The 82,481-nt window shown below is 67.0% G+C and carries 86 protein-coding genes (1 of these 86 running past the window's edge); 45 read left to right on the forward strand and 41 right to left on the reverse strand.

Going from position 1 to position 82,481, the window contains the following annotated elements:
* The 3 genes in view from pdhA to ACWGCN_RS16285 are tightly spaced (at most 26 nt apart) and all read left to right on the forward strand, a layout consistent with a single transcriptional unit that may run on beyond the window.
* Nucleotides 1-77, forward strand: the final stretch of a protein-coding gene (gene pdhA, locus ACWGCN_RS16275; protein WP_452457356.1) for a pyruvate dehydrogenase (acetyl-transferring) E1 component subunit alpha. 1,021 nt of this gene lie to the left of the window's left edge; the window shows 77 of its 1,098 coding nt (coding positions 1,022-1,098); the start codon falls outside the window, past its left edge; the stop codon is at nucleotides 75-77.
* Between the two features lie 20 nt (nucleotides 78-97).
* Nucleotides 98-1,081 carry an alpha-ketoacid dehydrogenase subunit beta gene (locus ACWGCN_RS16280; RefSeq protein ID WP_452457355.1) on the forward strand — a complete coding sequence of 328 codons (984 nt, stop codon included), beginning with the start codon at nucleotides 98-100 and terminating at the stop codon, nucleotides 1,079-1,081.
* Between the two features lie 26 nt (nucleotides 1,082-1,107).
* On the forward strand, nucleotides 1,108-2,388 hold the full coding sequence (locus tag ACWGCN_RS16285; protein WP_452457354.1) for a dihydrolipoamide acetyltransferase family protein: 1,281 nt from the start codon (nucleotides 1,108-1,110) through the stop codon (nucleotides 2,386-2,388).
* 274 nt (nucleotides 2,389-2,662) lie between these two features.
* Here ACWGCN_RS16285 and galE read toward each other — a convergent pair whose 3' ends face one another.
* From galE to ACWGCN_RS16305, 4 genes are read right to left on the reverse strand one after another with little or no spacing between them, the layout of a single operon-like run.
* Complete coding sequence (gene galE, locus ACWGCN_RS16290) at nucleotides 2,663-3,640, reverse strand: UDP-glucose 4-epimerase GalE (RefSeq protein ID WP_452457353.1); 978 nt, start codon at nucleotides 3,638-3,640, stop codon at nucleotides 2,663-2,665.
* Nucleotides 3,637-4,701, reverse strand: coding sequence for a hypothetical protein (locus ACWGCN_RS16295; protein WP_452457352.1), 1,065 nt, complete (start codon nucleotides 4,699-4,701; stop codon nucleotides 3,637-3,639). The genes galE and ACWGCN_RS16295 overlap by 4 nt, the downstream gene beginning before the upstream one ends.
* Nucleotides 4,702-4,704: 3 nt before the next feature.
* On the reverse strand, nucleotides 4,705-6,018 hold the full coding sequence (locus tag ACWGCN_RS16300; RefSeq protein ID WP_452457351.1) for a phosphomethylpyrimidine synthase ThiC: 1,314 nt from the start codon (nucleotides 6,016-6,018) through the stop codon (nucleotides 4,705-4,707).
* A gap of 13 nt (nucleotides 6,019-6,031) precedes the next feature.
* Complete coding sequence (locus ACWGCN_RS16305) at nucleotides 6,032-6,706, reverse strand: hypothetical protein (protein WP_452457350.1); 675 nt, start codon at nucleotides 6,704-6,706, stop codon at nucleotides 6,032-6,034.
* 92 nt (nucleotides 6,707-6,798) lie between these two features.
* Here ACWGCN_RS16305 and ACWGCN_RS16310 point away from each other — a divergent pair, with 92 nt between their 5' ends.
* The 3 genes from ACWGCN_RS16310 to ACWGCN_RS16320 all read left to right on the forward strand — a co-directional run bounded on the left by ACWGCN_RS16310 (nucleotide 6,799) and on the right by ACWGCN_RS16320 (nucleotide 10,200).
* Nucleotides 6,799-8,115, forward strand: coding sequence for a helix-turn-helix domain-containing protein (locus ACWGCN_RS16310; RefSeq protein ID WP_452457349.1), 1,317 nt, complete (start codon nucleotides 6,799-6,801; stop codon nucleotides 8,113-8,115).
* The gene (locus ACWGCN_RS16315) at nucleotides 8,112-8,762 is read left to right on the forward strand and encodes a 2'-5' RNA ligase family protein (RefSeq protein WP_387446917.1); all 651 of its coding nucleotides are present in this window, start codon (nucleotides 8,112-8,114) and stop codon (nucleotides 8,760-8,762) included. The genes ACWGCN_RS16310 and ACWGCN_RS16315 overlap by 4 nt, the downstream gene beginning before the upstream one ends.
* Before the next feature lie 490 nt (nucleotides 8,763-9,252).
* Entirely contained in the window at nucleotides 9,253-10,200 is a 948-nt protein-coding gene (locus ACWGCN_RS16320) for an SDR family oxidoreductase (protein ID WP_452457348.1), read from the forward strand.
* Between the two features lie 133 nt (nucleotides 10,201-10,333).
* Here the strand turns inward: ACWGCN_RS16320 and ACWGCN_RS16325 are convergent, their stop codons facing one another.
* Nucleotides 10,334-10,732, reverse strand: coding sequence for a DUF4345 domain-containing protein (locus ACWGCN_RS16325; RefSeq protein WP_387446924.1), 399 nt, complete (start codon nucleotides 10,730-10,732; stop codon nucleotides 10,334-10,336).
* A gap of 78 nt (nucleotides 10,733-10,810) precedes the next feature.
* Between ACWGCN_RS16325 and ACWGCN_RS16330 the strand changes: the two genes are divergently transcribed.
* The 4 genes from ACWGCN_RS16330 (at nucleotide 10,811) to ACWGCN_RS16345 (ending at nucleotide 13,457) form a co-directional block, all read left to right on the forward strand.
* Complete coding sequence (locus ACWGCN_RS16330; RefSeq protein ID WP_452457347.1) at nucleotides 10,811-11,413, forward strand: TetR/AcrR family transcriptional regulator; 603 nt, start codon at nucleotides 10,811-10,813, stop codon at nucleotides 11,411-11,413.
* A 35-nt stretch (nucleotides 11,414-11,448) separates the two neighbouring features.
* A complete protein-coding gene (locus tag ACWGCN_RS16335; protein ID WP_452457346.1) occupies nucleotides 11,449-11,604 on the forward strand; it encodes a hypothetical protein in 156 nt (51 codons plus the stop codon).
* Nucleotides 11,605-12,099: 495 nt separating this feature from the next.
* Entirely contained in the window at nucleotides 12,100-12,621 is a 522-nt protein-coding gene (locus ACWGCN_RS16340; RefSeq protein ID WP_387446928.1) for a flavoprotein, read from the forward strand.
* Nucleotides 12,622-12,644: 23 nt separating this feature from the next.
* Entirely contained in the window at nucleotides 12,645-13,457 is an 813-nt protein-coding gene (locus ACWGCN_RS16345; RefSeq protein ID WP_452457345.1) for an alpha/beta fold hydrolase, read from the forward strand.
* A gap of 31 nt (nucleotides 13,458-13,488) precedes the next feature.
* Here ACWGCN_RS16345 and ACWGCN_RS16350 read toward each other — a convergent pair whose 3' ends face one another.
* Nucleotides 13,489-13,992, reverse strand: coding sequence for an SRPBCC family protein (locus tag ACWGCN_RS16350; RefSeq protein ID WP_452457344.1), 504 nt, complete (start codon nucleotides 13,990-13,992; stop codon nucleotides 13,489-13,491).
* A 166-nt stretch (nucleotides 13,993-14,158) separates the two neighbouring features.
* Here ACWGCN_RS16350 and ACWGCN_RS16355 point away from each other — a divergent pair, with 166 nt between their 5' ends.
* The 3 genes from ACWGCN_RS16355 (at nucleotide 14,159) to ACWGCN_RS16365 (ending at nucleotide 17,503) form a co-directional block, all read left to right on the forward strand.
* The gene (locus ACWGCN_RS16355) at nucleotides 14,159-14,524 is read left to right on the forward strand and encodes a BlaI/MecI/CopY family transcriptional regulator (protein WP_449960825.1); all 366 of its coding nucleotides are present in this window, start codon (nucleotides 14,159-14,161) and stop codon (nucleotides 14,522-14,524) included.
* Nucleotides 14,521-15,471 (forward strand): M56 family metallopeptidase, encoded by a 951-nt coding sequence (locus ACWGCN_RS16360; protein ID WP_452457343.1) that lies wholly within the window; start codon nucleotides 14,521-14,523, stop codon nucleotides 15,469-15,471. Before ACWGCN_RS16355 ends, ACWGCN_RS16360 begins: the two co-directional genes overlap by 4 nt.
* A gap of 166 nt (nucleotides 15,472-15,637) precedes the next feature.
* Nucleotides 15,638-17,503, forward strand: coding sequence for a peptidase (locus tag ACWGCN_RS16365; RefSeq protein ID WP_452529045.1), 1,866 nt, complete (start codon nucleotides 15,638-15,640; stop codon nucleotides 17,501-17,503).
* 12 nt (nucleotides 17,504-17,515) lie between these two features.
* Here the strand turns inward: ACWGCN_RS16365 and ACWGCN_RS16370 are convergent, their stop codons facing one another.
* Nucleotides 17,516-18,352: an SDR family oxidoreductase gene (locus ACWGCN_RS16370; protein ID WP_452457341.1), complete on the reverse strand. Its 837-nt coding sequence runs from the start codon at nucleotides 18,350-18,352 to the stop codon at nucleotides 17,516-17,518.
* A 136-nt stretch (nucleotides 18,353-18,488) separates the two neighbouring features.
* Between ACWGCN_RS16370 and ACWGCN_RS16375 the strand changes: the two genes are divergently transcribed.
* The gene (locus tag ACWGCN_RS16375) at nucleotides 18,489-18,962 is read left to right on the forward strand and encodes a MarR family winged helix-turn-helix transcriptional regulator (RefSeq protein ID WP_378630766.1); all 474 of its coding nucleotides are present in this window, start codon (nucleotides 18,489-18,491) and stop codon (nucleotides 18,960-18,962) included.
* A 79-nt stretch (nucleotides 18,963-19,041) separates the two neighbouring features.
* On the opposite strand, the gene ACWGCN_RS16380 is transcribed toward ACWGCN_RS16375, so the two are convergent.
* Nucleotides 19,042-20,745, reverse strand: coding sequence for an aldehyde dehydrogenase family protein (locus tag ACWGCN_RS16380; RefSeq protein ID WP_452457340.1), 1,704 nt, complete (start codon nucleotides 20,743-20,745; stop codon nucleotides 19,042-19,044).
* Nucleotides 20,742-22,313, reverse strand: coding sequence for a GMC family oxidoreductase (locus ACWGCN_RS16385; RefSeq protein ID WP_378989726.1), 1,572 nt, complete (start codon nucleotides 22,311-22,313; stop codon nucleotides 20,742-20,744). Before ACWGCN_RS16385 ends, ACWGCN_RS16380 begins: the two co-directional genes overlap by 4 nt.
* Before the next feature lie 165 nt (nucleotides 22,314-22,478).
* Here ACWGCN_RS16385 and ACWGCN_RS16390 point away from each other — a divergent pair, with 165 nt between their 5' ends.
* Entirely contained in the window at nucleotides 22,479-23,708 is a 1,230-nt protein-coding gene (locus ACWGCN_RS16390; RefSeq protein ID WP_378989728.1) for a PucR family transcriptional regulator, read from the forward strand.
* On the opposite strand, the gene fadD11 is transcribed toward ACWGCN_RS16390, so the two are convergent.
* From fadD11 to ACWGCN_RS16425, 7 genes are read right to left on the reverse strand one after another with little or no spacing between them, the layout of a single operon-like run.
* Nucleotides 23,695-25,494, reverse strand: a complete 1,800-nt coding sequence (gene fadD11, locus ACWGCN_RS16395; protein WP_452457338.1) for a fatty acid--CoA ligase FadD11 — start codon at nucleotides 25,492-25,494, stop codon at nucleotides 23,695-23,697. The two genes, ACWGCN_RS16390 and fadD11, sit on opposite strands and share 14 nt — an antisense overlap.
* On the reverse strand, nucleotides 25,491-26,438 hold the full coding sequence (locus tag ACWGCN_RS16400) for an alpha/beta hydrolase (protein ID WP_378989731.1): 948 nt from the start codon (nucleotides 26,436-26,438) through the stop codon (nucleotides 25,491-25,493). Before ACWGCN_RS16400 ends, fadD11 begins: the two co-directional genes overlap by 4 nt.
* Entirely contained in the window at nucleotides 26,435-27,307 is an 873-nt protein-coding gene (locus ACWGCN_RS16405; protein WP_449963366.1) for a short-chain dehydrogenase/reductase, read from the reverse strand. Before ACWGCN_RS16405 ends, ACWGCN_RS16400 begins: the two co-directional genes overlap by 4 nt.
* The gene (locus tag ACWGCN_RS16410) at nucleotides 27,307-28,764 is read right to left on the reverse strand and encodes a flavin-containing monooxygenase (RefSeq protein ID WP_452457337.1); all 1,458 of its coding nucleotides are present in this window, start codon (nucleotides 28,762-28,764) and stop codon (nucleotides 27,307-27,309) included. The genes ACWGCN_RS16405 and ACWGCN_RS16410 overlap by 1 nt, the downstream gene beginning before the upstream one ends.
* A gap of 3 nt (nucleotides 28,765-28,767) precedes the next feature.
* On the reverse strand, nucleotides 28,768-30,240 hold the full coding sequence (locus ACWGCN_RS16415; RefSeq protein WP_452457336.1) for an aldehyde dehydrogenase family protein: 1,473 nt from the start codon (nucleotides 30,238-30,240) through the stop codon (nucleotides 28,768-28,770).
* A gap of 20 nt (nucleotides 30,241-30,260) precedes the next feature.
* Nucleotides 30,261-31,292, reverse strand: a complete 1,032-nt coding sequence (locus ACWGCN_RS16420; protein ID WP_452457335.1) for a PDR/VanB family oxidoreductase — start codon at nucleotides 31,290-31,292, stop codon at nucleotides 30,261-30,263.
* Complete coding sequence (locus ACWGCN_RS16425; RefSeq protein WP_387446941.1) at nucleotides 31,289-32,170, reverse strand: metal-dependent hydrolase; 882 nt, start codon at nucleotides 32,168-32,170, stop codon at nucleotides 31,289-31,291. The genes ACWGCN_RS16420 and ACWGCN_RS16425 overlap by 4 nt, the downstream gene beginning before the upstream one ends.
* Before the next feature lie 98 nt (nucleotides 32,171-32,268).
* Between ACWGCN_RS16425 and ACWGCN_RS16430 the strand changes: the two genes are divergently transcribed.
* The 7 genes from ACWGCN_RS16430 (at nucleotide 32,269) to ACWGCN_RS16460 (ending at nucleotide 38,882) form a co-directional block, all read left to right on the forward strand.
* On the forward strand, nucleotides 32,269-32,886 hold the full coding sequence (locus ACWGCN_RS16430) for a TetR/AcrR family transcriptional regulator (protein ID WP_378989735.1): 618 nt from the start codon (nucleotides 32,269-32,271) through the stop codon (nucleotides 32,884-32,886).
* Between the two features lie 224 nt (nucleotides 32,887-33,110).
* Nucleotides 33,111-34,610, forward strand: coding sequence for a CoA-acylating methylmalonate-semialdehyde dehydrogenase (locus ACWGCN_RS16435; protein WP_452457334.1), 1,500 nt, complete (start codon nucleotides 33,111-33,113; stop codon nucleotides 34,608-34,610).
* A gap of 7 nt (nucleotides 34,611-34,617) precedes the next feature.
* Nucleotides 34,618-35,757, forward strand: a complete 1,140-nt coding sequence (locus ACWGCN_RS16440; protein WP_452457333.1) for an acyl-CoA dehydrogenase family protein — start codon at nucleotides 34,618-34,620, stop codon at nucleotides 35,755-35,757.
* Entirely contained in the window at nucleotides 35,754-36,824 is a 1,071-nt protein-coding gene (locus ACWGCN_RS16445) for an enoyl-CoA hydratase/isomerase family protein (protein ID WP_452457332.1), read from the forward strand. The genes ACWGCN_RS16440 and ACWGCN_RS16445 overlap by 4 nt, the downstream gene beginning before the upstream one ends.
* Nucleotides 36,821-37,717 (forward strand): 3-hydroxyisobutyrate dehydrogenase, encoded by an 897-nt coding sequence (gene mmsB, locus ACWGCN_RS16450; RefSeq protein ID WP_452457331.1) that lies wholly within the window; start codon nucleotides 36,821-36,823, stop codon nucleotides 37,715-37,717. Before ACWGCN_RS16445 ends, mmsB begins: the two co-directional genes overlap by 4 nt.
* 17 nt (nucleotides 37,718-37,734) lie before the next feature.
* Nucleotides 37,735-38,388, forward strand: coding sequence for a TetR/AcrR family transcriptional regulator (locus ACWGCN_RS16455; RefSeq protein ID WP_452457330.1), 654 nt, complete (start codon nucleotides 37,735-37,737; stop codon nucleotides 38,386-38,388).
* Nucleotides 38,367-38,882: an SRPBCC family protein gene (locus ACWGCN_RS16460; RefSeq protein ID WP_379314284.1), complete on the forward strand. Its 516-nt coding sequence runs from the start codon at nucleotides 38,367-38,369 to the stop codon at nucleotides 38,880-38,882. The genes ACWGCN_RS16455 and ACWGCN_RS16460 overlap by 22 nt, the downstream gene beginning before the upstream one ends.
* 18 nt (nucleotides 38,883-38,900) lie before the next feature.
* Here ACWGCN_RS16460 and ACWGCN_RS16465 read toward each other — a convergent pair whose 3' ends face one another.
* Nucleotides 38,901-39,542, reverse strand: a complete 642-nt coding sequence (locus tag ACWGCN_RS16465) for a LuxR C-terminal-related transcriptional regulator (protein ID WP_387447028.1) — start codon at nucleotides 39,540-39,542, stop codon at nucleotides 38,901-38,903.
* 23 nt (nucleotides 39,543-39,565) lie between these two features.
* Entirely contained in the window at nucleotides 39,566-40,963 is a 1,398-nt protein-coding gene (locus ACWGCN_RS16470) for a sensor histidine kinase (RefSeq protein ID WP_452457329.1), read from the reverse strand.
* A gap of 169 nt (nucleotides 40,964-41,132) precedes the next feature.
* On the opposite strand from ACWGCN_RS16470, the gene ACWGCN_RS16475 reads away from it, so the two are divergent.
* Nucleotides 41,133-42,224, forward strand: a complete 1,092-nt coding sequence (locus ACWGCN_RS16475) for an alpha/beta fold hydrolase (protein ID WP_452457328.1) — start codon at nucleotides 41,133-41,135, stop codon at nucleotides 42,222-42,224.
* Here ACWGCN_RS16475 and ACWGCN_RS16480 read toward each other — a convergent pair.
* Complete coding sequence (locus ACWGCN_RS16480; RefSeq protein ID WP_452457327.1) at nucleotides 42,221-42,994, reverse strand: phosphotransferase family protein; 774 nt, start codon at nucleotides 42,992-42,994, stop codon at nucleotides 42,221-42,223. The genes ACWGCN_RS16475 and ACWGCN_RS16480 overlap by 4 nt on opposite strands.
* A 214-nt stretch (nucleotides 42,995-43,208) precedes the next feature.
* Between ACWGCN_RS16480 and ACWGCN_RS16485 the strand changes: the two genes are divergently transcribed.
* A complete protein-coding gene (locus tag ACWGCN_RS16485) occupies nucleotides 43,209-43,565 on the forward strand; it encodes a hypothetical protein (protein WP_452448450.1) in 357 nt (118 codons plus the stop codon).
* Between the two features lie 534 nt (nucleotides 43,566-44,099).
* Entirely contained in the window at nucleotides 44,100-44,639 is a 540-nt protein-coding gene (locus ACWGCN_RS16490; RefSeq protein WP_452457326.1) for a DUF6328 family protein, read from the forward strand.
* Nucleotides 44,640-44,848: 209 nt separating this feature from the next.
* Here ACWGCN_RS16490 and ACWGCN_RS16495 read toward each other — a convergent pair whose 3' ends face one another.
* Both ACWGCN_RS16495 and ACWGCN_RS16500 read right to left on the reverse strand, forming a co-directional pair.
* Nucleotides 44,849-45,415 (reverse strand): hemerythrin domain-containing protein, encoded by a 567-nt coding sequence (locus ACWGCN_RS16495; RefSeq protein ID WP_449960886.1) that lies wholly within the window; start codon nucleotides 45,413-45,415, stop codon nucleotides 44,849-44,851.
* A 94-nt stretch (nucleotides 45,416-45,509) separates the two neighbouring features.
* The gene (locus ACWGCN_RS16500; protein WP_452457325.1) at nucleotides 45,510-46,097 is read right to left on the reverse strand and encodes a hypothetical protein; all 588 of its coding nucleotides are present in this window, start codon (nucleotides 46,095-46,097) and stop codon (nucleotides 45,510-45,512) included.
* Between the two features lie 131 nt (nucleotides 46,098-46,228).
* Between ACWGCN_RS16500 and ACWGCN_RS16505 the strand changes: the two genes are divergently transcribed.
* The 3 genes from ACWGCN_RS16505 (at nucleotide 46,229) to ACWGCN_RS16515 (ending at nucleotide 47,207) form a co-directional block, all read left to right on the forward strand.
* Nucleotides 46,229-46,504, forward strand: a complete 276-nt coding sequence (locus ACWGCN_RS16505; protein ID WP_452457324.1) for a hypothetical protein — start codon at nucleotides 46,229-46,231, stop codon at nucleotides 46,502-46,504.
* Nucleotides 46,501-46,884 (forward strand): DUF1304 domain-containing protein, encoded by a 384-nt coding sequence (locus tag ACWGCN_RS16510; RefSeq protein ID WP_379316801.1) that lies wholly within the window; start codon nucleotides 46,501-46,503, stop codon nucleotides 46,882-46,884. Before ACWGCN_RS16505 ends, ACWGCN_RS16510 begins: the two co-directional genes overlap by 4 nt.
* Nucleotides 46,885-47,006: 122 nt before the next feature.
* Nucleotides 47,007-47,207 (forward strand): hypothetical protein, encoded by a 201-nt coding sequence (locus tag ACWGCN_RS16515; protein ID WP_378989752.1) that lies wholly within the window; start codon nucleotides 47,007-47,009, stop codon nucleotides 47,205-47,207.
* Between the two features lie 37 nt (nucleotides 47,208-47,244).
* On the opposite strand, the gene ACWGCN_RS16520 is transcribed toward ACWGCN_RS16515, so the two are convergent.
* The 4 genes from ACWGCN_RS16520 to ACWGCN_RS16535 all read right to left on the reverse strand — a co-directional run bounded on the left by ACWGCN_RS16520 (nucleotide 47,245) and on the right by ACWGCN_RS16535 (nucleotide 50,482).
* Entirely contained in the window at nucleotides 47,245-48,723 is a 1,479-nt protein-coding gene (locus ACWGCN_RS16520; RefSeq protein WP_452457323.1) for an FAD-dependent oxidoreductase, read from the reverse strand.
* 105 nt (nucleotides 48,724-48,828) lie between these two features.
* Nucleotides 48,829-49,383, reverse strand: a complete 555-nt coding sequence (locus tag ACWGCN_RS16525) for a type 1 glutamine amidotransferase domain-containing protein (RefSeq protein WP_452457322.1) — start codon at nucleotides 49,381-49,383, stop codon at nucleotides 48,829-48,831.
* A gap of 46 nt (nucleotides 49,384-49,429) precedes the next feature.
* Nucleotides 49,430-49,897, reverse strand: a complete 468-nt coding sequence (locus tag ACWGCN_RS16530; protein WP_378989756.1) for an SRPBCC family protein — start codon at nucleotides 49,895-49,897, stop codon at nucleotides 49,430-49,432.
* Nucleotides 49,898-50,122: 225 nt separating this feature from the next.
* Nucleotides 50,123-50,482, reverse strand: coding sequence for an Rv2640c family ArsR-like transcriptional regulator (locus tag ACWGCN_RS16535; protein ID WP_378989757.1), 360 nt, complete (start codon nucleotides 50,480-50,482; stop codon nucleotides 50,123-50,125).
* A 99-nt stretch (nucleotides 50,483-50,581) separates the two neighbouring features.
* Between ACWGCN_RS16535 and ACWGCN_RS16540 the strand changes: the two genes are divergently transcribed.
* The 5 genes from ACWGCN_RS16540 (at nucleotide 50,582) to ACWGCN_RS16560 (ending at nucleotide 53,749) form a co-directional block, all read left to right on the forward strand.
* Complete coding sequence (locus tag ACWGCN_RS16540; RefSeq protein WP_378989758.1) at nucleotides 50,582-51,100, forward strand: ArsI/CadI family heavy metal resistance metalloenzyme; 519 nt, start codon at nucleotides 50,582-50,584, stop codon at nucleotides 51,098-51,100.
* Between the two features lie 73 nt (nucleotides 51,101-51,173).
* A complete protein-coding gene (locus ACWGCN_RS16545; protein ID WP_378989760.1) occupies nucleotides 51,174-51,545 on the forward strand; it encodes an ArsR/SmtB family transcription factor in 372 nt (123 codons plus the stop codon).
* Nucleotides 51,542-52,630, forward strand: a complete 1,089-nt coding sequence (arsB, locus tag ACWGCN_RS16550) for an ACR3 family arsenite efflux transporter (RefSeq protein WP_452457321.1) — start codon at nucleotides 51,542-51,544, stop codon at nucleotides 52,628-52,630. The genes ACWGCN_RS16545 and arsB overlap by 4 nt, the downstream gene beginning before the upstream one ends.
* Before the next feature lie 12 nt (nucleotides 52,631-52,642).
* Complete coding sequence (locus ACWGCN_RS16555; RefSeq protein WP_452457320.1) at nucleotides 52,643-53,056, forward strand: arsenate reductase ArsC; 414 nt, start codon at nucleotides 52,643-52,645, stop codon at nucleotides 53,054-53,056.
* Nucleotides 53,057-53,131: 75 nt separating this feature from the next.
* Nucleotides 53,132-53,749 carry a hypothetical protein gene (locus ACWGCN_RS16560; protein WP_378989763.1) on the forward strand — a complete coding sequence of 206 codons (618 nt, stop codon included), beginning with the start codon at nucleotides 53,132-53,134 and terminating at the stop codon, nucleotides 53,747-53,749.
* 1 nt (nucleotide 53,750) lies between these two features.
* Here ACWGCN_RS16560 and ACWGCN_RS16565 read toward each other — a convergent pair whose 3' ends face one another.
* Nucleotides 53,751-54,011 carry a hypothetical protein gene (locus ACWGCN_RS16565; RefSeq protein ID WP_378989764.1) on the reverse strand — a complete coding sequence of 87 codons (261 nt, stop codon included), beginning with the start codon at nucleotides 54,009-54,011 and terminating at the stop codon, nucleotides 53,751-53,753.
* A gap of 258 nt (nucleotides 54,012-54,269) precedes the next feature.
* Between ACWGCN_RS16565 and ACWGCN_RS16570 the strand changes: the two genes are divergently transcribed.
* Nucleotides 54,270-55,352: a fatty acid desaturase family protein gene (locus ACWGCN_RS16570; RefSeq protein WP_452457319.1), complete on the forward strand. Its 1,083-nt coding sequence runs from the start codon at nucleotides 54,270-54,272 to the stop codon at nucleotides 55,350-55,352.
* A gap of 45 nt (nucleotides 55,353-55,397) precedes the next feature.
* Here the strand turns inward: ACWGCN_RS16570 and ACWGCN_RS16575 are convergent, their stop codons facing one another.
* Nucleotides 55,398-55,859: a PaaI family thioesterase gene (locus ACWGCN_RS16575; RefSeq protein ID WP_378630826.1), complete on the reverse strand. Its 462-nt coding sequence runs from the start codon at nucleotides 55,857-55,859 to the stop codon at nucleotides 55,398-55,400.
* Nucleotides 55,860-55,948: 89 nt separating this feature from the next.
* Between ACWGCN_RS16575 and ACWGCN_RS16580 the strand changes: the two genes are divergently transcribed.
* Nucleotides 55,949-56,515 (forward strand): TetR/AcrR family transcriptional regulator, encoded by a 567-nt coding sequence (locus ACWGCN_RS16580; RefSeq protein WP_452448439.1) that lies wholly within the window; start codon nucleotides 55,949-55,951, stop codon nucleotides 56,513-56,515.
* A 32-nt stretch (nucleotides 56,516-56,547) separates the two neighbouring features.
* Here ACWGCN_RS16580 and ACWGCN_RS16585 read toward each other — a convergent pair whose 3' ends face one another.
* Both ACWGCN_RS16585 and ACWGCN_RS16590 read right to left on the reverse strand, forming a co-directional pair.
* The gene (locus ACWGCN_RS16585) at nucleotides 56,548-57,789 is read right to left on the reverse strand and encodes a PE-PPE domain-containing protein (RefSeq protein ID WP_452457318.1); all 1,242 of its coding nucleotides are present in this window, start codon (nucleotides 57,787-57,789) and stop codon (nucleotides 56,548-56,550) included.
* Between the two features lie 175 nt (nucleotides 57,790-57,964).
* Nucleotides 57,965-58,660 carry an LmeA family phospholipid-binding protein gene (locus ACWGCN_RS16590; protein ID WP_452457317.1) on the reverse strand — a complete coding sequence of 232 codons (696 nt, stop codon included), beginning with the start codon at nucleotides 58,658-58,660 and terminating at the stop codon, nucleotides 57,965-57,967.
* Between the two features lie 119 nt (nucleotides 58,661-58,779).
* Between ACWGCN_RS16590 and ACWGCN_RS16595 the strand changes: the two genes are divergently transcribed.
* Together ACWGCN_RS16595 and ACWGCN_RS16600 are read left to right on the forward strand one after the other, a co-directional pair.
* Nucleotides 58,780-59,616: an alpha/beta fold hydrolase gene (locus tag ACWGCN_RS16595; protein WP_452457316.1), complete on the forward strand. Its 837-nt coding sequence runs from the start codon at nucleotides 58,780-58,782 to the stop codon at nucleotides 59,614-59,616.
* A 75-nt stretch (nucleotides 59,617-59,691) separates the two neighbouring features.
* Nucleotides 59,692-60,819, forward strand: coding sequence for a metallophosphoesterase (locus ACWGCN_RS16600; protein ID WP_452457315.1), 1,128 nt, complete (start codon nucleotides 59,692-59,694; stop codon nucleotides 60,817-60,819).
* 30 nt (nucleotides 60,820-60,849) lie between these two features.
* On the opposite strand, the gene ACWGCN_RS16605 is transcribed toward ACWGCN_RS16600, so the two are convergent.
* Entirely contained in the window at nucleotides 60,850-61,914 is a 1,065-nt protein-coding gene (locus ACWGCN_RS16605) for a PQQ-dependent sugar dehydrogenase (protein ID WP_452457314.1), read from the reverse strand.
* Between the two features lie 69 nt (nucleotides 61,915-61,983).
* Entirely contained in the window at nucleotides 61,984-62,610 is a 627-nt protein-coding gene (locus ACWGCN_RS16610; RefSeq protein ID WP_452457313.1) for a winged helix-turn-helix transcriptional regulator, read from the reverse strand.
* Between the two features lie 58 nt (nucleotides 62,611-62,668).
* Between ACWGCN_RS16610 and ACWGCN_RS16615 the strand changes: the two genes are divergently transcribed.
* Entirely contained in the window at nucleotides 62,669-63,586 is a 918-nt protein-coding gene (locus ACWGCN_RS16615; protein WP_452457312.1) for an alpha/beta fold hydrolase, read from the forward strand.
* Here ACWGCN_RS16615 and ACWGCN_RS16620 read toward each other — a convergent pair.
* Nucleotides 63,571-63,993, reverse strand: a complete 423-nt coding sequence (locus ACWGCN_RS16620) for a PaaI family thioesterase (protein WP_379312983.1) — start codon at nucleotides 63,991-63,993, stop codon at nucleotides 63,571-63,573. The two genes, ACWGCN_RS16615 and ACWGCN_RS16620, sit on opposite strands and share 16 nt — an antisense overlap.
* A gap of 55 nt (nucleotides 63,994-64,048) precedes the next feature.
* Here ACWGCN_RS16620 and ACWGCN_RS16625 point away from each other — a divergent pair, with 55 nt between their 5' ends.
* Nucleotides 64,049-64,666 carry a TetR/AcrR family transcriptional regulator gene (locus ACWGCN_RS16625; protein ID WP_452457311.1) on the forward strand — a complete coding sequence of 206 codons (618 nt, stop codon included), beginning with the start codon at nucleotides 64,049-64,051 and terminating at the stop codon, nucleotides 64,664-64,666.
* Nucleotides 64,656-65,372, forward strand: coding sequence for an HD domain-containing protein (locus ACWGCN_RS16630; RefSeq protein WP_452457310.1), 717 nt, complete (start codon nucleotides 64,656-64,658; stop codon nucleotides 65,370-65,372). The genes ACWGCN_RS16625 and ACWGCN_RS16630 overlap by 11 nt, the downstream gene beginning before the upstream one ends.
* A 39-nt stretch (nucleotides 65,373-65,411) precedes the next feature.
* On the opposite strand, the gene ACWGCN_RS16635 is transcribed toward ACWGCN_RS16630, so the two are convergent.
* The gene (locus ACWGCN_RS16635; RefSeq protein ID WP_452457309.1) at nucleotides 65,412-66,872 is read right to left on the reverse strand and encodes a phospholipase D-like domain-containing protein; all 1,461 of its coding nucleotides are present in this window, start codon (nucleotides 66,870-66,872) and stop codon (nucleotides 65,412-65,414) included.
* A 52-nt stretch (nucleotides 66,873-66,924) separates the two neighbouring features.
* Nucleotides 66,925-68,028: an alanine dehydrogenase gene (gene ald, locus ACWGCN_RS16640; protein ID WP_452457308.1), complete on the reverse strand. Its 1,104-nt coding sequence runs from the start codon at nucleotides 68,026-68,028 to the stop codon at nucleotides 66,925-66,927.
* Between the two features lie 120 nt (nucleotides 68,029-68,148).
* Here ald and ACWGCN_RS16645 point away from each other — a divergent pair, with 120 nt between their 5' ends.
* From ACWGCN_RS16645 to ACWGCN_RS16655, 3 genes are all read left to right on the forward strand, one after another.
* The gene (locus ACWGCN_RS16645) at nucleotides 68,149-68,661 is read left to right on the forward strand and encodes an Lrp/AsnC family transcriptional regulator (RefSeq protein ID WP_452457307.1); all 513 of its coding nucleotides are present in this window, start codon (nucleotides 68,149-68,151) and stop codon (nucleotides 68,659-68,661) included.
* 60 nt (nucleotides 68,662-68,721) lie between these two features.
* Nucleotides 68,722-69,999 (forward strand): MFS transporter, encoded by a 1,278-nt coding sequence (locus ACWGCN_RS16650; RefSeq protein WP_452457306.1) that lies wholly within the window; start codon nucleotides 68,722-68,724, stop codon nucleotides 69,997-69,999.
* A gap of 98 nt (nucleotides 70,000-70,097) precedes the next feature.
* Entirely contained in the window at nucleotides 70,098-70,913 is an 816-nt protein-coding gene (locus tag ACWGCN_RS16655; protein WP_452448427.1) for a cyclase family protein, read from the forward strand.
* 6 nt (nucleotides 70,914-70,919) lie between these two features.
* Here ACWGCN_RS16655 and ACWGCN_RS16660 read toward each other — a convergent pair whose 3' ends face one another.
* Nucleotides 70,920-72,473 (reverse strand): FAD-binding oxidoreductase, encoded by a 1,554-nt coding sequence (locus tag ACWGCN_RS16660; RefSeq protein ID WP_452457305.1) that lies wholly within the window; start codon nucleotides 72,471-72,473, stop codon nucleotides 70,920-70,922.
* Between the two features lie 123 nt (nucleotides 72,474-72,596).
* Nucleotides 72,597-73,388, reverse strand: coding sequence for a GTP pyrophosphokinase (locus tag ACWGCN_RS16665; protein WP_379312973.1), 792 nt, complete (start codon nucleotides 73,386-73,388; stop codon nucleotides 72,597-72,599).
* A 254-nt stretch (nucleotides 73,389-73,642) separates the two neighbouring features.
* Between ACWGCN_RS16665 and ACWGCN_RS16670 the strand changes: the two genes are divergently transcribed.
* The gene (locus tag ACWGCN_RS16670; RefSeq protein WP_452457304.1) at nucleotides 73,643-75,703 is read left to right on the forward strand and encodes an AMP-binding protein; all 2,061 of its coding nucleotides are present in this window, start codon (nucleotides 73,643-73,645) and stop codon (nucleotides 75,701-75,703) included.
* A gap of 31 nt (nucleotides 75,704-75,734) precedes the next feature.
* On the opposite strand, the gene ACWGCN_RS16675 is transcribed toward ACWGCN_RS16670, so the two are convergent.
* The 5 genes from ACWGCN_RS16675 to ACWGCN_RS16695 all read right to left on the reverse strand — a co-directional run bounded on the left by ACWGCN_RS16675 (nucleotide 75,735) and on the right by ACWGCN_RS16695 (nucleotide 81,443).
* Entirely contained in the window at nucleotides 75,735-76,604 is an 870-nt protein-coding gene (locus tag ACWGCN_RS16675) for an alpha/beta hydrolase family esterase (RefSeq protein WP_452457303.1), read from the reverse strand.
* Between the two features lie 113 nt (nucleotides 76,605-76,717).
* Nucleotides 76,718-77,824, reverse strand: a complete 1,107-nt coding sequence (locus tag ACWGCN_RS16680) for a PDR/VanB family oxidoreductase (RefSeq protein ID WP_378989791.1) — start codon at nucleotides 77,822-77,824, stop codon at nucleotides 76,718-76,720.
* Complete coding sequence (locus ACWGCN_RS16685) at nucleotides 77,821-78,720, reverse strand: metal-dependent hydrolase (protein ID WP_452457302.1); 900 nt, start codon at nucleotides 78,718-78,720, stop codon at nucleotides 77,821-77,823. The genes ACWGCN_RS16680 and ACWGCN_RS16685 overlap by 4 nt, the downstream gene beginning before the upstream one ends.
* A complete protein-coding gene (locus ACWGCN_RS16690; RefSeq protein WP_452457391.1) occupies nucleotides 78,717-80,495 on the reverse strand; it encodes an N-acyl-D-amino-acid deacylase family protein in 1,779 nt (592 codons plus the stop codon). The genes ACWGCN_RS16685 and ACWGCN_RS16690 overlap by 4 nt, the downstream gene beginning before the upstream one ends.
* A 21-nt stretch (nucleotides 80,496-80,516) precedes the next feature.
* Entirely contained in the window at nucleotides 80,517-81,443 is a 927-nt protein-coding gene (locus ACWGCN_RS16695; RefSeq protein ID WP_452457301.1) for an alpha/beta fold hydrolase, read from the reverse strand.
* A 212-nt stretch (nucleotides 81,444-81,655) separates the two neighbouring features.
* Between ACWGCN_RS16695 and ACWGCN_RS16700 the strand changes: the two genes are divergently transcribed.
* Entirely contained in the window at nucleotides 81,656-82,363 is a 708-nt protein-coding gene (locus ACWGCN_RS16700) for a TetR/AcrR family transcriptional regulator (RefSeq protein WP_379314635.1), read from the forward strand.
* Nucleotides 82,364-82,481 lie beyond the last annotated feature (118 nt).

Here is an 82,481-nt window from a genome sequence, read left to right on the forward strand (position 1 = left end):
TGTTCGACTACACCTACGCCACCCCGGTGCCGGGCGATTCCCGCCGTCTGCCCGCCGATCCGCTCTTCACCCACTGAGGACTCCCACTGTGCCTGTCATGACCTATCGCGAAGCGCTGCGCGAGACCCTGCGTGAAGAGATGCGACGCGATGACGACGTTTTTCTGATCGGGGAGGAGATCGGCGTCTTCGAAGGCTCCTACAAGATCACCGCCGGTCTGCTCGAAGAGTTCGGCGAGAAGCGAGTACGCGACACCCCCATCGCCGAGGAAGGTTTCGTCGGTGCGGCGATCGGCGCCGCGATGCTCGGATTGCGCCCGGTCGTGGAGATCATGACGATCAACTTCTCGCTGCTGGCGCTGGACCAGATCGTCAACCACGCCGCGAAGATCTACGGCATGTTCGGCGGGCAGACCAATGTGCCCATGGTGATCCGGACTCCCGGTGGCGGCGGCCAGCAACTCGGGGCGACGCATTCGCAGAACATCGAGTTGTACTACGCCTTCGTGCCCGGTCTGAAGGTCGTGGCGCCCAGTACTCCCGCTGATGCGCGGGCGCTGCTCAAGGCCGCGATCGCCGACGACGATCCAGTGTTGTTCCTGGAGAATCTGTCGCTCTATAACACCAAAGGCGAAGTGCCCGAGGATCTTGCGCCTGTCCAGATCGGCAAGGCGGCGGTCACCCGGGAGGGTACCGACATCACGCTGATCGGCTACTCCCGGATGGCCACCGTCGCGACCGAGGTCGCGCAACGTCTTGCCGGCGAGGGAATTTCGGTGGAGGTGATCGACCTGCGCAGCTTGCGTCCGCTCGATCGCGACACCATCGTGGCCTCGGTCCGCAAGACCGGGTGCGCGGTGATCGGCGAGGACGACTGGCTCACCTACGGCATCGGCGCGGAAATCGCGGCCTCCATCTCCGACGGTGCCTTCGACTATCTCGACGCGCCGGTCCGCCGTGTCGCGATGGCCGAGGTCCCGCTGCCGTATGCCAAGCCGCTGGAGAAGCTCGCCTTGCCGTCCGCGGAATCGCTCTATACCGCCGTGACGGAAACCCTGGCCGCTGTCGGCCGGCGGCGCTGAGAACCAGGAACAGGACGGACAAGATCATGCCCGAAATCGTCATGCCCCGGCTCTCCGACACCATGGAGGACGGCGTCGTCTCCGCCTGGCTCAAGCAGGTCGGCGACCAGATCACCCGCGGCGAGATCGTCGCCGAGATCGAAACCGACAAAGCGCTGATGGAACTCGAAGCCTACGACGACGGAGTGCTCGAGAAGATCCTCGCCGAGCCGGGCGTTCGGGTCGCGATCGGTGAGCCGATCGCGATCGTCGGCGACGGCACCACCTCGACGGCGGATTCCGGTGCCGCTGCTGCGGTGACGCAGTCCGGCGCCGTGTCACCCGATACCGGCTCATCGGCCCGCGACGCTGAGCCACAGCGCGCTTCGCACACCGACACCGACACCGACACCGTCTCGGTCTCGCCGAGGGCCGGCGTGGTGAAATCCTCGCCGCTCGCTCGCAAGATCGCCCGCGAGTTGCAGGTCGATATGGACTCCGTCGTGGGCACCGGTCCCGGTGGGCGGGTCACGAAACGAGACGTGGAGGCGGCCCACAGCACTGCGGCGGCCACTGACATCGTGACGCCCTCGCGTGAGGAGAATGTGGTTGCTGTGCAGCCTGTTCCGGCGTCGGGGGAGTTCGAGGAGGTCGCGCTGACCAACATTCAGCGCGTCTCGGCGATCCGGCTCACCGAGAGCAAGCAGCAGGCACCGCACTTCTACCTGACCAGCGCGATCGACGTGACCGAGCTGTTCGCTTTCCGCGCACGGATCAACGCGACCCTGGACGCGGCGGGCGACAGCAAGGTCAGTGTGAACGACCTGCTCGTCAAAGCGGTCGCAGTCGCCCTGCGGAAGGATCCCTCGGTCAATGTCAGTTTTGCGGGCGACAAGCTGTTGCGCCACAACGGAATCCACATCGGCGTCGCGGTAGCGACCCCGGTCGGACTCCTCGTCCCGGTCATCCGTGACGCCGACCGCAAGAGCGTCTCCGAGATCGCGACCGAGAGTCGCGACAAGGCAACCCGCGCCCGCGATCGCAAGCTTCGCGCCGAGGACATGTCAGGCGGCACCTTCACCATCTCCAACCTCGGCATGTTCGGCATCGAACAATTCACCGCGGTGATCAACTCGCCCGAATCCGCGATCCTCGCCGTGGGAGCGGCGGCCGACGAACTCCGCCTCGACAACGGCGAAGTGGTCGCCCGCAAGATCCTTCGCGTCACCATGTCCGCAGACCACCGGGCCATCGACGGCGCGGTCGCAGCCCAATTCCTGGCAACCCTGAAGGAGCTCATCGAAAACCCGCTACGGATCGTGACGTAACAAGGACACTCGGCCTCTGCGGATGGTGCATCTGAGGAGGCCGACTGTCGGCGCTGGATGAGTCGCACGCGAGCCGTACTGGCACGCCATACTATGTGCCGTTAGTCGATGACGACGGGCCTGACGACCCGGATCCTGACCACTACTGGGTTGTCGATATCGTCGACGCGCCCGTTCCTGACCGGTTTACCGAGACCGGTTCCACAAGGGAACTGTAGGTGTTGGCGCCTGGGCTCAACGACCGATGCCGACCGCGGCGCGCCTCGGTGACCAATTACCTAGCGACAGTCTGGTGGAATTTCCAAGCGTCACCGACGATGTCGACGATGTCGGGGTTCGTCGGCGACCATCCGAGCTCACGTTTTGCTAGTTCAGCGGAGGCGTATAGAACCGCAGGATCACCAGGTCGGCGTGGTGCTGTCTCGACTTCGAACTGAGCGGCTGTGACGCGCCGAACGGCGTCGAGGACTTGTTGGTTGGAGAACCCGATTCCATTGCCCAGGTTGTAAATTCGGTGCTCGCCGGAGCCAATGGAATCAAGCGCCAGTAGATGCGCCTGCGCGAGGTCGGTGACGTGGATGTAGTCGCGGATGCAGGTTCCGTCAGGAGTCGGGTAGTCGTCGCCGAAGAGATCGAACTTGTCGCGAAGGCCAGCGGCGGCTTTCAGCGCCAAGGGAATGAGATGGGTTTCAGGAGTGTGGCGTTCGCCGATCATCGAACCGTCAGCGCAGGTATGCGCGCCCGCGACGTTGAAGTAGCGCAGGCTGACGGCACCGAGTTTGCTCGCGCGGGCGATCGAAGCGATAGCTCGGTCGACTGCGAGTTTGGTGTCGCCGTAGGTGTTGACCGGGTTCGTGGGGGCGTTCTCGGTGATCGGAACTGTGTCGGGCTCGCCGTAGACCGCGGCGGTGGAGGAGAACACCAGGCGCGGTATCCCGGCGTCGCGGATGACGTCGAGGAGTGCGAGCGAGGCGCGGGTGTTGTTGTCCCAGTGCCATTCTGGGTGGTTCATCGATTCGCCTGCTGCGATGAGTCCGGCGAAGTGCAGCACTGCGTCGAATCCGGCGTCGGGGGTGAGGACGGCGGCGATGTCGTGTACGCGTAGTCGGTGGAACCGCGCTTCGGCGGGGATCTGCCGGTCGTCGTTGCGGGAGAGGTCGTCGACGACATCGACTTGGTGCCCGGCGTCGAGGAGGAGCCGGGTCACGGTGGCGCCGATGTAGCCGGCGCCGCCGGTGACGAGGATCTTCATGCAGCGACCTGCACTTTCATGGCGAGGAGGTGGTCGTGGATTTCGCGTCGGTGCTTGGCGAAGTAGGAGGCGGGGCCGGGCTGTTGCTGCGTTCCTGCCCAGCCGGTGACTCGTGACCAGGTTGCGCGTTCCACGGTACCGATCCTGTCCAGACGAGGGTTCGAGACCCACGTGCCGGCGACTTCCCGGGCCAGTTCGCTGACTCGCTTCTGGTGGCGGGCGATGATCTGCCCGCTGCTGGTGGTGGCGTATTTGCTCAGTCGCACCGCGTCTGGTCGTGGGCCGCCGAAGGCGAAGTCGAAGCGGTGGAAAGCGTCGTGCACGTAGACCCAGAATCGGGACGGGTCCAGCGGAGGCTGCCGTGGATCGGTCCGCCATGCCAGCTCGGTGCGCATCTGTTCGGCGAGGTGTGGGGCCATGCGGGCGAAGTCGTGGTGGGCGTAGGCGCCGCGTTCCAGCATTGCCGTCGCGCGAAGCACTTTCATGCACAGTCGGTTCACGAGCAGGTGGAATTGGGTGGAGTCCAGGCCGGTCTGCCACCGGTAGTTGAGTCGATACCAGTAGTAGGCCTGGATGTAGTACAGCAGGATCTCGTAGGCGTCGCGGTCGTCGAGTCGCACGGGATTGTGCTCGGGCAGGCCGTGCGGGGTCAGTGGGACGCCGAGGTTCTTGAAGTCGTAGCCCAGTGACGTTGTGACGGTGCGGTAGTCGCGCAGCGGCAGCGTCATCAAATCCACGGTGGGGAAGCGCCTTTCAGCGGTCGTGCGCAATTGGGAAATGAGCGCTGTCGGTGTCTCACCAGAGGAGACATAGAGCAGGTCGAGGTCACTGATGAGTTGGCGCTGGTCGTGGTGATAGCGAATCCAGCTCGGTTCGCCGCGGGCCATCGATCCACCCAGGATGAGCCAGTCGGTGTCGGGCACGTGTTCGCCGAGGGCGAGCAGGTCGTCGGCCACGCGGGCTGCGACCGTCGTCAGCTCCGCTGTGTCGGGGAGACGCCTGGAGATCGTGGCGGCCAAGGATGCTGTGGTGCCGATGGGCTGAGGAGCTGTCGTGGTCATTGCTCAGCTCTCCACAGGAGTGATCGACAACGGAGCGGTACCGGCGGGGACGGGAATTTCCTCGTTGGCCTTCTTGGCTGTCAGGTGTGGGCACAGCGATCCGCAGATCGTGCACGGTGCACCAGTTTTCAATCCGGCGTTGATGAATGCGTTATCGGCCAGCCGTGGGTAGAGCGCGTGGGTGGCTTGCACCTCCCAGTTGTTCGCGCGCCGAGCGACGGAGATGGCACGCTGGCGCCGTACTTCGTCGGTGTTGCCGCGACCCAGTTCGAGCGCGGTGATAGCGACTTTGACGTTGCGTACGGCTTCGGCGGTATCGGAACCGGTGGGCATCAGGTAGTGCTCGACCTGGGTGATGGAGGCGAACATGTCTCCGCCGTGCTGCCCGGCGGTGGCCACGCCGATGGTGTTGACGATCGAGTCGAGGGTGACAGCGTTGTCGATGACCATCGGGCCTGCCAGCCACAATGGCGCGCCACCGAGGGCCTTCTTGTAGGCGGGGATGATTTCGTGGATGCGGTGCAGCGGGATGTGGCCGCCGGTTTCGCACAGGACTTGAACGCCGGCGTCGAGGGCTAGGCGGCGCAGCGTGGCCAGCAACTCGATCTCGCGCCATTTCAGGTCGTCACCGGCATCAGCTGTGGCGCCGGGGCGGAAAATGTCGCCGAGGTCGAGCACCACGCCGCGGCGTCGGCAGATCTCGAGGATGCCGTCGAAGTACTCGTGCAGCGGCGATTCGGTGTTGTGCATGCGCATGTAGCGCGCGATCAGTCCGCCACCGCGGGAGGTGGTGGGCATGATCCGTGTCGACTGCTCACTCATTCGCGCCAGCTCCGGGTTGATCCCGGCGTGGATCAACGCGAAGTCGACACCGGAGTCCAGGCCGAGTTCGAAACGTTCCAAGAATTCGGCACGACCGAGCTTCTTGCGGGGCTGGGCGAACAGGTCATAGGTGAGGCAGCAGCCCAACGGGATTCCCACCACTTCCTTCAGCTCGCGGCGCAGCGCGATGCCCTCGGGGTTGGTGGTCAGGTCGATCACCGCATCGGGTTTGGCGGCCAGGATCACCGACATGCTGTCGACGATCGCGTCGCGATTGGTGTCCTTGGGCCCCAACCCGATCAGCGCCGTCACTTTTCGCCGAGTACCCGCACCGACGAAGATCGGGACAAAGTCCTTGTGATGGCGAGAATCGTTGGAACGCAAGAACACCAGAGTGCCGCCCGTGATGGCGGTCGCGGCCTCGGTGACTGCGATTCCTTCGCGCGCGCAGGTTTCGAGGAACTGTGGATCAGTCGAGTAGTCGAGATCGAGCATGGTGGTACACCTTTCAATCGCTGGATATGGGGGAGGAAAGCTGCAGTGGTCGCGACACGGCTGCCTGGCCGGTACGGAGGTCGCCCCAGTCGATGACGTGGCCGGCGACGATGGTCCATGCTCGGTGCAGCTCGTCGAAGTCGACGGGCGCTCTCGCGTGGAACTTCGCTTCGAATCCGATATACGCGGCCGCCAGTTCATCTAGCGCGGCGCCGTAATCCCGGTCGGGCAACCTGGAGTGGTTCGCGACCCAGGCATCGACCAGTTCAGCGAGTTCAGCTCTGCGCGTATCGATTCGGGCAGTGTTTGCGGGGTTGATGTGGCGGCAACGGTGCAGGTGGGCGAAGGCTTGAGCCCAGCGTGCGATCAGGTGGTCACCAGGAAGGTGTCCGAATGCGCCACGGAAGGCGGAGATCAGCTGGTAGCCGGTTGGCAGTTCGTGCGCGGTGAGAAAAACGTCGACGGTTTCCGCCGCATGGGGGTTGTCGGCAACAGGGGAACTCGGGATAGCCAGGGTGAGGTTGACCCAACCGGCTTCTCTCATCACCCCGACCAGCTTGACTAGATCGGTGAGCGAGTGGCTCGACATGTGCGGCCTCCTGGCGACGCATCCGGCAGTGAAGGGCATCGATCTGGCGGCCTCGCCATGGATTCCCGGGAACAGGTACAGATGAAAAGCGTCGCCCACCAGCGGTATCGGAGGTAACCGCGTAGCGATCGCGTACCGTAGGCGTATCGTGTGCATTTCCGAGATCAGGTGCTGAAAAGTAGGAAGCGGCGATGATGCGAGGGCGGGCTTGGACAGGCTTTGAAGCGGCTGCGCTTCAAGAGGCGATGCGAAAGTCGATTCGAGAGTTCGCCGCCTTACTCGGTGTCGAGACGACCACGGTCAACAACTGGCGCTCTGGCCTGAGCTCCGTGAAACCCAGATCCACGGCGCAAGCAATCCTGGATACGACGTACCGGCAGCGTGCATCTCCAGCGGATAGAGAACGCTTCGAGCAGATCGTGGCGGACGGGGAAGCCGTTTGGCGGGACCGCCATTCAACCGTGCTGCGTCACACCCAGACTGCGATCGCATACACCAACCGCGATGATGACGGGTTGCCGGAGGACGGTGACCAGGCAATCACTACGGATCTGCTCGCGGTCCTAGGTCGCGTCCACAAGCTGAGCCGATCTGTCAATCCCGAGATCATTGACCAGCTGCGAATCAGTACGCACCATGCAATCGCGAACTATGAAACTGTAGATCCTGCCGGACTCGTTCCCGCGTTGAAGCAGCAGCGGGAGTGGCTCGATGGGCTCATCGGTGAATGCAGCCATCCGAAACAGCGCAGCGAGTTGTTCGACATCGCCAGCGAAACTTCGGGACTGCTCGGCTATATCGCCGTCGGAACTGGCCATTATTCGATGGCACGGGCTTACTGTCTGGAGTCTTTCCAGCTGGGGGACAATGCGCAGAACGCTAACCTCACAGCATGGGCGAGTGGGCTGCAAAGCTTCTGTGAGTATTACGCGGGGAGGTACGAACGAGCGTTGGACTATGCTCGAGACGGCCTCGCTCGAGCGGAAGATGGGCCGCAAAGCGTAAGACTAGCGATCAACGGAGTCGCGCGAGCAATGGGAAAGCTAGGCGATGCTGACGGCGTGCGACGCACGGTGGACCGGGCATACGAGCTGGTCACGTGCGAGAGCACCCCGGATGGAGTGCCATTCAGCATCTCTCTGGGAAGCTACAGTGCGGCGCAGGTGGCTGGAAATGCCGCGACATCGTATCTGTCGTTGGCGATGCCGGACAAAGTCGAACAGTATGCGGAGCTCGCATTGGCGGACATGAACAACACGAACTCGCCATGGGGTAGGTCGCTGGTGATGATCGACGTGGCCCGCTCGCATGTCTTGGCCGAAGATGCCGACCTGGATGCTGCAGTGGCGATAATGCACGATGCTCTAGACTCTTCGCCAGACAAGCCTATGGCCCAGGTTCAGCGCCGAGCTTCGGAATTTTTCCGTGACGTGGCCGACAGGTGGGGGGATACCTCGCAGTTGAAGGGCGTCCGGGATGCGCTGGCAAGTAAGGACGGCGAGAAGTGACTGGAAACTCGGACAGCCTGCGACGCCGTCCGCTCGAAAACGGCCCGCTCGGCTACTACTGGTTCTTGACCTTCGATCACGCTTCGGAACTTCATTCGCGGACCAAAGAATGCCAGCAGGCCATCGATCCGGCGTACTTCAAGACCACGCCGCCCGACGGCCTCCACCTGACGTTGGATCGAATTTCACGCCCGTACACGTGCACCTTCGAGCAACGTGCTTCTATTGCGGAAGCCGCGCAGCATGCCTGCCGAGACCTGGCCCCGTTCAGCTTGTCCGTCGATCGGCTGACCAACATTCGTGGTGCGCTCGGCTTTGTGATCTCACCCGCGGCGCCGGTGATGGAGCTTCGCGACACGCTACGAGCCGCAACGATCTCCGTCTTGCCGCACGCGTCGCTGAAGGAATCAACATCGGATCCCCATGTGACGATCGCGTACCCGGTTTTCGAAGGTCTGGAAGAGGTGGCTGCTACGACTGCAGCGACGGCTGGCAGTGCTATCTACGGGTTCGATGTCGTGACCACCGAGGCTGCGCTGGTTTCGCTCGAACTTCGGGACAACTCCTATATATGGGATGTCATCGAACGGATCGAACTGGGTCGGGGCAGTCGAAGCGGTTTGGCTGAAGCGGGGCTCCCGGGCTAGCGCTGTCGACCGCGACAGATGCAGAGAAGATTCATCACGGATACCTGTCACTTACAGGTCTCGGTCCGTTCGCAGGCTCGGCTCGGTGCCGCCGCCACGTGCTCAACGCGAACGCCGGCGAAGAGCAACGGCGGATACAAGCTCATCCCGATCCGGAACGTCCGCGGCGAGATGATCTTTCCGACCAACTTGCTTCCAGGCTTCACTTCCACCCCTGCCGGTCGGCCTCCACACTTCGACGACTCGACATTACCGACGCTCATGATCTTAGTCAGGATTGATACATCAATGATTGACCAAGGACAGATCGACGAGCGACCGCACGAATACGCGACAGTTGACGATTCCGTGTGCACAGACGGTCATTGACCGTATGATCTGACGCCCACAGGACAACCGCATTCAGGGCGAGGCCAAACCTGTCTCTGTCGCCGCCACGGACACCTCGGTTTTTCCTGTGGGTGGTACTTTCCGCCCGCGACCGGGGGCCGTGCACCGCAGATCGGCAGATGGAGATCGGAAACAGCTGTCGGTTGCAGCCGATTGCGCAGCTACTGCGCTGCACTGCAAGGGATTTCGGTGTGTTGTTCGGCACCGGATTTCGTGGTTCACGCTGCGTGTTCGACTCGTTACTCTTCAACTACACGACGTAGTAGAAGAGGTGGGTATGAACGGGCTGCAGAACAAGACGGCGTTGGTCACCGGATCGAGCCGAGGAATCGGACGTGCCATCGCGACCAGGCTCGCGCGCGACGGGGCGCTGGTCGCGGTGCACTACGCGACGAACGAGGACGCGGCGGCGCAGACCGTGGCATCGATCGAGAACGCCGGTGGCAGCGCCTTCCTGGTCCGTGCCGAACTTGGTGAGCCTGATGCGGTTTCGGAACTGTCCGCGGCGCTGGAGATGGAACTCGAAACCCGGACGGGGACGGCGAGATTGGACATTCTGGTGAACAATGCCGCGCACGCCGGGTTCGACGAGATGGCGCCGGAGGAGGTGACGCCGGAGATCTTCGACCGCTTCATCGCGGTCAACGCCAAAGCGCCGTTCTTCCTCGCCCAGCGTGCACTGAAATTGATGTCGTCTGGCGGGCGAATCATCAATATTTCGTCGGGCATCACCAGAACTTCTCATCCCGGTCAAACGGTCTATGCGATCAGCAAAGCCGCGATGGAGCAGATCACGGTGCAACTGGCGCGGCACATCGGCCCCCGGGAGATCACGATCAACACCGTTGCCGCCGGCGTGACGAACAACGGAAGCCTCATCTTCTCGAATCCCCAGGCTGTCGCGGAGATGGCCGCATGGTCGGCCATCGGCAGGGTCGGCGAGGTCACCGACATCGCCGACGTTGTCGGCTTCCTCGCATCCGACGACGCCCGCTGGATCACCGGTGCCTACCTCGACGTTTCCGGCGGTATCCTCGCCGGTCGATGACACGATGACACCGGCCGGCCGTGAGGCCGGTCCGTGTCGCCGGGAGTGATGATTTCTGCAAGTCGATCTGGTTGGTCGCCGACGCTGCCCGCGCTTCACGCCCGCGAGGACCTGCGTGGCCTCGGTCCGACTCCTAGGTGGGGATCGCGGTCGTGACGCGTTCGAAACGCCGTACGACAAACGCATGCGCTACTGGGATCAGTAGCTCAACGGGAATCATCAAGACGTAGAACGCATGCGGTGCTCCCGCGACGGTCCACGCCAGAATCCTGGCCAACCCGCCGAGGAAGAACAGCAACCCCAAAGCATCGATCACTCTTGCCCGGCCGACGACATCGGCCGCCGTCCAGATGAAGGCTGCACCGTAGGCGGCGAAGAGCACGCTGTAGAAACGCAGATCCGACTCCATTGTGGCGTTGACCTCGCCTCCACCGATGTAGGTGGCTTGACCGAACAGCAAGTGCGCCAACGCGATACCGACCACGGCAACACCGAACACTCGCAGCCACACCTGAAACACGCGCATCGTCATCCCCCTTATTTGACAACTGTCGAATAAGGCTACGGTAGCCGTCTCGGGCCGCTCCGGACAAGCCCTACACTGGGCTCGATGCCGCCCCGTCGTATGACCCCGGACGCTCGACGCGTGCAACTACTCGACGTCGGTGAACGGCTCTTCGGTACAGAGCCGTTCGATGACGTGTCGATGGAGCAGATCGCCGCGAGCGCCGGTGTGACCCGGGCGTTGCTGTATCACTACTTCCCGACCAAGGCCGACTTCTTCGCCGCCATCTGGCAGCGCGCCCACGACAGCCTGCGCACCGCCGCGCCCCTGCACACCGCGGCCACGGTGCGCGACGGCTTGATCGCCACACTGAGCGGATACCTCGACTTCTACGCGCGCAACCTGCCCCTGGTCCTGATCGCCAACCGCAGCTCGATCGCTGGATCGCCCATCGTGCGCGAGCCGATCGACGCCACCTTTCGCGCCCTGTGCGCAAGCATCCTCGATGCCACCGGCGCCACCGGACACCACCGCGAACTGGCGCAGGCGGCATTCGCCGGTTGGGTGGCATTCGTCCGCGAAACGACCCTGGCCACCCTCGTGGACCGAATCATCAGTCCCTCGGACAACCTCGCGCTGTGCATCGGCGCCCTCGACGCCACCGTCGGAGCGCACATCGATCTGCACACCGCTTCCCAACGTCGATGAGACCCCGCCCTTCGGGACAACGGTGTTCTGTTCGCATGGCGATGTGCTTCGCGTTCTGGATCGGCGCGCAATCCGCCGACGAAGGTGACGATGATGTTCGACACTTGTCGCTGACCACTCATTTCGGCAGCGAGCTACGAAACGACCTGGGCGACAGTAGCGAAGGGCAAGCCCTCGGGCGCCTGCTGTAGCGCTGTGGTGGTCGTCTCGCGTCGTGCGGCGGCGCCGAGGGCGGCCCGAGGTTGATCGGTGAGACGGCGCGCTGTTCGTCCTCGGTTGCGACGCGTTCAGCGCGGGTTGCCAATTCGTTGGCGTACCGGTTGGCCGCTCGGGCGGCGTCGCGGTGAGTTGATGTGTTTCGCGGTGCTGGCGATGTTCACCGGTCAGCGTCTCGATCCCCACACGTTGCCCACCGCTGGACGGACAGCGCAGTACTTTGTCGAAGTCGGTCGTGCGGCATCGATGAAGCGAAATTATCCAGCTTCGATTCACGCCCTTCTGCGAGCTGAAAATGCTGCACCACAACAGGTTCAGAACATGACCCGTGTTCGTGAGCTTGTTGGGCACATGATGCGCAAAGCGCGGCGCGACCTGATTACTGGCGACTTGGGTCGGCTGGCGCAACGAGTAGGTGTGGTTCCGACGGAGGTGTGCCGATCTGGCCGATGCCTGCGACGATGGTTGTTATGGCTGAGCGAACCCGGGTGTTGTACGCGATCGTGACAGGCGCGACCCCTGCGAGCGATATCGGCGAGTTGGTCAAACTGGCCCAGGCCGACGGATGGGACGTGTGCGTGGTTGCTTCGCCGAATGGTGCCCGTTTCATCGACGCCGCCGCACTGGCGGCCGAGACCGGGCATCCTGTGCGTTCGCAGTTCAAGGAGCCAGGCACCGTCGACCTCCTGCCGCCGGCTGATGCGTTGATCGTCGCGCCGATCACGTCGAACTCGTTGGCCAAGTGGGCTTGCGGGATCGGGGACACGCTTCCCTTGGCGATGCTGGTCGAGGCTGTGGGCGGAGGTCGTCCGGTTGTGGCGGTGCCACATGCAAAGCCAGAGCAGATGGCGTTTCCAGCAATCCGCGAGGCTGTCGACAAGTTGTCCCGGTGGGGCGTGCGCTTCGTCCATATCGACGGAGGACTCGGCACGGTTCCCTGGGGCGCTGCATTGAAGGAATTGGGTCGACCGCGAACCCCGCCCACCGGGTGACCGGCGGTGAGTAGCATCTGCCCATGAGTTCCGGTAAGTCCTCGGTCGTCTTGTTCCATGGCGTCACCATGTCGGCGGCGGCGTGGGAGGACGTCGTTCCGCGCCTGACCGATCATCACGACGTGGTCGCGCTGACAGCGCTCGGGCATCGGGGCGGGCCGGCGGTGCGCGAGCGTCCGGTCAAGGTGCGCGACATCGTCGACGCGGCGGAGCGCATGCTGGACGAGCGGGGTATCGGGAAGGCTCATCTCGCGGGGAACTCGCTCGGCGGGTGGATGGCCATCGAGCTCGCGTTGCGGGGTCGGGCGTTGAGCGTCTGCGCGCTCTCACCTGCCGGGTTCTGGGATGGTGGTGGCCATGGGCAGACCGACGCGGTCAAGAAGCTGCGCCGCTTGGGCGCCCTGGTCCAGCTGTCGCGACCGGTTCAACCGGTGGTCATGCGATCGGCGGTGGTCCGGCGGCTCGCGCTGCGCGATATCGCTTGTCGCGCTGATCGTTTGACACCGGCGCAAGCACTGACAGCGGCCGCCGACCTCATCGGGTGCACGGTCACCGAAGACGTGCTCGACACCAGGGAGCAGATCGCGTCGGTGTCGGAGTTGCCGTGTCCGATCACCCTGGCCTGGTCGGAGAAGGACGCGATCCTGCCGCCGGCGGTCAATGGCCGCATCGCCCGGGAGCGCTTCCCGCGGGCCCGCTTCGAGATCTTGCCGGGCGTCGGCCATGTGCCGATGATCGACGATCCGAAACTGGTCGCGGCGACGATTCTCGCGACGACCGGCGCCGTGCCCACCACGACGGGCGTACCGTCGGCGAGCCTTGACGGCGACCGGTAGGAAGACGGTTAGGCCCCTGCGGCGCCCGCGTTCAGTCGTTCGACTCGAAGTGCTGCTTGAGGTTGCGCAGCGTGCGGCGGATGTTCTTGCGCTGGAATTCCACGAAGGTGTCGCCGCCGGTGGCGATTCGGTCGAAGACCTGAACCGCCACGTCCGGCCATGACTTGCGATCGTCGTGCCAGGTCTCGGTGACCAGGGTGCCACCGTCGTCCGGCTCGAACCGGTAGTCCCAGGTCGCGATACCCGCGCGGATCCATGGCCGCCGGACGCCGATCGCCTCGACGCGGAACGCGAACCGCTTTCCCGGCTCGGCCGCGATCACCACGCAGCGGGTCACCCAGCGAGCACCGCCACGCTTGTTCAACCCTTCGAATTCCATTCCCACATAAGTGGACTCGCGCGGTTGGGCCACCTTGGCGCCACGGTTCTCCGGGCTCCACCGACCCATCAGAGTCGGATCGCTGACCTGCTGATAGATGGACACCGGATCGGCAGCGATGTCGATGCTGTCGAAGACGGTCGTGGTGCGGCTCATGGGCACGAACCTAGCCGACTGTGGTGCCGGCGCCGTAGCTCGGTGATCGCCGCCTCGGCGGACCGAGGACATCTCACAGCATGTCGTCCGAAAAACTATGTCCGATAGTAAATTGAGCGGGCGGCATCCGGTCCGGTGGTGTTGCCGCGGTGGACGAGGGGGAGCGATGAAGGGGCTCGGGGCGCTGGAGAGCCAGGTGATGGCTGTCCTGTGGGAGAGTTCGGCGGCGCTGTCGGTGCATGATCTGGTGGATCGGTGGGACAACGACCAGCGGGTTCCCGCGTACACCACCGTGCTGACCGTGGTGACGCATCTGTGGGAGAAGAAGTGGGTGCGGCGCGAGAAGGTCGGGCGTTCCTATCGATACCGGCCCAGCCGGACCCGGGCCGAGGCGACGACCGATCTGCTGCGCGAGATCCTCGACGCCAGCCCCGACGCTCCCGCGGTGCTGTTGCATCTGGTCCGCACGGCCAGTGCGCCCGAGGTCGAGGCGCTGCGCCGGGGACTCTCCGACGACGAGCGCGGACCATGATCCTGCTGACCGCGTTGCTGGCGGCCGGTATCGCGCTGGCTGTGCTCGCTCCAGCGTTCCTGTCCCGGGTCGATTTCACCGCCGCCCCGGTCGCCGGGTTGGTAGCGTGGCTGGGTGCGCTCGTCGCGACGATCGGCTTTGGGGTGCTGGCCGTGATCGCGTTGGCGTGGCCGGGCGATCCGCCGGGAAATGTGTTGGCGGGCACCGTGGTGCGCAGTCTGGCCGCGGTCGAACCGGCGGTCGTCACCTGGGCGGCGGGGCTGATCATGCCGATCGCCGTGGTCGCCACGATCGTACCGACCGGACAGCTGGCACGGATCGTCGTCGGCTACCGGGGGCGCGGGGCCGCGCTGCGCCGCAAGCATCGGGAGTTGGTCGAGATGGTGGGCCGGGTCGATGGGGCTGGGGCGAAACTGGTGCGGCTCGATCATCCGATTCCGCTGGCGTACAGCGTCGCCGGGCGCGGTGGGTACGTGGTGGTCACCGACGGTCTGCGGAGCTGCCTGACCGAACCGCAGTGGCGTGCGGTACTCGCGCACGAACACGCGCATCTGCGCGGGTTCCATCACCACATTCTCGGCATCTGTCAGGTTCTCGCCCAGGCCTTTTCGTGGATTCCGCTCTTCGCCGCGGCCCCGGTCGCCGTTGCCACCTTGGTCGAATTCGCCGCCGATCGGTCGGCCGCGGCCTCGACCGATTCGCGGGCGCTGTCCGGGGCGCTGCATACCGTCGCCTCCCGCATGCCGTCGATCCCGGGCACGCCGCTGCGGTTGATAGATGACTCGCTGTCGATGCGTCTCGAGTGCCTGGCGGCCGCGCCGGAGTCTCGTGCCGTCGCACGCCGAACGGCGATCACGATGCTGGTCGCCATGATGCTGCTCGCGCCTGCGGCGGCGGTGGCCGTGGTCGGTGTGAGTGCGGCACTGGTGAGCGCGCTGGTGGTCTGAGAACCCGCCACGAAAAACTATGTTCCATAGTATTTTGACCGAGAAAGGTGAAATACCTCTAGTTCAGAATTGAGAAGTCTTGCGTTCCACCATCTCCCGTCAGGGACCAGCAGGTTCGACGTACCTACCGATACTCGCCGTTACCCTGATCGCCACAGGTCTCGCGGTGCCGGGGCACGCCACCGCTGATCCGGGACAGACCCGCTATTCGCTGGTCGACGGCTGCTACCGAATCGACACGCCGACAGGGCCGTTGGTCCCGGGAGCCGGGCCGTACCGGATGCGGGCGACAGCGCTCGGCGAATACCTGCTCTACGGTCGCAACGGCGACGTCCTGGCAGCCGGACAGGGGGCGATCAGCCCCGCGAAGAACCCGACGCCGTCGGCGGTATGGAAGGTGGACGGCACCGGTGCGAGCGGATTCGTTCTCAGCAACACCGAAACCGCGACCAGCACGCCCGCCACGTTCGTCCAGGACACCGGGTGCGCGGACTTCCCCGAGGCGCAGACCGGCGCCCAGGGAACTCCGGGCCCCAGCGTCGGCGCCGACGGTGCGGTCGTGGGCGCCATCGACGCGCACGCGCACGTCACCGCCTACGAATTCATGGGCGGCAACTTTCACTGCGGCCGCCCGTGGCACCCGTACGGAGTGAGCTACGCGTTGCCCGATTGCGCGCAGTACCGCACCGGCACCAACGGTGTGATCGCCGACTTCCTCGACCACGGCGAACCGTTCCACGCCTCCGACACCCGAGGCTGGCCTACCTTCCGCGACTGGCCGAAGCCGTCGGTTCTCACCGCCGAAGGCACCTACTGGACCAGCATCGAGCGCTCGTGGAAGGCGGGCCTGCGCGTGATGACCGTCGACCTGGTGGACAACGAATCACTGTGCGCCATGATGACCGATCGCCGAAACCCCTGTGACGACATGACTTCGGTGCGCAGGCAGGCCGACAGCCTGCGGGCGTTGCAGGACTACATCGACGCCCAGGCCGGTGGGCCCGGGCAGGGCTTCTTCCGCATCGTCACCGATCCGGCCCGAGCACGCCACGTCGCCGCGTCCGGCAAGCTCGCCGTGGTCCTCGGCATGGAGTTGTCCGACCCGATGGGGTGTGGCGTGTTCCTCGGGCAACCGGAGTGCAGCCGAGCCGACGTCGACCGCTGGCTCACCGAACTTCGCGCCATCGGCGTGAGCAGCTTCTTCCCGGTACACAAGTTCGACAACGCGTTCGGTGGCACGAAAATGGATCACGATGTCACCGGCCTGCTGGTGAACGCGGGCAACTTCATGCAGACCGGCACGTTCTGGAACGTCCAGCCCTGTCCCGGACCCGAACAGGACAGCACCCAGCTCTCGGTGCCGCTCGCCGGTCATATCAACCAGTTCATCGCCGATCTCACCGGCCCGCTGCTCGGCGGCGCACCACTGCCGCTGTACGCGGCGGGATCTCACTGCAATGCGCGCGGGCTGACCGACCTCGGCGAGTACCTGATCAACGCGATGATCGACCACGGTTTTCTCATCGAGATAGATCACCTCAGCGAAGCCACCGCCGAGGAAGTCATGACGATCATCGAAAAGCGTGGCTACCCCGGTGTGCTGTCCTCACACGGCTGGGACTCGCCCACCACCACCGAACGAGTCTATGCGGCAGGCGGTTTCGCGACTCCCTATGCCGGTGGGCCCGCGAGCTTCGTCCAAGCCTGGCGGGAAGCCCGCGTGCTGCCCCGGCCCGGCGCGGAGTTCGGTTTCGGCTTCGGTTCGGATATGAACGGCATCGCCGGCCAGGGCGGCCCGCTCGGACCCGGCACCATCCGATATCCCTTCGTCTCCCACGACGGCGCGGTGACATTCGACAGGGAACGATGGGGCGAGCGCACCTTCGACATCAACACCGACGGCACCGCGACCTACGGAACCTACGCCGACTGGCTCGAAGCGGTCCGTGTTCTCGGCGGCCCGGAGATCATGGCCGACGTCTTTCGCGGTGCCGAGGTCTACCTGCGCCTCTGGGACGAGGTCAGGTCATGACGCGCCCAGGTGCTACTGACCCTGGTGCGCGGCGTCGAGGAGCGGCTGCCCGATGACACCCATCGCCTGCGACGCGCCACCGAGGACCCACCCGCCGTCAGCGGGAAGCACAACACCGGAGACGTAGTCGGCCAGCGGGGAAGCGAGGAAGCGGCAGACGTTGGCGACGTCGCGGGGGGTGCCGTAGCGGCGCAGCGGGACGCTGCCGGTGACCAGGGCCCGGTCCTGGTCGGTCGGGGCCAGCCTGGCCATGCCCTCGGTGCCATCGATCGGGCCCGGGATCACACCGTTGACGCGGATGCCGAACGGGCCCCATTCCATCGCCAGGACCTTGGTGAGCATGTCGACGCCGGCCTTGGCCGCACACACGTGCGCCTGGGTGATCGTCGGCAGCTCCGACTGCGGTGCCGAGATGTTGATGACGGAGGCGCCGGGCTTGCGCAGGAACTGGTAACTCGCGCGCAGGACGTTGTAGGTGCCGAGCAGGTCGATGTCGACGACCGACTTGAATCCGTTGGCGGACATGCCGACGGCGGCGGCGGGGAAGTTGCCTGCCGCACCGGAGATCATGACGTCGAAGTCGCCGAACTGCTCGTGCACCGATCGCAGGACGGCTTCGGTCGCGCTGTAGTCGCGGACATCGGCGCTCCCACCGAAGGCTTCGGCCCCGAGCTCGCGCAGCCGTTCGACGGCCGCGTCGACCTTGTCCGCGGAGCGGCTGAGCACCGCCACGCGAGCACCGGCCCGCGCGAAGTCCTCGGCCACACCGAGATTGATGCCGCTGGTGCCGCCCGCGACGACGACGACCTTGTCGGCAAGGTCGATCTTCTGGATGAATTCTGACGCCATGCCGGGCAGACTATCAGTAGTACGAACTATTATCTGTAGCGATTATCGGTGATGATGGCTGCCGATGACCGACGCGGGTGTGGCGACGACTACGATCGCGTCTGCTGTCCAGCTCAGAAATCGAGGTTTCCCACCAGTGACCGAACCGTTGATCCCGGACATGGTCGCCGACCACACCAGCTGCCTGCTGATCAAGCTCGGGCAGGTGATGTTCCGTGTGAGCGAGGATCGGCTCGCCACCCTGGGCCTGCGGACCAGACACTTCATGATCTTGAAGGTGCTGGCAGGCGACCAGGCCAGCTCTCAGCTCGAACTGGGAACCCGGCTGCGCATCGACTCGACCACCATGGTCGCCGCGATCGACCATCTGGAGTCGGCGGGCCTGGCCGCCAGGATTCGCGATCACCGCGACCGCCGCCGGTTTCTCGTCGAGATCACCGAGCAGGGAATGCGCGCCGTCGAGCAGGCCGACGAGCTCGTCCGCACGCTGAACGACGACCTCTTCGACGGTCTGGATCAGGATCAGCGCGCGAACCTGCACCAAGCGTTGCTGGCGATGAATTCCGGCGAAGCGTTGCCGCGGGCCTACGACGCCGTGCGCCAACGCTGACCCCCCGCGCGAGAGCGTTCCACCGGATCTCGGTGCCGGTCGATCCGGTGGAACGGGGTTTCGTCGCTGCGGCGAACAGCTAGCCGCGCAGGGCGGAGGCGAAGATCGCCGGTAGCTTGGACCACCCCGGCGCCGCCGAGAAATAGGCCAGCAGACGGCCCGTGGTGGCGGCGGTCTTGTTGGTCACGAACCAGGGCGGCTTGGGTGCCAACGTGAATTCACCGCGCGTGATCGACCTGGGCGCGGGTCGGAACGGCCCACGGACGACAGTGCGTTCGGGATCTTCGATCAGCAGCGCGTTGTGCACCACGCCGATACCGCTCTGCACATCGTCGAGGGTATGGCCGGGGAACGCACCCCAGCTCGCGCGGGCGGTCAGATAGCCGACTCCGGTCCAGGCGTTGATCGCGACGGTGCCGTATCGAAGGTCGACGATCGCCTCATCGAGCGCGGCGCCGAGCTGACGCAGCGTCTTCGGGTGGGCGATGATGTTCACGCCCAGGGTGCCGATGAACTGCTCGTTCGAGACCTCGACCGCGGCACGCAGGAACGCCGACCCGGTGCCGGGCAGTTCGGTGACACCGAAAACGGGGGAGAAGTACTCCTCGTGCAGCGCTGGTTCGTCCTTCGACGGCGAGATTCCGAGCACCAGCGTGCGGTCGTTGTTCGGGCCGACGCTCTGTGCCTGCGGATATTCCTTGCGCGCGTTGGCCACTCGACTCTCACTGCCCGGGTAGTACGCCGGTCGCCCCGGTGCCCGCTCGAACGCCGCACGCAGCTCGGCGAGGAATTTCTCCTTCTGTGGCCAGTCCGAGCTCACGATGGCGACCTGGGACGCGACACAGTTGTACCCGTTGTTGTGCAGTCGCTGCGTCGCAAGGTGTTCGGCCTGGAACTTCAGATCCGCCTCCGACCACTGCCCGGGGATCACGATGGTGGGTGAGACGCCGCCGAGTTCGCTGGTGATCGGTTTCGTCAGCAGCGGTGTGTTCGCTGCTTTGCGTTGCGCGCCTTCGGCTCCCCGGCCGAACACGATGGCGTCGTGGGTGTTGCTGCTGCCGGTCATGTGCACCGAGGTCACGTCGGGATGGTTGACCAGCGCGGTGCCGACATCGGCACCGCCGGTGAGGATTCGCAAGAACCCGCGATCGATCAGCGGGGCGAAAATGCGCTCGAACACCGGAAGCAGCGGATCGGTGACGGGGTTGAGCTTCAATGCCACGACCCGGTTGTCCGCGATCAATTGGTACAGCAGGTCCAGCGGCGGAATGGAGAAGATGTTCCCGGCGCCGAGCACGACGCCGACACCGCCTGCCGTGCGTGGTGCGCGTGCGCCCGAACCTGCTCGTGCCCGGACGGTGGCGGCGTCGACGCCGGGCTTGGTCCACACCTCGGCGGTGAAGCCGTTGAGCAGCAGCCGATCGAAGATCCCGTGCGGGAGCACGTGCACGGCCGACCTGTTGCCGGGCGCCGCGGTGACCTCGAAGCCGTCGACCGGGCTACGACCGGCGTCGAGCGCGGCGAGGCTTTCGATCAACGCGCCGGTGCCGGTGATCACCGGATAGGGGCCGCTGATCCATTCCTCGCCGACCAGGGGTGAATCCTTCGGCAGGCCCTTGATGCCGATGGCGATGTCTACCCAGTCCTGCGCGTGTTGCTCGGTCAGGTCGTGCACCTGCTGCAGCAGCAGGCGACGGTCGGCGAGCGCAGTCGCCGCCCACCGCGCCGCGCCCTCGGTCAATGCCTCGATCGCGGCGTCGATTGTCGTTGCTGTGCTGGTCATTTCGTTCCTCCGGTGGTGGCGACGGCATCTTCGCGAATGAGGTCGGCGGCCTTCTCGGCGATCATGATGGTCGGCGCGTTCGTATTGCCGCGCACGACCGTGGGCATCACCGACGCGTCGACGACGCGCAAGCCCTGCAGGCCGAGCACCCGCAGGCGGCTGTCGACGACCGACCCGATGGCACACGTCGATGTCGGGTGATAGAGCGTCTGGCCGTATCGGCGGGCGAAGGCGAGCAGGTCTTGCTCCGAATCCGACTCGGGGGCAACGAAGTCCGCGGTGATGTGCTCGGCGAGAGCGGCCCGGCCCGCGATGTCGAGGGCGATGCGCAGGCCCGCCACAATGCTGCGCCGGTCCTCGTCGGTGGCGAGGTAGTTGTGCACGATTCTCGGCGCGGTGGTCGGCGCCGCCGAACGGAGCATCACCTTGCCGACGCTCGTCGGATGGAGCACACAGGGTCCCACGGCGAATCCGTGCGCGACGGGTGCGCCGAGTCCCTCCTCGTGGAACAGCACCGGTGCCAGGTGGAACTGCACGTCCGGACCTTCCAGGCCGGACCTCGTCTCGAAGAATCCGCCCGCCTCACCGATGTTCGAGGTGAGCGGACCACGGCCCTGCTCCTGCAACAACGCGAGGTTCTCCGGCGACAGTGCGGTCATCAGCGATTCGGTGTCGGTGCGGTAGTTGATCAGCGTCATGTAGTGGTCTTGCAGGTTCTCGCCGACCGGAAGGTCGCGCACCACCTCGATCTGGAACAGCGCAAGCTCATCGGCGGGACCGACGCCCGACAGCAGCAACAGATGCGCCGATCCGTAGGTGCCGCCGGAGAGGATGACTTCGCGTTCGGCACGAACCGTCTCGACCTCGCCGCCACGGCTGATCTCGACGCCGACCGCCCGATCGCCCTCGAACAGCACCTTCTGGGCGAGCGCGTCGGTGATGACGGTCAGGTTCGGCCGCGTCATCGCCGGATGCAGATAGGCGACGGCCGTGCTGCACCGCATGCCGTCACGCTGAGTCACCTGATAGCGGCCCACGCCCAATTGTGTTGCGCCGTTGAAGTCCTCGTTGCGCGCGTACCCGGCCTGCTCGGCCGCTTCGACGAAGGCTCCGGCAATGGCGTGCTGTGAACGACTCTCCGAGACGCGCAGTGGTCCACCGGCGCCGTGATAGGCGTCCTTGCCTCGTTCGTTGTCCTCGGCTCGCTGGAAATACGGCAGGACATCGTCGTAGGACCAACCCTCGGCACCGGCCGCGGCCCAGGCGTCGTAGTCGGCACGGTTGCCCCGGATGTAGATCATCGCGTTCATCGAGCTCGATCCGCCCAGCATCCGGCCCCGGGGCAGGTACGCGCGCCGACCGCCCAGCTGCGGTTCGGGTTCGGTGTCGAGATCCCAGTCCCACTCGCTCTTGAACAAGGCGCCGAACGCGGCCGGGATATGGATCTCGTCGGCGCTGTCGGCCGACCCTGCTTCGATGACGGCGACCGATACCGCCGGATCCTCGGAGAGTCTGGCAGCCAACACGGCGCCTGCCGAACCCGCGCCGACGATGACGTAGTCGTACATTGCAATGCCTCTCGATGCGATGTAGTGAGGTGGATCACTTGTCTCGATCGTGGCCGACGGTGGGCGGGCAGCCTATGGTCCAGCGCTCCGGATTACCGTGACCTCAGTGTGCAAGTGCACAACGAAGCTGGTAGAGGCGCTTTTCGCAGCGCCTACAATAAGAGGATGACGACAGTTCCCGAGGTGTCGTCCGACGTATCGGTGGAGCTTGTCGACAGGCTGTTGCTGCGAGCGGACGAGCTGACCGACGTGCTGGTGGCGCAAATCCTGTCCGGCGACCATGCCTATGCCGAGGCGACCCGGTTGACCCACCAGGACCTGCGCCAGGCCACCTACGACAACCTGGTGACTCTGCTCGGTCAACTCGGGGGTCGCTGCCGGCCGCGGCTGGACGCCGCGCGCGCCGCCGGACGGCTCAAGGCCGAGCAACAGGTTCCGCTGGCGGCGCTGCTGCACGCGTACCGGCTGGCGGGCCGGTTGCTCTGGGACCGACTGCTCGGCGAGATGGGCGGCGAGCTCACAGAATCGTTGGCGCACAAGGGCTCCGAGCTGTGGAGCATCATCGACGACTACTCGAGCGCGGCCGCGGAAGCCTACGGTGAGGTGGCGTTCGAACGCGCCCATCGCGACGCGCAGACCCGCAGCCTCGCGTTGCGCTCACTGCTGTCGGCCGCCGTCGACGACGGCGCGCCACTGTGGGAAACCCTGCGCCTGCTGAACCTGCCGGAGACCGGGACGTTCCTGGTGGTCAGCGCCGAAATCGTCGAGCCGGTCGCGGCCCCACTGCGCGGCGTCGAGGAACGTCTGCGCTCGATCGGCGTGCACTCGATCTGGACGGTCGAATTCGACACCCACATCGGCTTGATCAGCCTGAAACCGGGCACGGCGCGGGCCGAAGCCGACGCGGTCCTCGCGGGCCTGGCCACCGGCCGGGTCGGGGTGAGCCGCCCGTTCGACGATCCGCGCCGAGCCCACGACGCGCTCCACGAGGCGAAACTGGCGTGCCGGTGCGCCCGGCCCGGCGATATCGAGGTCAACAACTTCGGTGACCAGCCGATCCCGTTGCTGATCGCGCATCTGCCGGAGGTGAGTCGTCAGCTCGCCACCGGAATTCTCGGCTCGGTCCTCGAGCTGCCCGCGATGGAGCGGGACACGCTGTTGGAGACGCTCGAGGCGTGGTTCGCCGCGGGCGGGGTGGTGGCCGATGCGGCGAAACGACTGCACTTCCACCGCAACACCGTGCACCAACGGCTGCGGCGAATCGAAGCCCTCACCGGCCGCAGCTGTACCGATCCCACCGCGGCCGCCGAGTTCTACTTCGCCTTGCAGACAACCCGACTCGTCCGACCGCGCCAGGCGGGGTCGGACGAGTCGGGTACCGCTATCCGGCGTTGACGACCTCGGCGGGCGGGTTCTCTGCGTAGAGCTCGTCGATCTGCGCGGTGTACTTCTCGGCGATGACCTTGCGCTTGAGCTTCAAGGTGAGCGTGACCTCGTCACCGCCCGCCTCCCAGAACGTGGGCAGAATGCGGAAGCGCTTGATCTGCTCCACCCGCGAGAGCTTGCTGTTGCCCTGTGCCACACCGGCTTCGATCGCGGCCCGCACCGTGGGATCGACCGCCAGCGCGGCGGCGGAGGCGTCGGGGAGCGCGTGCTCGCGCGCGTAGGGCTCGACGGATTCGGCGTCGAGCACGATCAGCGCGGTGTTGTAGGACCGGCCGTCGCCGAGCACGGCCATCGCGCCGATCAGCGGCGTGGCCGCCTTGATCGCGTTCTCGATGTTGGTGGGGGACATGTTCTTGCCCGCCGCGTTGATGATCATCTCCTTCTTGCGGTCGACGACGCGAAGGTAGCCCTGGTCGTCGATGCTGACGATGTCGCCGGTGCGCAACCAGCCGTCGGCGTCGATCGCCTCGGCGGTCTGCTCGGGCATCCCTCGGTAGCCTTTCATCACCAGCGGCCCGCGCACGTGCAGTTCACCGTCGTCGGACAGCCGTGATTCCATGCCGGGCAACAGCTTTCCGACCGCCCCGAGCTTGGCGTCGCGGGGATGGCTGACGCTACAGATGCACGACAGTTCCGACATGCCCCAGATCTCGGCGATCGGGATGCCGAGACCGGCGAAGAAGGCCAGCGTCTGCGGCGGGATCGGGGCCGCGCCGGACATGGCCCACCGCACCCGGTCCAGACCGAGGGCGGCGCGCAGCTTGCTCAGCACCAGTTCGTCGGCCCGCGCCCATTCGGCGGCGAGCTCGGCGGGTACCGGTTCATCGGCGAGCTGATGGGCGGCGCGGGCCGCGGCCACCGACATCGCCCACGCCATGCCCTGGCGGCGGGTCTCGTCGGGTTCGGCCGCGACCTTGAATTCGATGGCGGCCTTGAGCTTTTCCCACACCCGCGGCACCGCGCCCCAGATGGTCGGATGCAGGTCGGCGAGGGCGGCGGCGATCTGCTTGGGATCGCCGACACTGGTCACCTGGGTGCCGAGCACCTCCTGGACATAGAGCGCGGTCAGCCGGTCGGCGATGTGCGCGGTCGGCATGAACGAGGTGATGGTGTCACCGAATTCGATGCCGAGGATGTCGGCGATGCCGTACACCTGGAACAGCAGGGCGGCATGGGTGGTCTCGACGCCCTTGGGCGCGCCGGTGGTGCCCGAGGTGTAGATGAGCGTCGCGACGTCCTCGCCACGGACCGCGCGCCAGGCGGCGTCGAAGTCGAAATCGTCACGGCCCGCCGCGAGCAGATCCTTCACCGACAGGGTTGCCTCGGGCGCCTCGTCGACGCACACGATGTGGTCGACGTCGACCCCGGACGAGGCGATCAGCTTCGCGTACTGCGGCTCGCAGATCACCACGCGCGCTCCGGCATTGCCGAGCACGTGGGCGAGCTGTTCGGGGGAGAGCGTGTTGTACACCGAGAACGAGGTGGCGCCCAGATGCTGCGCACCGACTTCCAGGGGATAGAACTCCACCCGGTTGCTCATCATCAGTGCCACGGTGTCGCCGCGACGCACACCGAGACCGGCCAGTCCGGCGGCGACGGCGCGAACCTGGGTCGCGTACTCGGCCCAGGTGAGGGTCTTGGTGTCGCCGGGGGTGCGCAAGGCGATCGCGGTGGGGGCGATCGAGGCGGTGTGCTGGAACGCTGCGGGCAGGGTGTCGAATCGGGAAATGCTCACGAGGCAGGCGCTTTCTGGGTCATGACCGCGGGGGCGGTGTCGAGATGGGTGGCGACGAAGCGAGCCGCTGCGCGATAGGCGGTCCTCGACTCGGGGACGACGATCGGCAGGGTCTGGAAGGCGTGCATCTGATCCGGCCACACCTGCAGTTCGCACTGCGCCCCGGTGGCCTGCCAGCGCCGCGCGAGTTCGGTCGCGTCGGCGCCGAAGTACTCGGTGTCGCTGGCGTGGATCAAGGTGGGCGGCAGCCGCATTCCGTGGACAGGTCGCAGGTCGAACGGTTCGGCGGTGAACGCGGCGATCGCCTGCCTGGCGATCTGGGTGGACAGCAGACCGTCGCGGTGCTGGTTCCCGTGGCCGATGGCGGTGGCCAGACTCAGGTCGGCCATCGGGGAGAACAACACCAGCGCACCCGGTTCGGGCTGCCCGGCGCGGGCGTTCTCGATGGTCAGATGAGCGGCCAGGAAGCCGCCGGCGGAATCACCGGCGACGACGATCCGGTCCGCCGGACAGCGCCGCGACAGCCACTCGAAGGCGGCGGCCACATCGGTGGGTGCGGCCGGGAACGGGTGCTCGGGCGCGAGGCGGTAGTCGAGGGTGAACACCGCGAGCTTGGTCGCGGTGGACAGCCGGGAGGCGACGCCGCGGTACCCGAGAGCCGAACCGGCGACGAACCCGCCGCCGTGGATGTAGAGCACGACCGCGTCGGTACGGTCGGCGCGCGGCCCACGCACCCACTCGCCGCGGATCCCGTCCTCGTCCACCGGCTCGGTCGCCGTCGCGCGCAACGGCGGCGCGCCCGCCCGCAGTGCCTGTTCGATCAGCAACCGCGACGGCGGCAGCGTGTAGGCGTTCACCGGCGCGAACGCGGCCAGCTGACCCACCGTGAGCGCCGACACCTGCCGGACGGTGCGTGCCCGGAGCGACCCGCGTTCGGCGCTCATCGGCGTTGCTCGATCGCCCGGATCAGCGCGTGCACCGTGGAGTCGGCGGCGAGCCGGTGATCGAGCACGACGTTGATCGCACCGCGCAGCAACGCGTAGGGCTCCCACCCGCTCGGGGCGATGGTTCGCGGTGCGCGCCGGGCGATGCCGTCGGCGATCGTCTTGGCCGCGTACTCGGCGGTGATCCGCACATTGAGCGGCCACGGCAGCATCGCGTCGAGCTCTTTGCCCAGGTCGTCGGTGTCGAGCATGTCGTGGGTCATCGCGGTGTCGACGACGCCGAAGTACGCGACGCCGGCACTGGCCCCGCTCGCGGCGAGTTCCACGCGCAACGCCCGCCCCAGCTGTTCGACCGCGGCCTTGCTCACCATGTACGGCGAGCCGCCCATCCCCGGTGCGAACGCCGCGCACGACGACACCACCACGACGTGCCCGCGCGCGGACACGATGTGGTCCAGGGCCGGGTGCACGGTGTTGAACACGCCGGTGAGGTTGATCCCGATCACCCGGTCGAAGTCCGCCGGGTCCATCGTGCGCACGGTGGCGGGCTCGGGCGTCACGCCCGCGTTGGCGACCACCACGTCGAGGGTGCCGAATCGGCGCACCACCTCGTCGACCGCCGCTGTCATCTGCGCCCGGTCGGCGACATCGGCGCCGATACCGTGGGCGTCCAAACCCAACTCGTCGGCGGCCCGGCGGGCCGCGACCGCGTCGATATCGACCACCACGACCCGCGCACCACGATGGGACAGGATCGCGGCCAGCTCACGGCCGATGCCCTGGCCCGCGCCGGTGATCAGGACGACCTTGCCCGCCACGTCGTAGGAGCGCGTGAACCAGGAGGTCGGCGCGAGATCGGGCAGGCCCATCATGCCGACACCTCATAGGACTCGATGTCGAATCGTCTGGTGCGGCGGCGGTATTCGAAGCTCCAGTTCGGATACAGCCCGGCGTTGCCGCCCTCGGCGGTGGTGTAGTAGCTCTCGCAGCCGCCGGTGAGCCACACGGTCTCGGCGCTGCGCCTGCCCATCTCCTCGACGAAGTCGCGCTGGACCTGCGACCGCACCTCGATGCGGGTTTCGCCGCGGGCGCGCAGCGTGCTCAGCGCGTCGACGATGTAGGCGATCTGCGACTCGATCATGAACACCGCCGACTGGTTGCCCGCCGCACCGAACGGACCGAGGGTGCAGAAGAAGTTCGGGAACCCGGCCACCGCGGCACCGAGATAGGTCTGCGGACGCTGCCGGAACAGCTCGGCGATCGAGCGCCCGTCGTGGCCGACGATGCGATCGAAAACACTCGGCGTCGAGGTGAAACCGGTGCCGTAGATGATGGTGTCCACCGGGATCTCGACCCCGGCGCGGGTCACGATGGAGCGTGCGCGCACCTCGGCGATACCGTCGGTGACGACGTCGACGTTGTCCTTGTCGAGGGCGGGGAGATAGGCGTCGGAGAAGATGGCTCGCTTGCAGCCGATCATGTAGTCCGGCGTCACCTTCGCACGCAGCTTCGGGTCGCGGATCTGGCGGCGCAGCTGGATCCGGCCCAGCAGCTCGAAGGGATGCCGGAATCGGTTGTCGACGAACCCGACCAGCCCGAAACCCTCGATGAGCGAGTACCAGGTCCCCCGAACAGCCTTCTGCGCCAACGGGATCTGGCGCAGCAGGCGACGTTCGAGCCCGATCGTCGGGCGGTCCATCCGCGGCACGATCCACGGCGCCGACCGCTGGAACACCGTCAGCGCGGCGACCTTCGGCTGGATCTCCGGTACGAACTGGACCGCGGAGGCGCCCGTGCCGATCACCGCGACGCGCTTGCCGGTCAGATCGTGGTCGTGGTCCCAGTGCAGGGAATGGAAGGCCGTGCCCTCGAAGGTGTCGAGACCGGGCAGCGACGGATACTTCGCCTCCGCGAAAATTCCTGCGGCGGAGAGGAAGTAGTCCGCGGTGAGCTCGCCTCGCGAGGTCTCGATCCGCCACAGCGACCGCTCGTCGTCCCAGCGCGCGTCCAGGAGTTCGGTACCGAGCCGCACGTGCCGGATCACGTCGTTGGACTCGGCGACAGTGCGCAGGTAGTCGAGGATCTCGGGCTGCTTGCCGTAGGTGCGCGACCACTCCGGGTTGGGCGCGAAGGAGTAGCTGTAGAGCTGGGAGGGGACATCGCAGGCGCAGCCGGGGTAGGTGTTGGCCTGCCAGGTGCCGCCGAGGTCGTCGGCGCGTTCCAGCACGACGATGTCGTCGAAGCCGGCTTCGCGGAGTTTGATCGTCAGCCCGATCCCGCCGAATCCGGCGCCGAGCACGACGATGTGCGTGTGTTCTGCGGGCATGGGTCAGCCGATCCTTCCGTGCAGCACCGAGACCAGGCGATCGACGACGATGTCGATCCGGGCGCTGCGGGTGAATGTCGTGAGCGCCAGCGGCGAGGGGAACCGCTGCCGCGTAGTCGCTTTGGCGTAGGTGAACTCGCGCAGACCGTCGGGACCGTGCACCCGGCCGAAGCCGGAGGCGCCGACCCCACCCAGCGGCAGCGCCGGGATGGTGGCGTGCGCGACGAACGCGTTGATCGAGGTGGCGCCCGCGTCGATGCGGTCGGCGATGGCGTCGCCGTCGCGGCGGGCGAAGACGGTGGCGCCGAGGCCATACTCCGAGTCGTTGACCCGCTCGATCGCCTCGTCCATGGACGCGACCCGGGTGACGACCAGCGTCGGGCCGAAGGTCTCCTCGGTGACCGCCGCGGCGTCGTGCGGCACGTCGACCAGGATGGTCGGCTGCACGAACTGGCCCTCGATGGCGTCGAGGCCGCCCAGCAACGCCCGCCCGCCGCGCGCGAGGGCGTCCTCGATGTGGCGGTGGATCACGGCCAGCTGTTTGGGCATGGTGATCGGACCGATCTTCGCTGTTCCCGACCCGGCTCGCAGGCCGCGGGCCCGATCGAGCAGTTCGGTGAGGAAGGTGTCGTAGACGTCGGTGTGGACGTACACCCGCTCCACTCCGAGGCAGGTCTGCCCGGCATTGGCCATGCCACCCCACAGCGCGGCGTCGGCGGCGGCGCCGAGGTCGGCGTCGGCGTCGACGACGAGTGCGTCCTTGCCGCCGCATTCCATGAGCACCGGCGTGAGCCGCTGCGCACAGGCGGCCATCACGCGTTTGCCCGTCTCGGTGGAACCGGTGAACCCGATCTTGCCGACCCGGCTGCGGCACAGCGCCGCGCCGGTCTCACCGCCGCCGGTGATCACCTGCAGCACCGGCTGTTCGGGGACGGCGCGGGCGAACGCCTCGGCGAGCCAGACGCCGACTCCCGGGGTGTACTCGCTGGGTTTGAACACCACCGCGTTGCCCGCGGCGAGGGCGAACGAGATCGAGCCGAGCGGGGTGAACACCGGGTAGTTCCAGGGGCCGATCACCCCGACCACGCCGAAGGGGCGGTACTCGAGCCGGCAGGCCTGGTTGACGGTCAACAGGCTGGGCGCGACCGATCGCGGGCCGAGCACGTCTTTCGCGTTGTGCGCGGCCCATTTCAGGTGTTCGAGCGCCATCACGATCTCGAGCGCGGCGTCGGAGTGTGGTTTGCCCATCTCCTGGCTCATGATGCGAGCGAGTTCGTCACGGCCGCGGGTGATCTCGGCGCGCCAGCGATCGAGACGACGCGCACGTTCGTCGAAACCCGCGGTGCGCCACCAGGTCGCGGCACCGTGGGCCCGTTCGACGGCGGCCTCGACGGCGCTCTCGTCGTGGCTGGGATAGGAACCGACCAGGGCACCGGTCGCGGGGCTGTGGACGTCGAAGCTGAGGGTGGTGGTCACGGGAGGCGTGCCTTTCGCGGTCAGAGGTCCAGCGTGAGTGCGCCACCGGCGGAACGGGACACGCAGGTGAGGAGGTGGTCGGCACGCTCGCCCGGGGGGAGCAGTCGGTCGCGGTGATCGATCGAGCCCGCGAGGACCTTGGTCTTGCAGCTGCCGCAGAACCCCTGTCGGCAGGAGTAGACGACGTCGGGGCGCACCCGGCGGATCGCGTCGAGCGCGGTTTCGGTGCTCTCGACGCGCACGGTCCGCCCGCTGCGCGCGAGGGTGATGTCGAAGGCTTTGCCGTCGGTCACCGGCCGCGCCGAGAACAGTTCGGTGTGTAGCGAGGCAGTGGGATTCAGCGCGAACAGGCTGCGTTGGGCGGCGTCGAGCACCGGGGGAGGACCGCACACGTAGACCGCCGCACCGGGGGCGGCGGTGGCCAGCAGTGCGGGCAGATCGGGTGTGCCGAATTCGTCGTCGGGGCGCACCTCGGCGCCTGGCGGGAGCTCGGCCAGGAACGGCATGGTCTCGCGCGAACGGCCCAGATAGACCAGTCGCCCTCGGGAACCGGCCGCCCGAGCCATCGGCAGGATCGGCGTGATCCCGATGCCCGCGGCGATGAACAGATACGACGGCGCGGTCTCGACGAAGGTGAAGGCGTTGCGCGGACCGCGGATGCGCAACACGTCACCGGCGCGCAGGGTGTGCATCTCCCGCGATCCGCCGCCGCCGTTGTCTATGCGGCGCACCGCGATCCGGTAGCGATGCCGGTCGCGCGGGTCACCGCACAGGGAGTACTGGCGCTGGCGGCCCGAGGCGAGGAAGACATCGATGTGGCACCCCGGCCGCCACGACGGCAGGTCCCCGCCCTCGGTGCCCACCAGGGTCAGACTCACCACGTCGGCGGCCTCGGCGTGCACCGCTTCCACCCGCACGTCGAGATCGAAGCCGTTGTGCCGCACCGGATGTGGTGGCGACAGCGCGGGCTGGGTGAAAACCTTCTTGTAGATGTCGACGGCGGCACCGAGGGCTCGCAGGCTCGGTGTCGCGACACCCGCGGGAGGGTTCACGCGCGAGCCGCCGGCGAGTGCGCCAGATACCGCAGGGCGTTGTCCATCGAACCCAGCTGGGAGGGATGGAAACTCGGTCGCAGGTAGCGCGGCATCTCGGTGACGAACGTGGTGAAGCTCGGAATCACCCCGCGCACGGTGGCGCTGACGAATTGCCTGGCCCAGGAGCGGCCCTTGTCCTTGCTCGGATCCTGGCGATACAGGTACGCGGTCGAGACGACGAACAGCGGCAGCAGGGTGCCGCTGGCGAGCAGCCCGGTGCGCAGTCGGCGGGCGTAGCCGCCGTCGACGTGCATGTAGGCGTCGAACACCACGCTGCGGTGCTCGACCTCCTCGGCGCCGTGCCAGCGCACCAGGTCGAGCATGGTCGGGTCCATCCCGAGCTCGGCGAGTACGTCCGATTCCAGCAGCCATTCGCCGATGACGGCGGTGAAGTGTTCCATCCCGGCGAACAGGCCGAGGCGTTCTTTGAGCCATTGCTCCTTGGCGCGGCCGGTGAGTCCCTGGTCGCCCAGGATCCGGTCGACCAGCCAGGCGATCTTGGCGACATAGGACTCGACATCGAGTCCGATCGACTGCAGATGCCGCCGCGCGCCTTCGTGGCTGCTGGCGTGCATCGATTCCTGGCCGATGAACCCGGTGACCTCCTCCCGCAGCCGCTCGTCCTCGATATAGGGCAGGGCTTCGGCCAGGCAGGTGGCCATCGCCCGTTCGCCCTCGGGGAGGACGAGATGCATCACGTTGGTGACATGTGTCGCGAGGACTTCGCCCGGGATGTAGTGCAGGGGCACCGACGAGAAGTCGAAGTGCACATCCCGCGCGTGAATTGCGTGCGCTTGTTCCTGATAGGAGCGCGCCGTTGCACCGTTATCAGCCATATCGGAACCGTACAGTGCAACAAATAGTATCGCAATGTTGCAGACGGATCTGATCTGCGGTTGTGATCGGGACCCGCCGCGCCTGATACCGTCGAAGCGTGCTCTCCACCGCCGCGACCTCGGGAAATTCGCCCACCGCCGACTCCGTCGAAGAACGAATTCTCGATGCCGCCCTCGTGCAGTTCGAGCGGGTGGGCGTGCGCAAGACGACGATCGAGGACATCGCCAAGGCCGCCGACGTCGACCGCGCCACCGTCTACCGGCGGATCGGTTCGCGCGACGATGTGGTGAGCGCGGCCTTCGAACGGGAGGTGCGCAGGCTGCTGGCCGACCTGGGTGAGATCCCGGCGCGCCACGACACCTTCGACGACATCGTCGTCGACGTGTTCACCACCGTGATCACGCGCTGGCGGGCGCACCCATTGGTCGAGCGGCTGCTCACGCTGGAGGCCGACCGCCTGCTGCCCCAGCTCACCGTCGACGGGGCGTCGTTCTTCCTGCTCTCGGTCGCGGCGTCCACCGAGATCCTCCGAAAGGTGCTCGAGGACAGCCGATTCCCCGACATTCCCGACCTGAGCGCTCGGGTCGAAGTGGTCTGCCGCGTGGTGCACTCGCTGATCCTGCAGCCGGTGGGCACCATCGACACCGGCTCGGAGCAGGCATTGGCGGCGTTCGCCCGCACGTATGTGGTTCCGATTCTGGTAGCCGGGTTGTAAGCGCGGGCTCCGCGTCGGGGGCCGGTCCTCGGTGACCCGGTCGGCCCCCGCGTAGCTGGTCTCGAGTTCTGCACTACTTTGTTGGCCGTATGTCAATAGTGTCGGTCCCTGCATTGACAAACACCGGGCCGGACTGCGAAGGTACCAATTACTTGGACATCCAACTATTGGAAACCCTCCAACTGCGCACACCGCGCGACCGACATCAACGGAGTAGGACTGGCATGGTTCGCGAACTCACGCACTTCATCGGCGGCAAGCACGTCACCGGCACTTCCGGCGCCTTCGGCGACGTCTTCGATCCGAATCTCGGGCAGGTGCAGGCCAGGGTTCCGCTGGCGAATGCCGCCGAGGTGAGCGCGGTGATCGACAACGCGGCCGCGGCTCAGCCGGGGTGGGCGGCGTTCAACCCGCAGAAGCGGGCCAGGGTGCTGATGAAGTTCGTGAACCTGGTCAACGACGAGATGGACAGCCTGGCCGCGCTGCTCTCCTCCGAGCACGGCAAGACCATCGCCGACGCCAAGGGCGACATCCAGCGCGGCCTCGAGGTCATCGAGTTCGCCATCGGTATCCCGCACCTGCTCAAGGGTGAGTACAGCGACAGCGCGGGCACCGGTATCGACGTGTACTCGATGCGTCAGCCGCTGGGTGTCGTCGCCGGTATCACGCCGTTCAACTTCCCGGCGATGATCCCGCTGTGGAAGGCAGGCCCGGCGCTGGCCTGCGGCAACGCCTTCGTGCTCAAGCCCTCCGAACGCGATCCGTCGGTGCCGCTGCGCCTGGCCGAACTGTTCCTCGAGGCGGGTCTGCCGCCGGGGGTGTTCAACGTGGTCAACGGCAACAAGGAAGCCGTCGACACGATCTTGGGCGACAAGCGGATCAAGGCAGTCGGTTTCGTCGGCTCGACTCCGATCGCCCAGTACATCTACGAGACCGCGACCGCCAACGGCAAGCGCGCACAGTGTTTCGGCGGGGCAAAGAACCACGCGGTCGTGATGCCCGACGCCGACCTCGACGATGTCGCCGATCAGCTGATCGGTGCGGCGTACGGGTCCGCGGGGGAGCGCTGCATGGCGCTGTCGGTGGCTGTGCCGGTGGGCGCGGAGACCGCTGATCGGCTGGTCGCGAAGCTGACCGAGCGGGTGCACAAGCTCAATGTCGGGCGCTCCGACGACGCGGGCGCCGACTTCGGGCCGCTGGTCGGGCTCGACGGGGTGAACCGGGTCAACGACTACGTCCAGATCGGGGTCGACGAGGGCGCCGACCTGGTGGTCGACGGCCGCGGCCTGAGCGTCGAGGGTGCCGAGAACGGCTTCTTCGTCGGCGCGAGCCTGTTCGACAATGTCACCGCCGACATGCGGATCTACAAAGAGGAGATCTTCGGCCCGGTGCTCACCGTGGTCCGCGCGGGCGACTACGAAGAAGCGCTGAAGCTGGTCGACGAGCACGAATACGGCAACGGTGTCGCGATCTTCACCCGCGACGGTGACACCGCGCGCGATTTCTCCGCTCGGGTGCAGGTCGGCATGGTCGGGGTCAATGTGCCGATTCCGGTGCCGATCGCCTACTTCACCTTCGGTGGCTGGAAGGGCTCGGGCTTCGGCGATCTCAACCAGCACGGCCCGGATTCGATCCGGTTCTACACCAAGACCAAGACGGTGACCCAGCGTTGGCCTGCCGGGCTCAAGGAGTCCAACGCTTTCGTCATCCCGACGATGGACTGAGGCGGCGATGTTCACCCTCGATGCGGACGAGCGCGCGATCGGCGAGACCGCGCGCCAGTTCGCCGACGAGTTCCTGGCGCCCAACGCGCTGGATTGGGATGAGCGCAAACACTTCCCGGTCGACGTGCTGCACAAGGCGGGCCCGCTCGGCCTCGGCGGCATCTCGGTGCGCGCCGATGTCGGCGGCTCCGATCTGCGCAGGCTCGACGCGGTGCGGATCTTCGAACAGCTCTCGACCGGGTGCCCCTCGGTCGCGGCGTACATCTCCATCCACAACATGGCGACCTGGATGCTCGATGCCTACGGCACCGAGCAGCAGCGCCACCGGTGGGTGCCGGGAATGGCCGCGCTGGAGCTGCTCGGCAGTTACGCGCTCACCGAACCGGGCGTCGGATCCGACGCGGCGGCCTTGAGTACCAAGGCCGTTCGCGACGGCGAGGACTACATCCTGTCCGGCGCCAAGCAATTCATCTCCGGCGCCGGCGCCAACGACGTGTACGTGATGATGGTGCGAACCGGCGGGGACGGCCCGCGCGGCATCTCGGCGCTGATCGTCCCAGCCGACACACCGGGTCTGACGGTGGGACCGAACGAACGGAAGATGGGCTGGAACGCGCAGCCGACCCGGCAGGTGATCCTCGACGGTGCCAGGGTGCCGGTCGCCAACCGGCTCGGCGAGGAGGGCGACGGCTTCTCGATCGCGATGAACGGCCTCAACGGTGGCAGGCTCAATATCGCCGCCTGCTCGATCGGCGGCGCGCAGGCCGCGCTCGACAAGACGGTCCGCTACCTCACCGAACGCCACGCCTTCGGAAAACCCTTGGTGCGCAACGAGGCACTACAGTTCGAGCTGGCCGACATGGCCACCGAACTGGAGGCGGCGCGGACGCTGCTGTGGCGGGCCGCCGCCGCGCTCGACGCGGACGCGGCGGACAAGGTATCGCTGTGCGCGATGGCGAAGCGATTCGCCACCGACACCGGGTTCGACGTGGCCAACAAGGCACTGCAATTGCACGGTGGCTACGGCTACCTGCACGAATACGGCCTGGAGAAGATCGTGCGCGACCTGCGGGTGCATCAGATCCTCGAGGGCACCAACGAAATCATGCGGGTGGTTGTCGCCCGCTCGCTGATCGGAGCAGCATGACCGACGAACCCGAGGTGCTGATCGCCGTCCGTGACGGTCTCGGCCTGATCACCCTGAACCGGCCCAAGGCCATCAACGCGCTCAATCACGCGATGACACTGGCCATCACCGACGCGCTGCGCTCCTGGGCCCACGACGACGCGGTGCGCGCCGTCGTGGTCACCGGCGCGGGGGAGCGCGGGCTCTGCGCGGGCGGCGACATCGTCGCCATTCACGCCGACGCGAAAGGCGGTACAGCGGGCGCCGATTCGCCGACCGGGCGGTTCTGGCGCGACGAGTACCTGCTCAACGCGCTGATCGGCAGCTATCCCAAGCCGTACGTGGTGATCATGGACGGCATCGTGATGGGCGGCGGCGTCGGCCTGGCCGGGCACGGCAGCCACCGCATCGTCACCGAACGGTCCAAGATCGGGATGCCCGAGGTCGGTATCGGATTCGTCCCCGATGTCGGTGGCACCTACCTGCTCTCGCGGGCACCGGGTGAGCTCGGTACGCACGTGGCGCTGACCACCGCGCGGATGTCCGCGGGCGACGCGATCGCGGCCGGATTCGCCGACTACTACGTGCCCTCCGACGCACTACCCGAGCTGCTCGACGCGCTGGGCACCGTCGGTGTCGACGCGGCGATCGCGAAGTTCGCCGAGTCCGCGCCGGCCTCGGACCTGCTCGCACAGCAGCGCTGGATCGACGCTTGCTACAGCGCGGACACCGTCGAGGAGATCGCGGCGCGGCTCCAGGCCGACGAAGCGCCCGAGGCCGTCGAGGCAGCCGCTGCTCTCCTCGCGAAATCCCCTGTCGCGCTGAAGGTCACGCTGCGGGCCTTGCGTGCCGCACAGGACCTGCCGAGCCTCGAGGCGGTGCTGGACCAGGAATATCGGGTCTCGATCGCCTCACTCGGCTCGCACGACCTGGTCGAGGGCATCCGCGCCCAGGTGATCGACAAGGACCGCAATCCCCAGTGGCGGCCCGCGACCCTCGCCGAGGTGACCGACGAGCAGGTGGCGGCGTACTTCGCCGGTCTCGGTGCGGCGGAACTGGGTTCGACGACAGCGGAGGCACAGCGATGACGAAGACGATCGGTTTCCTCGGGCTCGGCCACATGGGCGGCCCGATGGCGGCGAATCTGGTGCGGGCGGGCTACGACGTGCTCGCCTACGACCCGGTGCCCGCCGCGCAGGAGCAGGCGCGCGCCGACGGCGCGACGGTGGTGGCCACCGCCGTCGAGGCCGCCGTCGACCGTGACGTGGTGATCACCATGCTGCCCAACGGCAAACTCGTCCTCGACGTCTACGCCGAGCTGCTGCCCGCCGCCACGCCGGGCACCCTGTTCCTCGACTGTTCCACCATCGACGTGGCCGACGCGAAAGCCGCTGCGGCCCAGGCTGTGACGGCCGGACATCGGCCGCTGGACGCACCGGTCTCCGGTGGGGTGGCCGGTGCCACCGCGGGCACCCTCACCTTCATGGTCGGCGGCACGGCCGCCGACTTCGCCGACGCCGGCGATGTGCTGGAGGTAATGGGCGGCAAGGTGGTGCACTGCGGTGACTCCGGCGTCGGTCAGGCCGCCAAGATCTGCAACAACATGCTGCTCGGGATCTCCATGATCGGCCTGTCGGAGGCACTGGTTCTCGGTGAGCGGCTCGGCCTGAGCCATCAGTCGTTCTTCGACGTGGTCTCCACCGCATCCGGCCAGAGCTGGGCACTGACCAGCTACTGCCCGGTGCCCGGCCCGGTCCCCACCAGCCCGGCCAACAACGACTACCAGCCCGGCTTCGCTACCGCGCTGATGTCGAAAGACCTCACCCTGGCCGCGAACGCGTTGCAGGCCAACGGGGTCGACGGCCGGCTCGGCGAACTCGCCGCCGCGATCTACGCGCGGTTCAACCAGACCGACGCCGGGCGCGACTTCTCCGCCATTGTCACCGACATCCGGGACCGGTCCGCAGAGGCCGGCCGGTGACCGAGGCAGACAGCTAGGTGCGAACCGACACGTCACCGCTCGGTCTGCGGGGGCCCGCCGCGCGGGCCCGCCGCAGACAGGCGGTGTTGGTCGCCGCGCAAGACGTGTTCGTCGCGCAGGGCTACCACGGCGCCCGGATGGAGGAGATCAGCGCGCGGTCCGGGATCAGCAAACCGGTGCTCTACGACCACTTCGCGGGCAAACTCGACCTGTATCTCGCTGTGCTGCAGCACAATCTGGACCGGATGGTCGACGGCGTCCGGGCCGCCGTCGCCCGCGACACCGACCCACGGCAGCGGGTGCGCCGGGCGGTGATGTCCTACTTCGACTTCGTCGAACACGACGTCGGCGGGTATGTGCTGGTGTTCGAATCGCCGGTGCCCAGCGAGCCGTCGGTCGAATGGCGGGTGCGCACCGCGATGCGCGACTGCGCCGCCCTGGTGAGTGTGGAACTGCGCGCGGGCGGGGTGGACGAGGCCAGGGCCGAGATCCACGCCTGGGCGCTGGTGGGTATCAGCCGCCTCACGGCCGGCCATTGGCTGGTGGCAGGGCGGCCGATCTCCAAAAGCGACGCGGTCGACACCGCGGCCGCCCTGTGCTGGAACGGATTATCGACAGTCGATCGACAACAGGAAGAACAAGGACAGTCATGGCTCAGGCTTTCGCATTGACCGAATCCGACGACGCGTTCCTCGCGAACGCGGCGAACCGCTACGTCCACGTCATCGACATTGCCGCGCCGCCCTCGGCGGTGTGGGCGGCCCTGGTCGCCGATGACGCGCTGGTGTCGTGGTCCGGGCTGGTCACCGGCATGCGGTGGACCACGCCGCGCCCGTTCGGCGTCGGCACCTGCCGCGTCGTCACCCTCGGGCGCATCGCCGCGCTGACCGAACGCTTCTACCGCTGGGACGACCAGCGGCGCATGACCTTTACCGTCGACTTCGCCTCGATCCCCGGCCTGCGCCGCTTCGCCGAGGACATCGAGCTGACGCCGACCGCCACGGGAACCCGGCTGACGTGGACCTTCGCCGTGGAGGGCAAGCCCGCGCTGCAACTGCTGCTGCGCTCGACGAGCGCGGTGACCGAGCGGATCACCGGCTCCATCGCCAAGGGCATCGCGGGCAGTGTCGCCGCGACAGCGCCGAACAGCGGCCCTGCCGTCTGACGGTGCGTCGTCTGCGGCTCATCCCTTGAGCCGCAGCACCGCCAGCACCCTGCGATGGCGGGTATCCGACGGTGGCAGATCGAGTTTGGTGAAGATATTGCCGATGTGCTTCTCGACGGCCCGCTCGGTGACGGTGAGCGAGGTGGCGATGGCGTTGTTGGTGAGGCCCTGCGCCATCAGCTCGAGCACCTCCCGCTCGCGCGGGGTGAGCCGGGCGAGCGAATCCTGTTGCCGGGACGCGCCCATCAGCTGACTCACCACCTCGGGATCGAGTGCGGTGCCGCCGGTGGCGACCCGGTGCAGCGCGTCGACGAAGTCACCGACGTCGGCGACGCGATCCTTGAGCAGGTAGCCGACGCCGCTGGCTCCGGCGGCGAGAAGCTCTGTGGCGTACCGGGTCTCGATCCACTGCGAGAACACGAGCACGCCGGTATCCGGATACTTCCTGCGCAGCTCGATGGCGGCCAGCAGGCCCTCGTCGGTGAAGCTGGGCGGCATCCGCACATCCACCACCGCGACATCGGGCCGGTGGGTGCCGACGACCTCGCTCAGCGACGTCGCGTCGCCGACCATCGCCACCACCTCGTGACCGCGTTCGGTGAGCAGCCCGGCCAGCCCGTCGCGCAGGATCGCGCTGTCCTCGGCGATCACCACCCGCAACGGTCCGTGCGCACCACCCGCGGTCACTGCGGGCCCTCATTCGGCAGGATCATGGTCACCACGGTAGGCCCACCGGCGGGACTGTCGACGGTGAGCGTGCCGTCGACAGCGAGAGCGCGGGCGGCGAGCCCGGCCAACCCGCTACCGCTGACGGTCTGCGTGCCGGGACGGGGCGCACCACCGATTCCGTTGTCCCGCACGGTGACCGCGATGGACCGCAGACTGTCGGGCAGCACCGACACCGCCACCCGGTTCGCGTGCGCGTGTTTGACCACATTGGTCAGTAGCTCGGCGACGGAGAAGTAGGCGATCGCCTCGATGGCCGGGCTCGGTCGCCGCAGGATCTGCACACGCAGGTCGACCGGCACCGCGCAGCGGGCAGTGAGCGTCTCCAGCGCCGGGCCGAGACCGAGTTCGAGCGCGGGTGGATGGATGCCGCGCACCAGTTCGCGCAGTTCGGTGAGCGCCTCCTTGGAGTTGGCGCGCGCCTCGGCGATGAGGTCACGGGCGTCGCCGCCCGCGGCCAGTCGTTCTTCGGCCCTGCCCAGCGCCATGGCGATGGTGACCAGCCGCGCCTGCGTGCCGTCGTGCAGGTCGCGCTCGACCCGGCTCAACGTGGCGGTCGCGTCGTCCACCGCGGCGCGCCTGCTGGCCCGCAATTGCGCCAGTTGCCGGTCGCGCGGTGTCGCCGCCAACAGGTGCACGATCAGCATCCGATGCACCCAGCAGATTGCCCGGATCAGCCACGGCAGCGCGAAGCACAGCAGAATGCCGATCCCGGCCATGGCGAGCGCCCGCGGCCAGGTATCGATGTAGAACGTTCCGAACTGCGCGAGACTGTGGTGCTCCACGCCGTTGTCGTCCACCTGCACCGGATCGAGCAGCGCCCACGGCACGGGGGAGATCGCCGTGAACCCGACCATCGCGATCGTCACGAGGACGACCCAGCCCACCGCGACACCGAGTACCGACTGCGCGAGCAGGAACAACACCGCCCGCCAGCTCGGCCGATCGGTGAACGCGCTCTTCAGGAAACCGAAAAAGCCGCTCGACCTGGTGAAATCCGGTGGTGATTCGACGTGGGCGCCGAGCAGCCCGCGCCCGAGGAACCGGTAGATCCGGCCCCACACCCGCCCGCCGAGCAGCACCCCCGCCAGCAACGGGATACCGATGAGCACGATCGACGCGTACAGCCCGCCGCCGAACCCGAAGAACAGATAGCACACAGCCGCACAGCCCAGAACGAACGACAGGACCAGATAGGCGAGCTCCTTCCACGTCCTGGCCTCGAACGGTGCGCGCAAGATCGCCCCCAGCGGGCCCGTCCGGCGCTGCGGTGTCTCCTGCGTGGCATCGAGCGCCACGGTGGGTTCGCCGGCGATATCGACCACGAGTGTCTGCTCGGCTGGTGTCTCGGTCATGACTCCATGGTTGTCGTCGCGGGCCGGAAATACGATCGAGCTGTCCACCGAGTCGATGGTGTAGCGAGCTACACCATCGACTCGGTCGAGGGAGAACGACCGCTGGCCGGATTGTCCGCGTCCGTGTTTGAATGCGGCGCAACCACATTCGCGGGTGGAGGAGGGCGCTATGGGTCAGGACGTCGACTTTCCGGGGCTGGCGGAGGGAGTGAGGTCTCGTTTCGTCGACGACGTCAACGGGTTGCGTGTGCACGTTCTCGAAGCCGGCCACAGCCGTTCCGGTCGTCCGCTGGTGGTGCTGCTGCACGGTTTCCCCGAACTGGCGTACTCGTGGCGCAAGGTCTTGGCGCCGCTGGCCGACGCCGGATTTCATGTGGTCGCCCCTGATCAACGCGGCTACGGCCGAACGACGGGCAGCGATGTCACCGACCTGGCGTCCTTCCGAACCGACAACCTGGCCCGCGACGCGCTGAGTCTGGTTCGCGCACTCGGCTATGACCGGGCGCATCTGGTCGGGCACGACTTCGGCTCTGTTGTCGCGGGATGGGCCACGCTCGGCGGCGAACACGTCATCAGCTCGTTGACGATGATGAGCGCGCCGTTCGCCGGTGCGGGAATCCCCAAGTCCTCGACCGAACTCGACGACGCCCTGCGCGCGCTGTCACCACCGCGCAGGCACTACCAGCATTATTTCGCGGGAACCTCGAGCGCCGCAGACATTTACCATGCCCCGCAAGGGATCGCCGACTTTCTGCGCGCGTATTTCCATATGAAGAGCGCTGACTGGCCGGGCAATGTGGACGCCGGACAACTCCCGGGACCGACCGCGGCCGATTTGGCACTCCTGCCGCGGTACTACGTCATGGACGCGGGCGTCGGCATACCGGAAACAGTAGCGCCGCACTTACCTTCACCGCAGGAGCGGGCCGACTGTGCCTGGCTGACCGACGAAGAACTGAATTTCTACGCTCGAGAATTCGGTCGCACGGAATTCCAGGGCCCACTCAACTGGTACAGAGCTCTCACCCTGCCGCTCACAGAAACGCCGACCGTCCCACGTATCGAAGTGCCCACCCAATTCATTGCCGGCCGATGCGATTGGGGTATTTGGCAATCGCCCGGCGCACTGCGCACCATGGCGGAAGACGTGTGCGCGCAGTTCACCGGTACCTATTCGGTACCCGATGCCGGGCACTGGGTCCAGCAGGAGCAGCCACTCGCCGTCATCGAACAGCTCTCGAGATTTCTCGACGAAAACTAGGCCGGACGGCGCTGACTCCCTCGTCGGTCTCGCATTGCCTGGGTTTTCAGCACATCGACCTCGCAGCCGGGCGAGTTCGGGTCGAAGTCGTGCTCGACCAGCCAGCGGACTCCCAGCAGGCTGCGCAACGACCACCACGCCCGGATCACGTCGAGGTCGACGCCGGTGCCGTACCCGGCGATCACCTCGTCGAGGTGTTCCTCGTGCCCGAGCGTCAGGGTGGCGAGGTCGTACATGGCATCGCCGCGGGCGGCCTCGGACCAGTCGATCACCCCGGTGACCTCGTCACCGGCGACGAACACGTGGGCGACTTGAAGATCGCCGTGGATGAACACCGGTGTCCACGGCCGCAATGCCGACTCGGCGATCCGGCGATTACGGGTGACCAGGTCGGGGGGAAGCACGCTGTTGGTGACGAGCCACTCGCATTCACCATCGAGTTCCGAGGTGAGTTCGTCGAGGCGGCGACCCGGTCGGGGTGGCAGCGGCGCGTCGTGCAACATCCGGACAGTGGCGCCTGCCGCGGACCACGCCGCCGCGGATGCGGTCGACGGTTCACCGAGGCGGCCGAGTGCGCGACCCGCGAGCGCGGCGAGTGCGAGGACGGGCGGCTCGCGCCACAGGATCTCCGGTGTCGGAATCGGTGCGGCTGCCATTGCTGCGACCTCGACGTCGGTGCGTGCCTGGTCGGTGTCGATCTTCAGGAACACCTCGCCCGCACGCACCGTCGCGCGCTCGTGATGGGCGACAACGACTTCGACTGCTTCCACGTCGGCCAGTATGGCCGGGATTTCGACGAACATCGCCGGGTTTTCGCGCAACGGGGTTCGTCGTATGCACGCGCGAATCCATCTCTGTTTCGGATGTTCCAGCGCGGGTAGCGCGGTAGGAGACCGCGCTCAGAGAGGGTGTCGTGATGCCGAGGACCATCGAATCCGGGTCGGCGAGGAGCTCGGAGTTGTCGACTGTCTCGCGGCACTGCTGATGGCCGACGACGTCGAAAAGCCGGGGGCCGACGACGGGCAATACCGGCGTGCCGTGCTCTACGTCGTCTGCGTGGTGGGTGTCGCGGCTCTTGTCTTCGCCGCCGTGAACGTGTGGGCGGCCAACCGGGGTGCGTGCGCGGACGCGCAGACGCACCTGTGTGACACCCTGTCCGAATCGGCCATCGTGATCGGCCCCTCGGCCGTTGTGCTGCTCGGCGGTATCGGCGCGTTCATCCAGACCTACCAGCGGTGGCGGGCGGGCAACTCGTGGCGGACATGGCAGGGCGCGGGCTGGTTTCTGTTCATTCTGATGACGGCCTACCTGGCTATCGGGGCCGGCACGATCACGGCATAGCTCTGTTCCTGATCCCGCCCATGATCTCGGTCCACCATGACTGCAACGGACTGGGTTCGGGCCAGTGGACGAATGGTGCTTCAGGTTCCGATTCGGGCACGGGATCAACGAAGTCGAGTGCGAGATGGTCGGAATAGCGCATGACAACTTCCTCGGTCTTTCTGGAACTGTGCTTTCGCCGACGCTGCGGGGACTGTGGCCGGTGATCCGGTAGGACTACTACACCCGAGCGCGATTTCCTCGGCACCGGCAGGATTCGCGGTGTCCCGGCTGTTCCTGCGTTCTCACGAGCGGTTGGTAGTACCCATTTGAGCACGCGAGTATTCGTCTGTCAGGCGTTGTGACCGTCCTGTTGTAATAGCCCATGGGGTACGGATTCGACCGAGTATCCGACGTACTTTCTGTCGTGGAGGTGAATACTGGGGTGATCACTTCGGTGGAGGACGGCGGCGCGTTCTCGAGTCACCGCCGCAAGCTGGGTTCTCGGCTCGGCGATGGACCGTATTCGGAGCGCCGAGGCAGGAGGGTCTGGTGATGGATGACTCTTCCTGGAATCAGCGCGTTCGTGGCGAGACCGAGATCCAGCGACTCGACCGGAACTGGGCATCACTGCTGCAGGAATTGCGCGTGGTGCAGACCGGCGTTCAACTGCTCACCGGGTTTCTGATGGTGCTGCCGTTCCAGCCTCGATTCGATTCGTTGAGCACGTCGATGCGGGTGCTGTACCTGGTCGTTCTCACCGCCTCGATCTGCGCTACCGCGCTGCTGGTCGCCCCCGTGGCCGCGCATCGGCTGCTGTTTCGCCGGCATCAGCTCGCGTGGCTGGTCTCGGCGTCGAATCAACTCGCGCTCACCGGAGTGATACTGCTCGGCGTGGCACTTGTCGGAGTGGCGGTGCTGCTCTTCGATGTCGTGGCGGGCCCTGTCGCGGCGGCGGTAGCGGGGGTGGTGTTCGGTGCACTGTTCATCGGGACCTGGCTGGTTCGACCCTGGCTCGCACATCGCCGATCAGCGCAGGGCGCCTTCGACGACCAGCAACTCGGTGTCGAACGGGCCGACCCACCCGAACGCTGACTCCTCCGGCGCGGAGTGGTTGGCGGTTGCCGGGGCCGTCGTGTGGGACAGCGCCCGAACGGGACGCGCTGACCCCGGCAACCGCCCGCCCGCCGGTCAGGAGGTCGGCCATCCTGTTCCCGGCGGCGGTCTGTGGTTCGATCTACAACCGCGCGATACCCGAGCGCATCGGGTCGAAACAGGGGCGCCGATTTCCCCGACGTCTCGAGTCAGTTCTGCTTCAGACTGCCCACGGCGAGCGATCCGTTCGCCAGGGGCTCCTGCTCCTCCACGGCGCGGACATAGCTGCCGGGATCCTTGTCGACCGGCCGGACACCGGCGTAGTGGCGCGCCTCGTAGGCGGCGAACGTGACAGCCAGCCGGTGGCGTTGCAATACCGGGGCCAACCGGCGGAATTCGGTGAGGCCTTCGCGTTCTTCCTCTGCCATGTGGTCGCTGTTGGCGAGGTTGGCCGCCGCGACGGCGGCATACCAGTCATCGGTGCCCACGTGATGACGCGCGACGTCGGCCACCGCGTCTCTGATCTCGTTGTGATCGTGGATGGCATCGAGCGTCTCGTCCTCCACCGCGCTCGTGCGCCTGGCCGCGATCCCCGTCTCGAGCAGCGCGGGGTAGAAGATCTCCTCTTCGGCCTGCGCGTGTAGCTCGAGGAAAGCCGCGAGTCTGTCCCAGATCGATGACAGCGCACCGGTGTCGGTGCGATCGATCTGTTCCACGATCGCGAACAGCCGCCGCTGCTCGTGGTGGTCATCAAGGATCAGCTGGGTAATGTCCACGATTCCTCCCTGATTGTCAGGTCAGCATGGATGGTCGGGGCAGCTTGCTTCTTCGCCGGTAGCCGACGATAACGCACCGACGCTGCCTTCCTGGTCAGCGCCGTTGTTGTCCCCGCGCGACGGTGCGCGGCGCGGGCCAGTCCAGCGGGATCCCCAGGATGGAGCCCACACCGCGGACCGCCGAGATCACCGCGCGCACCTCGTCGATCCCCTGTCCGAAGGCTTCGGTGCGATCGTCGATCCGGAAGGGGCAGAGAAAGGTGTGCGGTCGATCGGGGTCTTGGCGGGGTCGTCCGAGCGTGATCACCACCGGACCCCCAGTGGTGTGCACGGCCTTGGCCGCCAGCGGCGGACCGAACTCGCGGGCCTTCGCGGCGGATGCGGAGGTGCCGACTACCGGCAGGGGAGGATGCACGGGTACTCGCGAGTGGTCCGAGTCGTCAGGGCGGCCCGACGAGCTGACGAGCGTCGCGGCGTGCGAAATGTCGATCAACGCGGCATAGATGGCAGCCAACCTGTCCGGTCCGCGAGCTTCGCGAACGGGACTGCCGACAACGCGGTACGTGCACCGCCATCCCTGTGTCGCATGGTCTTGGCGAGGATCGCCGACCTGTACACGCAGTGCACGGTGCCCGGCCTTCACGGTGCTCGCGATGGCTATCTCGTCGAGTTCAGTCTTCACAGATCCTCCAATGGTTGTGCGCAATCGCGACGGACTTCGCTGCGCGCAGACCCGCGGATGGGTGTTGCCGCCTATAGGCTGGATCGGTTCATCTCCGACGTACCACTTCCACGACGAGAAGGGGATACACGTTGTCGACTCACAGAATCGCGTCCGCCCTGGCGATCGGCGTCACGATCGCTTTCGTGGCGGCCGGAACAGCGGCCGCTGCGCCCCGATCACTTCCCTCGACGCAGTTGCACCACGATGAGAGCGGCCAGATCGGCAAACGCGCAGCCGAAGCCATCGGCGACAGCGACGAAGGCGGTAAGCCGGACAGCGACGCCGGCGGTAAAGGGAAGGGCAAGGGGAAAGGCAAGGGCCAAGGCAAAGGCAAAGCCGGAAGCCCGGGCGAGGCGGATCGATGACCGCGATCGGGTTGATCTTCACCGGAGTCGCTGTGCTGCTGCACGGCTACATCTTCGTGATGGAGTCACTGCAGTGGACGTCGGCGCGGACGCGAGCGACCTTCGGAATATCCGCCGCGGAGGCCGAGGCCACCAAGGAAATGGCCTTCAACCAGGGGTTCTACAACCTCTTCCTGGCCGTAGTGGCGGCGATCGGCATGGGGTTCACCGCGTTCGGGGACAAGGGAATCGGGCTCGCGCTCGTGCTGGCCGGGGCCGGTTCGATGGTGGCTGCCGGTGTGGTGCTGCTCGCATCCTCGCCGGACAAGGCGCGTCCGGCCCTGATCCAGCTGGTACCACCACTGATCGGTTGCGCCGCCTTGGTGATCGCCCGGCTGTGAGCGCGTCATCCACGACCCGACATCGGTGCGCGGCTGTTTGGGACGCGGATTTCGAGGTAACACGACGATGCGGCCGTAGGCCGCGCGAGCAGGTCATCACATCGTCGGAGGAGGAGAAGTTCATGGATCCCCTGGACATCATCGCTCAGTGGCGTCGCGACATCGAGCTCGCCGATAGCGGTGGCGAGGAAGCCGCGATCCAGCGGTTGCGTGGCGAGTGGTCCGTGTCGGCAGGCCTCGACCCGCAGGACGCACTGACCCTGACTCCCGAGAGCGACGAGTTCGGTCGGCGTACCGGAACCACCGACGACGATCGGACCTGATCGGCTCGGCATAGCCAGTCGGCAACGCGCTGGACAATCAGTGGGGAAGCGGTGCGGTCGCTGGGCCCTCCAGCACCGCGCCGTCCGCTGCGAAACGGGACCCGTGCAGCGGACAGTCCCAGGTCTTCTCCGCGTCATTCCAGTTGAGGATGCCTCGCAGGTGTGTGCAGACCGCCGACACCGTGTGGGTCTCACCGGCGAGGGTGCACAGCGCGGTCGGGTGCAGGCCGCGACGCTCCACCCTGCCCTCTCCCTCGGGCGGCGTCGTTCCCGCGTCGGTGCCGAGCAGGTGCAGCCATCCGGTCGACAGGTGCCGTGCCACTGCGGTATTGGCCTGCACACCCGCGACCAGTGACTTCACCGCACCGGAACGCCAGCCGTCGTAGGCTCGCGACCACGCGGGCTGCCGCTCGGTCAGCCTGCCGGCCAACACCAGTGCGGCGGCGACGCCGTTGGTCATGCCCCACTTGGCGAAACCGGTCGCGCACTGCACCTCGTCGGCACCGAGCTGCACCGCCCCGACATAGGGCAGTTCGGAGATCGGGTGGTAGTCCTGCGCGGACCAACGATCGAGGAGCCGCGCGCCGGGGAACCAGAGATTCGTCCAGTCCAGCAAATCCCGGACATGATCGGCCTCGGAATCGACGCGGCCGACGTCGTGGCCGCTACCACCGACCAGCAGGACGTCGTCGGCCTCGGTGGGGCACCAGCGCAGCGAACGGATCGGTCGGCCTGCGCTGATGAACATCTCTTGCGGAATCGGTCCGGGAACCTGGAACGCTGCCAGGTAGGACCGCTGGGCCGTGAGTTGTGCCGCGAGGCCGAGCCGGTCGAACACCGGTGATCCGGTCGCCACGATCGCGTTCGCCGCCGAGACCTCGCCCTGGTCGGTGCCGATCACCACGCGACCTTCGCGTCGGCGAAGTCGCCGTGCGCGCGTCGATTCGAAGATCCAGCCGCCGCTCGCCTCGATGTCGGCCGCGAGCGCGGTGAGAACCGCGACCGGATCGACCTGCGCTTGCTCCCTGAGCCGGACACCGCCGTGCGTGGGGAAAGGGACGTCGAACTCGTCGATCAGCTGGGTGGGCAGTCCTACCGCTCGGGTGGCCTCGTACTCGGCGCGGACCGCCGCGAACTCACCGGCATTCTGTGCGTAGGTGGCCGCGGGAACGCGCTGAGTCGCGATCTGGTGGTCGATACAGAAGTCGAGCAACCAGTCGAAGCCCGCCTGATTCGCGACCAGATACGTCGACAGAGCGTCGGTGCCGTGCCGGCGGGCGATCGCCTGCGCGCGAGTTCCCTGCAGCAGGGAGATCTTCGCGGTGGACGCGCCGGTTGTCACGGCGCCGATCTGGCGTGCCTCGAGGACGGCGACCTGGCGGCCCTGCTCGGCCAGGAGCAAGGCGGTGGTCAGTCCGACGATCCCGGCACCGATCACCACGGTGTCGACCTCGATGTCACCGGCGAGCGGAAGCCGGGCCGGCGTCGGCGTACCTGCGAACCACAACGATGTCATGCGGGCCGCATACCCCGATACGCCGAACGAAACGACGCAATTCGACAGCGATACCAGCGCCAGGCGACCGCCGCGAAGCGGAAGTGCCGCTTACCCGGGCCGAGTTCAGTGTCTGCCCTCGGCGAATTCCTCGACGATCTTGGCGCAGAAGGCGGGCAGGTCGGCGGGATTTCGGCTCGACACCAAGCCGTTGTCGGTGACGACTTCCTGGTCGACCACGGTGCCGCCGGCGTTGCGGATGTCGGTGCGCACGCTGGGGTAGGAGGTGAGGGTACGGCCGCGGACGGCGTCGGCCTCGACGAGGATCCACGGTCCGTGGCAGATGACGCCGATCGGTTTGCCGGTGGCGGCGAACTCCTTGACGAAGGCGACCGCCGCGGGGTCCTGGCGGAGCTTGTCAGGGTTGGTGGTGCCCCCGGGGAGCAGGAGCGCGTCGAAGTCGTCGACGGCTGCTTCGGCGACGCGTCGGTCCACCGGGAAGGTGTCGCCCTTCTCGACGTCGTGGTTCATGGCCTGGATAGCGCCGTTCGCCAAGGAGAGCAATGCGGTGGTGGCGCCCGCGTCCTCGACGGCGTCGCGTGGCTGGACGAGTTCGACCTGTTCGACTCCGTCGGTGGCCAGGATGGCGACGTGCTTTCCGGTCAGTGGTTGCTGAGGCACCGTGCACTCCTTCGGATCAATGGGGTTACGTTCGTGGGCATGGCCGTCACCCGTCCCGGCCCTCGGCTCTCGCATCCGGGTATCCGCCCTCGGCGAGGTCGGCGAGCCGCGACAACGATTCGCGATTACGTGGCACGAGCGGCAGCGCCTGGACCGCGTGCGGCAACAACCGACTCGGTCCGCGAACGGCGCGTTCGGTCATCACGGCCTCACACGACGTGGGGTCGATGGCGCGTAGCTCCACCCGGACTACCGCGGCGCCGATCGGCCAGAGCCTGGCGTCGAGTTCGATGCTGTGCGGCGAATCGATGGCGCGGACCGACGTCGTGTCCTGGACGGTGCACGGCCACGGTCCGACACTGTGATGAATGCGAGCTCCCACCTCCGGCCATGTGTCGTCCACGTCGCGGATGTGGGAGGCGCCGACGACCCAACTCGCATAGGACCATCCATCGGCGAGCACCGCGAACACCTCTTCCACCGGGGCATGGATCGTGCGCGTCACCTGGACCATGTCGTGAATCGCCTCCTCGGCCGCGTTGTTCTCGCTCGGTCACATCGACGCGTACCTGCTCCTGCCTGCACGCTCGAACGGAAAGCGTCAGCTCGTTGCCGGCGGAGGTGCGCGATACCGGGCTATACCCGGTTATCGGCCACCCACACCGGAGCTGATCCACCGGCCGTGGTGATCGTCAACCGTCCAGCCGGACGTGCCCGTGGCGGTGCGCTGCGCGACGAACTAAGTGCAGCAGTTCGGATCCAGGACCGTGCACAGCGCGGACAGTGCGTCGCGGCGGGCGCGGTGAATCGTGTTCATCCCGCGCCGCTCGGACTCCACCAGGCCGGCCTTGCGTAACTGGCCGAGATGATGCGAGACCGTGGACTCGCTCAGGCCGACCGCGGCGGCGAGATCGCCGCCGTTCTCCTCGCCGAGCGGGCTGGTCAGCAGCAGCGACAGCAATTTGACCCTGGCCGGGTCGGCGATCGCCTTGAGTCGCAACGCCACCTCCAGTGCGGCGGCGTCATCGACGGGCCCCGCCGCGACGGGGGCGCAGCAGACGGGGGTGGACATGTCGATCACGGGGAGCGCCTTGGGCATGAAATCGACCCTACCCGCGGTATTGACATATGTCGAAAAGGTGAGCAGACTCGGCACCACAAGTTCTTCGATATATGTCACACAAGTGGAGGTTCGATCATGTCTCGTATCCAGCTGGCCCTCAACGTCGACGACCTCGACACCGCCGTGCGGTTCTACTCGACCCTGTTCGGCACCGAACCTGCCAAGCGCAAGCCCGGCTACGCCAACTTCGCGATCGCCGAGCCCCCGCTCAAGCTCGTACTGATCGAGAACGCGGGTCAGGGCGGGTCCATCAACCACCTCGGCGTCGAGGTCGACACCTCCGAGCAGGTGCGCGGCGAGATCGCCCGGCTCTCCGCCGCGGGCCTGTTCACCGAGGAGCAGATCGCGACCACCTGTTGCTTCGCCACCCAGGACAAGGTGTGGGTGACCGGGCCGGGCGCTGAGCGGTGGGAGGTCTACACGGTGCTGGCCGACAGCGAAACCTTCGGCACCGCGCCCGAACTCGGCCTTACCGACGCCGAAGCAGTCGACGTCTGCTGTGGAACCGCCGCCGAAGCCGAAGCTGACGGTGCCTGCTGCGGAACCGAGGCCAAAACGAAGGCCGTGGCCTCCGGGGCGAGCTGCTGCGGCTGACCCGATCCGAGAGCGAGCGAGTTCACTCGACGTTCGCTTGCTTTCTTGATTCGATATCGATCAATATCGACATATGTCGAATCAAGACTTGCCGCTGAGTGTGGCCTCACCCTCGTGTGAGGCCACACCTCGCACCCGCCCACCGATGAGCGGCGAGACCGCCGCCGAACTGGCCGTGCTGTTCAAGGCACTCGCCGACCCGGTCCGGCTGCGGCTGCTCTCGGCGATCGCGTCCCGAGCAGGCGGTGAGGCCTGTGTGTGCGACCTGTCGACCGGTATCGACGTCACCCAGCCGACCATCTCCCACCACCTCAAGGTGCTGCGCGAGGCCGGATTGCTCACCAGCGAACGCCGCGCGTCCTGGGTGTACTACCGGGTCGTCCCGCACGCGCTGGCGCGGCTGTCGGACGTGCTCGCGACCGAGGCCGGAGCGGTGACCGCGTGAGCACCACCACCGACCACCCGGCCGTCGTGGGAAAACTCTCGACGCTGGACCGGTTCCTGCCGGTCTGGATCGGCGTCGCGATGGCTGCCGGACTGCTACTCGGACACATGATTCCCGGTCTGGGCGACACGCTGAGCGCCGTGGAGATCGACGGTATCTCGTTGCCGATCGCGATCGGGCTGTTGATCATGATGTATCCGGTGCTGGCGAAGGTCCGCTACGACCGCCTCGACGCCGTCACCGGCGACCGCAAACTCCTGATCAGCTCGCTGGTGCTGAACTGGATCCTGGGCCCAGCGCTGATGTTCGCCCTGGCCTGGCTGTTCCTGCCCGACCTGCCCGAATACCGCACCGGCTTGATCATCGTCGGCCTGGCCCGCTGCATCGCCATGGTCATCATCTGGAACGACCTCGCCCGCGGTGATCGCGAAGCCGCCGCCGTCCTCGTCGCGCTGAACTCGGTCTTCCAGGTCTTCATGTTCGCCGTGCTCGGCTGGTTCTACCTCGCGGTCCTACCCGGCTGGCTCGGCCTGGAACAAACCACCATCGACGTCTCCCCCTGGCAGATCGCGAAATCGGTGCTGATCTTCCTGGGAATCCCGCTACTGGCCGGGTTCCTCACCCGCCGTCTCGGCGAACGCGCCAAGGGCCGCGACTGGTACGAGTCGACATTCCTGCCCAGGATCGGGCCCTGGGCGCTCTACGGGCTGCTGTTCACCATCGTGATCCTGTTCGCTCTGCAGGGCGACCAGATCACCTCCCATCCACTCGACGTCGTCCGCATCGCGATCCCCCTGCTGGCCTACTTCGCGATCATGTGGGGCGGCGGCTATGCCATGGGCGCGGCCCTCGGCCTCGGCTATGAACGCACCACCACCCTCGCCTTCACCGCCGCGGGCAACAACTTCGAACTGGCCATCGCCGTCGCGATCGCCACCTACGGCGTCACCTCCGGCCAGGCGCTCGCCGGGGTCGTCGGTCCGCTGATCGAGGTCCCTGTCCTGGTCGGCTTGGTCTATGTCTCCCTGGCCTTGCGCAAACGATTCGAGCCCACCACCCACACTTCGCCGGCCTCGGCCAGCTGAAAGGCACCACCCATGACTACCAAGCCCAGCGTGTTGTTCGTCTGCGTGCACAACGCGGGTCGCTCCCAGATGGCCGCCGGATTCCTCGCCCATCTCGCCGGTGACGCGATCGAGGTTCGGTCGGCGGGTAGCACGCCCGCCGACACGATCAATCCGTCCGCGGTCGCCGCGATGGCCGAACTCGGCATCGATATCGCCGACCAGACCCCGAAGATCCTGACCTCCGACGCGGTGGAAACCTCCGACGTCGTGATCACCATGGGCTGCGGCGACACCTGCCCTTGGTACCCCGGCGTGAGCTACCGGGATTGGGTCCTGGACGACCCCGCGGGCAAGGGCGTCGATGCGGTCCGCCCGATTCGCGACGAGATCAAGTCCCGCGTGCAAGCCCTGATCGGGGAGTTGTTGCCACAGACCATGCGGTGATTTCGGCCCCGGTGCGTATTCGGTCCCGGTCGGGGTAAGCGCTTCGTACTTCTGTTCTCGATGATCGGAGGCGTCATGGTGGATCACGACGAGAAAGTGTCGACCGGGACCGTCGGGCGATTGCGTATTCCGCGTAGCCGGGGCGCGCTGGGCGGGCTCGCGGTGCTGCTCCTCGGCATCTGGGGCGCACTCATCCCGTTCGTCGGGCCGTACTTCGATTTCGCGTACACCCCCGACGAGCCGTGGGTCTGGACCTCGGCCCGCGGCTGGCTGCAGGTCCTGCCGGGCGTTGTCGCGATCGTCGGTGGACTGCTCATGCTGATGAGCAGGAACCGGGTGGTCGCGAGTTTCGGTGGCTGGCTGTCGGTCGCGGCAGGCGCGTGGTTCGTGATCGGGCCGTTCCTGGCCGATCTGCTGCGTCTCGGGGACATCGGCGAACCGGTCGCCACCTCGGATCTGAAGCGCGCGCTGCTGCAGCTGACGTTCTTCTACGGACTCGGCGCGCTGATCCTGTTCTTCGCCGCGAGCTCGCTGGGCCGGCTATCGGTGCTCAGCACCAGAGACATCGCGTTCGCTGAACGCGCGCGCAGTGTCGAGCAGCGTCGTGTGATCGAGAAAGAGGGACCCGCCACCGGCGGTTACGCCGCGCCTCGACAGCCGTACCCCGCCGATGTGCGGCATCGGCCGGTCTAGGCTAGGCCGTTTTGACGGTGACCATCGTGTCGGCGCTCGGGAAGTCGAGCACGCGCAGGCGTCCGGTGACCAGGTCGACGGTGTCGGCGACCACTCGGCCCGCGCGGCGGGCGTCGTCGGCGAAGCTGGTGCTGACCACCCGGTAGCTGCGCTTGGCGGTGAGCACGATGTCGCCCGCCCGTAGCGACCCGGCCGCGGTCGGGGGCTCGGTCGGGACTGTCGCCTGTGCCGGTTTCCGTATGAGCTCGATCAATTTCAGCAAGCTTTTCTCCACCCTGTGAACGTCCGCCAGGACGCCCCGTTCGCCGGATTCGCGAACGGTGTCGAGCTTTCTTTACCCGCAAGCGTCACGGTTGAACCCTCGAATCCGCGCCGTCCGCTCGGGCGGCGCGGATGCGTCTGTGGGTCACCGTTCGGTCGCCTCGGCCCGTGGGCGCGTCCGGAATATCACCCCGCAGTCCGATTCGATGTCATACCAAGGGATTACGGCCGACGAGAATTCGGTCGATAGCTTCGGGAGATGACGACACCTGCTCTGGTTCCCGAGTCACCTCCACGGTCGCCGCGGCGCCGCGCCGACGGCGATTACGCCCGCCTGTTGCGCAGAATCTCCGACGCGGGGCTGCTGCGCCGCCGCCCTGTCTACTACGCGATGCGGCTGAGTCTCGTCGGGGCCGCGTTCGTGGGCGGCTGGGCGGCGTTCGTCCTCGTCGGCGACTCGTGGTGGACCCTGCTGGTCGCGGCGTTCATGGCCGTGACGTTCGCGCAGGTCGCGCTGGTGATGCACGATGTCGCCCACCGGCAAGTGTTCCGGCTGCGTCAGCCCACCGAGCTCGTGGGAAGGATCGCGGGCAACGCCGGCATCGGCCTCGGCTACGGCTGGTGGCAGGACAAGCACACCCGCCATCACGCCAATCCGAACCACGAGGAACTCGACCCCGATGTCGCACCCGACATCCTGGTCTGGTCACAACAGCAGGCACGTTCCAGCCGCGGTCTGCCGCGTCTCATCGGACGGGCGCAGGCGTTCCTGTTCTTCCCCCTGCTGTTGCTGGAGGGCCTCAACCTGCACCTGGCCGGTGTGCGGGCGCTAAAGAATCGTTCGGTCAAACATCGCGGCTGGGAGGGCGCGCTGCTGTTGGGTCACTTCGCCCTCTACCTGACCGCACTGTTCGCGGTCCTGCCCGCCGACAAAGCTCTCGTGTTCCTCGCCGTCCACCAGGGCCTGTTCGGCCTGTACATGGGCTGCATCTTCGCCCCCAACCACAAGGGCATGCCGACCTTGACCGGTGACGACCGCCCCGACTACCTCCGTCGTCAGGTGCTGACCTCCCGCAATGTGCGCGGCGGTGTGGTGACCGACCTCGCCCTCGGCGGGCTCAACTATCAGATCGAACACCATCTGTTCCCGAGCATGCCGACGCCGAACCTGCGTCGTGCCCAGGTGATCGTCCGCGACTACTGCGCCGAAATCGGCGTGCCGTACCACGAGACCGGCCTGATCGCCTCGTACCGCGAGGCGCTGACCCACCTGCACCACGTCGGCGCGCCCCTTCGTGCCGCCGAGCCCCCGGATGCCGACGTGCTCCGCCGCGATCGCTGAATCCGGCCCCGGTCACGCTGGTGATCGGGTTCGCCCCGGCTGAGGTCAGCGATGAATGATGCAGGTGGTGGTGGCGTGGGCGACGAGTTTGCCTGCCTCGTCGAACACCTTGCCTTCGGCTGTGGCCGTGGTGCGGCCGACATGCAACGTCGTGCCGGTGCCGATGAGGCGGCGCCCGTCGGTCGGGACAGATCGGATGTAGTTGACCTTCAGCTCCAGCGTGCCGTATCCGACCCCGGCATCCAGTGCGGAATGAACCGCGCAACCCATCACCGAGTCCAGCAGGGTCGCGCAGATACCGCCGTGGGTGGTGCCGAGTGGGTTGGCGAAATCGGGCCGCGTGACGAGGCTGAACGACACCCGCCCGAACTCGAGTTCCTCGACCGTCATGCCGAGCAGCGTGCCGATTCCGGCTCGATCGGGCATCGCGGTCGCCGCGCGCAGCAGTTCGAGTCCGCTCATGGTGGCGAAATCCGGGGTTTCGGGGTTGTGCGTTGCGGTAGTCATCGTGCCCTCTCTGTGGATAGACCAATCGTTCTATCGTCGACGACGATACCGTAGGATGAACTGATCGGTCTATTGCGGAAGGGTTGCCGATGAACACAGTGGCGGGGCCACGAGAACGCCTCATCCGCAGCGCGATAATCATGATGCGGGAACACGGAGTCGCCGCGACCGGGCTGACCGAGCTCCTCGCCCACAGCAAGACCGCCCGCGGCTCGATATACCTGCACTTCCCCGGCGGCAAGAACGAACTCATGGAGCAGGCGACCCTGCATGCCGGGCAGCAGATCAGTGCGACGATCGACGCGCTGGTCGCTGCGTCGTCGTCACCGGCGCAGGTCGTTCTCGGACTGGTGGACGTCTGGAAGCGGGTACTCGACACGTCGTCGTTCACCGCAGGCTGCCCGATCGTGGCCGCCGCGCAGAGCGGCGCCGACTCGCCGGCCGTGCAAGCGGCGTCGGCCACTGTTTTCGCCGACTGGACCCGTCGACTGGCCGATTTGCTGATCTCGACGGGCATGGACTCCGCCGCGGCAGCGTCGGTCGGTAGCGTCATCGTCAGCACGATCCAAGGCGCGATCATTCGAGGTCGCAGCGAGAAATCTCTTCAGCCGCTCGACGACGCGGGGATCAACCTCGTCAAACTTCTCGAACTCTGAACCCGATCGGCGTCGACCTGAGACCGGTGGCGCTAGCCCGTCGGTGTGAAGAGAGCGCGGACGAGAGGCGTCGCTGGGTTCGGAGGTAGCAGATCCTCGGCATTGGCCAGTACCGATTCCAGCGGCAGCGTTCGGTCGGCGTGGTGTGCCGGGTTCTCCATCACCGCGTCGGCGTCGGCGATGCCCTGCTCGATGGCGAGCCGAAGATCGGCCGGCAGCTGAGCGGTCTTCTCCGGGTTCACCGGCTGGTCGAACCGCAGTGGCGTAGGCGTCGAGTAGTCCGCGCGGTCGTATCCCGTTTCGATCAGTACCCGCAGTGCGGGCTCCATCAGGGCGGCCGCGGGTTCTGTCACCGCCGAGTGGTCGGTGTGTTTCCCGAGTGCACGCAGCGGATACAGCAGCGGCAGCGTTCCCTGCGGGTTGGGCAGCGAAATGTAGGTCGTATCGCCGTGGTGCTGGCAGTTTCCGGGATGCGCGGCGCAGTTCTGTTGCGCGATGTAGTCGGAGCGGTCCGGGTATCCGTAGACGGCCGCGCCCGCCTTGGGTTGGCTGCCCGCGCCGTTGCCCTTGGGTTGCAGATACGACGGATGGATCAGGACAGTGCCCAGCACGGCATTCGCGTCGGCGAGCACATTGAGTGGATACGCCGGAAAGTCCGAGATGCCGTCGTACTGCATCGCGATATCCGTTGTCCGGATGCCGGTATCGGTGGGGGTGGGTGGGCCGAAGCTGATGTCGGCGAACGGGAGCCGACCGAAACGCACCGGCCGTTCGATGATTCCCCCGTTGGGCCGGTTCGGATTCGCGATGAGTACGAACGACAGGCGGTCCTTGTCCGTCTGCGACAGCTCGGCCGAGGCAGCCTTCTCCGCGCTGGCCACCGTCGCGCCCTGTGAGTATCCGAAGATGACAACGGTGCCGCCCGGATTCGAATCCATGACTCGCGTCGCGATCGCGTCGAGGTTCGCCACACCGTCGGCCACCGAGGTGTCCCACTTCGCCGACGACGCGTCCGGGCCTTTCGACGAGATGACCGGCCACAGCGCCGCGTCGTACGGGACGGGAACGAAGGCGACGCCGGGACACTCGTTGTCGGTGCAGCCGCGAGCGCCGGGATCGATGAAGTTCTGGTACGCGTTGCTTTCGAAGTTGTGCGCCACCGCGGGGTCGCTGGTACCGGTTCCCGGAACGATCAGCGCCGTCGTCGCCAAGGCCACCGTGCCGAAAGCCTGTGCCTTGATCCAACTCACGCCCAGCGCCGTCAGCACTGCCACAGACGCGCCGTCGCGGATCATCGACCGCCGTCGACGGTGACCACCGAATCCGGTCGCGACGGGCGGTGTATCGGCAACTCGCGCTCTCGACGCCTGCATCATTGACTATCCCTTCGATGGGAGGAAGTGCGAGGTCAGGGCAATTCTGGCGGACCGTGCTACCGGGCAAGGAGTGTTACGGAAGATCGTCGAAACGCACGTCGTGGGCTACGGCGGTCGCGTGTAGACCGTCGGCGCCCGGTTGGATGGCGGTCAGGCGGGCACCGAGCGGCAGTGCTTGCAGCGGCACGACGAAGGTCAGCGATTGGCGCAGCAATGCCAGGGAGATCGTCGGTCCGCCTGCCGCCGCCTGGACCGACACCGGGGTGACCTCGATGCCCGCCTCGGTCGGTGCGACGGTGACGAAAACCGTCGCGGGCACCGAGATCCCCGCCACCGAGAACGACCCGGTGACGCGCAGCCCTTGCGGACTGTCGGAGATCGACTCCACGCCCGCCGGCGCGAAACCCAGCACGACGTCGTAGGGGACCACCGCGGTCGCGGTCGCCGTGGCCGCGACAAGTTCGGACGTGCGGTTGTTGATCAGGTCGCCCAGCGGTGCGGAGACGTCGGTCAGTGCGACGTCGAGATCGTGGACGGAAATGTTGTGCCCACTCCAGTCGCCGATCCGGATGTCGATGTCGGGATAGGTACCGGCGACCGCCTGGGTCAGGAACGGAAACCCGGCGATCTCGACATCCGGTCGCTCCGCAAGGTCGTACTCGGCGGCAACCTGGCGTCCGATCTCGTTCTGCGCCATCACAACTGCGACCCGATCGCCCACAACCAGCCCGATCGCCAGCACAACGATCAGGATCAGCAGGGCACGCATACATTCACCATCTCGGCCATCCCCCCATCATGCTGTGGATCGCGGCCGAATGCTGCCCTCGACCCGCCAGATATTCCTCTACCGTGGGTGGTTGCCGCGTTCACCGAAGGAGAGCCGAGTTGCTGAGCCCGTGGGATGGCCGACCGACATTCGTGTTCGTGCACGGCGCGCACGGCAACGCCGGATACTGGACACCTCTCCTGCGTGAACTCGGACTGTGTGGACACAGAGCGATCGCCGTCGACCTACCGGGCCACGGCGCCGACGCCTACTTCCCGATGTCCTACCAGGCCCCGCAGGACCTCGCCGCATTCACGGAACTGCCGGCGCCGACGGCTGCGGTGACACTGCAGGACAACGTTTCTCACGTCGAAACCATCGTTCGCAGAGCCGGGGTGTTCGGGCCGGTCGTGCTCGTGGGGACCAGCGGTGGAGGCGCCACGATCAGCGCTGTCGGCAACGCGATTCCCGAGGCGCTCGCCCGCGTCGTCTACATCTCCGCCTGGTGCTGCGTCGAACTCCCCAGCGTGGCCGCCTATCTGGCAACCCTCGGCCACCACGACGTGGCCACCGTCCCGGTCAACTGGCGTACGGCTGACCCGGACACACTGACGGCGCTCAAGGACGGTCTGATGGCCGACGCCACCGACGAGCAATTCCGCGCCTGCCTGAACCTGCTGGAACCGGCGGATTCCCCCTCTGTACTGACCGCCGATTCGCGCGTGCACGCCACCACCTGGGGAAAGATCCCACGCACCTATATCCGGCTGTCCCGGGACCGGGCGATCCCACCCGAAATGCAGGACAAGATGATCGCCGAAGCCGACGCCCTCACACCCGCCAATCCTTTCGACGTCCACACGGTCGACACCAGCCACATGGGGATTCGCCTGCACCCCACCGAGATAGCGGACATCCTCGACCGCCTCACGAGTTCGGATGACCGTGCCGGCTGATGCGACGACCTGAACTGAAATGATCTGGGGTGGCGTGCTGCCCGGACGGGGTGGCCCTGGGTGGAACGGGACTTCGTGAGCTCCGCTGTAGTGCTGATAGTGATCGTGTTGGTGGCGGCGGTGATGTTCGCGGTGCCGTGGTGGGTGCTGGTTGCCGCGCCGACCGGGCGCAGTGGGTTGCGGTATCGGGTCGGGACCGGGGTCTGCGTTGCCGGCTTCGTCGGTCTGCCTGTCGCCATGTTCTTCGGGCACGGTCCGCCGCAGTTCGACCCGGCGGCGATTGCCGGTGACGTGCTGCTCGGGGTGTTGTGGGTGGTGTTCGTCTGGTCGGTGATCGGGTCGGTTGTCCGGGGCGCGCTGCGTGTTGCCGGGGTCACCGGGATGCGCGTTACCCAAGGGGTGGCTCTGGGTGTGGTGGTGGTGTCGGCGGTGCTCACGGGGTACGGGGTGTACGAGGCGCGGCGGGTGCCGCAGGTTCGGACCGTCGACATCGCGATCCCGGGCTTGGCCGAGGGACTCGACGGGCTGCGGGTCGTGGTGCTCACCGATACTCACTTCGCCGCGATCGACCGGGAGGGATGGTCGCGAGAAGTCGTCGACGTGGTGAATGCGCAGCGGCCCGACATCGTGGGGCTGGCCGGGGATCTCGTCGACGGTTCGGTGGAGCAGCGCCGCGATCAGGTCGCCCCGCTCGCCGACGTCGAAGCGCCGCTCGGCCGGTTCTACATCACCGGCAATCACGAGTACCTCGACGACGCCCAGAGCTGGATCGACTACATGGCCGGCATCGGCTGGCAGCCGCTGCACAACGCGCACCGGACCATCGACCGCGACGGTGACCGGTTGGTTGTCGCCGGTATCGACGACCCCACCGCCGATGTGCCCGGACACGGTCCCGACCTGCCCGCCGCGCTCGCGGGCACCGACCCCGCCGCACCGGTCGTCCTGCTGGCCCACCAGCCCGCACAGGTCACCGACAGTGCCGCGGCCGGGGTGGAACTGCAGATCTCCGGGCACACCCACGGCGGTCAGATCTGGCCGTTCCACTATCTGGTCCGACTCGATCAGCCGGTCGTCTCCGGCTTGAGCAGGCACGCGAACACCCAGCTCTACACCAGCCGCGGCACCGGCTACTGGGGTCCGCCGATGCGGGTGTTCGCACCGAGTGAGATCACCGTGCTGGTGCTGCATCCCCAGCGGTGAACGCCTGCGGCACAGGATGTTTCGCCGCGTTCAGGTGCCGAGTCCGAGCCGGACGATGCGGTCGTCCCTGTCGGTGGGATCACCGCGGCCGTCGGTGTTGTTCGTCAGCAGCCACAGGGACCCGTCCGGCGCGACGGCGACATCGCGAAGGCGTCCGTACTCGCCGACGAGGAGCTCGGTCGAGTGGGCGAGGTCGTCGAGCGGGATTCGGCGCAGTCGCTCACCGCGCAGATTCGCGAGGTAGACGGACCCGTCGACAGTCGTCATCCCGCTCGGGCTGGCCTCGGACGGTTTCCACTGCTGCACAGGGTCGAGGAAACCCGCCCGCCCCGCGATGCCTTCGACCTCGGGCCACCCGTAATTTCCGCCGGGTTGGATGAGATTGAGTTCGTCCAAGGTGTTCTGGCCGAATTCACTGGCGAGCATCCGCCCGTCCGGCGCCCAGGTGATGCCCTGCGGGTTCCGGTGGCCGTAGCTGTAGACGAGTGACTCCGGCAGAGGGTTGTCGGCGGGTGCCCGCCCGTCCGGTGTCATGCGCAGGATCTTTCCGCCGAGGGACGCGCGATCCTGGGCCGTTCGGCGATTACCCGCGTCGCCGACGGTGGCATACAGCATTCCGTCGGGTCCGAAGGCGATCCGGCCGCCGTTGTGGTTGGTGGCGGCGGGTAGGCCGGTGAGAATCGGTGTGCCGCTGCCCAGTCCGAGGTTGCCGGGCTGCCCGGTGAGGTCGAATCGTTCGATGCGATTGTCGTCGGCGGTGGTGTAGTAGGCGAACAGGTGCCCCTCGCGCACCGCGATGCCGAGCAGACCGCCCTCGCCGGACGGCTCGACGTCCTCGATGACCCCCACCTCGTATTGTGCTCCGTCGGTACCGATTTCGAGGATACGGGCGCTGTCACGTTCGCTCACCAGTGCGGTCGAGCCGTGGAAGGCGATCGACCACGGGGCGTCGAGCTCCTCGGTGACGGTGGTGTCGGGGCCGGACGCGCCGGTCCGGGTGGTTGCCTGCTCGGCCCGCTCGCTGGGGGCGCAGCCGCACAGCAGAGCGATGGCCGAGCCGAACGCCACGAGACACGCTCTGGTGCGGAACTCCATGTCTTCGAGACTAAACCCGCCGTTCGATCGCCTACCAGGTGTGGCGAGCGCCTGAAACCGGTGACCGCATCAGGCGAAGACAGCGCGCACAACGGACTCGTCGCCATCGATCGCGACCAATCCGAGCGCGAGGGCATCGCTGAGAGTGATCGCGCCGGCGGCGAGGCCGAGGATGTAGCCGGGGTCAGCGCGGACAGTGGCGTCGAGTGCGCGGCCGTCATGCGCGCCGACCTCGAAGCCCGAGCGCGACGCGCGGAGCTGGAAGAGTGAGTCGCCGATCTCGAGACCGACTGTCGCCGACGGAAGAACCTCGATACGGGCGTCGAGCAAGGCGGGGACGGCGAGGGCGAGCCATCCGGGGCGGAAGGCGTCACCGTCGGCGGGACCACGAACCATCAACGGTGTGGACCAGCGAATCAGGCTCTCGATCGGTCGGCGCAGCTCGGCACCCCACGGCGTCAGGGCGTACTCGACCACGCTGCCCTCGCCGGTCAGTCGCCGCTCGACCACACCCGAGGCCTCGAGGTCGCGAAGCCGGTCGGCGAGCAGGTTGGTCGCGATGCCGGGCAGGCCCTCGATCAGGTCCCGGTAGCGAGCGGGGGCAAGGAGAAGCTCGCGGACGATGAGCAGGTTCCACCGGTCACCGACGACTTCGAGGGATCGGGCGAGCCCGCAGTACTGACCGTAGCTACGCATCGTTTCCTACCATCGCTTGATCTTCTCAAGTGCACGTGAGATCCTCAAGTATACCCTGATGCCGAGCCCTGAGGGGGCCACCATGGTCGACACCACCAAGCGCGTGCGGCCCGGTTGGGTCGACGACGAACTGTTCCCGTTCGAGAGTCGATTCGTCGAGATCGACGGGCACACCGTGCACTACGTCGACGAGGGGTCAGGCCCCACTCTGCTGCTCCTGCACGGCAATCCGACCTGGTCGTTCCTGTGGCGCGACGTGATCGGCGCACTGCGCGCCGACTTCCGTTGCGTCGCACTCGACTACCCGGGATTCGGGCTGTCCTCGCCGCGGCCCGGCTACCGCTTCCTGCCCGAGGAACACGCAGCGGTGGTCGCCGGGTTCGTCGACGCGCTCGGCCTCGAGGGAGTCACCATGGTCGGGCAGGACTGGGGCGGCATGATCGGCTTGGCGGTCGCGCAGCGGCGGCCGGGCGTCTTCGATCGGCTGGTCCTCGCCAACACCTGGGCCTGGCCGGTCAACGGGGTCCTCCACTTCGAGGCCTTCGGTCGCATCATCGGCGGCCCCGCGATCCGCTTCCTGGTCCGGCGGCTCAACCTCCTCGTGAACGGGTTCATTCCCACCGGCCATCGACGGCGAAAGCCGACCGCAGCCGAAATGACGCATTACCGTCAGGCGCTCGGCACCCCTGAGCGGCGCCAAGCCAGCGCCGTGCTTCCCGGCCGGGTTCTCGCGAGCCGGGACTTCTTCGCCGAGGTCGAGGCCGGGCTCGGCGACGTCGCTCATCTGCCGACGCTGATCGTGTGGGGCGATGCCGACATCGCCTTCCGTGCGCAGGAGCGCGAGCGTCTGGAAGCGACGTTCACCGACCACAAGACGGTGATCGTCGAGGGTGCGGGCACCTACGTCGAGTCCGACGCACCCGAGGAGTTCGTCGCCGCGATCCGCGACTGGACGGCGATTCAGCCCACTTTGTAAGTGCCGCCGCCCGCCGCGATCAACCGACCGTCATCGGTGGCGACGATGTCGACCCGGCAGGTGCTGAGTCGGCGGCCCGCGCGCAGGCGGGTGCCGATGATGTCGATGCTTTCGGCGCGGGCGGGCTGGATGAAGTCGATCGACATCGAGACGGTGACGCCGCGCAGCTGCTCGGGCAGGCGCGCGCCTGCCCAGGACGCGGCCATGATGCCGATATCGATGCAGCTCGCGAGGGCGCCGCCGTGAACCATGTCGCCGACCGTGACGAGTTCGTCCCGGAACGGCATGCGCAGGCGGGCCCGGCCTTCGTCGATGTCGATGAGCTCGATGCCCATGTGCTGGACGAAAGGGGATTGGGGCAGGAACAGCGACATTGCTTCGCTGCCGGTGCGGGGGGAGGTGATCATCGAGACTCCTATCGTAAGTTGACTACGATATCGGAATGAGACTACGGTATTTCGTATGACGTTGGAACCCCCGACAGACCGACGAAAACGCCGGACACACACCGCCGTTCTCGATGCCGCGCAGATCCTGTTCCAGCGAGAGGGCTACCGCGGCACCACCATCGACATGCTCGCCGGTGAGGCCGACGTCGCGGTCAGTTCGATCTACGCCAACTTCCGTGCGGGCAAGGCCGATGTGTACGCCGCGCTGGCGTGGCGCATCGCGACCCGCCATGCGGAGGCGATGTCCGCACCGACCGGCGACGAGCCGATCCCGCGCGACGAAGTGGCCGCCGTCTTCGACCGCTACGTCGCGTTCCATCGGGAGAACCCGCTCGCGCTGCGCATTCTGGCGCTGACCGACGTCGATATCAGCGAATCCGAACTGGCGGCGAAAGCCAAGACGCAGATCGACGGTGTGCTGGGCGGGTTGGTCGAATCCTTCGCCGCCGCAGTGCGGCGCGGGGGATGCGATGTCGACGCCCGTGCGCTGGTGCTGGTTTCGTGGGCGGCGGTGAACGGTGCCTACTCGTTGTTCCAGCGACGGATGGTCGACCTATCGACCCTGGATGTCATGCTCGGTATCGCCCGAGCCGATCTACTTTCCCATGTGGGCGGCCCCGATGAAGCGTGACGGCGAACTCAGCCGACGGCAGCAGATCCGTACTGTGAGTGCGGCATCGGTCGCGCAGACCATGGCCCTGCCCCATCTCGTTCGCGGGCTGCGTCGCGGCGGCGACGTTTCGGGGTGGCCTGTTCCGGTACCGCCGGATTCGCGGCTGTGTCGCTCCGCGCTGGACGAGGCGACGGAAGTGCTCACTCCGGCGCTGCTCGCGCACAGTCTGCGATGCTGGGAATTCGGTACGGCCTTGGCGCAAGTGGACGATCTCGCGCCCGATCCTGAGGCGCTCTACCTCGCATGCGTCCTGCACGATGTCGGAGTGGGTGCGCCCGACGATGCGACGACAGGGTGTTTCGCCCTGCTCGGCGCCAACCGGGCTCGCGCGTTCGTCACCGACCGGGGCGCTACCCCCGAGCTGGGCCAGTGCGTCCATACCGCCATCGCCCGGCACATGGATCCGCGCACTCCGCGCGACGACGGCGCCGAAGCGAGGTTGCTGCACGACGCCGCCCACCTGGACGTCGTCGGGCTGCGCGCCCACCACCTCGATCCCGGTCAGATCGCCGAAATCCACGCCCGCCACGGACGCGACGGATTCAGTAGCGAGTTCGCCGCCGCGATGCGCTACGAAGCGCGCGTCCGCCCACGCTCGACAGCGGCGACACTGTGGTGGGCGGGAATGCCGATCGCCATCGCGCTGAATCCCCTCGATCGCTGACGGCGGTCGAGGGGGCAGGCAGCGATCAGGAAACCCGAATCAGTCGGTGCGGACACCCCGGGCCGGAAACAGGCTGTCCCACAGTCGCGTCGGGGTTCGCTCGGGATCCATCAAGTCGTTCTCGGCCAGGGGACTGTCCTCGTTCTCGACGGTCGCCGGCTCGAATCGTTTCAGGGTCCGGCCGTCGCCGCGCAGTGCCTCGACGGTGCGCACCAGCGAGGATGTCTCGGCGAGCGTGGCGTCGAACTTCGCGGGTTCGGCGTCGAGATGTTCGCACAGCAGCGTGCGCCGGATGCCGAGGATGGTCTCGCGCAGTTGCTCACCGTCTGCGGTGGCAGGGGTGACCTCGACGGCCAGATCGCATTCGGTGTCGAATCCCATCGAACGGTTGTTGAGATTCGACGATCCCACCCGCAGCAGGCGGTCGTCCATCACCAACACCTTGGCATGGACATAAATGGGCGCACCGGCGGCGGTGACGGGATAGTAGACGCCGAGCCGATTCTCGGTGTCGGCCTTCCACAGCAGGTGCAGCAGGCGGCGGCGGGCTCCATCCATGGCCTGTTGCTCGAGCCAGCCGTCGGCGTTGCGGGGCAGTACCAGCACGACCTCCGGGCCGTTGCGCTCGCGCAGGCGGGTCGCGATCGCCTCTGCGAGCGTGCGCGAGGCGAGGTACTGGCTTTCGATGTAGAGCGACCTGGTGGCGCCCGCGATCGCCGCCAGATACAGCGCCTCGATCTCACGAACTTCGGCGCGGTCGGCGAGTTCGGGCAGCGTCCGCGCGATACCGACATCGACCGACCGCATCGTCGGTTCCAGGCCCTGCGGCCACGGAGTGTCCCCGGCGATCTCGCCGAGCGGGTCCAGTTCCCGGCCGGTGGCCGCTTTCCATCTGGCACGAGCCAGCTCGCCGATGGCTTTCGCCGCGTCCCCGTCGACGGCGGTGGTCGCGTCGTGCCAGGGACCGTAGCGGTTGCCGTTCGGCGCGGTCCGGAAACCGTTGTCGTCGCGGTGGTCGCTGGTGTCCCAGCGATCGACAGTCATGTCGATGCCGCCGCAGAACGCGAGCCGGTCATCGATCACCACGATCTTTTGATGATGTGCCGACCCGATCGGGTGCGCGGCGTCCATTTCGAAGTGCAGCCGACGGTCGGTCAGCCAGTTGACGACGAAGATCGGTGTCATCCCGCGGCTCATCGCGGTGAACGCGCCGATGTTCCACTTCAGCAGATAGATCTCGAGGTCCGGGCGATGCCGTGGCAGCCAGGACAGGAATTTGCCCAGCCGCTCTGGTCCTTCGAGGGTCTTGCCGTGTGGCTCGAATTTGATCCGGGTGTCGAAATCCCAGCCGATCAGCACGATGCGCTTGCGGGCTTGCAACATCGCCGACTTGGCATGGCGGAAGTAGTCCGCCGCGTCGACGATGCATGCCAGCCGGTCCGCCTCGGCGATCTGCCAACAGGTTTCGCCGGGAGAAAGGATCGGTTGCTCGTCGCGCATGGGTAGTCAGTTCTTTCGTCCGTCCGGCCACCCGTCCCCGCAGGTGAACGATTTACACTACTGCGTGGACCCCCAGGTCGTGGGCCGCGGCGACCGCGGCGTTGGTGAGGTTGCCCGCATGGGTGTTCAGGCCCAGCGCGAGACCGGGATCTTCGGCGCAGGCGCGTTCCCAGCCCTTGTCGGCCAAGGCCACCACGTAGGGCAGGGTGGCGTTGGTGAGTGCGTAGGTCGAGGTGTGCGGTACCGAGCCCGGCATGTTCGCCACGCAATAGAACGTCGTTTCGTGGACCGGATAGGTCGGTTCCGCGTGGGTGGTGGGGTGGGTGTCTTCGAAGCAGCCGCCCTGATCGACCGCGATATCGACCAGCACCGAACCCGGTTTCATCTGCGCGACGAGGTCGTTGCTCACCAGCTTCGGGGCGGCGGCGCCGGGGATCAGCACAGCGCCGATCACCATGTCCGCCGCGCGGACCTGCTCGGCGATCGCCAGCTTCGACGACGCCAGGCCGCGCACACGGTTGTTGTAGCGCCAGAACGACATCCGCAACTTGTCGAGATCGGTGTCGAGCAGGGTCACGTCCGCGCCCATACCCAAGGCGATGTTGGCCGCGTTCTGGCCCGCGACGCCCGCCCCGATGATGACCACCTTGGCCTGGTCGACACCGCCGACACCGCCGAGCAGCACTCCGCGACCACCGTAGGGCTTCATCAACGCGTGCGCGCCGACCTGCGGCGCCAGACAGCCCGCGACCTCCGACATCGGATACAGCAACGGCAGCGCCCCGGACGGCAGTTGCACGGTCTCGTAGGCGATGGCCGTAACCCGATGCGCCAGTAGCTGTTCGGTCAACGGCCGATCCGCGGCCAGATGCAGGTAGGTGAACAGGGCGAGTCCTGCGCGCAAGCGGTGATACTCCTGGGCGACTGGCTCTTTGACCTTCAACACGAGGTCCGCCCCGGCCCAGACGTCGTCGGCCGCGGCGAGGATCTGTGCTCCGGCCGCGAGGTATTCGGAGTCGGGAATCGACGATCCCACCCCGGCCCCGGCTTCGATGATCACGTGGTGACCGTTCGACACCAGTTCGTGCACGCCGATCGGTGTGATCGCCACACGAAACTCGTTGTTCTTGACTTCCTTGGGGACACCGATGCGCATGGAAGCTCCTCCTCGAGGATGTTCGGGTTCTGACACGAGCATCAGCGATAAGCACAGCAATCAGCGATAAACTCTGCACAATCAGCGGAATTGTGCGTCCGAGCTGAGTATCCTGCGGTGATGGCGTCGCCACGGCAACCCCGACCGCACCCCGTGCAGCCGTTCCGGGGGTCGCCGTCGAGCCTGGACGACATCGACCGTCAGCTGCTCGCCGAACTCGCCGAGGACGCGCGCGTACCCAACAACGTCCTGGCCGCCCGGGTGGGCATCGCCGCGTCGACCTGTTCGCTGCGGCTGCGCAGGCTCCGCGAACTCGGTGCGATCCGCGGCTTCTACACCGACATCGCCCCGGAGGCGCTGGGGCTGCCCCTGCAGGCGATGATCTCGGTCCAGGTCCAGCCGGCGGCGCGGGCGCGAATCGGTGAACTCAGCGCCAAGCTCGCCGCGCTGCCGGGTGTGGTGAACGTGTACTTCCTCGCCGGGACGGTCGACTTCTTGATCCAGGTGTCGGCGGCCTCACCGGACGCGTTGCGCGAGTTCGTCACCCAGGAGCTCAGCGCGACCCGCGAATTCGCCTCGACCGAGACGAGCTTGGTCTTCGAACACATTCGCAGCCCACCGCCCACCCGCTGAGATCGGATCACGCCGAGCCTGTGCACTGTGCCCGCGTGGACTCTCTGCGACGATGTGCCCATGAGCACCACCACCCGACCGGGTGTGATCACGGCAGGCACGCTGGTTCTGTTGTCGTCGCTGTACTTCGCGCAGGGGCTGCCGTTCGGCTTCTTCACCCAGGCGCTGCCGGTGGTGTTGCGCGAATCGGGCTATTCGCTGGTGGCGATCAGTGCCTCGGGGGTGCTGTTCCTGCCGTGGGCGCTGAAGTTTCTCTGGGCGCCCTACGTCGATCGCTACGGCACCCGGCGCACCTGGCTGCTGGTGTTGCAACTGCTGTCGGCCGCGGTCGCGCTGGTGCTGGCCTGCCTGGATCTGTCGTCCTCGCTGCGATGGTTGTTCGCGGGCATCGTGGTGGTGAATCTGCTGTCGGCGACCCAGGACGTGGCGACCGACGGTGTGGCCGTGCGATTACTCGGGCCGCGAGAGCGTGGGCTGGGCAACGGGATCCAGGTCGGTGCCTATCGCATCGGGATGATCGTCGGCGGTGGCGCCCTGCTGTGGTTGTTCGCACTGGCCGGGTGGCGGGCACTGTTCCTGGCCATGGCGGCGTTGATCGTGCTCACCACGGTGCCGGTATGGCTGATGCGCGAGCGGGTCGCGGACCGGCTGCCGGTACCGAAGCCCGCGCGGTTGCTCGGCGCCTGGTGGACCCGATTGCGCCGCCCCGGCATGCTGGCCTTCATCGCGTTGATCGGCGCCTTCAAATTCGGTGACTCGATGGCCGCGGCGCTCACCGGTCCCTTCCTGTCCGACGCCGGACTCGGCCTCAGCGAGATCGCGCTGATCAAAGGCGTCCTGTCCTCGGCGGGTGCGCTGGCGGGCGCGGCCATGGGCGGCTGGCTGGCCTACCGCTACGGCCGTCGGCAGGCGCTGCTGATCGGCGGTGTCACCCAGACCGCGAGCATTGCGCTGTATCTGGTCGCTTCCCTCGGCCTCGGTGGCTTCGAACTTCTGGTCGCGGCAAGCCTGGCCGAACACATCTTCGGCGGTGCCGCCACCGTCGCCGTTTTCGCGCTGATGATGGATGCGTCCGAATCCGAGCACGCGGGCAGCGACTACACCCTGCTCGCCTGCGCGATCGTCGTCGTCCAAGGCACAGCCGGGATGGCCGCGGGTCTCATCGGCGACCTGGCCGGATATCCCACACTCTTCGCCACCGGTCTCATCCTCTCCGGACTCGGTTGCGCCGCGATGATTCTCGGCCTGTCGCGGGGTCTCGGTCCCACCGGCCTGCACCGAGCCCTCGTGCCGACGGACAGTCCACGACACGACGGCGACCGCAGCGCCGTCCGGTAGCCCGGCGAACGCGGTCCACCTGGTCGACCGGAAATCCCGGCCTTGCCATCGACGCCGATCAGCGGCCGTACCGGGCTCGCTCGGCTATCTTGAGTCCGATGTGCTCGCCGGAGATCGTTCGTCTCGCCCACGAGAGTGCGCCGCAGCCGAGTCGGCGGGCGGTGTTCGGTCTCGCGGGCCTCACCGCATTGGCCGCGGTGGCGCCCGCCCCTGCGGTCGCCGCGCCGCGCTCCGGCGTCGTCGACCTCACCCACACGCTCACGCCGCAACTGCCGGTGTGGCCGGGTAATCCGCCGATGGCCATGGTCCCGGTGGCCTGGCACGCGGCGGGTGGGTTCGGGCAGTTCGCGCTCAGGTACTGGGAGCACACGGGAACCCATCTCGACGCGCCCGCGCATCGGATCCCCGGCGCCACGACCACCGATGTCCTCGCTGTCGACGACCTCGTCGCGCCGCTCGTCGTCCTCGATATCAGTGCCAAAGCCGCCGTCGACGTCGACGCGGTGGTGACCATCGCCGATATCGACAGCTGGCGATCACGGCACGGTGACATCCCCGAGCGGGCCTTCGTCGCGATGTATTCCGGCTGGGAACATCGCCTCGACCGACCGTCGGCCTTCCTCAATCTCGACGAGCGCGGCACACCACACGCGCCGGGATTCTCCGCCGAGGCCGCGCGATACCTCGTCGCGCACTGCGGAATCGTCGGCGCCGGAGTCGACACGCTCAGCCTGGATTGCGGTGCCGATCCCGAATACGGCGCGCACACAGCCTTTCTCGGTGCGGGGCGCTACGGGGTGGAGATGCTCGCCAATCTCGCCACGGTCCCGGCGACGGGCGCGACGATCGTCGTCGGCGCACCGAACCACGCGGGCGGCACAGGCGGACCGTGCCGGGTGCTCGCACTCACCTGACCACCGTCACCAGTCCGGTCGACCGATCGACAGTCGGTGCCGGAAAATGTTTCCCGGATCCGCGGCCGCCTTGACTCGGAGCAGTCGCCGATAGTTGTCGCCGTAATAGAAGGCGTGCCACGGCAGGCCGGAGGTGTTCCATTCGGCATCGGCCAGATCCGGGTCCGGGTAGTTGATGTAACTGCCGCCGTAGGCCTTGTTCGGCACCGGAACACCACCGGTTTCGGCGTGGACGTCGCGATACATCTCGCGCGCCCAGCGCACATACCGGTCGTCATCCGACGGCAGCCGCCACGATGCGTGGATCAGCATCTTCATGAACGAATCCCGGGCGGGCATCGCCGTCGCGTCGCCGGCGACGGCATTGATCGCGCCGCCGAACGGCAGGAATTCGAGCTGGGACTCACCGAGGAAACGGAGATCGGTGATGGAGCGGTAGAAGATTCGGAGTTGATCGGCCGAGTACGCCGTGCGCAGATAGGCGGCTTTGACCTTGACGCGCGTGGTGTTCACGCCCTTCGCGTAATACACCTGGTTCACAGTGTCGGCGTAGGACAGCTGGGCGAGCGGGGTGAGAATGGGCGGCGGGAACACGCCGTCGCTCACCGTGGCGACGAATTCGTCGAAACGGGTTCGCGCGTGCGGTGTTCCGGCATCGAGCAGGATCAGCATCTCGGCCGCGCCGGTGCCGGTCGTCCGGATCATCAGCGGCGCGTAGAGACCGGCGAAGTCATTGCCGGGGGCGCTGTGGCGTTCGAAGAACCCGAGATAGTTGGTGAGTAACCGGACGAACGAATCCTCGGTCGTGATCGGCAGGATCAGTCGCGCGTTGAGCATGCTGCTCGGCGGCTTCGGTAGCGCGTGTGCCGGGTCCGCGCCGTCTGATTCGGGCGACCGGAGCAGATACCGGGTCACCACACCGAAATTGCCGCCGCCGCCACCGGTATGCGCCCACCACAGATCGCGGTCGGGGCCATCGCCGGTCGCGACCACGATGTTCGCCGTGCCGTCGGCATCGACGGTGACGACTTCCACCCCGGCCAGGTGATCGGCGACGAGTCCGAAGCGCCGCGACAGCGGGCCATAGCCGCCACCGCAGACGTGACCGCCCATCCCGACACCGAGACAGATCCCACCTGGCACGGTCACGCCCCAGCGGTGCAGGGCCTTGTAGACGGTGCCGATGTCGGCGCCGGCGTCGACGGAGAACGCGCGGTGCCGCTCGTCCCAGAACACCGCGTTCAGCCGGCCGAGGTCGATGATCGAACGGGTCCGGCCGTTGTCGACGAAATCATCGAAGCAATGTCCGCCCGAGCGCGCCGCGATCGGCGAGCCCTCGGCCACCGCCCCGGCCACCGCGCGACGAACCTCCTCGGCGCTGGAAGGCACGAAGATCTTCGCGGGTCGAGCCACGAAGCGCCGGTTGTAGCCGCGCGCGGCCAGCGACTGGAACTCGCTCGTGCCGAGCACCAGCTCCTCGGCGCGGCTCACGGGCACACCCAGCGCGGCCGCTGTGCCACCGGCCGCGGCCGCGGCGATCAGCTGTCGACGGGAGAGCACCACCGGGTTCCTTTCGCGCCGTGTTCGAGGATCTGCTCGGACAGTAGCGGAATCGCCAGGGCGTGGACGCCAGAAATGCGGCGCGGCGCAGTGGTTGTGAGGTCGATATCGAAGCCGGTGGCGTCAGGTCGGCGGATCGGTGGGGCGCAGGTAGACGGGGTGGCCACCGGTGAGGCTGTTGTACAGCACACTGAGGTCGAGGGAGTCCGTGGTCGGCTTCGTCTTCGGGGGTGCGCTGCGGTCGACCTGGCGGTGGAGCGCTTCCATCTTCTCGTCGAGCTGGGTGGCGACCTCGGCGGCCTGGGCCAGGTCGGTGCGCAGGTTCGGCGGGACCTCGCCGCGGTACTTGTAGTAGATCTTGTGCTCGAGGCTGGCCCAGAAGTCCATCGCGATCGTGCGGATCTGGATCTCGACCGGAATCAGCTCGGTGCGGTCGGAGCGGAACACCGGGATCGACACGATCAGGTGCATGCTCTGGTAGCCGTTCGGCTTGCGGTGGGTGATGTAGTCGCGCTCCTCGAGGACCGTGATGTCTTCCTGACCGGCCAGCATGTCCCGGATCGTGCCGATATCGGAGATGAAGCTGCACACCACCCTGACCCCGGCGATATCGAGCACGTTCTCGCGGATCGCCGCCAGATTCATCGCGTAGTTCTTGCGACGGACCTTTTCGAGAACACTCTCGGGCGACTTGAGCCGCGACCCCACATGCTCGATCGGGTTGTACTCGTGGGTGTTGTTGAAGTCCTCCCGCAAGATGTTGATCTTGGTCGTCACCTCGTCGATCGCGAACTTGTAGCCGAGCATGAAGTCGACGAACTGCTCCCTGAGGATCCGCAGGTCATCGATGCCGACGTGGCCTCCGTCGCCGAGCGGGCCGTCATCGGAGCTGGGGTCGCGCTGCCACTGTTTCATCGTCCTCCATTGTGCCGTCCTTCCCGCGAACACCTCGACCAGTGCGTGCGGCATCACGTTGGCACCTCTCACAGCTGCTGGGTGATCCGGTTCGTTCGGTGACCAGAATCCGTAGATATTTCGTTTGCCCACGGGCGGGCAGGCCGATGATGACTTCTGGTGCAGTGCCTGACGACGGGCACCGTCACGGCACGGGGGCCGAGGCGAGCAGGCACTACTTGGCAATGTGGCCGGGCTGAGGAAAGCGCGCAGCAATGCCCAGTGATGTCGTCGATGTGTCCGTGGAGTTCTCCATCCCACGCCGGGCTCTGTGGGATGTGTTGCTCGAACCGCAGAGTTATCCGCGGCTGTGGGCCGGGATCGGGGGGTGCGATCGGCTGCTCCAGCCGGACGGGAGCACCGTGTGGGAGGTCAGAATCGGGGACCGGGCCGCGGGCGTGCGGCGAACGGGGCTGGCACTGACCATCGGTCGCTGGTACGAGAGTTTCGAACTGCACAACCCCGAATCGGGCAGTTTCGCCCTGGTCCGGCTCACCGGCGACGAGCAGCGCACCCGGGTGAGCGTGACCGTCTTCGCGGCGCCGCGGCTGCACCCGACGCTCGCGGGGGTGACGAACTCGGTGATCATCGGGTGGGTCAAGGATGGGCTGCGCCGGGCGGCCGACGTCGTGGGTGGCGCACGGACCTCGGTGGTGGCCAATGGCAACCGGGCACCGATCCGGCGCAAGTCCGAAATCGTGCGCTGGTGGGTGCAGTCGGGCCAGGTGTCGCCGCCGCTGACCTCGGCCAGGCAGCTGCGCTCGCTGTACCGGTGGGGATTCAATCTGGCGGGCGGCTACGCCGCAGGCGCCGCGCACAGCCCGGACCAGGTCGCGCTCGTCGACGACACCAGCATCGCCACCTTCGCCGAAACCGACAAGCGGACCACCGCGTTGGCGGGTGCGATGTACGAGGTCGGGCTGCGTGCGGGCGACGCGGTGGGGCTACTGGCCGGAAATCATTGCGGCATGGTCGAATCCATGGTCGCGGCGGGCAAGCTCGGGGTCGACGTCGCGCTGCTGAACTCGGGACTGTCGGGGCGGCGGATCGAGGACATCGTGCAGCGGCACCGGCTCTCGGCGTTGTTCGTCGACACCGATCTGGCGCATCTGGTCCAGTACCTGCACACCGATCTGCCGCGCTTCTTCACCGACGACGCGCCCGCCGACCCGACCCGGATCACGATCGAAGACCTCATCGCGGTCCGCCACACGAAGTTCCCCGTCCCGACGGTGCCCGGACGTCAGATCGTGCTCACCTCGGGCACCAGCGGCACCCCGAAGGGAGCGCGGCGTCCGCACCCGAAGGGTTTCGACACGTTGGTCGCGCTGCTGTCGCTGATTCCGATCCACGCCGGCAGCACCATGATGATCCCGGCGCCGCTGTTCCACACCTGGGGGCTCTCCGCGCTGCAATTGAGCACCGCGGTGCGAGCCACAGTGGTGCTGACCCAGGGCTTCGACGCCGAGGAATGCCTGCGCCGCGTCGCCGAACACGGGGTGCACACGCTCATCGCGGTGCCCACGATGGTGCAACGCCTCGTCGACCTGCCCGAGCAGGTGCGACAGCGGTACGACCTGAGCAGCCTGCGGCATGTGATCAGCTGTGGCGCGCCGCTCGCGGCGGTTACCGTCGACCGGTTCCTCGACGACTACGGCGACGTCCTCTACAACCTCTACGGGTCCACGGAGGTCTCCTGGGCCAGCGTGGCCGGGCCCGACGACCTGCGCGCCGCACCGACGACGGCCGGACGCCCGCCGCTGGGCACCAAGATCGCCATCCTCGATGCCGAGCACAAGGCGGTGCCGGTCGGCGTGGTGGGGCGGATCTTCGTCGGCAATCACATGCTGTTCGACGGTTATGTCAGCGATTCCCCGCCCGAGGAATCCGACGGCATGATGGACACCGGCGACCTCGGCTACCTCGATGCCGAGGGCAGGCTGTTCGTGGCGGGCCGCGACGACGAGATGATCATCTCGGGCGGTGAGAACGTCTTCCCGCGCCCGGTGGAGGAGGCGCTGGCGCACCTGCCGCAGGTCACCGATGTCGCGGTGGTCGGCGTGCCCGATCGCGAATTCGGGCAGCGTCTGGCCGCGTTCCTCGTCAAGCACGAAGGCTCCGGGCTCGACCCTGACATGGTGCGCACCTACGTCCGAAACCGCCTCAGCCGCTTCTCTGTTCCGCGCGACGTCACCTTCCTCAACGCGCTGCCGCGCGGTGAGACCGGCAAGGTGCTCAAGCGCTTGCTGGTCGATCCGGAGGGGCTGGCCGGCTGAGCCGCCACGGCCTGCCCCTCCGTCGGGGTCGCTACGGGCGTGGGTTGGCCTGGAACAACTGCCACATCCGGTTCAGCATCTCGGTGCGCCGCGTGCCTGTCGGCCAGGAATGGCTGCCGCCGTTGTAGACCCGCCACAGCACTTCGGTGCCGGATTCGCAATCCCAGTGCCGGGAGTCCTTGACGTCGGTGCCGCCGTCGGGCTGCTCGTTCTGGCACGGACGGTTTTCCCAGCTCCAGTACATGACGTGGCTGTAGGCGATGGGTTCGATGACAGTGGTGTCGTTCGCCGAGGCGAACACGCCCCACGAGACCGCGCGCGCGGGATCGCATCCGGTCGGTGGTGGCGCCGGTGCGTACACCGCGCCGGACGCGAAGACCTCGGGCGCGGTGCAGGCCGCGCGCGAGGCCATCTGACCACCGTTGGAATGACCGGTCAGATGGATGCGGTTCGGCGCCACACAGTATTTCGTGCTGACCTCGGTCACGACCTTCTTGATATGGGTCACGTCGGCCGCGTCGGCGTTCCAGCCCCAACCGGGCGTGCCGTCCGGCTTGTTCTCGGTCTTGATGCCACGCGGGTAGACGACGATGAACTTGTGCTGATCGGCCAGGGCGTTCCAGCCCGACACCGCCTCGATTCCTTCGGGTCGGTCGTAGCCACCGTGGATCGCGACAACCAGCGGAGCACCGGCGGATACCCCGGCGGGGACGTGGACGCGGTAATACCGGCCGTCGAACGCGACATTGTCGGGGACCGGCGTCGTCGAACATCCGGTGGCCGGGCTTTCGAGAACCGCGTTGTCGGCGGAACCGGGCGCGGCCGCCGGCACCGCGAGTAGTAGGGCTGCGCAGGACGCGCCGAAGAGCGCGGCCAGGCGTTTCGTCAGAGAGGACGCCACGGAAACTCCTTGTGTGCGAACAGAATTGCACGTCGCACACTACGCGTACAGTGGTGTTCTTCGATGCCGATTCACGGACACAGGCGGAGTCCGGTGCGCCGGGCCACTCGGGCTCAGAGGTCGAGGACCAGGCGTTTTCCCGCGCAGCGCGAGACGCAGGCCAGGGTGACGCCCGCGGCGTGTTCCTCGGGGGTCAGCGCGCCGTCGCGGTGGTCGGGGGAGCCGTCGGTGACGTGGACGACGCAGGTGCGGCAGAAGCCCTGGCGACACGAGTAGGGCTGATCGGGGCGGACCGCGAGCAGTGCGTCGAGCATGGTCTGGTCGGCGGCGACGGGCACGACCTCACCGGTGCTCGCCAACTCCACTTCGAACGCGGTGCCGTCGACGACCGGTGCGGGAGAGAACCTTTCGGAGTGGAACTCGATGCCCGGCATCGTGCGCACCGCGGCGACGAGGGCGGCCGTCATCGGGGTGGGTCCACAGCAATAGATCGCCGTGTCGTGATCGACACCGTCGAGAAGGTCTGTGGCACCAGGTGTTCCGTGCTCGTCGTCGGTTCGCACCACGACGCGTCCGGAGAGTTCGGCGAGCTGGTCGAGGAACGGCAGGGTGTCGCGGCTTCGCCCGCAATAGACCAGCGTCCAGTCGATGCCGAGCCGGTCGGCGGCGCGCGCCATCGCCAGGATCGGGGTGATGCCGATACCACCCGCCACGAAGTGCAGGCGTTTCGCCGAAGAACCACGCCCGGGCGGCGCGAACGGGAACGCGTTGCGCGGTCCGCGGACCACGACCTCGGTACCGACCGGCAGTTCGTCGTGGACCTCGATCGACCCGCCACCGCCCTGCGGAATGCGGCGCACCGCGATGCGGTACTCGCCGGTTTCGGCCGGGTCGCCGCACAGCGAGTACTGCCGCAGACGCCCGGACGGGAGTTCGATGTCGATGTGCGCGCCCGGCGCCCACCGGGGCAGCGCAGCACCGTCGGGGGCGCGCAGGCCCAGATCGACGACGGCCTGGTCCTGTGCCACCAGCACCCGGTCGGTGACGACCACCGGGAAGCGGGCGTCGTCGGCCCTGGTGAGGATCGGTCGGCGATTGATCAACGTCGACCAGCGAACTCGCAGGTTGGCCACGGTGTCGATCACCTTGGTGGTCGGATCGTGATCGTGCTTGCCGTACAGGTCCGGCGGGATCGCCTCGGGCGCGGGATACACGGTCACTGTGCCGCCGCCCTGGCCGCCGGGGACTTGGCGAGGTAGGCGATCGCCTGCTCGGTGGAGCCGACGTTCGCCGGGTCGTAGCGCGGATCGAAGGTGGACCCGGCGCTGATCAGCAGCGCCGGAATACCCGGCAGCGCACCGCGCCACATCGCCCCGAGGATCTTCCAGATCAGCGTGGGGTAGCCCATCTTCGGTAGTTCGGGATCCTGATTGACCAGGAACTTGGTGCCGCGCACGAGCAGACTGAGCAGGATCGGGATGACGATCAGCATCATCGCCGTACGGCGGAGGTAGCCCGCGCCGAAGTAGATCGCGACATCGTGGGCGACACTGCGGTGTTCGACCTCCTCGGCGCCGTGCCAGCGGAACAGGTCGAGCACACGCGGTTCGGCGCCGTGTTTTTCCAGGTCGGCGTTGAGAATCCAGTCGCCGAGCCAGGCGAAGAAATGCTCGAGGCTGGCAATGAACGCCAACCGCTCGACCAGCCGGGTCTGAGCCTGTTGCGGGCTGCCCTCGCGCGCGCCGAGGGAGTTACGGAACACGTACTCCATCTGGCGGGTGTAGGGCGCGGTGTCGATGTGGTGGGCCGTGAACACCTGGTCGAGGACCTTGGCATGGGTTTCGGCGTGCATCGACTCCTGGCCGATGAATCCGAGCATGGCCTCGCGCACCTTGGCATCGCGCACGTAGGGCAGCGCGTCGCGGTAGGTGGCGCAGAACATCCGCTCGCCCTCGGGCAGCAGCAGGTTCAGCGAGTTCACCACGTGCGAGGCGATCGGCTCGGACGGCATCCAGTGCAGGGGCGCCGAGGTCCAGTCGAACTTCACATTGCGTGCCTGCAGCGCCACATCAGGTGCGCGCACGGTCCTGGCCGTGCGACGGAACGGGAGTTTCATCGGGTCTCCTGTGCGAGGGGAGCGGAGTTGTCGTGGCCGGCGCGCAGGAACCGCCCGGTTCCCCAGTCCGCGCCGATGCCGGGCGCGACTTCGCCCGCGCCGAAAACCCGGCGGCCGTTGACGACGGTGGCCACGACGGCGCGGTCGTTGCGGTTGACCATCCGGTCGAGGCCGAATTCGGGCAGCGGAGCTTCGTGGAGCTGATGTACCTGCTCGTCGAGCCCGGCCGGATCGATGACAACCAGGTCGGCTCGACCGCCTTCGCGCAGGTGACCGGCGTCGATCTGATACCAGTCGGCGAGCTCGCCGGTGAGGCGGTGGACGGCACGTTCCACGCTCAGGAACGGCTTGCCGGCTTCCTGCGCCCGCAGCACCCTTTCGAGCAACCGCAGCGGGAAGTTGTAGAACGACATGTTGCGCAGGTGCGCCCCGGCGTCGCCGAAGCCCATCTGCACGCCGGGGCTGGCGGCGAGCTTGTTCAGGTACTCGGGGCGATCGTTGGCGATCGTGGTGCGCCAGCGCAGCGCGGGACCGTACTCGACCACCATGTCGAGGTAGGCGTCGACGGGGTGCAGCCCGCGGTCCTTGCCGACCTGCCCGATCGACTTGCCGACCACCGATTCGTCAGGGCAGGCGATGATCTCGGCATCGAAGAAGTTGCGGTGCCAGATGCGCGGGGTGAACTTGTTGTCGTACTGCTTGCGGAACCAGCGACGGTAGGGCTCGCTCTGGAGCAGCTCGTTGCGTTCGACCTGGTCTTTCAGATGCAGGGCCGCGGCACCGGCGCCGAACTCCTCGAACACCACCAGGTCGATGCCGTCGGCGTAGACGGTGAACGGCACGGGCAGGTGCTGCCAGCGGAAGTCGGTGCGCGCGAAGCGATTCAGCAGCGGCGCGGCGTAGAGCATGAACCACACCAGCGGCGGGTAGGCTTTGGAATCAGCGGCCGAGAGCAGCGAGGTGCGCAGCTTGGGCCGGCCGATGCCGGCGCTGCCGACGAAGAACTTGGCGATGTTGGGGTTGAAGCCGACCGTAGGGGCGCTCTGCAGCACCCGATCGCGCCGACGCAGCACCTTGTTGAGCGCGCGCACCTCTTTGCCGCGGGTGTAAGTAGACGGCAGCGACCGCGACCGGTATTCCTCGCCATCGATCTTGTCGAGCTTGTTCGTCATCGACGACAAACCGAGGAAGCCGGCGTCGACCGCCGCCTCGAGCAGGCTGGTCATCTGCTCGATTTCGGCGGCGGTGGGCTTGGTGTCGCGGGTGACCCCTCGCCCGAGCCCGAGCACGTGCGTGCGCAGATCGGAGTGACCGAGGAACGCCGCCACATTGGGGCCGAGGGGCAGCGAATCGAGTGCCTTCGCGTACTCGGCCGGGTCCGACCAGGTGCGGTGCTTGTCGAGGGCGCCCTGAACAGCGTCGCGCGGCACGGCTTCGACGCGGCTGAACAGGTCGGCGCAGTCGGCGTTGGAGGCCAGGACGGTCGAGAGCGAGCAGTTGCCGACGACGACCGTGGTGACGCCGTGGCGCAGCGACTCCGACAGTTCGGGCTTGAGCAGCATCTCGGCGTCGTAGTGGGTGTGCACGTCGACGAAGCCGGGCAGCACCCACTTACCCGCGGCCTCGATCACCTCGGTGTCGGTGCCGATCGGTAGCGCGGTCGCGGAGACGGCCTCGACGATGCCGTCACGGATGCCGATATTGCGCCGGGCGGCGGGGGCGCCGGTGCCGTCGAACCAGAGACCGTCGGTAATGACGATGTCGAAGTCGAGCATGTGCTTTTCTCTCATTCGTCGTTACTTGGGCTGAGCCTGGATGAACGCGTCGGCGTAGCCGGCGATCGCGGCGGGGTCGGAGTAGGGCAGCCAGTGCCCGCGCGACAGGTCGTGGCGCACGACCTGATCGGCCCACTTCGCGGTGTCGTCGTAGCCCGCGGGGCGCACGGCGATGTCACGGGTGTTGACCAGCAACTGCACCGGCACGGTGGTGCGTCGTTCCCGTGGCCCGAACATGCGGGCCAGGATGTTGGCCCGGTAGAAGCGCAGCCCCGAGATCATGTCCTGTTTCAGGGTCGGCGCCAGCGAGATCTGCTCCGCGGAGGTGCCCTCGACCGCGCGAAGGAACAACTTCCAGACCTTCTCGGTGCCCACGAGCCGGAAGAACAGGTCCGGCAGGATCGGCAGCATGAAGAAGGTGGTGTAGGCCGAGGACAGGCACTGGCTGAGCGCGCCCCAGATCCCACGCGGGGTTCCCGACAGCACACCACGGCGCATCCAGGCGGCCAGGTGGTCGAGGTTGGGGCCCGAGATCGAGGTGAACGACGCGACGTACTGGTCCGCGCCCGGTTCGCACACCGCTTCCCAGACCTGGACCGAGCCCCAGTCATGGGCCACGACGTGCACGGGTTCGGTGGGGCTGACGGCCTCCACCACGGCGAAGAAGTCGGTCGCGAGCCGGTTCAGCTCGTAGGCCGACACCTGGGTCGGCGCGCTGGATTGGCCGTACCCGCGGGTGTCGTAGGAGATCACGCGGTATTTGTCCGACAGCAGCGGAACGACGCCGTCCCAGAGGTGATGGGTATCGGGCCAACCGTGGACGAGAACCACCGGAATGCCGTCTTGTGGGCCGAATTCGTAGACAGCGAGTGAAATGTCGCCGTTGCGCACCAGATGCGTTCTGGATGACGCTGCCCCGGGAGTGTGGTTTCCGGTTTCGCGCGTCATACGAGACTCCTTCCGGCACGGGGCTTCGTTGCTCCGTGCGCAATCAATAGTACCGCCGGTACCATTTTCTGGTACGCGTAGTACCGGGAATATCTTGAGGATCGAAAGGGCCGCTGTCAACACCCCCTCGGAGTCCGCCCGCGATACGGCGGCCTGTGCCTCGCCGGGCGCCGCTATCCTGGCCGTACGCGAAGGGCGGATCAGGGAGAACAGTGACTACATCGTCTAGACCGGCTCGCCGGTCGCCCGTACGGTTGCTCACCCGCGAACAGGTCATCGCGGGCGCGGTGCGGTGCATCGACCGCGACGGACCCCAGCTGAGCATGGAGGCGCTGGCTCGCGAGATGGGCGTCGCCAAACCGCGTCTGTACCGCATGTTCGCCGACAAATCCGAGCTCGACGGCGCGGTCTCGGACTGGCTCGTCGCGCAGATATACGCGGCCGTCGCGCCGGATCTCTCGCTCATCATGCAGCCGCCCAGGGTCACGATCCATCGGTTCCTCACCGCCTACGCCGGGGTCATCGCCGAACATCCCGACGTGTTCCGGTTCCTCGTCCTCACCCAGAGCGTCTCGGGCGCCGACCCGGACGCTCGCCCGTTGGACATCGGTCGGCGCCTGTCGCACGATCTGGCCGAGCGCAGCCGCAGTGTGCTGTCCTCGGTCGCGCTCGATACCGACGGTATCGATCATCTGCTGCGCGGCATCGTCGGATTCGTCATGGCCGTCACCGACCTGTGGCTCGACACCGATCCCGTCCCGCTGCCGGACCCGACCGCACTGTTCGTCGATCGGACGACCAATGCCGTCGTGCAGTTGTTCGACGGCTTTCTCCGCGAGAAGGGCGTCGTCATCAAGCCCGATATGTCGGTGGCGGCGACTCTGGCCACCATCACCGAGAACGCGCCGCCGCTCGACTGACCCCGGTTGCCTCCGCGCGCTGCGGGGGGGCCACCCCCGGTGCTGGTTCAGGCCGTCATCTCGTAGGTGCCGGCCAGCGCGCGCGCCCCGCCGAGTACCCCGTGGAAACCGGATTCGT

The organism is Nocardia sp. NPDC055050 (assembly GCF_053608345.1).

What these genes read in the sequence shown, in the direction of transcription:
- ACWGCN_RS16325 (WP_387446924.1), bottom strand. Translation starts at nt 10,732, where the DNA reads ATGACGATGCGCGTGTTTCAGGTGTGGCTGCGAGTGTTCGGTGTTGCC.
- ACWGCN_RS16445 (WP_452457332.1), top strand. Translation starts at nt 35,754, where the DNA reads ATGACCGACGAACCCGAGGTGCTGATCGCCGTCCGTGACGGTCTCGGC.
- ACWGCN_RS16285 (WP_452457354.1), top strand. Translation starts at nt 1,108, where the DNA reads ATGCCCGAAATCGTCATGCCCCGGCTCTCCGACACCATGGAGGACGGC.
- ACWGCN_RS16345 (WP_452457345.1), top strand. Translation starts at nt 12,645, where the DNA reads ATGAGTTCCGGTAAGTCCTCGGTCGTCTTGTTCCATGGCGTCACCATG.
- ACWGCN_RS16340 (WP_387446928.1), top strand. Translation starts at nt 12,100, where the DNA reads ATGGCTGAGCGAACCCGGGTGTTGTACGCGATCGTGACAGGCGCGACC.
- ACWGCN_RS16295 (WP_452457352.1), bottom strand. Translation starts at nt 4,701, where the DNA reads ATGACCACGACAGCTCCTCAGCCCATCGGCACCACAGCATCCTTGGCC.
- ACWGCN_RS16400 (WP_378989731.1), bottom strand. Translation starts at nt 26,438, where the DNA reads ATGAGCGCCGAACGCGGGTCGCTCCGGGCACGCACCGTCCGGCAGGTG.
- ACWGCN_RS16510 (WP_379316801.1), top strand. Translation starts at nt 46,501, where the DNA reads ATGACCGCGATCGGGTTGATCTTCACCGGAGTCGCTGTGCTGCTGCAC.
- ACWGCN_RS16545 (WP_378989760.1), top strand. Translation starts at nt 51,174, where the DNA reads ATGTCGAATCAAGACTTGCCGCTGAGTGTGGCCTCACCCTCGTGTGAG.
- ACWGCN_RS16650 (WP_452457306.1), top strand. Translation starts at nt 68,722, where the DNA reads ATGAGCACCACCACCCGACCGGGTGTGATCACGGCAGGCACGCTGGTT.
- ACWGCN_RS16580 (WP_452448439.1), top strand. Translation starts at nt 55,949, where the DNA reads ATGAACACAGTGGCGGGGCCACGAGAACGCCTCATCCGCAGCGCGATA.
- ACWGCN_RS16425 (WP_387446941.1), bottom strand. Translation starts at nt 32,170, where the DNA reads ATGGCTGATAACGGTGCAACGGCGCGCTCCTATCAGGAACAAGCGCAC.
- ACWGCN_RS16475 (WP_452457328.1), top strand. Translation starts at nt 41,133, where the DNA reads ATGGGTCAGGACGTCGACTTTCCGGGGCTGGCGGAGGGAGTGAGGTCT.
- ACWGCN_RS16540 (WP_378989758.1), top strand. Translation starts at nt 50,582, where the DNA reads ATGTCTCGTATCCAGCTGGCCCTCAACGTCGACGACCTCGACACCGCC.
- mmsB (WP_452457331.1), top strand. Translation starts at nt 36,821, where the DNA reads ATGACGAAGACGATCGGTTTCCTCGGGCTCGGCCACATGGGCGGCCCG.
- ACWGCN_RS16470 (WP_452457329.1), bottom strand. Translation starts at nt 40,963, where the DNA reads ATGACCGAGACACCAGCCGAGCAGACACTCGTGGTCGATATCGCCGGC.
- ACWGCN_RS16670 (WP_452457304.1), top strand. Translation starts at nt 73,643, where the DNA reads ATGCCCAGTGATGTCGTCGATGTGTCCGTGGAGTTCTCCATCCCACGC.
- ACWGCN_RS16310 (WP_452457349.1), top strand. Translation starts at nt 6,799, where the DNA reads ATGATGCGAGGGCGGGCTTGGACAGGCTTTGAAGCGGCTGCGCTTCAA.
- ACWGCN_RS16350 (WP_452457344.1), bottom strand. Translation starts at nt 13,992, where the DNA reads ATGAGCCGCACCACGACCGTCTTCGACAGCATCGACATCGCTGCCGAT.
- ACWGCN_RS16490 (WP_452457326.1), top strand. Translation starts at nt 44,100, where the DNA reads ATGGATGACTCTTCCTGGAATCAGCGCGTTCGTGGCGAGACCGAGATC.
- ACWGCN_RS16625 (WP_452457311.1), top strand. Translation starts at nt 64,049, where the DNA reads ATGACGTTGGAACCCCCGACAGACCGACGAAAACGCCGGACACACACC.
- ACWGCN_RS16685 (WP_452457302.1), bottom strand. Translation starts at nt 78,720, where the DNA reads ATGAAACTCCCGTTCCGTCGCACGGCCAGGACCGTGCGCGCACCTGAT.
- ACWGCN_RS16440 (WP_452457333.1), top strand. Translation starts at nt 34,618, where the DNA reads ATGTTCACCCTCGATGCGGACGAGCGCGCGATCGGCGAGACCGCGCGC.
- ACWGCN_RS16630 (WP_452457310.1), top strand. Translation starts at nt 64,656, where the DNA reads ATGAAGCGTGACGGCGAACTCAGCCGACGGCAGCAGATCCGTACTGTG.
- ACWGCN_RS16560 (WP_378989763.1), top strand. Translation starts at nt 53,132, where the DNA reads ATGGTGGATCACGACGAGAAAGTGTCGACCGGGACCGTCGGGCGATTG.
- ACWGCN_RS16300 (WP_452457351.1), bottom strand. Translation starts at nt 6,018, where the DNA reads ATGCTCGATCTCGACTACTCGACTGATCCACAGTTCCTCGAAACCTGC.
- ACWGCN_RS16555 (WP_452457320.1), top strand. Translation starts at nt 52,643, where the DNA reads ATGACTACCAAGCCCAGCGTGTTGTTCGTCTGCGTGCACAACGCGGGT.
- galE (WP_452457353.1), bottom strand. Translation starts at nt 3,640, where the DNA reads ATGAAGATCCTCGTCACCGGCGGCGCCGGCTACATCGGCGCCACCGTG.
- ACWGCN_RS16590 (WP_452457317.1), bottom strand. Translation starts at nt 58,660, where the DNA reads ATGCGTGCCCTGCTGATCCTGATCGTTGTGCTGGCGATCGGGCTGGTT.
- ACWGCN_RS16690 (WP_452457391.1), bottom strand. Translation starts at nt 80,495, where the DNA reads ATGCTCGACTTCGACATCGTCATTACCGACGGTCTCTGGTTCGACGGC.
- ACWGCN_RS16355 (WP_449960825.1), top strand. Translation starts at nt 14,159, where the DNA reads ATGAAGGGGCTCGGGGCGCTGGAGAGCCAGGTGATGGCTGTCCTGTGG.
- ACWGCN_RS16635 (WP_452457309.1), bottom strand. Translation starts at nt 66,872, where the DNA reads ATGCGCGACGAGCAACCGATCCTTTCTCCCGGCGAAACCTGTTGGCAG.
- ACWGCN_RS16485 (WP_452448450.1), top strand. Translation starts at nt 43,209, where the DNA reads ATGGCCGACGACGTCGAAAAGCCGGGGGCCGACGACGGGCAATACCGG.
- ACWGCN_RS16410 (WP_452457337.1), bottom strand. Translation starts at nt 28,764, where the DNA reads ATGCCCGCAGAACACACGCACATCGTCGTGCTCGGCGCCGGATTCGGC.
- ACWGCN_RS16380 (WP_452457340.1), bottom strand. Translation starts at nt 20,745, where the DNA reads ATGACCAGCACAGCAACGACAATCGACGCCGCGATCGAGGCATTGACC.
- ACWGCN_RS16535 (WP_378989757.1), bottom strand. Translation starts at nt 50,482, where the DNA reads ATGCCCAAGGCGCTCCCCGTGATCGACATGTCCACCCCCGTCTGCTGC.
- ACWGCN_RS16570 (WP_452457319.1), top strand. Translation starts at nt 54,270, where the DNA reads ATGACGACACCTGCTCTGGTTCCCGAGTCACCTCCACGGTCGCCGCGG.
- ACWGCN_RS16515 (WP_378989752.1), top strand. Translation starts at nt 47,007, where the DNA reads ATGGATCCCCTGGACATCATCGCTCAGTGGCGTCGCGACATCGAGCTC.
- ACWGCN_RS16615 (WP_452457312.1), top strand. Translation starts at nt 62,669, where the DNA reads ATGCCGAGCCCTGAGGGGGCCACCATGGTCGACACCACCAAGCGCGTG.
- ACWGCN_RS16335 (WP_452457346.1), top strand. Translation starts at nt 11,449, where the DNA reads ATGGCGATGTGCTTCGCGTTCTGGATCGGCGCGCAATCCGCCGACGAA.
- ACWGCN_RS16655 (WP_452448427.1), top strand. Translation starts at nt 70,098, where the DNA reads ATGTGCTCGCCGGAGATCGTTCGTCTCGCCCACGAGAGTGCGCCGCAG.
- ACWGCN_RS16610 (WP_452457313.1), bottom strand. Translation starts at nt 62,610, where the DNA reads ATGCGTAGCTACGGTCAGTACTGCGGGCTCGCCCGATCCCTCGAAGTC.
- ACWGCN_RS16575 (WP_378630826.1), bottom strand. Translation starts at nt 55,859, where the DNA reads ATGACTACCGCAACGCACAACCCCGAAACCCCGGATTTCGCCACCATG.
- ACWGCN_RS16665 (WP_379312973.1), bottom strand. Translation starts at nt 73,388, where the DNA reads ATGAAACAGTGGCAGCGCGACCCCAGCTCCGATGACGGCCCGCTCGGC.
- ACWGCN_RS16620 (WP_379312983.1), bottom strand. Translation starts at nt 63,993, where the DNA reads ATGATCACCTCCCCCCGCACCGGCAGCGAAGCAATGTCGCTGTTCCTG.
- ACWGCN_RS16370 (WP_452457341.1), bottom strand. Translation starts at nt 18,352, where the DNA reads ATGGCGTCAGAATTCATCCAGAAGATCGACCTTGCCGACAAGGTCGTC.
- ACWGCN_RS16405 (WP_449963366.1), bottom strand. Translation starts at nt 27,307, where the DNA reads ATGGGCCTGCCCGATCTCGCGCCGACCTCCTGGTTCACGCGCTCCTAC.
- ACWGCN_RS16695 (WP_452457301.1), bottom strand. Translation starts at nt 81,443, where the DNA reads ATGACGCGCGAAACCGGAAACCACACTCCCGGGGCAGCGTCATCCAGA.
- ACWGCN_RS16520 (WP_452457323.1), bottom strand. Translation starts at nt 48,723, where the DNA reads ATGACATCGTTGTGGTTCGCAGGTACGCCGACGCCGGCCCGGCTTCCG.
- ACWGCN_RS16330 (WP_452457347.1), top strand. Translation starts at nt 10,811, where the DNA reads ATGCCGCCCCGTCGTATGACCCCGGACGCTCGACGCGTGCAACTACTC.
- ACWGCN_RS16360 (WP_452457343.1), top strand. Translation starts at nt 14,521, where the DNA reads ATGATCCTGCTGACCGCGTTGCTGGCGGCCGGTATCGCGCTGGCTGTG.
- ACWGCN_RS16385 (WP_378989726.1), bottom strand. Translation starts at nt 22,313, where the DNA reads ATGTACGACTACGTCATCGTCGGCGCGGGTTCGGCAGGCGCCGTGTTG.
- ACWGCN_RS16390 (WP_378989728.1), top strand. Translation starts at nt 22,479, where the DNA reads ATGACGACAGTTCCCGAGGTGTCGTCCGACGTATCGGTGGAGCTTGTC.
- ACWGCN_RS16530 (WP_378989756.1), bottom strand. Translation starts at nt 49,897, where the DNA reads ATGGTCCAGGTGACGCGCACGATCCATGCCCCGGTGGAAGAGGTGTTC.
- ACWGCN_RS16280 (WP_452457355.1), top strand. Translation starts at nt 98, where the DNA reads ATGACCTATCGCGAAGCGCTGCGCGAGACCCTGCGTGAAGAGATGCGA.
- ACWGCN_RS16645 (WP_452457307.1), top strand. Translation starts at nt 68,149, where the DNA reads ATGGCGTCGCCACGGCAACCCCGACCGCACCCCGTGCAGCCGTTCCGG.
- ACWGCN_RS16605 (WP_452457314.1), bottom strand. Translation starts at nt 61,914, where the DNA reads ATGGAGTTCCGCACCAGAGCGTGTCTCGTGGCGTTCGGCTCGGCCATC.
- ald (WP_452457308.1), bottom strand. Translation starts at nt 68,028, where the DNA reads ATGCGCATCGGTGTCCCCAAGGAAGTCAAGAACAACGAGTTTCGTGTG.
- ACWGCN_RS16435 (WP_452457334.1), top strand. Translation starts at nt 33,111, where the DNA reads ATGGTTCGCGAACTCACGCACTTCATCGGCGGCAAGCACGTCACCGGC.
- ACWGCN_RS16460 (WP_379314284.1), top strand. Translation starts at nt 38,367, where the DNA reads ATGGCTCAGGCTTTCGCATTGACCGAATCCGACGACGCGTTCCTCGCG.